The organism is Humitalea sp. 24SJ18S-53, from assembly GCF_050632385.1.
Lineage (GTDB): Bacteria > Pseudomonadota > Alphaproteobacteria > Acetobacterales > Acetobacteraceae > Humitalea.
The window spans coordinates 1,286,935-1,398,421 of sequence record NZ_CP192599.1 but is presented as its reverse complement, the minus strand read 5'-3'; the positions used below and the strand labels follow the sequence as shown (position 1 = coordinate 1,398,421).

Sequence of the window (111,487 nt, the reverse complement as noted above, 5' to 3'; positions counted from 1 at the left end):
AGCACCTTCGCATGCTCCAATGAACGCGCCCCCCCGATCCGTGTCGCGTCGCGACATCGCAGTCCTTGCCGGTGTTCTGGCCCTCATCGCCGCCATCCTTGCGGTCACCCATAAATCACCGACGGCCTGGGCCGCGGAGTGCACGCGACTGGCGGCGCACCCGGACGAACGCCTTGCAACGGGCGGCGTCCCGATCAGCAACATCAGCGTGGCGGAGGCCCGCACGGCGTGCCGAACCGCCGTCGAGAAGCTCGACCGTCCAGAGCTTCACTATCGCTATGGCAGAGCGCTGACGGCCGGGACACCAACAGATGCGGACAAGGCACTCGCGTTCCGGCACGCGCAGATCGCATATGATCGGCAATGGGCGATGGCAGCGGTCCTGCTCGCCAATATTCACGCAGACGGGCGCGGCGTGCCGTTGAATCCCGATCTGGCCCTACGGCTTCTGGAGCCCGCGATTGATCGAAGTGTGCCCTCGGCCTTGTGGCTCGCGGCGTCGATAGAGCTTCGGCAAGCAGGCAATGCAGCACGGCAAGAACGCGGCGTCGCCCTGATGGAGCGTGCTGGGGCGGGCGGTGCGGCCGGGGCCTACGCATACATCGGAGATTTCTTCCTGCGGTCAGGCAACCCCCGTCGCGCTATCGCCGCTTACGCGCAGGCAGATGCCGCTGGGGAGCGTGAAGGCGCCTACGGGCTGGGGATGGCCCACAACCAATTGCGCCAATATGTCGAGGCAGCGCAGCACTACCAGCGTGCCGCGAACCTGGGCCTACCCGGCGCGCAGTCCGCCCTTGCCTTCTACTTCTACCAAGGACGCGGGGGGTTGCGGCAAAGCCATCCAGATGCCCTCGCTTGGGCGTTGCGCGCATCCCAGGGCGGCGAGCGAGATGGCCAGTATCTTGCTGGATACATGTATTTCCATGCCGAAGGCGTGGCCAAGGACGCCCTGACCGCCGAACGCCATCTGCAACTCGCGGTCGCGCAGAACCATACGGAGGCGCGCCGGCTGTACGAGCAACAGGTTCGTCCTTTCGCCACCGCACTGCGCCAGATGCCGAGCGGAAGCGCGGTAGGGTGTGTCGAGACGCGGACCTCTGCCTACGACCGAAACTTCCATGAGTATTTCAACCGCTGCAGCCACCGATTGAATACACAGGTCTGCAGCCGCTTCCTTGCAGGCGAGATTTTCAGCCTCTTTGATGGACGCAATCGGGAAACGTGCACCGTCAGGCAAGTCCCCGCCCAGGCCTATATCGACAGCCGTTTCGGCGCGGACGAGAACAGCTCGATCCTTCGTATCGCGATCTCGCAATCCCACGTGTGGATCGCATCCTGTTACTTCCCCCTGACCCCAAGGCGAGAAGGCAATCAATTTTCATGCGTCCAATAAAACGCAGATCGCGGCCCTTGCCCTTGTATTTCATGACAAAACCACATCCTTATTGTGCAACAAAAGAAATGCAGCCGCTGGAGGCTCACCTATGAGGGGCGGTCGCCGCGAACTGTTGTCTATGCTCTTTCTTCTCCTTTTGACGGGTTGCTTCGAATCGGGAAGCCCCGCTTTCTCACAGGGCTCCGCGGTTCCGATCACAGGCCTGCCCGAGCGTTTTCAGCTTGTGGCCGTGCAGGAGGACGGCAGTTTATCCGTAGAGCGGGGCAAATTGACGACAATCATGACAGTGCAGCGCCGAAACGGTATCTATCAGGTGGATTGGGATGGCGGTGACCGGCCGACCATGTTGTTGGACTTGCTCATCGTCGCCCCGTTCCCGGGTCCGAACCTTTATCTCGCTCAGGCGCAGGTTAGGCCAGGAACGAGCCAGAACGTGTCGAGAAGCGTATATCATTACGCCGGCATCCAGGTTTCGAACGGTCACATCTCTTTCAGCACGTTCATGAACGCAAGCAATGCTCTCAATATGGTACCGCGGCCAGGCGGACCGATCGAACTGCGCGGCGATACATGGAACTTCAGGAACGCCGACGACCTTGTAGCGACTGCCAGATCCTATCTGGATCGTGCCGGCAACCAAGCTTGGGTGGTGAGATTACGCATCGTCGCCACACCGTCCGACGTGTCGCGCTTGCAGCGGGAGATGCGTGAACGCAACATCACCGCTCCGCCGCGATAGCAGCCAGTACCTGCCACTGGCCACGAATGAAAGGCGCTCGGGCTCGCTCCAGTTCATTGGAAAACGGCGATAGAAATCGCGCTGGGCGGGCGACCAACTGCGATTTCGATGTCACGCCAAGAACGCAGCGTGCTTTTTCGCAATTCCATGGGTCGCCGGCGTCACCAGCCGCCGGACCGAGGTTCGGATTGTTTATAAGTCCCTCGCCTCGCCTTTACGGAGGCCTGCAGAATACCGGATTTTTCCTCGCCGTTCAGCGCGTTCGGGGATGTCCCAGGCGTCGAACACAAAATGGCGCGCCTATCCGGCGACGAGTCGAACCGGATATTCGCCGAATTGGCCGAATGGGAGCAAGTGCTCCGCGATACGTCGTTAGCCAGGCCAAACCCTCCCTCGTTGTGACGGGGGGCGGCCATGTCTCTCCCTCAAACCTTCCACGCGGCGTCCAACGGTGGTCCAGTCACCGTCCCGAAGCCGCGCCTCCCGCCGTTCAGCCTGCGCCTGTCAGAGGCTGAACGCGCCCGCCTGACCGATGAGGCCAAGGGTGCGCCGCTTGGCTCTTACATCAAGGCGAAGGTTCTAGGTTCGGCCCTGCCTGTGCGGCTGCGCCGCAGTGGTCTTGCCGTCGAAGACCGGCAAGCGCTGGCCCAGGCCCTCGCGCTGCTTGGGGCCTCGCGCCTGTCCAGCAATGTCAATCAGCTCGCAAGGCTCGCGAATATCGGCGCGCTGCCCGTCACTCTGGAACTTGAGACCGAACTTTCGGCGGCCCTGGCCGATATCCGGTCCATTCGCTGCCTGCTGGTCGCCGCGCTCGGTCTCAAGGCCGAAGGGGGCAGCGAATGATCCTCAAAGGCTCCCAGCGCAGCGGCGGGGCGGACCTGGCCGCCCACCTCCTGCGCACCGATGATAATGAGCATGTCCGCGTCCATGAGCTGCGCGGCTTCGTCGCGGACAATCTGAGCGGAGCCTTCAAGGAGGCGGAAGCGATCAGTCGCGGCACGAAGTGCCGCCAGTATCTCTTCTCTCTATCTTTAAGCCCGCCGGAAGCGGCGCGCGTATCGGTCGCCGATTTTGAAGCGGCGATTGACCGGATCGAGACGCGGCTCGGCCTCGATAACCAGCCCCGCGCCATCATCTTCCATGAGAAGGAAGGCCGTCGCCATGCGCATTGCGTGTGGTCGCGCATCGACGCGCAGACCATGACAGCGCGGCCCGTCTCCTTCTTTAAGAACAAGCTGATGGAGGTCTCGCGCGGCCTCTACCTCGATCACGGTTGGCAGATGCCAAACGGGATCGCGGCCAAGGGGGACCGCAACCCGACGAATTTCACACTGGCCGAGTGGCAGCAGGCGAAGCGGCAGGGGATGGACCCGCGCTGGACCAAGGAAGCCGTCCAGGCGTGCTGGAAGCAATCTGACAACCGGCAATCCTTCGAGCGCAGCCTTCAGGCGCGCGGCTTCTTCCTGGCAAAGGGCGATAAGCGCGGCTTCGTCGTCCTCGATCATATGGGCGAGGTGCAGTCGCTCCCGCGCGTCCTGGACCTGAAGACCAAAGAGGTCCGCGCCCGCCTGGGCGATGGCGATGGTCTAAAATCGGTTGCCGAGACGAGCGAGGCCATCGCGAAGCGCATGCGCCCCGCGATCCGCCGCCATATCGATGAAAGCCGGGAGCGCTTCGCCAAACGGTCCGCGACACTCGGGGCGGTGAAGGAAGAGATGACGCGCGGCCACCGTAAGGCGCGCGCGGAGCTTGATGGTCAACTCGATAAGGATTGGCTGGCGGCGTCGCGGGAGCGGGCGGCGCGGCTGCCGAAGGGGCTGCTCGGCATCTGGCACCGCATCACGGGCAAGTATCAGGAAGTCCGCGCGCAATCCGAACGCGAGGCGGAACGCCTGCGCGAGCGGCAGGAAGCGCAGCGGCAAAAGCTGATCGATCAGCAGCGCGAAGAGCGCGCCGCTCTCCAAGCTGAGTTCAAAGACCTCCGCAAAGAGCAAGCCGCCCAGCTGCGCGATCTGCGGAGCGATGTGGGCCGCTTCCTGAAGTTCTCGAACGGTGAAGGCCGCGAGGCGTCGCAATCGCGCGGCGTCGATCTCGGCCTATCGCTCCGGAGATAGCAACCAAAAACCGAAGGAGTTAATGCTACATGAACCAACAAAACAATGAGAACAGCGCGGCGATCTTCGCTATCGCTGTCGTCATGGCTGTTATCATCACGGTCGCGGCGGTCCTCTTCATGGCGGCGGCGTTCATTTGTTTTGTGATGACGATTGTTTGCCTCTTCGCTTGGAACAAGCCCATCGTCATTCGGAATGAAGTTTGGGTTGAGCCTGTTGATGCCAGAAGCTTTGTTCGTCGCGGACTGGCGGGGGCGTTTCTCCTACCGGCCTTTGCGATCTTCTGCGAGATTGTGCTCGGGGTGTATGTTCGCGGCGATGCGCTGCCCTACCTGATTATGGGCGGCTATATCGCTGGATCGCTCGGCATCGAAATTCTGATTCAGCAGGTACTCGACGCGGAGAAGGCCCAGCAGGTGGAAGTCCTTCCGCCGCAGATCGAGACCCGCGCCCAATCTCAACAGCAAGCGCGCCTGGATCGCCCGCCGTTTGAATTTGCTGACTGGGACGATGAGGGGCCGGGACGATGAGCGTCCGGAAGATTGTCGAGCTTTATCAGTTCTTCTGGATGTTTGAATCCCACGCGCAGCAGCGTCTGGCGTGGGAGGATGCGGCGCAAGCCCGGATCGCGCGCATGCGCGCCGAAGCGCAAGCGGCAGCGCAGCTTCGCGCCATGCTGAACGCGAACCCGTCAGGAGCGCTCGGCAATGCGCGCCTGAACGATTGGGAGAATCTCGAACGCTCGGGGCTGCTATGAATGAGATCATCGCGCCGCGCTCCGCCGTGAGGCGCGGGATTGAGCTGGGCTTCGCGGAAGGCCGCGCGCTTGTCTATGACGGCACCGAACCCGTTGCGATTGACGCGCAGGCGGGCAAAGGGAAGCTGACGCGGTTCCTCGGCGTCAATCTGGTCTCGCCCCGCACGGCGCACCTGACCAAGATCATCACGGACCCCAAGGACGCAGAGCTTGCCTGGGTGTCATGGAAGACGTTAGAGCGGCAAGGCTACAGGGTGCGCTTCATCAATCCGGGCCGCCTCTATGGCTATCCGACCGAGACGTTCAACTTCAACACGCGGCTCCTGGAAGTCGCGGCGCAACCCGCGCTGCGATCCATCGTCGGCGAGGCCGCTTATGATGCCGCAAGCTATCTGGTGCCGATTGATCCGGATGCGCGGCACCGTTGGATCGGTCAGGGAGTGCGCACAGCCTTCGCCCTCTACAATAAGATCGCGGCGCTTTATCCGTCTGAGCGGTGGGCTTGCGCGCCAGGTGGTCTATGGGACTTCTTCGGGCGCGGGCGCGAAGAGATCGCGGATGATCTGCTCGTCTGGGCGTCGGACTCCCGGATGCAGGATGATTCCGGCATGTGCCGCCAGATTGCGAGCCTGACGGAATCGCGAGACCAGTGGAACGCGTATTCCTCGGTCATCATCGAGCGGTTGCAAGGCTTTCAGCCGGGGACGGCGGGGCGAGCGGCGACGGATTCCAATTCCTTCGACCCTGCCGATATGAAGCATGAGCGCACCGCGCTCTTCATCATCGGCAACGCGCGGAGCGATACCAGCCGAACCTTTGTCGGCGCGATGATGGCGGCGGTCGTTGAACGCTTTGCGGATGCGCATGGGCCATTGCGCGCGCTCGTCGTCGGGGAAGAGTGGGGGCAGCTCTACGTCTCCAACTTCTATGAAATCCTGACCCTCTACCGCCAGGGCGGGATCAACTTCCTTGGGGTCTTTCAGAACGCGGCGGCGCAGATCGAGACCAGGTATGGAAAGGAGACTGCGCGCATCTGGAGGAAGGCGGTCGCACACACGCTTTATCGGGGACTGCCCGACACCGATACGCTGCGCGAGATCGAGCATCGTTCGGGCAAGACTTCGGTGATGGTGCGCGGCTTCAACGTCTCGGCCAGTCAGGTGGCGGGATCAGGTGACAACCTGGTCGAACAGGCGCGGCCTGTGCTTCAGGTGGAGGATATCCGCGAGGCGACCGGCGGGGAGCTTGGGCTGCTGGACTCCCGCGACCATGGGTTCTTCACGGTGGAGATGCCGAACTTCTGGGAGCGGCCAGGGATGGCGGGGTATCTGCGTGATGTGCGGAACAAGCCGGACAAATTCGAATGGCTATTGAACGCGGAGAGGGTGCTCCGGTGATCGCGGCGGCAATCAAATCAGAGGTTCATCGGGCCGGCGAATTTTTGCACGATGGCCATGGGCGGCTTACGCCGCCCGCGCCTCGCGCATCGGTTCCGCTTGGTTCTGCACCTGAAGTCGGCTGAGGTAATCCGCCGCGCGCTGGGCATAGGCGGCGGCTGAGAAGATGGCGCGCTTGTCGGCCTTCAGCACTTTCAGCCAATGCGCGATATAGGCCGCGTGATCTGCCCGCGGTTCCGGGGTCAGGTCGAGATCTACGGACAGGAACGCCGCGCCCAGCTCGGCAACCAGCTCCTCCATCGCATAGCCTTCATCACCCCAGCGCTTGCGCCCGAAATCCCGATCCAGCCTGGAAGGGTGCCGCGTCCAGTGTGTCACCTCATGCGCGAGGGTCACGTAGTAGCTCTCCGCGTCCTTGAAGGTCTCGAACGGGGGCATCTGCACGCGATCTTCCGTGACGCTGTAGAATGCCATGTTTCCGCCGTGGCGGATGCTCGCTCCGCTGGCTGAGAAGAACGCTTCGGCCTTGGCGATCCGCTGCACGGGATCGAGGCGCGGCGCGGCCGGGGTGTAGAAGTGCGCGGGCAGGCCGTCGATCTGCTCCACGTTGAAGACGGTGTATCCCTTTATGAAGGGGATTTCCTCTTCGACCTCCTGCCCGCTGCTCTCATCCGTGCCGGTGCGGGTGATGGTGGAAGCGAAGACCACAAGGCTGCCGGTCTCGCCCTTCCTCACCTGCGCGCCCAATTCCTGCGCCTGGCGGTAGGTCATCCAGATGGGCGCGGTATAGCCTGCCGCCACGGCGGCGGACCAAAGCATGACCACGTTGATCCCCCGATAGGGCTGGCCATTGTGCCGCAAGGGCCGGGTGATCCGCCCCGCTGCGTGCTCGGCATTCCAGGGCTTGAACCAGGGCCGCTCGCCCTGCTCCAGGTCAGTGATGATTCGGGCCGTCACTCTCTCATAAATATCTGTTTTCATTTCATTTCTCCTAGTGGGTTGCGCATGCAACCCGACTAGGCCCGCGCCAATGAGCGGGGGGATGCGGTCAAGGCCGATCCCGGCGGAGGGGGATCACCCGTCCTGCACGAAGCCGAAGGCGAAGGAAGGTCGGGGATACCGCCGGGATCGCCCGAAGCGACTAGCGGAGGGCTTGGCCTTGACCGCTGGGGGGCCGCAGGACCCTAAACAAACGAAAGCAGCGTCCGCGCCGATACGGCGCTGTCAGTCCTGTCTTGCGCGAGGGATCGAGGCCGGATGGCGGAGGCGGCTCCGTTCAGGAGAGCCCGGCTACCAGGGACGTGCCCCCTGTTGAACGAATTGCAAAATCCCAATTATTCTCTAATATACTAGCAGCATTATTCTAATTATATTTCCAGTATTATTCGGATGATCTAGCTTGTAGTTTGTATTATTTAGAACTTCTGGCGAGAGGTTTGCCAGTTTTCGGTCGGCTGACTGCCACAGCCGGAAAAGGGTACGCGTCGTCTCGCCGATCGATAACCGGTTGGCTAGTATGCGAGGCGCGGAGTCGATCACCGTTCGCGCGGAGGTTGTTTGAGCAATGATAACGGGGGGCGTGTGCTAAACGAGCGACACAAAGAAATAGCCGGAAAAATCTGGGAGATTGCAAACCGGCTGCGCGGTCCCTACCGGCCGCCACAGTATCGCCTTGTGATGCTGCCAATGGTCGTGCTACGGCGCTTCGATTGCGTTCTTGAGCCTACAAAGGAAGCGGTGCTCATAGAACACAAGCGGCTAATCGCGAACAAGACTGCCGAAAATGCCCTGCCGCGTCTGTTGACTAAGGTTGTCGATCCAAAGCGGAAACAGCCACTCTACAACACAAGCTCTTATACGTTTCAGAAATTGCTTGGAGATAGCGAAAACATCGCGCCAAATTTGGTTGCTTACATTAACGGATACTCAGAGACGGCGCGGCGTATTTTCGAGAAATTCAAGTTTGGCGAGCAGATCGAGAAGCTCGATGCCAGCAATCGCCTCTTCAACATTGTTAAGGCGATGTCGGAGATCGACCTGCACCCGGATCGCATCACGAACCTGGAGATGGGCTACATCTTCGAGCACTTGGTGATGCGCTTCAACGAACAAGCCAATGAGGAGGCAGGCGATCACTTCACGCCGCGCGAGGTCATCCGATTGATGACGCATCTCGTCTACACTGGCGAGGAAGACGTATATAAGCCGGGCGTCTATCGTGAGATTTACGATCCCGCCTGCGGTACAGGCGGGATGCTCTCTGTTTCTGAAGAGACGATCCGCGCTGGCAACAGGGCCGCGAACCTTGGCCTCTACGGCCAGGAGTATAATGACGAATCCTGGGCGATTTGCTGCGCGGACATGCTGATCAAGGACGAGGAGACCGATCACATCGTGCTCGGCGACACGCTGGGCGACGGCAAGACGTTCGATGGTTTCCAGGGCAGGCAGTTCCACTACATGCTCGCTAACCCGCCCTTCGGCGTCGAATGGAAGGACCAGCAGAAGATTGTCACCAAGGAGCACCAGGAGCTAGGCTTTGGCGGCCGCTTCGGTGCGGGCCTTCCGGCCATCAATGATGGCTCTCTGCTCTTCCTCCAGCACATGATCTCGAAGATGCATCCGTCGCCCGACAGCGGCGGGGAGGGCTCAAAGATCGCGATCATCTTTAACGGCTCGCCCCTGTTCAGCGGCGATGCAGGTTCCGGCCCCTCGAACATCCGGCGCTGGATCATCGAGAATGACTGGCTGGATGCGATCGTCGCCATGCCTGACCAGCTCTTCTACAACACAGGTATCTTCACCTACATCTGGTTGGTCTCGAACCGGAAGCCAGCTGATCGGCGAGGCAAGGTCCAGTTGATCGACGGCACGCGCTTCTTCAAAAAAATGAAGAAGAGCCTGAACAACAAACGCAACGAGCTGTCGGAAACTCACATTTGTCGCCTCACAGAGATTTACAGTAACTATCAGAACGGTGAAAAAGAGAACGTCTGCATCGATGACAAGAAAAACGAGTGGGAGAAGCGCGTTGTCTCCCGCATTTTCGACAACCGTGAATTCGGCTTCCTGAAGGTGGTCGTCGAGCGCCCGCTCCGCTTGAACTTCGAAGCAACGCCAGAGCGCATTGCACGTCTAGATGAGCAATCCACGTTTTCGAACCTCGCCGTTTCCAAAAAACGCAAGAACGACAATGCTGCTGCCGCAGAGGAGAGGGCTGGTCGTGAGGAGCAGGATGCGATCCGCACTTTACTCGGAAGCCTGACTCGTAAAGGCCGCTACATGGATCGCGCGGTGTTTGAAGCCGATCTCGACAAAGCAGCTAAGAAGCACGCAAAGACAAGGCTGCCCGCACCCATCAAGAAAGCCATCTACGCTGCGCTCGGCGAGCGCGATCCCAAGGCTGAAATTTGCCGCGACTCCAAGGGAAATCCGGAAGCCGATGGCGACCTGCGCGACACAGAAAACATACCGCTGCCGAAGAAGACCAACCTGCCGCTACCTATGGCGTTCGGTCCTGATATGCCCAACGGTGAGCTGATCGACGCGATGACGCCTGTGATCGATGCCTACATCGAGGCGGAAGTCCTACCCCATGTACCAGATGCCTGGGTGGATTATACCAAAACCAAGGTCGGGTACGAAATCCCGCTCAATCGACACTTCTACGTCTACAAGCCACCGCGCCCGCTCGCAGATATTGAGAAGGACGTCAGCACACTAGAAGGCGAGATCGCCAGCCTATTGAAGGGTCTGGTGAAATGATTGCTGCGCCAGACGTCCGATTCAAGTTTACTTCGGAATTGCCCTTGAAATATGGAGCGAACGCAGCTGCAGAATTCGATGACCCTAATTGGCCGCGCTTCATTCGGATAACTGATATTACCTCTACTGGCGGGTTGAGGGACGAAACATTTCGATCGCTCCCGCCAGAAATAGCCTCAGGGTTTGAACTTGAAGTAGGCGATATTCTACTCGCGAGGAGTGGGGCGACGGTAGGCAAAGCGTTCATCTATGATGCATCTTGGGGAGCAGCTTGCTTCGCAGGATATCTTATCAGATCGAGAACATCTGAACGATACGAACCCAAGTTCCTCTACTGGTATCTACAGAGCGCTCCCTACTGGAGTGAAATCCAGTCAAACCTCATACAAGCGACGATCCAGAACTTCAGCGCCGATAAGTATGCGAATTTGCACGTGCCATCGCCGCCGCTTGAAACTCAAAAGCAGATCGCCTCGTTCCTCGACGGCAAGACAGCACAGATCGACGGCTTAATCGCAAAGAAGGAGGTCTTGCTGCAACAGCTTGCCGAGAGACGCCAAGCGATACTCTCGCAAGCCGTAACCAAAGGCCTCGACTCCACCGTCCCGATGAAGAACAGCGGTATTGAATGGATCGGGGAGATTCCCGCGCATTGGCAAGTTAAGCCCTTCAAGCGGGCCGTCTTCTACCAAGAAGGGCCAGGCATCATGGCTGCCGACTTCCGCGACGAGGGTGTACCCCTCCTCCGTGTGGCCTCGGTGGGCGAGCGCTGGGCAACACTTGAGGGTGTGAACTATCTAGATCCGGAACTAGTTAGTAAAAAGTGGGCGCATTTTGCGACCCGAGAGGGCGATCTACTAATAAGCGCAAGCGCTACTTCGGGCATTGTCTCAGAAATCGGTAGCGAAACGGTTGGATGCATTCCTTACACTGGGATCATACGGCTTAACCCAGTGCCTATGGTCAGCACCTCGCCATTCATTAGACATTTCGTTGTGTCTCGACAGTTCGTTGCTCAAATCGACCAGCTCAAGGCTGGCTCCACGATTCAGCACTTCGGACCGTATCATTTGGGTCTTATGGCGATGCCTGTTCCACCAATCGAAGAGCAGAAAGAGATCACGGCATGGTTGGATGGGGCTCTCGCTGCGGCATCAACCGCCGAACAGCGAGTAACGAAAAGCGTCGAGCTGCTTTCTGAGTATCGCACCGCTCTTATCACCGCCGCAGTGAATGGCCAGATCGAGGGGTTGCGATGACCCTCGCGGCCGCAAGCTATTTCGACCACCTTCGGGCCTACATTTCGCCGGCCTACATCATCGACGACGGCTCAACGGGCGCGATTGCGCTGAAAGAGAAATACTTCCCGGACGGATCAACAAAGAAGGCGACCAGAACGGTCGTGCTGCCATTCAAGGGCAAGGCGTTTGCGATTAAACTCGACGGGCACAAAGAGGCGCTTTTTCACTTCCTGGACGATAACGGAAAACAGTGGTCAAAACGCTGCGACTTCGTCGTGTTTCAATGCCAAAGCAAGACTGTCAACGCCTACCTTTTTGAATTCAAAACCAAGAGCCTTGAGGCGCAATCCATCATTGATCAACTCAAGGCGGGCTTGAGCTGGTGCGCGAGCCTACGGCGCGTAATTTTTCAATACACTGGTGATGACCGAACACTTCGTGTCCGAAAGTTTGTATTTACGGAGAATGAGAACCCCGGGCCATACCTTGACGCTGCCGGCAAATACCTAGCGCGTGACCCATCCATCCGGCATTATCACTATGATCATTTAAAAGACTTGACGCTGGATACGTTGGAGAACAGCTCCATCAACACAGTTTAAGGGGGGGCAATGGCTGGACATACGGAACGCGATTTTGAGAATGCCATCGAGGTCGGCCTCCTTGCCGGGGGCGGCTATCACAAGGGCGACCCCAAGGCCTTCGACGCTACCACGGCCCTCTTCCCCGCCGATGCGATCGCGTTCATCCGCGCCAGCCAACCAACGCGCTGGGCGGAACTCGAAGCGATGCTCAAGGATCGCACAGAGGCGACGATCCTAGACAGCCTCACCAAAGAATTGGCCACGAAGGGCGCGCTTGGCGTCCTGCGCCACGGCTTCAAGTGCTACGGCAAGCAGCTACGACTGGCCTACTTCCGCCCGAACTCTGGCATGAACCCGGAAGCTGCCGCGCGCTACGCTGCCAACCGCTTCACCATCACCCGCCAGGTTGAATTCGTTTCCGACGTTCTGAAGAAACCGGACGGTTCAAAACGCCGCTGCATTCTTGATGTCGTTCTTTCGGTCAACGGCTTACCGGTCGTCACGGCGGAACTGAAAAATCCGCTCACCGGCCAGCGCGCCGAGGATGCCTGCGCCCAATACAAAAAAGATCGCGACGGGCGTGATCCCCTTTTTCGCTTCAAGGAGTGCGCACTCGTTCACTTTGCGGTCGATCCCGACGAAGTCTGGATGACAACTCAGCTGAAGGGCGCTGAGACGACGTTCCTGCCCTTTAACCGCGGTCACAACAATGGAGCGGGCAACCCACCGGTCGAGGGCAACTGGAAGACCCACTACCTGTGGGACGAGGTTCTGCGCGCCGATAGCTTGCTCGACATCCTCCAGCGCTTCATGCACCTCGAAGTCACCGAGCGGACGGTGCCGACCTCAACGGGCATGCGCACGATCCGCAAGGAGGCGATGATCTTTCCGCGCTATCACCAGCTGGACGCTGTTCGGAAGCTCGTGTCGCATGCAGGGGCAAACGGATCGGGGCGCAATTATCTCGTCCAGCACTCGGCGGGGTCAGGGAAATCCAACACCATCGCTTGGCTCGCGCATCGCCTTGCGTCGCTGCATGACGAGAGGGACCAGAAGGTCTTTCATTCGGTGATCGTCATCACCGACCGGCGCGTCCTCGATCAGCAGCTTCAGAACACGATCTACCAGTTCGAACACAAGATGGGCGTCGTGGAGAAGATCGAGGAGGATACGCAGCAGCTCGCCAAGGCGCTCGCCAACGGCACGCCGATTATCATCTCGACGATCCAGAAATTTCCGTTCATCAGCCAGGCCATTCGGACCCTGGAGGCCAAGGGCACGGGTGTCGCGATCGCGACTCGCGATAAGCGTTTCGCGGTGATCGTGGACGAGGCGCATAGCTCTCAGTCCGGAGAGACGGTCTCGGCGCTTAAAGGGATTCTTAACAAGGACGGGATCGCCGACGCCATCGCCAGCCAGGTTGGCGAGGAGGAGGATGACGATCTTTCCGAGGAGGCGAAGGCGCGCATCCGCAAAGAGATGTTGCAGCGTGGGCGCCAGCCCAACTTAAGCTTCTTCGCCTTCACGGCGACACCGAAATACAAGACGAAAGTCGTCTTCGATGAGCCAGGCCCCACCGGCGCGTCGCCCTTCCACGAGTACACGATGCGTCAGGCCATCGAGGAGGGCTTCATCCTCGACGTGCTGGAAAACTACGTTACCTACAAACGCTTCTTTGGCCTGGTGAAGCAGATCGAGGCCGACCCCGAGGTGCCAAAGCAAAAGGCGGCGAAGGCGCTCGGACAATTCCTGGAACTGCACCCGGTCAACATCGAGCAGGTCGTGACCGTCATTATCGAGCACTTCCGGCTCAAGGTGATGCATGAGCTCGGCGGGCGCGCCAAGGCGATGGTGGTCACGGGCTCGCGCCTGTCTGCGGTGAAGTATAAGAAGGCCTTCGACCGCTACATTCGGGACAAGGGCTATCAAGGCATTCGCGCGCTGGTGGCCTTCTCCGGCACGGTTGAGGATGACGATCTGCCGGGCGCCAGCCACACCGAAGTCGCCATGAATGACGGTCTGCCTGAGCGTGAGCTTCCCGAGCGCTTCGCGGGCGACGACTACCGCGTTCTCATCGTGGCAGAGAAGTATCAGACCGGATTTGATCAGCCGCTGCTTCAGACGATGTATGTCGTGAAGAGGCTTGCCGGTGTCCAGGCAGTGCAGACGCTCTCACGCCTCAATCGGACCGCGCCGGGAAAATCGCGCGTGTTCGTGCTCGATTTCAAGAATGAAGAGGACGATATCTACAAAGCCTTCAAGCCCTACTACGAAGCGACGCCGATCGGTGAGCACGTCGATCCGCACAAGTTGAACGGGCTGAGCCACAAGCTGCTACAGGCGTCGGTGTTCACTCCGGACGACTTGCGGGCATTCTCAGAAGTCTGGTTCAAAGGCAAGCGCGACCATAGCGGGCAGGACCACAAGATGATGAACGCGGTTCTTGATCGCTGCGTTGAGCGGTTCAAAGGAATGGAAGAGCCGGCACAGGAGGAGTTTCGCGGCCAGATTGGCGCGTTTCGGAGCCTCTATGCCTTTCTCTCGCAGGTGATGCCGTACCACGATGAAGGGCTCGAACAGACCTATGCCTTCATCCGCAACCTTGCCGCGAAGCTGCCGCTGCCCGGCGATGGGACAAAGTTCACGCTTGATGACGATGTCGCCCTGAAATACTTCCGGCTACAGCAGGTCAATGAGGGCGCGATCGATCTGAGTGTAGGCGAGGCCGATCCCCTCAAAGGACCCTCCGACGTTGGCACGGCAGGGCGCAAAGACACGGACGTCGCATTGTCCACCCTAGTCGGAAATTTGAACGAGCGCTTTGGGACGTCGTTTACAGAGGCTGATCAGCTGTTCTTCGACCAGGTGCGCGCAACAGCAGAACATGACGAAAAGATTGTAGAAGCCGCTCAGGCCAATAATTTGACGAATTTCTCCGCCTATTTTGGGCGCATCCTGGACGATCTTTTTATCCAGCGCATGGAGGGTAACGACGAGATATTCAGTCGTGTGATGAGCGACCCAGCATTTCGAAAGGCCGCGCAGGATCATCTTGCGAAGGACGTCTACGAACGTCTTCGGCGCGATACGGCGAGCTAAGTAAACGAGCCGATGACCCTCATTAGATTAATTGAGATCGAAAACTTTCGCAGCGTAAAAGCCCTGAAGTGGCAGCCGTGCGAAGGAATCAACTGCCTAGTCGGCCCGGGTGATAGCGGCAAATCGACCGTGCTTGACGCCATAGACTATTGCATCGGTGCACGCCGTTCCCTGCAAGTGACCGATGCCGATTTCGCAGCTTTAGACATCGAGAAACCCGTTCGTATTTGTGTGACACTCGGTGCGCTGCCCGACGGGCTGAAAAGCATGGAGACGTACGGACTATATCTAGGCGGCTTCAACGCCGCGACGGGAGAGATTTCGCCGGAGCCGGGAGCGGGTCTCGAAACCGTTCTGACCGTTCAACTGCTTGTGGACAGCGATCTTGAGCCGCAATGGTCGCTGGTGTCGCAGCGCGCTGCCGCGCAAGGCCAATCGCGATCTCTGAATTGGGGGGACCGCGTGCAGTTATCACCGACGCGCCTTGGCGCGATCAACGACAACAACCTCACGTGGCGACGCGGCTCCCTTCTAAACAGGCTGTCTGAAGAGCGCGCCGATGCCTCGAAGGAACTGGCGAAGGCTGCCCGCGATGTCCGCGCTGCGTTCGGTGCGCAGGCCAACGCGCAGCTTGCCGAAGCGCTGGCCACCGTCACGAGAACAGCGAAGAGCCTTGGCATTCCAGTCGGTGCCGAAGTGAAAGCCCTGCTCGATGCAGCCTCGGTCTCCTTTAGCGGAAGCACGATCTCGCTTCATGATGAGGCCGGTGTCCCCTTGCGGGGGCTGGGACTCGGTTCGACGCGGCTTCTGATTGCGGGACTTCAGCGCCAGGCCGCGGCGAACGCTTCGATCGTCCTGATAGATGAGCTCGAACACGGGCTGGAGCCGCACCGGATAATCATGCTGCTCGGAGCCCTCGGCGCGAAGGACAAGCCGGCTCCGCTTCAGGTGTTCATGACCACGCACTCGCCCGTGGCCGTCCGCGAACTGGCGGCCGACCAGCTCTTCGTCTTGCGCCAGCAGAGGGATCTCCACCATGCGCTCGCGGTAGGAGCTGCCGGCGATGTGCAGGGCACGATCCGGAAGTATCCCGATGCCCTTCTGGCAACGACGGTGTTCGTGTGCGAAGGCGCGAGCGAAGTCGGCCTCATGCGAGGGATCGATCAGTTCCGAGCGGCGCAAGGTCATCCGCCGATCGCGGCTTGCGGCTGCGCCCTGGTTGATGGTGGAGGCAGTGAACTCTTCGCTCGGGCGCTCGCGTTCCAGGCGCTCGGCTATCGCGTCGCCACGATGCGCGACAGCGACGTGCATCCTACGCCGGAATTGGAGGCCAAATTCACCGCAGCCGGCGGAACAGCGTTCCGGTGGCGTGAGGGCCGCGCGCTCGAAGACGAGGTGTTCCTCTCCGTGGGGTCAGCCACGGTAACCAAGCTGCTGGAAGTGGCGGTCGCTGCGAAGGAAGAATCGCTCATCAACGAGCACATCAAAACCGCCTCGCTGAATGCCATTAACCTTGTGTCCATCAAGGCCGAGTGCGCGGAAGCACTCTCCCCGGCAAGCCGCGCCATCCTCGGTAAGGCCGCGCGGCTGAAAGGGTCGAAAGGGTGGTTCAAGTCGGTCGGGCTTATGGAGCAAGCGACCCGGGACATCATCGCACCCGAGTTACCGCAGGCCGACCCTGCTATCGGTCAGCTCATCGACAGCATATTCAAGTGGATTGCGGATGGTGGCCGCTGACATCGACCTTCTGACCATCGCGCGCGGGCGGATCGTCGCGCCGGCAGGATGTGGGAAGACGCAGCTCATCGCCGAGGCGCTGGCGCGCCACACTGGGCCGAAGCCGATCTTGATCCTGACCCACACCAATGCGGGTGTGGTCGCGCTTCGTGCCCGGCTCGATAAAGCCGGGGTGAAAGCCTCCTCCTACAGGCTCTCAACAATTGACGGCTGGGCGATCCGGCTGATCACGACGTTTCCCGAACGCGCCGCGCATAAGCCGGCGATCCTGACTGGTGCCCGCCCCAGCTACCCTGCCATTCGGGTCGCTGCGGCTAATCTCCTGAAGAACGGACATATCGACGATGTGATTGCCGCGAGCTATGAACGTCTGCTGGTTGACGAATACCAGGACTGCTCGATCAGGCAGCACGCCATCGTCTACTACGCGTCCGCGATGCTTCCCGTCTGCGTTATGGGCGACGATATGCAGGCGATCTTCGGCTTTGGAGATGACGAGCTCGCCAATTGGAATGATCACGTCTGCTCACATTTCCCCCTCTCGGGGTCTCTTGATCGTCCCTGGCGCTGGATCAATGCCGGTGCCGAGCCGCTCGGGGCATGGCTTCTGGATGCCCGCGCAAAGCTCCTGGCCCGTCAACCTTTGGACCTGAGAACGCTCCCGGACCACGTCACGTGGGTACCACTTGACGGTACGACCGCCGACCATCCGAAACGTTTGGACGCTTGCAGGGCCGCAGCCCCCGGTGGCGCAGGGTCTGTCCTCATCATTGGGGACAGCATGAACCCCGCCAGCCAGCGCCGGTTTGCCAGCCAAACGCCAGGTGCCGTTACCGTGGAAGCGGTTGATCTGCGCGACCTTGTTACCTTCGCCGCCGGGCTCGACCTCAACGCCAGCGACGCTCTTTCGAAGATCGCGTGCTTTGCGGAAGAGCTGATGACCAACGTAGGTGCGGCGGACCTGGTCCGGCGGGCAGCCACGATCAGCCGCGGCGCCGAACGACGGGAGGCGTCGGCCACGGAAACGGCGGCGCTCGCCTTTCTCGGGGATCGCACGCATAAGCGGGTCGCAGCGCTCCTTGTGGAAATCAACAAGGCGGCAGGGGTGAGGGTCTACCGCCCGGCGGTCCTTCAAGCCTGCCTGCGGGCGCTTGATCTGTGCGAGGGCTCGGGCGGAAAGACCTTTCATGAGGCTGCGGTGCACATGCGAGAGCAGAACCGCCTGCTGGGCCGTCCGCTGCCGCGCCGCGCGGTCGGGAGCACGTTGTTGCTCAAGGGTCTCGAAGCAGAGGTCGCCGTTCTCCTGAACGGCGACGACCTGAACGCGCGGAATCTGTATGTGGCAATGACCCGCGGCTCGAAGCGGATCGTCGTGTGCGCGCGCTCCCCTGTATTGAGCCCGCCGCTATGAAAGCCGCGGGACTGGGTGGCGGTCTCTGGCTGGGGTGCAGGGGGCAGGCACGCCTCCTGGTCGATGGGGTCCGGGGGAGAGCGAAGTCTCCCGCTGGTCGTGGATCCACCCGCGAAAGGGTGGCGGCATCCAAACCGCGAAGGTTTGGCCCCTCGGGAGAGGCAGGGTTCCAAGGGGCAGGCACGCCCACTGGCCATGGGGTGTCGGGGAGCACGGAGGCTCACTGACTGGCGATCCAACGGCCAGACGTTGGGCGTGGGGGATGCAACGGGGGCGCGCAGCGGCCCCCTTGCCAAGATGCGCGGTATTACCGCGCACATCTTGCAATCTACCGAAGGCTGACCCGAAACCGGACCGCGACAATCAGGCACCGCCCTTCCGGCTTTGACGCAACGCCACCCGCAGCCGACGCTCTGCATCACCGATGAGCCGTTCATACTGCTCAATGAGGCCACCGTGATCCAGTGGAACCCGCCCTGGCTTGATCGTAAGCATCCGCCGAGGGCCACGGCGGGCTGGCTGTCAGGCGGCAGCGGCGTCTTTGGCCTGGTCGCCCTTCCAGTTCCAGGGCAGCAATTCGTCCAGCCGGGAGGCCGGGTGGTCGGCGATCCTGACGAGCACGTCGGCCAGCCAGGCGCGCGGATCCACATCGTTGAGCTTGGCGGTGACGATGAGCGAGTACATCGCCGCGGCGCGCTCCCCGCCGCGATCGGAGCCGGCGAACAGCCACGACTTCCGCCCGAGCGCGATGCCACGCAGGGCGCGCTCGGCGGCGTTGTTGGTCAGGCAAATCCGGCCATCGCCGAGGATGCGCGTGAACGCGTCCCAGCGCTTCAGCATGTAGTCCATCGCCTTGGCCAGATCATTGTGCCGCGACAGCCTGGCGCGGGTCTCACGCATCCAGGCTTCGAGGTCTGCGACCAACGGCGCGATATGCTTCTGGCGCTCGGCCAGGCGCTGGTCGGCCGGCAGGCCATTGATGGCGCGCTCGGCGTCAAAGATCGCGTCGATCCGTCGCACCGCCTCGGCGGCCAGCGGCGCCCGGGCGACCTCGGCCAGATTGAACAGCTTGCGCCGGCCATGCGCCCAGCAGGCCGCCTCCGTCACCGGGCCCGGCCTGCGCCCCGGCACGTAGAGGTCGTTGAACCCGGCATAGGCATCCGCCTGCAGGATCCCGGCGTAGCCCGCCAGGTGCCGGTTCGGGTGCTCGGCCGTGCGGTCGCACGAATAGCGGAACATCGCCGCCGGCGGTGCCGGGCCGGCAAAGGGCCGGTCGTCACGCACATAAGTCCAGAGCCGCGCCGTGACGGTCCTGCCCTTGGCCAGCAGCGGCACCGTGGTGTCGTCGCCATGCAATCGCGGCCCGGCCAGAACGTGGGCGTCGATCAGCGTCACCAGGGGCGCCAGCATGGCGGTGCAGGTGCCGACCCAGTCGGCCAGCGTCGATACGCTGAGCTCGATCCCCTCGCGGCCATAGCTTTCGCTCTGGCGGTTCAGCGGCAGGTGCTGGCCGAATTTCGCCTCCAGGATCATCGCCAGCAGGTTCGGTCCGGCACGACCGCGAGCGATCGGGTGGAACGGCGCCGGCGGCTGGGTGATGCTCTCGCAGGATCGGCAGGAGAACCGCTCGCGCACGGTCTGGATCACCTTCCACTGGCGCGGCACCACCTCCAGCGTCTCCGTGACATCCTCGCCGAGCTTGGCCAGCCTGCCGCCGCAGCAGGGACAGGCCGACGGGGCCGCGATCACCACCCGCTCGCGCGGCAGATGCGCCGGCAGCGGGGCACGGACGGGCTTGCGGCCGGGTGGGCCGGACCGCTGGCCGGGGGCGGTCTCGGCCTTTGTGGCCTGCTCGCTGGCGGCCGTGACCACCTCGTCGAGTTCCAGTTCCAACTGGTCGAGCAGCTTGCGGCCGCGCTCGGAGGAGGCGCCAAACCTATCGTGCCTGAGCCTGGCGATCAGCAGCTTGAGATGGGCCACCATCGTCTCGGCCCCGCAGGCACGTGCCTCGGCCTCGCGCCGGGCCAGTTGCTCTGCCGCCAGCGCTGCGCGCAGGGCTTCGAGATCGTCGGGCAGGCTGTCCGGCGTCGGCGTCATGCCAAGGATGGAATCACAGACCGCCCGCGGCAGGTAGTCGGAATTCGTCGCGGCGCTGATCTATCCTGCGACTTCCGGCCGCCATGTCCGTTGCGGATTTCGCCAGTCGATTCCGTCGAGCATATAGGCCAGCTGCGCGCCCGAGATCGCGACCGATCCGTCCGCCGGCGAGGGCCAGATGAACCGGCCGCGTTCCAGCCTCTTGGCGTAGAGCGACATGCCGAGGCCGTCATGCCAGACGATTTTCAGCAGATCGCCGCGGCGTCCCCGGAATACGTAGAGATCGCCGGCATGGGGATCGCGCCCAAGGGCCTGCTGCACCTGTAGCGCCAGGCCGTTCATGCCGCGGCGCATGTCGGTGTGGCCAACCGCCAACCAGACCCGCACGCCGGAAGGGACCGGGATCATCCGCGCAGTGCTGCCAGGATGCGACGCAGGGCCATGGTGCTGATCCGGTCCGTCACGCGCACCATGGTGCCGTCGGCAAGCATGATCTCGATGCGCTCGTCCGGCTCTCTGTCAGGATCGGTGCAAGTCGTCGGTGATGCCGGTCCCGCCAACTCCGGCACCACGCGCAGCGGGACGAAGGTCGCGACATCTGCCGCAAGCCTGCCGCGCCGCCGCGCGTCGCGCCACTGCCACAGCAAGCCACGGCTGACATCGTTCCGACGCGCCACCTCGTTGAACATGGCACCGGGTTCGTCCAACTCGGCCAGGATCCGCAGTTTCTCCTCAGCCCGCCAGCGGCGCCGTCGCTCGACGCCCGTGATGATCTCCATCCCGAAACCCAGCCTCCGCCCTTAACGGCGCTCGAAAGAACGCCCGTAAGAGCAAAAGACAGGCTCAGCCAAATCGCGGTAGGCGGCCCTCGCCGGATGGGTACGCTTGATCCGCCTCAGCTTGTCGATGGCAGCCTGCATAGCGAGGATGTATCGCCGCTCGTTCCAAACAGCGACGTTCTGTGGAGGACGATTCAGCGGCCCCGTGATCTTGACCGCGAGCTTGATCGCCGAAACCAACGCCTCACTCGTCAGGTCGGGATTCTGCGCTGAGAAAATAGCTTCAGCCACCATGTGCCGGTGTGATTCAGGGGGAACCCCGCGTATCCCAGGGGCCAGTCTCGACGCGAGCCGCGTCATGGTCGGATCGAAGAAATACGATGGAAAATTCTTGTCCGCCTCTGCAAGAAATTCCATGAAATCTTCCGGCGCGGGGAAGTACCTAATCTCTGTGAGCCGCTTTCGAAGGAGCTGGAAAATCGTGGCCGCTGTATTTTTGCTGTAACCCACACGCTCCGCTGCGTCCTTCGCTGTCGTCTTTTTGCCAACGATGCTTTCCGCGTAGGCCTGTATGAGCTTTTCCATCTGGTAGTCGGATAGCTTCTGGCCGACCAGATACCGGGCCTGACGGTGGGCGCGACCGGTGGCGGAGCCTTTGGGGCCAGTCTGCGACTCGTCCTTTTCAGCCACGATACCTCGTCAAAAAATCATTTCAGTGCAACGCGTTAGGCCGCACACGGGAAGCGGATGCGCCTAGTTTGATAGGACGATGTTCGGGCCTCAAGTGTAGTCCAGTGTTGATAACCGCCTCCAATCACCGAAAACTATAGAGAAGGCAGTCATAGGAACGAAATCCTTGATTGTTCTTGAAATGTTCTATATGCTGTGGCGGAGTGTTTTGACGCGGAAAACGGCACGGAAGGAGGCGCGGCATGGACAATAGCGATCAAGCCCGCCTTCACGGGCCGAAGGAGGCAACACCTGGCGACGCAGCGCTTGCAGCGCGTGCCATGGCCTTCGATCCGGGGCGGTACCGCCACTATCTGGCTCACCTCGACATGAGCGAGGAGGCGCAAACCGAACTTCTCAACGTAGTCTGGCGCATCATGGAAGGGTTCGTTGATCGTGCATTTGGCCACGATGCCGCGCAGCTCGCCCGAAATGCTGGGGATAATCTCGCGCCGGTGCGTGCTCGCAATGCGGGAGCCGAGGTAAGCTCGGGTCACTCAACGCATACGGGCACTGGCACCTTGGCGGACGCGTTCCGCCTGAGCGGTGAAGGCGATTCAAAGGAGCGCACCGGATCACATGCAGACTAACCCACAGAAGGCCGTCATCTACTGCCGTGTCTCGTCCACCAAACAGGTGAGGCAGGGCGATGGCTTGCGCAGCCAGGAAACCCGCTGCCGCGAATTTGCGTCCTTCCGTGGCTATGAGGTCCTTGAAGTTTATCGGGATGATATCTCGGGTGGCTCGGTCTCCCGTACCGGCATGTCCGCGCTTCTGAAATTTCTTAAAGAGAACCGGAAGAAGGGGTACGTCACGATCATCGACGCGCTTGATCGCTTCGCGCGTGACATTCGCGGCCATTGGGACTTGCGCGATCTTCTCCGGGAGGCGGGCGGTAAGATCGAAAGCCCGTCCTTCGAGTTCGGCGATGATGCGGACAGCATCTTCCGCGAGAACCTAATGGCATCCGTTGCGCAGCACCAGCGCCAGAAGAACGCGGAGCAGACAACCAATCGTATGCGCGCCCGCGCCATGAACGGCTATTGGGTAACGCGCGCGCCCATCGGCTACCGCTATCAGCGGGTGGAAGGCCACGGCAAGCTTCTAACGCGCGACGAGCCGTTGGCGTCGATCATCGCGGAGGCCCTTGAAGGCTTCGCCTCGGGCCGGTTCGAGACAGTGACGGAGGTCAAACGCTTCCTGGAAGCGCAGGCCGCATACCCGCGCAACTCGAACAACGAAGTCCATATCGAGGTAAGCATCCGCCGAGGGCCACGGCGGGCTGGCTGTCAGGCGGCAGCGGCGTCTTTGGCCTGGTCGCCCTTCCAGTTCCAGGGCAGCAATTCGTCCAGCCGGGAGGCCGGGTGGTCGGCGATCCTGACGAGCACGTCGGCCAGCCAGGCGCGCGGATCCACATCGTTGAGCTTGGCGGTGACGATGAGCGAGTACATCGCCGCGGCGCGCTCCCCGCCGCGATCGGAGCCGGCGAACAGCCACGACTTCCGCCCGAGCGCGATGCCACGCAGGGCGCGCTCGGCGGCGTTGTTGGTCAGGCAAATCCGGCCATCGCCGAGGATGCGCGTGAACGCGTCCCAGCGCTTCAGCATGTAGTCCATCGCCTTGGCCAGATCATTGTGCCGCGACAGCCTGGCGCGGGTCTCACGCATCCAGGCTTCGAGGTCTGCGACCAACGGCGCGATATGCTTCTGGCGCTCGGCCAGGCGCTGGTCGGCCGGCAGGCCATTGATGGCGCGCTCGGCGTCAAAGATCGCGTCGATCCGTCGCACCGCCTCGGCGGCCAGCGGCGCCCGGGCGACCTCGGCCAGATTGAACAGCTTGCGCCGGCCATGCGCCCAGCAGGCCGCCTCCGTCACCGGGCCCGGCCTGCGCCCCGGCACGTAGAGGTCGTTGAACCCGGCATAGGCATCCGCCTGCAGGATCCCGGCGTAGCCCGCCAGGTGCCGGTTCGGGTGCTCGGCCGTGCGGTCGCACGAATAGCGGAACATCGCCGCCGGCGGTGCCGGGCCGGCAAAGGGCCGGTCGTCACGCACATAAGTCCAGAGCCGCGCCGTGACGGTCCTGCCCTTGGCCAGCAGCGGCACCGTGGTGTCGTCGCCATGCAATCGCGGCCCGGCCAGAACGTGGGCGTCGATCAGCGTCACCAGGGGCGCCAGCATGGCGGTGCAGGTGCCGACCCAGTCGGCCAGCGTCGATACGCTGAGCTCGATCCCCTCGCGGCCATAGCTTTCGCTCTGGCGGTTCAGCGGCAGGTGCTGGCCGAATTTCGCCTCCAGGATCATCGCCAGCAGGTTCGGTCCGGCACGACCGCGAGCGATCGGGTGGAACGGCGCCGGCGGCTGGGTGATGCTCTCGCAGGATCGGCAGGAGAACCGCTCGCGCACGGTCTGGATCACCTTCCACTGGCGCGGCACCACCTCCAGCGTCTCCGTGACATCCTCGCCGAGCTTGGCCAGCCTGCCGCCGCAGCAGGGACAGGCCGACGGGGCCGCGATCACCACCCGCTCGCGCGGCAGATGCGCCGGCAGCGGGGCACGGACGGGCTTGCGGCCGGGTGGGCCGGACCGCTGGCCGGGGGCGGTCTCGGCCTTTGTGGCCTGCTCGCTGGCGGCCGTGACCACCTCGTCGAGTTCCAGTTCCAACTGGTCGAGCAGCTTGCGGCCGCGCTCGGAGGAGGCGCCAAACCTATCGTGCCTGAGCCTGGCGATCAGCAGCTTGAGATGGGCCACCATCGTCTCGGCCCCGCAGGCACGTGCCTCGGCCTCGCGCCGGGCCAGTTGCTCTGCCGCCAGCGCTGCGCGCAGGGCTTCGAGATCGTCGGGCAGGCTGTCCGGCGTCGGCGTCATGCCAAGGATGGAATCACAGACCGCCCGCGGCAGGTAGTCGGAATTCGTCGCGGCGCTGATCTATCCTGCGACTTCCGGCCGCCATGTCCGTTGCGGATTTCGCCAGTCGATTCCGTCGAGCATATAGGCCAGCTGCGCGCCCGAGATCGCGACCGATCCGTCCGCCGGCGAGGGCCAGATGAACCGGCCGCGTTCCAGCCTCTTGGCGTAGAGCGACATGCCGAGGCCGTCATGCCAGACGATTTTCAGCAGATCGCCGCGGCGTCCCCGGAATACGTAGAGATCGCCGGCATGGGGATCGCGCCCAAGGGCCTGCTGCACCTGTAGCGCCAGGCCGTTCATGCCGCGGCGCATGTCGGTGTGGCCAACCGCCAACCAGACCCGCACGCCGGAAGGGACCGGGATCATCCGCGCAGTGCTGCCAGGATGCGACGCAGGGCCATGGTGCTGATCCGGTCCGTCACGCGCACCATGGTGCCGTCGGCAAGCATGATCTCGATGCGCTCGTCCGGCTCTCTGTCAGGATCGGTGCAAGTCGTCGGTGATGCCGGTCCCGCCAACTCCGGCACCACGCGCAGCGGGACGAAGGTCGCGACATCTGCCGCAAGCCTGCCGCGCCGCCGCGCGTCGCGCCACTGCCACAGCAAGCCACGGCTGACATCGTTCCGACGCGCCACCTCGTTGAACATGGCACCGGGTTCGTCCAACTCGGCCAGGATCCGCAGTTTCTCCTCAGCCCGCCAGCGGCGCCGTCGCTCGACGCCCGTGATGATCTCCATCCCGAAACCCAGCCTCCGCCCTTAACGGCGCTCGAAAGAACGCCCGTAAGAGCAAAAGACAGGCTCAGCCAAATCGCGGTAGGCGGCCCTCGCCGGATGGGTACATATCGAGCGGGTCAACGAGATGATCTCGCGCCCCGTCTATGCGGGCCATATCACCTATGACGACTGGGGCCTTAGCTTGGTTCCTGCCAAGCATGAGCCTCTTGTGAGCCTAGCCACTTGGCAGGCCGTTCAGGATCGGCGGTTCGGTCGGATGGCGAAGGCTCCGGCGCGGCGCGACCTGTCCGACGAATTCCCGCTGCGCGGGTTCGTCACCTGTGGCCACTGCAACGAGCCGCTGACCGCCTGTTGGTCTAAGGGCCGCAGTGCCCGCTATCCCTACTATCTGTGCGATACGCGCGGCTGTCCGGAGACTCGGAAGTCGATCCGCAAGGATGTGATCGAGGGGCAATTCGAGACGCTGCTCGGCGAGCTGCGGCCATCAGAGGGTCTGTTCAACCTCGCCTTCCAAATGTTCCGTGACCTGTGGGATGCGAAGCTCGCGAGCACGCGGACGCAAGGCGCGACGCTGCAAGCGCAGCTTCGCGCGGTCGAGAAAAAAGTTGAGCAACTGCTGGATCGCGTCGTCGAGGCGACCAGCGCGTCGGTGATCTCTGCCTATGAGCGGCGGATCAAGGAGCTTGAGACGGAGAAGGCGATCATGCGCGAGCGGATGGCCGGAGGCGGCAAGCCGCTGAAGAGTTTTGGTGAGACTTATCGAACCGCGTTCGATTTCCTCTCAAACCCTTGTAATCTTTGGAAGTCTGATAGGATCGAAGACCGCCGCGCGGTGCTGAAACTCGCCTTCGCGGACCGTCTGCCATACGTTCGCGGTGAGGGCTATCGAACCGCCAAAATCTCCATGCCATTCAAGCTGTTGGGAGACGTTCAGATGCTCGAAAGAGGGATGGTGCGCCCGGAGGGAGTCGAACCCCCGACCGACGGAGTAGAAATCCGATGCTCTATCCAGCTGAGCTACGGGCGCCTTCTATCCTGTGTAGGCGAAAGCGCCAGCGTTTTGAACCGCCTCGCGCCACGGCAAAACAGAAGGGGCCGCAAACAGGAAGGGCCGGCGCATCACCTGCGCCGGCCCCCCTCTTGTCAGACGCGACGTCTCAGTGGACGCGGCGACGCCGGGCCAGGCCCAGCCCCACCAACGCCGTGCCGAACAGCGCCAAGGTCGCCGGCTCCGGCACATTGGTCGTGATCCGGGCATAGAGGCCGGCGCTACGCGAGCCACCCTCTTCGCTGATGAAGTCGTTCACAATGGTGTTGCCGCCATTGGTCGAGAAGCCGACCAGGGCGATCGTGTAGTAGACGCCACCGACTTCAAAGGTCGACGTCGTGTCCAGGTTGGTGAAGGTGATCTGGTCGGCGCAATCCGGGCCCTGCGGGAACTGGCACGGCGGCGCGTTCGTCGTTTCGTTGATGTTGAACCGATACTGGAAGGTCTGGTTCACCGGGGTCGCGCCCGCGACGTTCGTCAGCAGGCTCAGCACCGTGCTGGACGCGGCCGAGCCACCGCCGATCGGGTTGTTGTAATGGGTCAGCGTGCCGAGCAGGAAGGTCGTCTCGGTCGGGATGACCGCAAGCGGCGGGTTCGCCGGATCGAAGCCGAGGCCGCTCTGCCCCTGGCCGGTGCTGGTGCCCCAACGGATCTGGTAGACGGTGGCGTTCCCGCCGCCCGACGTGGTGGTGTTGACGTTGGTGCCGCCGACGGTCCCGCCCCACGTCGGCGCGGTCGAATTGATGGTGATGTTGGCAGCGCTGGCGGTCGCCATGCCCAGGCCGAGGGCCAGGGCGCCGACGGCGACGGATTGAAGCAATTGCGTCCTCATAACGTTCTCCTTTGTGACTTCGAACCGGGCCGCCGGACACCTGCACCACGTGCCGGCATTGACGGTGAAGACATAAAAGCGAAATGCGTGCCACGCCAAAAACAACGCAATTACAATGGCTTATACAAAGAAACGGACGTTACCTTTTGGTATCGTAAAGAAATCCAACGCGACGCCCCAGGCGGCGGCGGCGTGCCGCGCGCACGTCATCGCGCCCCGGACCAGCCGGCGCGCCGAAGCGGTCAATGAGGGAAATCCGGGACCGAGACCCGTCAGGCCGTCCCGTCAAGCCGCCCCGTCAGGCAGCGGTGCGCGAAACCGGCGTCAATGCGTCCAGTTGGTCGCGCGGCCGAACTTGAAGTTGTCGGCATAGACCTTGGGCTTGATCGCCCGCGGCGCCGGGGGTTCCTCGACCTCGAAGGCCAGGCCCTGGGCCGTGGCATAGGCGACGGCGTCCGCCCGCGTCGGGAAGCACAGCACCACCTCGGTCCCCTCGGTATCGCCCGACCCCCACCAGCCGGTCAGCGGGTCCAGGCGCTTCTGGCCTGTCGCCGGGAAGCTCAGCACCCATTGATGCGTGCCGGCGCGGCCGGATTGCATGGCCGAACGCGGCGGCTGGTGGATGCGTGCGATGCGGGCCATGCGATGATCCCTGGAGGTGGTCGGGGCGACAGGATTCGAACCTGCGACTTCTACGTCCCAAACGTAGCGCTCTACCAGACTGAGCTACACCCCGCGCCGGCGCCTCTTACCGGGTTTCGCGGCGCAGCGATACCGCCCCCGCGCGCGTCGCGCCGCATTGGCCGCGCGCCGCTGGCTGTGACACTGTCGTATCGTTCGAACCCCGGGGCGCGAGAACCAGATGCATTGGCTTCCGACTGTCTTCTTCGGGCTGCTGACGGGCGTCTTCGCCGCGGTCTACGGCGGCATGATGGCCCAGTGGTCCGTCCCCTGGCGGCGCATCTCCAGTTTCGAAGGCGGCGCCGGCTACTACGTCATCGGCCTCGGCCTGCTCAGCTTCCTCATCGGGACGCTGGTCGGGCTTGTCGTCTGCCGCCTCGCCGGCGGGCCGGACGCCAAGGGCATCGCGCGTGGCTTTGGCGCGGCCCTCGGCGTCATGGCCGTCACGATCACCGGATTGGGCGGCCTGGCCTGGCTGCAGCGGGACGTGCCGCCCCTGGTGAACGGCCGGCGGCTGGACCTGGCGGTGGAAATCCGCCTGCCCCCCGGCCTCGTGCCGCCGCGGCCGATGCAGGACGCCCCGGCCTATCTCTCCTTGCACTCCGGCTCCCGGATGTCCGGGCGAAACGGCGATCTGAACCTGGCCGCCGCGCGCCAGGAGGACGGTCGCTGGATCCTGCCCGGCACCGTGTCGCTCCATGTCTCCACCGCACCCCGGCTGCTGGGGGCGGCGCTGCCCGATGCGGCGACGCAGTTCTTCAACACCGACGTTCCCGCGCGGCCCGCCGCCCTGGGCACGGCATGGAGCCCCTGGCTGGATTCCTATCTCGGTACCCTGGAACCGCCGCCGCCCGGCACCGCGCTGCAGGCGCGCTACCGCATCATCCACCGCCCCGATCCGCCGCCGTAGAGCATTTTCACGTCAGGCGGAATCGCCGGGCAACGCGGAAAAATGCGCCAAAACAACGATCTGGGCCGGTTGACGCGGGCCCTTGCGAACCGAAATTGGTCCAGGCGGTCGCGGGGCAAAAAAGCCGACGGGCGCTGCCCCTAGGGCCTGTGGACATTTGGCTTCCGGCGCGTTCGGCGGCGCTTTTCCGCACCTGCCGCGTTGGCTTTGCTCGCCGACCGCATCCCGAAGCCAATTGTCCACAGGCCCTGGGGTCCGCCGGATTACGGCGCGTTGCCGAAAATCCGCTGCTGCACCCGGTCGCCGACCCGCAGCCCCAGCCGTTCCGCCGTCCCCGCCGCCAGTTCCAGGGTCGCCCGCACCGGCCCGCGGCTTTCGATCGAGGCCAACGAATAGGGCACCGTGCGTTCGGCGATGCGGTGGATGCGCCCGTCCTGGGTGATGAAGACCATGTCCAGCGAGGTGATGGTGTTCATCATCCACATGGCGCTTTCGCGCGGGGTGCCCCAGTCGAACAGCATCCCCTCATCCGGCTTCACTTCCGGGCGGAACATCAGCCCGGTCATCTGCTGTTCGGGCCGGATCGCCATTTCCACCGTGAAGGCATGCCTCGTGCCGTCGCGCGTGGTGATGACCAGCGGTTCGACCGGCAAGGTCGGCTGCGGGCCGGTCTGGGCCGACGCAACCATGGGGGCGAGGAGGAGGAGGGCAAGCAGCGCGCGTCTGATCATGGCGCCAAGCCTGCCACGCGCCCGGGCGGCTGTCATCCGCACGGGAATATTTTCCACCCCCCCTTTGGCCCGGCCGATGCTATCCTGTCCGGGTCAAGGGCGGAGCCTTGTCCCCGCCCCCAGGCTATTTGTCCGAAAGCCGCAAAACCCACGGAAAACCTCAGTCCTGGCCGCGCGGGATATCCTCCAGCACGCGGGCGCAAGCGGTCCGCACGACCTCCCGCACCGCCCTCGGTTCGGGGGCGGGGTCGGCCAGCGTGGTGAACCAGTGGTCGGGCGGGTTGCGCCCGGCGGCGCGGTTGAGGGACTGCGCCCGCAACACCGCCTCAGCCGCCGGGGGCAATGTTTCGGGGATCGGCAAGCCATTCAGCGTGGCCCAAAGCCCGGCCCAGCAGCGCCCGACCGACCACGGGTTATACCCGCCGCCGCCCAGCAGGATCAGCCGCGGCGCCAAGGGCATCACCGCCGCCAGGGTGGCGCGATAGGCGGCGTTGGTCAGCGACAGTTTCGCCAGCGGGTCGTCGGCCAGACTATCGGCCCCGGCCTGGATCATCACCGCCTGCGGCCGCCAATACCGCAGGATCGGCAGGATGGCATTGTGCAGGACCCAGGTCGCCTCGGCGTCATGGTAGCCCTGGGGCACCGGGATATTGCGCGCGATGCCGCCGGCCCTGTCCTCCAGGGCACCGGTAAACGGCCAACGCCCGGCCTCATGGATCGACAGGGTCAGCACGCGCGGGTCGGTCGCAAAAGCGTCCTGCACGCCATCGCCGTGATGCGCGTCCAGGTCCAGGTAGAGGATTCGGGTCAGCCCCTGCCCCAGCCATTCCAGGCAGCCGAGCACGCAGTCGTTCAGGTAGCAGAACCCACTCGCCCGATCCGGCCGCCCATGATGGGTGCCGCCGCCGGGCACATGCACGACACCGCCCCCGGCCGTCAGCGCCGCGGCCAGCATCACGCCTCCGGCGCCCGTGGCGGGGCGGGAGAAGATTTCGCGGTAGACCGGGTTGCCGTCCGCGCCGATGCGATGCCGGGCGCGGTCGGCATCATTGACCGACTGCGTCGCCTCGGCCCGTTGCAGCGCGGCCAGGTAGTCGGGGGTATGGAAGGCCAGCAGCGCTTCGGGCGTCGCCCGCGGGCTTTGCAGGAACTGGTCGTCGGGCAACCAGCCCAGCGCGGTCACAAGGTCGGTGACGACGGGGACGCGGGGAATGGCAAGCGGGTGTTTCGGGCCGTAGGTGCTGTGGCGGTAGATCTCGTGCCCGATGTAGACGGGCCGCCGAGCCGGGTCGTACCCGGTCACCCGTGTTCGCGGCCCTTGTCGCGCATGACCCGGGCCTTGTCGCGCTGCCAGTCGCGGGCGGCGATGGTGGCGCGCTTGTCGTGGGCCTGCTTGCCCTCGGCCAGCCCGAGTTTCACCTTTGCCCGCCCCTGTTCGTTGAACAGGATTTCCAGCGGCACGATCGTCGCGCCCTGGCGGGTGACGGCGCCGGCCCAGGTGCTGATCTGCTTATGCGACATCAAGAGTTTACGCGGGCGACGCGGCTCGAACTTCGCCATGAAGGAATTGGTCTGCCATTCGGGGATATAGCAGTTGTAGAGCCACATCTCCCCGTCCCGCTCACCGGCCCAGGCTTCGCCGATGGCGGCCCGGCCGGCGCGCAGGGATTTGACTTCCGCGCCGAGCAAAACCATGCCGGCCTCAAGCGTCTCGTTGATCTTGAAGTCGTAATGGGCCTTGCGGTTCTGCGCCGCGGTGCCGTGGCTGATCAGGCCTTTCTTCTTCGGGGAGGCTGCCATCAGTTGAGCAACCCGGCCTCTTGCAGCGCCGCCTTGACCCGGGTCTTGTTGGCATCGGCCACGGGGGCCAGCGGCAGTCGGCAGGTGTCGCCCGCCAAGCCCAGCAATTGCGCCGCCACCTTCACAGGCCCCGGGCTGGCTTCGCAGAACATCGCGTCATGCACGGGGGTCAGGCGCTCCTGGATCGCCATGGCATCCGCGACGCGCCCGGCGGCCCAGGCGCGGTGCATCTCGGCGCAGAGCCGGGGGGCGACATTGGCGGTCACGGAAATGCAGCCATGGCCACCGGCGGCCAGGAAGGCGATGGCGGTATGGTCCTCGCCCGACAGCTGCGAGAATTCGGGGCCGCAGGCGAGACGGGTATGGATCGGCCGCGCCAGGTTGGCGGTCGCATCCTTCACGCCGACGATATTGGGGTGCTTGGCCAGGCGGGCCATGGTCTCGACCGACATGTCGACCACGCTGCGCGGCGGGATGTTGTAGATCACGATCGGCAGGTCCACGGCATCGGCGATCGCCATGTAATGGCGATACAGGCCTTCCTGCGTCGGCTTGTTGTAATAGGGCGTGACAACCAGCGCCGCCGTGGCACCCGCCTGCTTGGCATGGCGGGTCAGGTCGATCGCCTCGGACGTGCTGTTGCTGCCGGCACCGGCGATCACCGGCACGCGGCCGGCCGCGGTCGCGATGCAGAGTTCGACGACCCGCTTGTGCTCGGCATGGCTCAGGGTGGGGCTTTCGCCCGTGGTGCCGACGGGGATCAGCCCCTCGGTGCCCTCGGCGATCTGCCAGGACACGAAGTCCTGGAAAGCTTTCTCGTCCAGGCTGCCATCGGGACGCATGGGGGTGATCAGTGCGACCAGGCTACCTTGGAACATCCGCTTCTTCCTTATTCAGGCGCGGAACCTAGGTCCTGCGACGGGCTGGGACAAGTCGGCGAGATTCGGCTATGCGTGGCGACCATGCGTCGCGCCCTGATCCTCCTCCTCCTCGCCTCCCCTGCCCCGGTCCTGGCCCAGCCATGGGCAACCGAGGCCCAACGCGCCGCCGGGCGCCAGGCCATGGCCGCCTCCGTCGGTGGCCGCACGGCGGAGGCCGATGGCTTCGCCACCAACGCCGACCCGCTGGTGCGAAAAATCGTGACCTGGGACCGGCTGCAACGCCGTGGCCAGGCGGGCGCTTCGGAACTGGTGGCTTTCGCCGGGGAAAACCCCGACTGGCCGGCGCAGGACGCGCTGCTGCGACGGACCGAGGAAGCCCTGGCGACCGACTCCGATGACGCCCTGGCCATCGCCCATTTCGCCCGCTTCCCGGCCCGCACCCTGGATGGCGCCGCCCGCCAGGCCGACGCCCTGTCCCGCAGCGGTCGCGGCGCCGAGGCCGCCGCCCCGCTGCGCGCCGCCTGGATCAGCGCGACACCCGATGCGCTGGCCGAGGAATCGCTGCTGGCCCGCTACGCCGCCCTGCTGACCGCCGATGCCCATGCGGAACGCTTCGACCGCCTGGCCTGGTCGCGGGACTTCGCCGCCGCCGGTCGCCAGGCCCCGCGCCTGGACGGCAACCGCCGGGCGAACGCGAACCTGCGGCTGTCCATGGCCTCGGACGGGGCCGACCCGGACAGCGCGGCCTCGTCGCGCGACATCGGGGTCCTGGCCGAACGCGCCCGCCTGCTGCGCCGCCGCGACCGCGATGCCGAGGCCGCCGCCGTCTGGGCGACGGCCGCCCCCCTGCAGCGCAACCTGCCGGAGGCCGGGCAGCGAGCCATCTGGACCGAACGCCAGGTGCTGGCCCGCAAGCTGCTGCGCCTGGGCGACGCCCGCGCCGCCTATAACGTCGCCGCCAACCACGGCCAGGCCATCCCGGGCGAACCGCGGCAGGAGGCCGAGTTCCTGGCCGGCTGGTTCGCCCTGCGCAAGCTGGACGAACCGGCCATGGCCCAGCGCCATTTCGTCGCGGTCGGCGAAGGCGCGAACAGCGTGATCACCCGCGCCCGCAGCGGCTACTGGCAAGGCCGCGCCCTGATGGCGCAGCAGCAGACCGTCCGCGCCCGGGAAAAATTCGCCGAGGCCGCGGCGTACCCGACCGCCTTCTACGGGCAGTTGGCGGCCCTGGCCCTGGATCCCGACCCTGGCGCCCTTTCCGCCCGTATCAACGGCATCGTCACCGCGACCCTGACCCCGCCGCAGGTTGCGGGCTTTGGTGAGCGGGAGATGGTGCGCGCCGTGCTGGCGCTGAACGACCTCGGCTACAGCAGCCGCACCCGGCAGTTCCTGCTGCGGCTGGAGGATCTGGCACCCGACGCCGGCGACCGGCTGATGATCGCGCGTCTGGCCAATGTCACGGGCCGGCCGGACAACGCCGTCTGGGTCGCGCGCCGGGCCGGGGCCGATGGGGTGATGATCCACCCCGAAGGCTGGCCGACCCCGGTCGCCGCCCCCGATGGCGGCGCCGAGGCCGCGCTGGTCTTCGGGATCGCGCGGCAGGAGAGCAATTTCGACGCCTCGGCCGTCTCCTCGGCCAATGCGCGGGGGTTGATGCAGTTGATCCCCTCCACCGCCGCCGCCACGGCGCGGCGGGTGGGCGTGCCCTATGCGCTGCCGATGCTGACGCAGGACCCGTCGCTCAACCTGCGGCTGGGCTCGGCCTATCTGGCCGAGATGATGGATCGTTTTGGTGGGTCGGTGGTGCTGGCCGCGGCGGCCTACAACGCCGGGCCGCGTCGGGCGGATGAATGGATGGGCACCTACGGCGATCCGCGGGGCGGCACCGATCCGCTGGACTGGATCGAACAGATCCCGTTCAGCGAAACCCGCAACTACGTGCAGCGCATCATCGAGAACCTGGTGGTCTACCGCGCCCGCACCGCCGATGGCGGCGGGCGCGAGCATCCGCTGCGCCGGACCCTGCTGGTCGCCAACTGATGCGGCTGGTCCGGTACCACGCCGGCGACGGGCTGCCGTTGGCGGCGCGGGACTGGGCGGGGCCGGAAGACCGCACGCCGCTGCTCTGCCTGCCGGGCCTGTCGCGGACCAGCCTGGATTTCGCCCGGCTGGCCGCCCGCCACGGCGGCACGCGGCGGGTCGTGGCGCTGGATTACGCGGGGCACGGCGAAAGCGGCCGCTCCCAGGACCTCGGCCGCTATTCGGCCGAACATGCGCTGCGTGACGTGCTGGATTCCTGCGCGGCGCTGGGGCTGCACCGGGCGGTCGCGGTCGGGACATCCTTCGGCGGGCTGCTGTCGATGATCATCCCGGTGCTGCGCGCGACCTTGCTGCGCGGCGTGGTGCTGAACGACATCGGGCCGGCGCTGGAAGCACCGGGCCTGGATGACGTGCGGGATTTTGTCGGCACCGACCCCGCGCTGGCCGACCTGGATGCGGCGACGGCGCATGTGCGGCGCCACATGCCGCCACTCGGGCTGGACGATGCCGGCTGGCGGGACATGGCGGGGCTGACCTACGCCCAGGGCGAGGACGGGCGGCTGCACCCGCGCTGGGACATCCGCCTGGCCGAGGCCGCAAGCGGCGGCCCGCCGCCCGATCTGTGGCGGTTCTGGCAAGGCTCGGCGCAATTGCCGACCTTGCTGGTCTGGGGTGAGGAAAGCCGCTTGCTGAGCGCCGCCACGGTCGCCCGGATGCGGCGGGAAAAACCCGACCTGCGGGTGGTGTCGGTGCCGGGGGTCGGGCATGCGCCGCCACTGAGTGGCGCGGCGGTGGACCCGGTGCTGGATGATTTCCTCGATGGCATCGCTTAGCGACCGCGTCGCCTCGCTGGGCGGCGTCGGGCATCTGCGCCCTGCCCCCGGCACCTGGGGGTCGGCGGTGGTGCTGCCCTTTGCCTGGGCCGGGCCATGGGCCTGCCTGGCCGTGTCGGTGCTGTGCCTGGTGCTGGGGTTCTGGGCCCTGCGCGACCGGACCGACGATCCGGGCTGGGTCGTGGTGGATGAGGGTGCCGGCCAAGCGCTGGCCCTGGCCGCGGTGCCGGCCGTCGCGGGGCTTGGCTTCCTGGCCTGGGTGCTGGGCGCCTTCGCCCTGTTCCGCCTGTTCGACATCGCCAAGCCCGGTCCGATCGGCTGGATCGACCGGCAGCCCGGCGCGCTGGGGGTGATGGGGGATGACATGCTGGCCGGCGCTTTCGCCGCGATCGTGCTGATCTGCGCAAGGATATTTTTGTGATGCTGCCGCAATCGACCCTGGACCAATCCGCCGCCCTGCTGGCCGATTTGCAGGCCCGGGGCCTGTGGATCGCCACGGCCGAATCCTGCACCGGGGGGCTGGTGGCGGCGGCGCTAACCGCGATCGCGGGCAGTTCGGCCTGCGTGCACGGTGGCTTCGTGACCTATTCCAACGGTCAGAAGATGCAGATGCTGGGCGTGCCGGCGACGGTGCTGGAAAGCCATGGCGCGGTCAGCGAAGTCTGCGCGCGGGCGATGGCCGAGGGCGCGCTGCGGGCGACAGGCGCGGATGTCGCGGTCTCGACCACCGGCATCGCGGGGCCGGGCGGGGCGACGCCGGACAAGCCGGTGGGGCTGGTCTTCGTCGCCGCGGCACGGCGGGGCGGCGAGACGCGGGTGCTGCGCTTCGTGTTTCCGGGCGACCGGGCGGCGGTGCGGGCCGAGACGGTGGTGGCGGCGCTGAATCTGGCCCGCGCCAGCATCGCCTAAGGAGGCCGCCGTGTTCGACACCCCTGCCCTGCTGCTCTACATCGCCGCCGCCTTGCTGATCGCGGCCACACCCGGCCCCGGCATCTTCTACGTCGCCGCGCGCAGCCTGGCCGGCGGGCGCGGGGCGGGTATCGCTTCAAGCTTTGGGACCGGGCTGGGTGGCACGGTGCACATCGCGGCCGGCGCCTTTGGCGTCTCGGCGCTGGTGCTGGCCAGTGCCGAGGCTTTTGCCATGGTGAAGCTGGCGGGTGCGCTCTACCTCCTCTGGCTCGGGGTCAGGACCATCCGTGCGGCCAGGCAGGATCCGGCGGGGGTGACTGATGGGCTCCAGGGCCCCGGCGGCTTCCGGCAGGCGTTTCGCGAAGGCGCCGTGGTCGAGGCGCTGAACCCCAAGACGGCGGCCTTCTTCCTGGCCTTCGTACCGCAATTCATCGACCCGGCGCGGGGCGATGTCGCGGCGCAGTTCCTGGTGCTCGGGGCGATTTCGGTGGTGTTGAACACGGCCGTCGATGTCGGCGTCGCCTTCGGGGCCGGCTCGCTGCGCGATGGGCTGGCGACCCGGCCCATCATCATGCGGCGGATGCGGGAGGCCTCGGGCGCGGTGATGTGCGCGCTGGGCGCCACGCTGCTCTTCGCGCGGCGCCCGGCGGGCTGAGCGTCACACCGCGGCGCAGACCGCCCGTGCCGCGGTCAGCGCAACCTCGATCTGCGCCGCCGACACGTCCAGATGCGTGCAAGCCCGCACCCGCCCCGCCAGGGTGCTGACCATCACGCCCTTGGCACGCATCGCCCCGGCAAAGGCCTCGGCCGTCAGCCCGGCGCCGCGGGGATCGAAGAACACCAAATTGGTGTCGGGGGCTTCGACCACCATGCCCGGGATCTGCGACAGGCCGCGCGCCAGGGCGCGGGCGTTGTCGTGGTCTTCGGCCAGGCGGTCGACGTTGTGCTCGATCGCATAGAGGCAGGCGGCGGCGGAAATTCCGCCCTGGCGCATCGACCCGCCCAGCCGCTGCTTCCAGCGCCAGGCTTCGGAGATGAAGGCCTGGCTCCCCGCCAGCACGGCACCGAGCGGCGCGCCGAGCCCCTTGGTGAAATCCAACCAGACGCTGTCGCAGCCCGCGACCATTTCGGCCGCGGGGATGGCGGTCGCGACCACGGCATTCATCAGCCGGGCACCGTCCATGTGGGTGGCCAGGCCCGCCGCATGGCCGCGCGCCAGCACCGCATCCAACTGCGCCTGCGGCCAGACAACGCCGCCGCCGAGGTTGGCGGTCTGCTCAACCTCCAGCAGCGCCTGGGGCGGCGAATAGCGGCTGCGGGAGCGCAGGGCGGCCTCTAGCGTCGGCACGTCGAACAGGCCCCGCGCGCCGTCGAGCGGGTTCATCATGATGCCGCCGAGGGCCGCGTGGTTGCCGTGTTCACTGGTGATGATGTGCGCGGTGCGATGGGCCAGGACCTCATCGCCCGGGCGGCAATGCACCAGCAGGGCAACGACGTTGCACATGGTGCCGGAGGGCAGGAACATCGCCGCTTCCTTGCCCAGCAGGGCCGCCATGCGGTCGCACAGCGCCCAGACCGTGGGGTCGTCGCCATGCTGTTCGTCGCCGCAATCGGCGGCGTGCATGGCATCGCGCATCGCCGGCGTCGGGCGGGTCTGGGTGTCGGAGTAGAGATTGGCCAGGACCGGCGGGAGGGCGGGGTCCGGACGGGCGGGGATATAGGAAAAAGCGTTCATGCCCCGACCATGCCAGGGCCGATGCCCTACGTCACGTGGGCCGGGGCGGCACTCGGCGGGGCGATATTGCGGCCATAGAGCACGCGCGCCCGGCGTTCGAAGGCGCCGACCATCACCCGCACGGCCTCGTTGAACACCACGCCGATCACGGCCTGGAGCAAGGCACTGCGGAATTCGAAGTCGACGAAGAAATCGACCTCGCAGCCCTGCGCATGCGGCTTGAAGTTCCAGGTATTGTTCAAATAACGGAACGGTCCGTTTTCGTAGGTGACGCCCACCTGACTAGGCCGGTCCAAGGTCACGCGCGAACGGAAGGATTCGCGGAACATCTTGAAGCCGATGGTCAGGTCCGCGACGAGTTCCGTTTCGGTCCGGGTCAGCACCCGCGCGCCGACGCACCACGGTAAAAATTCCGGGTAGCGTCGGACATCGGCCACGAGTTCGAACATCTGTTCCGGCGAATGCCGGAAGATGCGCTTTTCCGCATGCGTCGGCATGTCAGGCCGCGAGCATCTTCGCCCGCGCGGCGCGCAGGGCCAGGAAGTCGCTGTCCGCGTGGTAGGACGACCGGGTCAGCGGCGTCGCCGAGACGACCAGGAACCCCTTCGCACGCGCCATCCGGGCGTAGTCCTCGAACTCGGCGGGGGGGACGAAGCGGTCCACGGCGGCGTGCTTCTTCGTCGGCTGCAAATATTGGCCGATGGTGAGGAAGTCGACGTCGGCGCTGCGCAGGTCATCCATCACCTGCAGCACTTCACCGCGGGTTTCGCCCAGGCCGACCATGATGCCTGACTTGGTGAAGATGGAGGGATCCTGCGCCTTCACCTGATCCAGCAGCCGCAGGGAATGGAAGTAGCGGGCGCCCGGGCGGATCGTCGGGTAGAGACGCGGCACGGTTTCCAGGTTGTGGTTGAACACATCGGGCCGGGCCGTAACGACCACCGGCAGGGCGCCGTCCTTGCGTAAAAAATCCGGCGTCAGGATTTCGATCGTGGTGTCCGGTGCCGAAGCGCGGATCGCGGCGATGGTCTCGGCGAAATGCAGCGCCCCGCCGTCCTTCAGGTCGTCCCGGTCCACGCTGGTGATGACGACGTGGCGCAGGCCCAGCTTGGCCACCGCATCGCCGACCCTGCGTGGCTCGTCGATATCCAGCGGGTTGGGCATACCGGTCGCGACATTGCAGAAGGCGCAGGCGCGGGTGCAGGTCTCGCCCATGATCATCATGGTCGCGTGGCGCTGCGACCAGCATTCGCCGATGTTCGGGCAGGCCGCTTCCTCGCAGACCGTGACCAGGCGGTTGGCCCGCATCAGTTCACGGGTCTCGTGGTAGATCGGGTGATTGGGCGCCTTGACCCTGATCCAATCCGGCTTGCGCTGGATGGGGTTGTCGGGGCGATTGGCCTTTTCCGGGTGCCGATCGGCCCCGGTCCGGGCATGATTGATCTCGACGCGCATAGGCTAGATGTGGATCACCCGGCCGTAAGCATCAAGCACCGACTCATGCATCGTTTCCGAGACGGTGGGATGCGGAAAGACCGTGTGCATCAATTCGGCTTCGGTGCTCTCCAGAGTCCGGGCAATGACGTAGCCCTGAATCAGCTCCGTCACCTCGGGCCCGACCATATGGGCCCCCAGCAATTCCCCGGTCTTGGCGTCGAAGACCGTCTTCACGAAACCTTCCGGCTCGCCCATGGCGATGGCCTTGCCATTGCCGATGAAGGGGAAGCGCCCGACCTTGAGGTCATGCCCCTTGGCCTTGGCCGCAGCCTCGGTCAGCCCGACCGAGGCGACCTGCGGGCGGCAATAGGTGCAGCCGGGGATGTTCATCACATCCATCGCATGCGGATGCAGCCCGGCGATATTCTCGACGCAGATCACCCCCTCATGGCTCGCCTTATGCGCGAGCCAGGGCGGGCCGGTCAGGTCGCCGATGGCATAGACCCCGGGTTCGCCGGTCCGGCCCATCGGGTCGGTGACGACATGGGTCCGATCGACGACGACCTTGGTGCCTTCCAGGCCGATGCCCTCGACATTGCCGACGATGCCGACGGCGGAGATCAGGCGGTCGGCCTTGATCTCGCTGACCTTGCCATCGACCTCGACCACCGCGGTCACGTCATCGGCGCCCTTGCGGACGCCCTGGACCTGCGCCTTGATCAGCACGGTCATGCCCTGCTTGGTAAAGGCCTTGTGGACGAAGGCGCCGACCTCGGCGTCCTCCACCGGCAGGATGCGGTCCATGACTTCGATCAGGGTCACCTGCGACCCCATGTTCTGGTAGAAGCTGGCGAATTCGCTGCCGATGGCACCGGACCCGATGACGATCAGCTTCTTGGGCAGCGCGGGCGGCGTCATCGCCTCGCGGTAGGTCCAGATCAGCTTGCCGTCGGCCTCGATGCCCGGGATGGTGCGGGCGCGCGCGCCCGTCGCCAGGATGATGTGCTTGGCCGCGAGATCCGCGACCGACTTCCCATCCTTGGTCACCGACAGCTTGCCCGGGCCGGCGAGCGCGCCCTGCCCGTCATAGACGGTGATCTTGTTCTTCTTCATCAGGTGCTTCACGCCGCCCGACAATTGGCCGGCGACGCCGCGCGACCGCTTGATCACCTTGGCGAAGTCGAAGCGGATGTTGTCGGCCGCGAAGCCATAGGCATCCAGCGTGTGCAGCAGGTGGTTGATCTCCGACGCGCGCAGCAGCGCCTTGGTCGGGATGCAGCCCCAGTTGAGGCAGATGCCGCCCAGGTTCTCGCGTTCGACCAACGCGACCTTCATCTTCAACTGCGCCGCGCGGATCGCCGCGACATAGCCGCCGGGACCACCGCCGACGACGATCAGGTCATAGGTTTCAGCCATCACGCCGCCTCCGCTGCCAGGTTTTTGAGCGCGTCGCCGCCAAGGCGCCGCGTGGTCCATTCATTCAGGCTTTGCGCGCCCATCGCGTCATAGGTCGCGATGGCCGGCGTATTCCAGTCCAGCACCGACCAGGCCAGGCGCCCGCCACCCTCGGCCAGGGTTTCGGCCGAAAGCCGGGCGAACAGCGCGCGCGCGATGCCGCGGCGGCGATAGGCCGGGTCGACCCAGAGGTCCTCCAGCCACCGGCCGGGCTTGGCCAGGAAGGTGGAGAAGGTCCAATGGTAGAGCGCCATGCCGGCGGGGATGCCGTCGACCTCGGCGATGAGGCAGCCGGCGCGACGAGGGGTGCCGAACAAAGCGTCGAAAAACTCGGGTTCGGTGCCCACCGCCTCATGGGCCAGGTGTTCGAACTCCGCCAGGGCGCGCACAAAGCCCGCGATGACCGGCACATCGCCAGGCACCGCGTCGCGCACCGACAAGGTCACAGCATGAGGCTCAGGGGGTCTTCGACGATCCGCTTGAACGCCGCCAGCCATTCGGCCGCCAGCGCGCCGTCGATCACCCGATGATCCACCGACAGGGTGACGGTCATCATGGTCGCGATGGCCAGCGCGCCGTTCTTCACCACGGCCCGCTGTTCGCCCGCGCCGACGGCCAGGATGCCGGCCTGCGGCGGGTTCACGATCGCCGCGAAATGGCTGACGCCGAACATGCCCATGTTGGAGATCGAGAAGCCGCCGCCCTGGAATTCCTCGGGCTTCAGCTTGCCGGTCTTGGCGCGTGCGGCCAGGTCCTTCATCTCGGCGCTGATCGTCGCCAGGCCCTTGCGGTCGGCCTGTTTCACGATGGGCGTGATCAGCCCGTCGGGGATCGACACAGCGACCGAGATATCGACGTCGTGGAACTGCAGGATCGCATCATCGGTCCACATCGCGTTCACGCCGGGGAACTTACGCAGCGTGGCGGCGGCGGCCTTGATAATGAGGTCGTTGACCGAAAGCTTGAACGCGCCCGGCCCTTCCTTGGGGCTTTTCGCGTTCAGGTCGGCGCGCAGCTTCAACGCCGCATCCAGCTCGATCTCCATCGAGGCGTAGAAGTGCGGGATGGTCTGCTTGGATTCCGACAGGCGCCGCGCGATGACCTTGCGCATGGTGCTGTTCGGCACGGCGGTATGGGCGGCCGAGACCGCGACGGGTGCTGCTTTCGGTGCCGGCGCGGCGACAGGTGCCGGGGCGGCAGCGGCGGCCGGAGCGGCGGTGGCGGGGCGCGACAGGGCGGCTTCCACATCCGCCTTCACGATCCGCCCCTGCGGGCCGGAGCCGGCGATGCTGGCCAGCGACAACCCGGCCTGGGCGGCCATGCGGCGGGCCAGGGGGGATGCGATGGTGCGGTCGCCCGGCTTCGGCGGGTCGGGTTGCGGGTTGAAGCCCTGGGCCGCGCCCGGCGAAACGGGTGCCGGGGCGGTGGTCACGGGCGCGGGCGCCGGTGCGGGGGCAGCGGCAGCCGGGACTGCGGCGGCGCTCGGCACCGCCTCGCCCTTCTCCACCAACACCGCGATGGGGTCGTTGACCTTCACCCCGGCCGTGCCATCGGCGACCAGGATCTTGCCGAGGATGCCCTCATCCACGGCTTCGACTTCCATCGTCGCCTTGTCGGTCTCGATCTCGGCGATGATGTCGCCGGCCTTGACGGTGTCGCCTTCCTTCTTGAGCCAGCGGGCCAAGGTGCCCTCGGTCATCGTGGGGCTCAGCGCCGGCATCAGGATGTTGGTCGCCATGGTCCGCCCCCCTACTTGTAGGTTACGCTTTTGACGGCATCGATCACCTGTTCGACCCGCGGCAAGGCGAGCTTTTCCAGGTTCGCGGCATAGGGCATCGGGACATCAAGCCCATGCACCCGCACCGGCGGCGCATCGAGGTCGTCGAAGCAGCTTTCGATCATCTGCATCGCGATTTCGGCGCCCATCCCGGCGAAGGGCCAGCCCTCCTCCAAGGTCACCAGGCGGTTGGTCTTGCGGACCGATGCGGCGATGGTTTCCGTATCCAGCGGGCGCAGCGAACGCAGGTTGATGACCTCCGCGCTGATGCCCATCTCGGCCAGCTTGTCGGCCGCCTGCATCGCCATCCCGACCATGATCGAGAAGGCGACGATGGTGACATCGGTGCCCGCGCGTTCGATCTTGGCCTTGCCGATCGGCAGCACGAAATCCTCGTCGGTCGGGCAGTCGAAGGACTGGCCGTAGAGGATTTCGTTTTCCAGGAAAATGACCGGGTTCGGGTCGCGGATCGCGGCCCGCAGCAAGCCCTTGGCATCCGCCGCCGACCAGGGAGCGACGACCTTCAGCCCCGGGCAATGCGCGTACCAGGACGCGTAGCATTGGGAATGCTGAGCGGCGACGCGGCTGGCCGCGCCATTGGCGCCGCGGAACACGATCGGGCACCCCAACTGGCCACCCGACATGTACAGCGTCTTCGCCGCCGAATTGATGATCTGGTCGATCGCCTGCATCGAGAAGTTGAACGTCATGTATTCGACGATCGGCCGCAGCCCGTTCATCGCGGCACCCACCGCCATGCCGGTAAAGCCATGTTCGGTGATCGGCATGTCGATGACGCGCTTGGGCCCGAACTCGTCCAGCAGGCCCTGGCTGATCTTGTAGGCGCCCTGGTACTGGCCGACTTCCTCACCCATCAGGAAGACGTCGGAATTGGCGCGCATCTCGGCGGCCATGGCGTCGCGCAGCGCTTCACGGACGGTGATGTGGGCGGTCGGGCCCCAGTCCTTTTCGGCGGCGGCGACGGGTGCTGCGGGAACCGATGGCGCGGGCTTGGGCGTCGGCAGCCCCATGGGGGCGACCGCGGCGGCAGCGACCGTCGCCTTGGTGTCGCCGCCATCCAGTTCGGCGATGGCGGCATTGACCTGCACACCCTCGGTGCCGGCCAGGACCAGGATGCGCGTCAGCACGCCCTCATCCACGGCTTCCACTTCCATGGTCGCCTTGTCGGTCTCGATCTCGGCGATCACGTCGCCGGACTTCACGTTGTCGCCCTCGTTCTTCAGCCAGCGGGCGAGCTTGCCCTCCGTCATGGTGGGGGACAGCGCGGGCATCAGGATAACGGCGCCCATGGCTCAGGCCTCCACCAGGATATCAGTCCAGAGTTCGCTCTCGTCGGGTTCCGGGCTGCTCTGGGCGAACTCCGCGGAATCGGCGACGATCGCCTTCACCTCGTCGTCGATGGTCTTCAGGTCGGCCTCGGTCACGCCATTGGCCAGCAGATGCGTGCGCAGGGTGTCGATGCAGTCGTGCTGCTCGCGCATTTTTTGGACTTCCTCCCGCGTCCGGTACTTGGCGGGGTCGGACATGGAATGGCCGCGGTAGCGGTAGGTCTTCATCTCCAGCAGGTACGGCCCAAGCCCGGCGCGGCAATGCGCGACGGCGCGGGCGCCGGCTTCGGCCACGGCTTCCACGCTCATGCCGTCCACCTGCTCACCAGGGATGCCCCAGGGCGAGCCGTTCTGCGACAGGTCGCGCGACGCGCTGGCGCGCTCGACGCTGGTGCCCATGCCGTAGCGGTTGTTCTCGATGACAAAGATGCAGGGCAGCTTCAGCAGCGCCGCCAGGTTCAGGCTTTCGAAGACCTGGCCCTGGTTGGACGCGCCCTCGCCGAAATACGTCACCGAGACATTGTCGTTGCCCCGATACATGTTGCTGAAGGCAAGGCCCGCGCCGAGCGAGACCTGCGCGCCGACGATCCCATGCCCGCCGAAAAAGCCCTTCTCGCGGCTGAACATGTGCATCGAGCCGCCCTTCCCCTTGGAATAGCCGCCGATGCGCCCGGTCAGTTCCGCCATGACGCCGCGCGCCTCCATGCCGGTCGCCAGCATGTGGCCGTGGTCGCGATAGGAGGTGATGACCTCATCGCCCTGCTTCAGGCAGATCTGCATGCCGACCACCACGGCTTCCTGGCCGATGTACAGGTGGCAGAAGCCGCCGATCAGGCCCATGCCGTACAACTGGCCGGCCTTCTCCTCGAAACGGCGTATCAGCAGCATGTCGCGGTAGGCCCGGCGCAGGCTGGCCTGGTCGAGGCCGGCTTTTGGGGCGGCCTTGCCGCGGCGCTTGGTGGTGGCGTCGGCGCTTTGGGCCATGCGTCTCTCCCCAGGGCGTGGTCCCGGCGAAGGGCGCCGGGGGGTGTATTCGCACACCTACCCCCCGTATCTGCGCCATGCAAGGCGCGTAGCAAATCCCGAAACCCTTGTGCTGCAACGCAAAACGGCAGTTGCCCGATTTTTGGTTAAGTTTCACGCGCCCGACAAAACATCGTTCCGCATGGCAGGACGATCACCCACCGGGGCGGCGCGGCAGCCCCAGGGGGACGATGATCTCGTCCCTGCCAACAAAGTTGAGCAGGCTGCGCGCCCGTTCGTCCAATTGATCCGCATCGATGCGGTCGCCCCGCAGCCCCTGGACGCGGCGTTCCAGCGCGTCGCGCTCGGCTTCGGACCGCGTCAGTTCCGCGCGCGCGGTGATGATTTCGGCGGCGCGGCGTTCCTGCGCCTCAAGCCCGCGGTCGCCGTTGATCGTGTGCCAGGCGAAAAACGCGACCACCAGGCCGCAGGCCGCCGGCAGGGTGATCGCCTTGATCCAGCGTAGAAGAACACGGCCCATGCGACGCTCCGCCGGGGAAGCGACAGCGCCCCGATTCGCATCACAGAAAAGCACGATTTCAGCGGGATGCAAGCCTCGGTTGTGAGGCTTGTACCGAAATCCGCCGGTTAGCGGCGCAGCGCGCCCCCGCCGGCATAACGCGCCGCGGTGCCAAGGTCCTGCTCGATGCGGATCAGCTGGTTGTACTTGGCCAGCCGGTCCGACCGCGACAGGCTGCCGGTCTTGATCTGGCCGCAGTTCGTGGCGACCGCGAGATCCGCGATGGTCGCGTCCTCCGTCTCACCGGACCGATGCGACATGACGCAGCGGTAGCCCGCGCGATGTGCCATCTCGACCGCTTCCAGGGTTTCGGTCAGCGTGCCGATCTGGTTGACCTTGACCAGGATGGCATTGGCCGTGCCGGTCTCGATCCCGCGCGCCAGGCGCTCCGGGTTGGTCACGAACAGATCGTCGCCGACCAATTGCACGGTGCCGCCCAGGCGTTCCGTCAGCGCCTTCCAGCCGGCCCAGTCATCCTCCGACATGCCGTCCTCGATCGAGACGATGGGCCACTTGGCGCAAAGCGCCGCCAGGTAGTCGACCATGCCGCCGGAATCGAGCGTCTTGCCCTCGCCCTCGATCTTGTACAGGCCGTCGCGGTAGAATTCGGTCGCGGCGCAATCGAGCGCGAAGACCACGTCCTGGCCGACGCGATGGCCGGCGGCCTCACAGGCCTCGGCGATGAAGGCCAGGGCCTCGTCGGCCGAACCGATGTTCGGGGCGAAGCCGCCCTCGTCGCCGACGTTGGTGTTGTGGCCCGCGGCCTTCAGCTTCTTCTTCAGCGACTGGAAGATTTCCGCGCCGATCCGCACCGCGTCGGCCATGCTGCCGGCGGCGACCGGCATCACCATGAATTCCTGGATGTCGATCGGATTATCGGCATGCTGGCCGCCGTTGATGATGTTCATCATCGGCACCGGCAGGGTGCGGGCGAACACGCCGCCGACATGGCGATACAGCGGGATGCCGAGCGACTGCGCCGCCGCCTTGGCCGTCGCCAGCGACACCGCCAGGATCGCATTGGCGCCGAGCCGCGCCTTGTTCGGCGTGCCGTCCAATTCGATCATCGCCTCGTCGATCGCGACCTGTTCGAAGGCATCCAGCCCGGACAGGGCGTCGAAGATCTCGCCCTCGACCGCCGCACAGGCTTGGCGAACACCCTTGCCGCCGAAGCGGGCGGCATCGCCGTCGCGCAGTTCCACCGCCTCATGCGCGCCGGTGCTGGCGCCGGAGGGGACGATGGCGGTGCCGCGGGCACCGTCTTCGAGCAGCACCTCCGCCTCGACCGTCGGATTGCCGCGGCTGTCGAGGACTTCGCGGGCGATGATGTCGGCGATGGCGGGCATGGCAATTCCCCTGGGCGGATATGGGGCGCCGATAGGGGTTTGCGGGCCGGGCTGCAAGCGGGGGGGGGGAACCGGATGGTGGGCGCTACAGGGATTGAACCTGTGACCTTCCCCGTGTCAGGGGGACGCTCTCCCGCTGAGCTAAGCGCCCATCCGTCGGGAGGGGCGCATTAGCGCGGGTGGCGCGCGGCGGCAAGCGCCCGCTTCGTCATGGCAGTCGTTTTCATGACCACGGCGTGTCATTCCGCGCGTGACAGACCCCCGCCGCTGTGGTGCAACACAAGGGCCGATGGACCTTCCGCACCACCCCGATCACCCCGCCCCCCCTTGCGTGCTGACGCGGCCGAAGCGCCAGGTCGCGCCGATCGTCTTCGCCTCGGCCCATTCGGGGCGCGACTATCCGCCGCTGTTCCTGGCCGAAAGCCGCCTGGACGCGATCAGCCTGCGGCGTAGCGAGGATAGTTTCGTCGAACAGCTTTTCGCCCAGGCCCCGGCGCTGGGCATGCCGCTGCTGGCCGCGACGTTTCCCCGGGTCTATTGCGACGCCAACCGGGAACCGTGGGAATTGGACCCCGGCATGTTCGACGGGCCGCTGCCGGCCTGGGTGAACAGCCAAAGCCCCCGGGTCGGGGCCGGACTCGGCACCCTGGCCCGGGTCGCGGCCTCTGGCGAGGCGGTCTACAGCCGCCGCATCCCCTTCGCCGAGGCCGAGGCCCGGGTGCGGAACTGTTGGGAGCCATATCACGCCGCCCTGTCGGGGCTGATCGCCGAAACCGTCGCGGCATTCGGCTGCTGTCTGCTGATCGACTGCCATTCGATGCCCGCCCATCCCGCGCATGGGCAGGACCCGCCGGACATGGTGCTGGGCGACGCCCATGGCACCGCCTGCGCCCCCCGCGCGACGCGCCTGGTCGAGGAAGGGTTGCAGGGCCTGGGCTACCGCGTGCGGCGCAACGACCCCTATGCCGGCGGCTACGTCACCCGCCACTACGGCCGCCCGCGGGACAATGTGCACGCGGTGCAGATCGAGATCGCCCGGTCGCTCTACATGGACGAGGCCGCGATTCGCCCGCATGCGGGGCTTGAGGTCCTGGCGGCGCGTTTGACGGGGCTGATGACGGAATTGGCCGGACGCGACTGGTCCTGGCTGCGGCGCTAAAGCGCCACGCAACGAGACGACCCCACAAAAAAAGGCGGCGGTGCCCGAGGGCACCGCCGAGTTTAGGGAGGAAACGTCCAAGAAAGACAGCGAACCGGCGAACCGTCTCGCTGCCCGACCCCTAGATAGGTGAGAGATCGCTGGTGCGCAAGTGTGTTTTTGCGATGCAGCAAACTTCCCTTCCGTGACGCTGCCGCTGGCACAGTGCTTGCGCTGTATCGGCCATGCGCCGCATCCCCCTGATTCCGCTGCTGATGCTCCTGCTGGTCCTGGGGGCGCGTGGGGGCCATTCCACGCCCACGGGCGTTCCCCTGCCCGCCGGTGGGCTTTGTCGCGCTGCGATTGCTGTCGTGGAGCGGGAAGCCAGCCTGCCCGGGGGGCTGTTGCAGGCCATCGGGCGGGTCGAATCCAACCGCCGCGACCCCACCACCGGCGCCTGGTCGCCCTGGCCATGGACCATCAACGTGGAAGGGACCGGCTATTTCTTCCAGACGAGGGAGGAAGCGATTGCCGCCGTGCGGCAGCATCGGGCGCGGGGCGCGACGTCGATCGACATCGGCTGCATGCAGATCAACCTGCGCCACCACCCGACCGCCTTCGCCAGCCTGGAGGAAGGCTTCGACCCCCTGGCCAATGCCCGCTACGCCGCGCGCTTCCTGCGCAGCCTGTGGGACACGCGGCGGGACTGGATGCAGGCGGCGGCCAACTACCACTCCAACACCCCGGAATTCGCCAATGCCTATCGCGCCCGGGTCGCGGCCGCCTGGCCCGAGGAAGCGCGGCTGGCGGGGTCGCACCCGGCCTATGTCGGCCCGGGGCGTGGGGCGAGCGCCCTGCCCTTCGGCAGCCGCGGCGGCAATGTGATGGCGGGCAATGTGCCGCCGGCGGCACCTTCGGCCGAACGCGGGCGGGGGCTCGATGCCTATCGCACCATGGCCATCCCGCCGGCGACGCGGGCCGTGCCGATGGTCGTGGCGCGCCGCTAGGCCGGGGTCAGAATTTCTCCACCCAGGGGCGCAACTCGACCTCCAGCGACCAGGCGCTGCGCGGCTGGCGCAGCAGGTCGAGGTAGGTTTGCGCGATCGCCTCTGGCGCCAGTAGGCTATCGGGCCTGTCCGCCGGTTCCGGCCGCCGCGCGCTGCGCACGCCGCCGTCGATGACGATATGCGCGACATGAATGCCCTTCGGCCCCAACTCGCGTGCCGCACTCTGCGCGAGGCCCCGTAGGGCGAATTTCCCCATGGCGAAGGCGGTGGATTGCGGGAAGCCTTTGACGCTCGCGCTGGCCCCGGTCAGCAGGATGGCGCCGGCCCCACGCGGCAGCATGCGGCGCGCGGCCTGCTGCGTGACCAGGAAGCCGCCGTAGCCGGTGATGCTGATGGCTTGCAGCACGGCGGCCGGATCGACCTCCGCGATCGGGCCCGGTGCGCGCGCGCTGGCGTTGTAGATGACGACATCCGGTTCGCCGAGGTCCGCATCCACGGCCGCGAAAAGCCGGGCCACGCTGTCGGCATCGGCCGCATCGACGGTGAAGGTCAGCGCGCCCGTCTCGGCCGCCAGCGGCGCCAGCTTCTCCACATTGCGCGCGGCCAGGCCGATTTTCAGCCCCTCCGCCGCCAGGCCCCGTGCGAGGGAGGCGCTGATGCCGGCCCCGGCCCCGACGATGAGTGCGGTCCGATAGGGAATGCCCGGCATGGTGACTCCTCTGATCAGGTGGCGAATTCGGCCCGGATGGCAGCGCTCTGTGCCCCGATGGCCGGCACGGGGCCGAGCGCACGCGGGCCGTCCGAGAAGATGGCCGGCGGTGCCGCCAGGGCAACGGGACCATTTGCGGTTTCGACCGCGACCCGGCGCAGGGCGGGATGCGCCGCGAGCCCGGCCATGTCGTTGACCAGGCCGAAGGCGATGTCCGCCTGTCGCAGCTTCGCCGCACAGGCGTCGCGGGTCAGGGCGGCGAAGCCCTCCCCCACCCTGGCATCGACCACGGCGCGGTTCGCGACGCGTTCGACATTGGTGCGGAAGCCCTCCCGCTGCGGCAGCCCGGCGTCACCGAGGAAATCCGCGCAGAGCCTGCCAAACTCGCGCTCGTTCTGGATGCTGATCAGCACCAGCGCGCCATCGGCCGTGGGATAGGCGCCATAGGGGCAGATCGAGGGATGCGCGAGGCCCATGCGCGCCGGCGCGCGGCCGGTGCCTTCGTAATAGAGCAGCGGCACATTCATCCAATCGGCCATGCCATCGAACAGCGATACCGCGATGCCCGTGCCGCGCCCGGTGATGCTGCGCTGGATCAGCGCCTCCAGCACCGCCGCATGGGCGTTCATCCCGCAGGCAATGTCGCAGGCCGAGACCCCGACGCGCCCGGGGCCGGCGGGATGCCCGGTGATGGAGGTCAGCCCGACCTCCGCCTGCACCAGCAGGTCATAGGCCTTCATGCTGGCGTAGTCGCCGGTCTCGCCATAGCCGGAGATATCGACCGTGATCAGCGTCGGATATGCTTGCCGCAGGGCCGCCGAGCCAAATCCGGCGCGGGCCATGGCGCCAGGGGCCAGATTCTGGATGAAGACATCGGCGCGCGACAGAAGACGATGCAGCAGCGCCTTGTCCTCGGGCGCCTTGATATCCAGGCAGAGGCTTTCCTTGCCGCGGTTCAGCCAGACGAAATAGGTGGACTGGCCCTGCGCCGCGGTGTCGTAGCCGCGGGCGAAATCACCCTCCGCGCGTTCGATCTTGATGACCCGCGCGCCGGCATCGGCCAGGCGCACGGAACAGGTGGGGGCGGCGACGGCCTGCTCCATCGAGACGACGAGCAGGCCTGCGAGCGGGCGCATCAGTAGCTACGCGGCAGGCCGAGCACATGCTCGCCGATGTAGGACAGGATCAGGTTCGTGCTGATCGGGGCGACCTGGTACAGCCGCGTCTCGCGGAACTTCCGCTCGATGTCGTATTCTTCCGCGAAGCCGAAGCCGCCATGGGTCTGGATGCAGGCCTCGCCGGCGGCCCAGGAGGCTTCGGCGGCGAGCATCTTGCCCATGTTGGCTTCCTCGCCGCAGGGCTGCCCGGCTTCGAATTTCTGCAGGCCGAGTTTCACGATGGCCTCCGCCGCGCGCATCTGCGCGTAGGCGCGGGCGATCGGGAATTGCACGCCCTGGTTCTGCCCGATCGGGCGGCCGAAGAGCACGCGTTCCTTCGCATAGGCCGTCGCCTTGGCGATGAACCACTTGGCGTCGCCGATGCATTCCGCGGCGATCAGCAGGCGTTCGGCGTTCATCCCGTCCAGGACGTAGCGGAAGCCCTTGCCCTCGATGCCCACCAGCGCGTCGGCCGGGATCACCATGTCGTCGAAGAACACTTCGCAGGAGTTGTGGTTCATCATCGTGCGAATGGGGCGGATGGTCAGGCCCTTGTTCAGCACGGCGCGCATGTCGACCAGGAAGGTGGACAGGCCTTCGGTCTTCTTCTTCACCTTGTCGCGCGGCGTGGTGCGGGCCAGCAGCAGCATCAGGTCGGAATGCTCGGCGCGGCTGGTCCAGATCTTCTGGCCCTTGACGACCCAGGTGTCGCCGACGCGGGTCGCGGTGGTGCGGAGCGCGGTGGTGTCGGTGCCCGAGGTCGGCTCCGTCACGCCAAAGGCCTGCAGGCGGAGTTCGCCGGTCGCGATCTTCGGCAGATATTCGGCCTTCTGGGCCGGGCTGCCGTGCCGCAGCAGGCTGCCCATGATGTACATCTGGGCATGGCACGCGGCCCCGTTGCAGCCCTGCGCCTGGATTTCTTCCAGCACCGCCGCGGCGGCAGAGAGAGGCAGGCCCGAGCCGCCGAATTCCTCAGGGATGAGGGCGGCGAGCCAGCCAGCCTCGGTCAGGGCATTGACGAAATCGGTGGGGTAAGCCCGTTCGGCATCCAGCTTGCGCCAGTATTCGCCGGGGAAACGGGCGCAGAGCTTGCCGATTTCGGTGCGGATCTCGGCGTGGGGATCGGCTGCGAGGGGGCTGGCGTGGTCCATCGGATCCTCTTCCGGGTCGTCTTCGCGGAATGGATGCGCGCGTGGCGCCCGGGCCGCAACCCCCTCTAGTTGTCCCCCAGCCAGGCCGTCGCATCGATCTCCACCAAACAATCCGGCGATCCCAACCCCGTCACGATGCACGACACGCGATGCGGCGGATCTTCAGCGAAGTTGGCGAAGTAAACCTCGTTCATCGGCGCCCAGTTCGCGCGGTCGGTCACATAGACCGTGCACTTCACGACATCCTTCATCGTGCCGCCGGCTTCCTCGATCAGCGCCCGGATATTGTCGAGTGTCTGCTGCGTCTGCGCCTTCACGTCGCCGATCGCGAACTGCCCCTCGCGATTCCGTCCCGTCGAGCAGACGAACATGAATCCGCCGGCGATCGTCGCCTGGGCGAAGGGCAGCGAGGGCTTGAAAACCTTGTCGGAAGCGACGGCGCGTTTGGCCATGTGGCTGGTGTCTCCTGTCGTGTCTGATAGCATCGTAGCAGTCGTTTTTCGCTTCGCCACCCGCCCTCGACCCTGAATACGGAGACTGGATGTTGATCACGCGCCGCCCGCTGTTGTTCGCCGCCGCCACGCTGCCATTGGCAGCCCCCGCCATCGCGCAGATCCTGCCGGGCAACCGGCCCATGCGCTGGGTCGTGCCCTTCCCGCCAGGCGGTGCCGCGGATGCGATCGGGCGGCTCTGGGCCGATGCGGTGACGACCACGACCGGCCAAGCCATCGTCATCGACAATCGCGGTGGCGGGAATGGTGTGCTGGGCGTGCAGCAGGTGGTGCAGGCGCCGCCGGATGGCACGGTGCTCGGCGTCTTCAGCATCGCCTTCTTCACCGCCTTGCCGATCATGATGGCGCGCCAGCCCTATGATTGGGAACGCGACCTGACGCCGATCATCCAACTCGTCACCTCCACCGTGCTCTGCTGCGTCACGGCCGAACGCGCGCGGGAACGAGGATGGACGGATTTCGCCAGCCTGATCAATTGGGCCAAGCAACCCGGCAACCGGCTGACCAAAGGCTCCGCCGGCAATGGCAGTGCGGCGCATCTGCTGATCGCGACCATCGCCAAGCGCACGGGTGCCGAGATCGAGCACGTGCCCTATCGCGGCGGGGCGCCGGCGCTGAACGACCTGATCTCCGGCAACATCGACATGGTCTTCGACTTCATGCCCGCGCTGATGCCGCATGTGGCGAGCGGCCGGCTGGTGGCGCTCGCGGTCGGCAGCAATGCGCGCAGCCCGTTGCTGCCGCAGGTGCCGGGTCTTGGCGAATTCGCGGCGCTGAACATCGGCGACCTGGATATGCAATCCTGGAACGCGCTGACCGGGCCGCGCGGCATGTCCGCCGACCTGACCGCCAGCATCGCCGATGCCGTGAAGCGCAGCGCCAATGCGCCCGATCTGGAACGTCGCCTGAACGCCAGCGGCCTGATCCCCGCCACCACCGACGGTCCGGCGGCGACGCGCGCGAAGATCATGGCCGATGCGGCGGGCTGGCGGGAGATGGTGGAAACCTCCGGCGCCCGCATGGAATAAGGCGAAGCTCGCCGCGTTGCGGCGAACTTCGGCTTTGGGACACTAGCTGTAGCGGTTCGGCGGCACCTTCAGCCCCAGGTTCTCGCGCAGGGTGGTCCCCTCATATTCGGTGCGGAAAATGCCGCGCCGCTGCAATTCGGGGATCACCAGGTCGCAGAAATCGGTGAAGGGCTTTGGGTAGTAATTGCAGATCACGCAGAACCCATCGGCGCCATCCTTCGCGACCCATTCCTCCATCTCATCCGCGATCGAAGTCGGCGTGCCCACGACGACCCGATGGCCCTGGGCGGCCGCGGTATGGCGGGCGATCTGGCGCAGAGTCATGTTCTCCCGCCGCGCCAAATCCACCACCATCTTCTGGCGGCTCTTGGCGCTATTGGTCTCGGGCAATTCGGGCAGTGGCCCGTCCAGCGGGAACTTGCGGATATCGAGGCCGGCGGTGAAGCGCGACAGCGATGCCAGCGCGATCTCATCCGGCAGCAGGGACTGCAGCTCGTCGTATTTGTCCTGCGCCTCCGACATGGTGCGGCCGATGATGGGGGTCAGGCCGGGCATGATCTTGATGTCGTCCGGCGTGCGGCCGAATTTCAGGGTCCGTGCCTTCACCTCCGCATAAAACGCCTGGGCGGCGGAGAGTTCCGTCTGCGCGGTAAACACCACATCGGCGGTCTTGCCGGCCAGTTCGATGCCGGGTTCCGACGACCCCGCCTGCGCCACCACCGGACGTCCCTGCGGCGTGCGCGACACGTTCAGCGGCCCGCGCACCTGGAAATGCTCGCCCTTGTGGTTGAGGAAATGCATCTTGTCGAAATCGAACCAGACGCCGCTTTCCTTGTCCTTCAGGAAGGCGTCTTCCTCCCAGGAATCCCACAGACCCGCGACCACGTCATAGAATTCCGCCGCGCGTTCGTAGCGGGCGCCGTGGTTGACGTGTTCCTCCAGGCCGAAATTACCGGCCTCATCCTCGATCTGGGAGGTCACCAGATTCCAGCCGCAGCGGCCGCCACTGATGTGGTCGATGGTCGCGAAGCGGCGGGCGATGTTGTAGGGCTCGTTGAAGGTCGTGGTCGCGGTCGCGATCAGCCCGATATGCGTGGTGCCGACGGCCAGCGCCGCCAGCAGCGCGGTCGGTTCCAGTTTCACGATGCGCGACAATTGCGCCTTGCTGCGGTCGCCCTTGGCCATGGCGTTGCTGCCGCCAACGGCCACCGTATCCTGGAAGAAGATGGTGTCGAAGCGCGCGGCCTCGGCCCGCTTGGCCAGGGCCATCGTCGCCCAGAAATCCATGTCGGTGGTGGTATCGGCGCCTGGATGCCGCCATCCCGACAGATGGTTGCCCGGCACGCTGAAGAATGCGCCGAGCTTCATTTGCTTCTTTTGCATGGAGTCAAGAATCCTTCAGGGCGCCGGGCGGATCGCCATCGCATAGGTATAGCCGTCGCCCGAGGGTGTCAGCGTCAGGCCCCGCCGGAAACCCCAGGCCATGCGCCAGGCGAAGACGGGAATGATCGCCTGGTCTTCCATGATCATACGCGCCGCGGCCCAGGTTTCGCGCTCACGCTGCGCGTCGTCGAAGGTCGCGTCGATCACGTCCAACTGGCGGTCCAGCGCCGCGCTGGAATAGCGGCCTCGGTTGGAGGCACCATGGCTCAGCGCCGGGTTCATCGTGCGCAGGATGGTGTTCATCCCCTCGCTCGCGACGCCCGACGACGCGCCGTAGATCGCCATGTGTGCGGAATATTCCGGCTCGCCACCCGGCCCGCCACTGGCGGCGCGGCGGAAGAAGACGGCGGTGGGCAACACCTCGGGCTGCGCGCGAATGCCGATCGCCGTCAGCATCTGCGCCACCACCTGGCAGGTCCGCGCATCGCCGGCGAACCGGTCGGCGGTGCAATGCAGGGTCAGGCCGAACCCCTGGGGGTAACCAGCCTCGGCCATCAGGCGCCGGGCGCGCAAAACGTCATAGGGCGGCGGTGCCAGCCCCGGGTCGTGGCCGATGAAGCCGGGGGGCGCGATCTGGCCGATGGGTTCGGCGGCCCCTTCCATCGCGCGTTCGGCGATGGCGGTGCGGTTCAGCGCGATGCTCATCGCCTGCCGCACCCGCACATCCTTCAGCGGATTGCGCGTCAGCGGCTGGCCATCCGGACCCGTGACGTGCAGCGCCTGGTCGCGATGCTGGTCGAGGTGCATGTACAGCACGAACAGCGAATTGGCGGTGATCAGCCGGGTGCGTTCCGATTCCCGCACGCGCGCGTTCAAGGCGCTGGGCACGGTGTCGATTACATCGACATCGCCGGCCAGCAGCGCGGCGACCCGGGCACTGTCATTCGGGATGAAGCGGAAGGTGACGCGGGACCAAGGTTCCGGCGTGCGCCAATAATTCGCGTTGCGCTCCACCACCGTGTCCTGCCCCGGCCGCCAGCGGACCCAGCGATACGGCCCGGTGCCGATCGCGGCCGCACCGTTGAAATCCGGGTCCGGCGTCGCCGAGACCGCGCGCGCATTGACGATGGCGATCACCGCCATCGCGGATGGCAGCACCGGATACGGCGTGCGCGTGCGGATCACGATGGTGCGCGGATCCTTCACCTCCACGGCCGTCACCGCGCGGACGGAGGCCGCATAGGTCCGCAACCCCGTCGTCGCCTGCGCCCGGCGGATCGAGAAGACCACATCCTCCGGCGTCAGCGGCGATCCGTCGTGAAAGCGCACCCCCTCGCGCAGCGTGAACTCCCAGGTCAGCGGATCGACCACCCGCCAGGATTCCGCCACCCCCGGGATGGGCCGCAGGAAGGCGTCTTGGAACACCAATGGCTCATAGACGTGCAGTTGGATGTTACGGTTGGCCGTGAAGGACTGGTGCGGATCAGTGCCGTCCATCGCGGCCTTCATGCCGATCTGGAGGTCCTGCGCCAGGGCGGGGCCTGCCAGCAGGGCAAGGGTCAGGAAGGCTGCGATACGTGGGGTCATTCCGGGGCGTTCTCCGTCGCTGTCACTTTAGCGGTCGGCCAATTGTCAGCAACATTCATGCCTCTTGGGCCGGATGGACTTGCCGAAGGCCGCACCCGGGGCTACCTCGCGCCCATGCCGAACCGCGCCGACATCCTTGTGCTGGGCCTGACGGCCGGAACCGTGGGCAGCCTCGTGGGCGGGCTGATGCTGGGCATTGGCCTGGGGTTGGTGACGCAGGGGGCGCATATCGGCTGGCTGCTGGTGCTGCCGGCCGCGCCGGTGTCGGGGGCCTTGGGCTATATCCTGGCGCGGCGCCTGGTGAACCAGCAGGACTAGAACGGCAGCCGCAGCGAACGGCCCGTGACCAGGCCGAACACCGACAGCCCGCCCACGATCAGCGCCAGCCCGCCCAGAATCCAGGGCAAGGCCCCCGGCCCCGCCTCCAGCGCCTCCGCCAGCCGCAGCACGCTCGGGTCGGCCGGGTCGTAGCGCAGCGGCATGGTGCGGCCCGCGCGGATATCGGCCAAATCCATCGCGTCGGAGACCGTGGCGGTGATGATGCTGCCATCGGCCGTGCGATAGCTGAACCAAGGGTGGAGGCTGACGGCATGGCCGCGGCCGGTGGAGGTCACCTCCCGATACCGGCCGGTCATGCGCCCCTCGGTCGTCACGCCGTGGGTGAGCATGTGGACATAATCGCGCACCAGCGACGCCGCGCCGGCCCCGATGCCCAAGGCGATCAGGATGCCGATGATATAGAGCCGGCGTTTTGGCAGTGCGGTGCGCATGCGACGGACGCTGCACGCGCCCCCGGAACAAAGCAAATTGTCCCGGTCAGACGACCCTGATCCCGGCCGCCCGGATCAGCGCGCCCTTGTAGTCGAAATCCGCCGCGATCATCGCGGCGAAATCCTCCGGCGTGCTGGCGCGGATGGTGTAGCCGTTCGGCGTCAGGTGCCGGTCGGCGACGGCGGGCACCGCCATCGCGGCGGCGATGTCGTCGCGGATGCGACGGACCAGCGGCGCCGGGGTCCCGGCAGGTGCCAGCACGCCGAACCAGGTGCGCGGGTCGATGTCGGGATAGCCGGCCTCGGCCAGGGTCGGGACCTCGGGCAGTTGCGGCAGCCGTTCGGGCTTGCCCACCGCCAGGGCGCGCAGGGTGCCGACGGCCAGGTATTCGCGCGCGCTGGCGACGCCCGCCAGGGTCATCTGCACCTCACCCGACAGGGTCGCCAGGACGGCCGGCGTCAGTCCGCGATAGGGCACGTGCGTCAGCGAGATGTTTTCCTTCGCCGCCAGCGCGCCGAACAGCAGATGCGGCTGGGACGCATCGCCGTAGCTGCCAAAATTCAATGTCCCCGGCTGGGCCCGGGCCGCCGCCACCAGCCCCGCCATGTCGCGCGCCGGCACGGCCGGATTCACCAGCACCATCTGGTGCACATCCACCAGCCAGGTGACCGGCGCCAAGTCGCGCCGCGGATCATGCGGCAGGCCCGGGATCAGATGCGGGTTGCCGGTGATGGAATTGTCGGCGGTGACCAGCAGGGTATGGCCATCGGGCGGTGCCTTGGCGACCAGGTCGGTGCCGGGGACGGTGCTGCCACCGGGGCGATTGTCCACCACCACCGGCTGGCCCCAGGTCCGGGTCAGTTGGTCGGCCAGGGCACGGGCCAGCGCATCCAACCCGCCGCCGGGCGGGAACGGCACGACAAGTCGCACCTGGCGGCTGGGGAAATTCCCCTGCGCCAGGGCGGGCGTTGCGAGGGCGGCGGCGAAGAGCGAGCGGCGGAAGAGTTTCATGCCCGGCATAATCCGCGCGTGGCTGGCGGCGGCAAGCCCGCTTGCGCTGATCCACGACTGCGGCCAGATCGCAGGTGACGCCGACAGGAACCCGCCGCATGGACATCGCCCCCCGCCTGACCCCGACCGAGGCCCTCGGCCTGCGCTATGGCGCCGCCGTCCCGCCGGCCGGGCCGTGGAACCAGCACATCGACCTGCTGCTGTCGCATCGCTCCGTCCGCGGCTTCCGCGCCGATGCGCTGCCGGATGGCACGCTGGAAACCCTGGTCGCCGCCGCCCAGTCGGCCGCCACCAGCAGCAACCTGCAAACCTGGTCGGTCGTCGCCGTGACCGACCCCGAACGCCGCGCGGCCCTGGCGAAACTGGCCAACAACCAGAAACACATCACGCAATGCCCGCTGTTCCTGGTCTGGCTGGCCGATCCCAGCCGCAACCAGCGCCTGGGCGAAGCCGAGGGCGTGGACCTGCCCACCCTGCCCTACATGGAAACGTTTCTGGTCGCGGCCATCGATGCGGCCCTGGCGGCCCAAAATGCCGTCGTGGCGGCGGAATCGCTGGGGCTGTCCACGGTCTATATCGGCGCGTTGCGGAACGATCCGGCGCAGGTGGCGACCCTGCTCGGCCTGCCGCCCGGCGTGGTCGGGGTGTTCGGCCTGTGCATCGGCTACGCCGCGTCCGATGTGGCGAATGAGGTGAAGCCCCGCCTGCCGCAGGCCGCGGTGCTGTTCCACGACACCTATGGCCATGCCGAGGAACCGGCGCTGCGGGCCGCGTATGATGCTGAGATGGTGGCGTTTTCCGCCCGTCAGGGCATGGGGCCGGAAAATTGGAGCCGGCGCGTGATCGGCCGGATGGGCAAGATCTCGGCACTCAGCGGGCGTGATCGGCTGGTGGAGATCCTGCGAAGCCTCGGCTTCGGACTGCGGTAACAAAACGGCCGAGGGGTTTTTCGCCCCTCGGCCGGCCTAGTCAGCCAGCGTGCTGTTCGGGCGCCGAGCCGCTGTTGAGCTGGATGTAGTTCTCGATCCCCATGTTCTTGATCATGTCGAACTGGGTGGACAGGAAGTCGGCGTGCTCTTCTTCCGCGACCAGGATCTTGGTCAGGATCTCGCGGGAGGCGAAGTCGCGGACTTCATGGCAATAGGCGATGCCTTCGCGCAGGTCCGACAGCGCCTTTTCTTCCAGCTTCAGATCGCATTCGAGGATCTCGCGGACCGACTGGCCAACCAGCACCTGGTTCATCCGCTGCACATTGGGCAGCCCGTCCAGCATCAGGATGCGCTCGATCAGGATGTCAGCATGCTGCATCTCTTCGATCGATTCCTTGTACTCATGCGCGCCCAGCTTGGTCACGCCCCAGTGGCGGAGAATGCGGGCATGCAGGAAATACTGGTTGATCGCCGTCAGCTCGTTGGTGAGCTGGGTATTCAGATATTCGATGACCTTGGGATCGCGCAGCACCGGAACCTCCTCCTGAAGAGTGGCCCGGGTCCCAGAGATCAGGCGCCGCGAACCACTCCCTGCCCGTATCCCGACAGCGCGGTCGCAGGCAAGTCCCGCAACATGGTGAGCATCGCCTTCACGCAGCTCCCACACTGGGCCCTGCAGCCGCAGGCGGCGTGGACTTCGGCGGGTCGCTTGGCGCCTTCACTGGCGGCATCACGAACGTGGTGGTCGGTCAGGGCATTGCAGAGACAAACGTACATTCGACGCGGATCCGCTGGTGTTGCGAGTGTTTCGCATGTCCGGGATCTAGATGCAAGTCACTCGCAACTACGAAGCACATCCAAAATCGCGGGGCCGTAGCGTTCCAGTTTTGACGACCCGACGCCCGACACCTCGGCCAGCCCATCCAGGGTGGCGGGGTTGCGCGCGGCGATCTCCTCCAGCGTCTTGTCCTGGAAGACGATGAAGGGCGCGATCTTCTGGGCCTTGGCGGTGGCGGTGCGCCAGGCGCGCAGCGCCTCGAACCGCCCGCCGCCGCCTGGGGTGGGCGGGGTGGCGGCGGGTGCCGCCCGGCCGGGGGCGCGTCGGCCGGAGGAGGTGATCTTTCCGGCGATATCGGCGCGCAGGATGACCTCGACCTCGCCCTTCAGCATGGGCCGCGCGGCCGCTTCCAGCACGACATAGACGGGGGGTGCGGCCGTGCCGTCCGGACGGCGGTCGACGAACAGGTCCAGCACGCCGCGGGCGACCAATTGCCGGGCGACGGCGCGCCAGCCCTCGGCGTCCAACTCGCGGCCGACGCCAAAGGTCGGCAGCTTGTCGTGGCCGAAGCGCTCGACCTTCTCGCTCCGCACCCCCAGCAGCACATCGGTCAGGTGCCCCAGGCCAAAGCGCTGGCCCGTGCGCAGGCAGGCCGAGATCAGTTTTTGCGCGGCGACGGTGCCGTTCCACAGGCGCGGCGGGGTCTGGCAATTGTCGCAATTGCCGCACGGCGCCTCGGGCGGTTCCTCGCCAAAGCAGCGCAGCAGCGGCCGCCTGCGGCATTCCGCGGCCTCGGCGATGGCGATGATGCTGTCCAGGCGCATGCGCTCGATGGCCTGCTGCGCCTCGGGCGCTGCGGATTCGGCGATGCGGCTGCGGGCCAGGGCGATGTCGCCGGCGCCGTAGAGCAGCAGCGCCTTGGCGGGCAATCCATCGCGCCCGGCGCGGCCGATCTCCTGATACCAGCCCTCGGGCGATTTCGGCAGTTCGGTATGGGCGACGAAGCGCACATCCGGCCGGTCGATCCCCATGCCGAACGCGATGGTCGCGCACATGATCACTGTCTCGCCGGCGGCGAAGCGCTTGTGGGCGGCGCGCTTTTCCGAAGCCTCCATGCCCGCGTGGAAGGCCAGCGCGTCCCAGCCATCGGCGCAGAGCCACTGCGCCGTCGCCTCGGCCTTCTTACGTGACCCGCAGTAGACGATGCCCGCCCCGCGCCCATCGGATGCGCTGCGCAGGAATTCCCGCAACTGCTGGCGTTCCGCCACGCGATCGGTGGCGCCGACAAAAATGTTGGGCCTGTCGAAACCGCCCTTGAACACCGGGTCGTCCATCAGCCCGAGCAGGCGGCGGATATCCTCGGCGGTCCGCGGATCGGCGGTCGCGGTCAGGGCCAGGCGGGGCACGCCCGGAAAGCGATCTGCCAGAATGGTCAGCGCGCGGTATTCGGGGCGGAAGTGATGGCCCCACTGGCTGATGCAATGCGCCTCATCCACCGCGAACAAGGCCACGCGGCGGCTGTCGAGTTCATCCAGCATGCCGTCCATCGCCAGCCGTTCGGGGCTGACATAGAGCAGGTCCAGCCGGCCCTCGCGGAAGGCGCGCCGGGCTTCGGTGCGGGCATCGGGGTCGAGGTCGGAATGCAGCGCCGCCGCCGACACGCCCTGCTGGCGCATCGCCGCGACCTGGTCTTCCATCAGCGCGATCAAGGGCGAGACGACGACGCCCACGCCAGGGCGGCACAGGGCCGGCACCTGGTAGCACAGCGACTTGCCGCCACCGGTCGGCATCAGCACGAGGCCGGAGCCGCCGCCGGTCACATGATCGACGATCTCGCGCTGGCGGCCACGAAACCCTGGGTGGCCAAACACCTCATGCAAGACGAGGCCGGGGTCGGAGGGGCCCGACCAGGCCTCGGCCGGCATCAGAGGCCGACGCGGATCTCGACGCGGCGGCTTTCCAGGGCAATCGCCTCGAAGGGCACGGGGCCGCGGGCGCCGACGATGATGCGGCCGGCGGGGACGCCATCCTCGCGCAGCGCCTCGGCGACGTTTTCGGCGCGGGCGCGCGACAGGGCGCGGTTGTAGGCGACGCTACCCTCGGGGTCGGCGAAGCCGAGCACGCGGACGGGTGCGAGCGGGTTGGCCTTGGCCAGGTTGGCGGCGTCGGCGATCACCGCCTTGGCGGCGTCATCCAGGCTGGTGCCTTCCTCGCCGAAGAAGATCACGCGCGGCGGTTGGCCGGCCAGGTTCGTGCTGGAGGCGCAGGCCGCGAGCAGCGGCATCAGGGCAAGGCTGGTCAAGAGGAAACGGCGCATGAGGGCTCCGGCGAGTCGCTGTGTGTTACCTAGGTCGCTTGGCGACGCGGCGGGGTCAAGCGGCGATGCGCGGCGTCACCCCAACCCCGCCAGCGCCCGCCCCCCGGCCAGGCGAAACACCCGGCTCGGCCGGAACGGCCCGACCAGCCGGTGTTGCAGCAGCAGCACCGTCCGCCCCGCCGCCGCCGTGTCCAAGGTCGCCAGGAACGCCATCTCCGCCGCCGCATCCAGCCCCGCCGCCGGTTCGTCCAACAGCAGCACCGGCGCCGGCGAGACCAGCGCGCGCGCCAGCGCGATGCGCCGCACCTGGCCACCGGAAAACCGCGCCCCCGCCTCACCACAGCGCGTCGCCAGCCCCTCCGGCAGGGCGCGCACCAGGTCGCCGATGCCGGCGCGGTCCAGCGCCTGGAACAGCGCCGCGTCATCGGCATCGGGGGCGGCCAGGCGCAGGTTGGCGGCGATCGTGTCGTCGAACAGCCGCGCATCCTGGCTCAGCACTGCGAATTTCTGCCGCGCCGCATCGGCGGTCAGGGTCGCGAGGTCCACACCACCGACCAGGATGCGCCCGCCCTGAGGTGCCGCGAGTTTGGTCAGCAGCGCAATCAGGCTGGATTTGCCGACCCCGGACGGGCCGAGCAGGGCGACGCGGGCGCCCTCCGGCACCTCCATGTCCAGCCCCTCGAACACCGGGGCGCGGTCGGGCGCCCAGGCGAACCGCAGGCCCTCGATCTTCAGCGCATGGCCGGCGGGGGCGGCGGCCGGCGTCGCCGGGTCGGGCACCGGCACCGGCACATCGGCGGCCGCGAACAGACGTCGGGCGGAGGCCCCGGCCGCCGCCAGCGCCACCCCCGCGCGGGGCAGCGCGGCAAAGGGCTCGGCCGACGCCAGCGCCAGGAAGGCGCCGATCACGGCGCCGGCCAGGGCGCCCTGCCCGCCCGCCAGGCCAAAGCCCAGGGCGCCCAGCAGCGCGCCCTGCGCCAGCAGCGAACCCAGGGCACCGGCGGCGGCATTGCGCCCGGTCAATGCGCGTTGGGAGGCCGCGAGCGCATCGCCGGCTGCGGCGACCCGGGCCAGCGCGCGCGCCTCGGCCCCCGTGCCCAAGGTGTCCTCAAGGCCGGAGAGCGGGTCCACCACCGCATCGCGCAGCCGGCCCTCGGCATCGGCGGCGGTCGCGGCGGCCCGGGCGGCGGCCGGCGCCAGCAGCGGCGGCAGCACGAGGGCCGCGGCCAGCGGCAAGGCCACCAGCGCCGCCAGAAGCGGCGACATCGCGCCCAGCACGACCGCGGTCGCCAACACCACGGCCCCGCCCGCCGCGATCGGCACGATGGCGCGCAGATACAACCCGTCCAGCGCCTCCACATCGGCCACCAGCCGGCCGAGAAGGTCGCCCGCCCGGCCATGGCCGATGCCGCCCGGCAGGCGCTGGGATAGGCGCCGGAAAAACCACACCCGGGTATCGGCCAGCGCGCGGAAGGCGGCGCCATGGGTCGCCATGCGTTCCGCCCAGCGTGCGGCGGGGCGACCGATCAGCACCGGCCGCAGCCAGGGCAGCAACAGGATGCCGCTGCCCAGGGCGACGCCGCCGGCCAGCGCGACCTCGGCCGCCACGGCGCGGCCGGCCATGCCCAGCAGCGCCAGGCCCAGCAGGGCCGAACAGACCGACACCAGCAGGGCGGCGGCCAGCGCCGGGCCGCGCCCGCGCCACAGGCGCAGCACACGCAAAAGATCGCCCATCATGCGCGCAGGCTGCGGTCCACCACCCGGCCGTCCTCCAACCGCAGCACGCGGCCAAACCGGGCGGCGACGGCGGGCGAATGCGTGGCGAGGATGGTTGTCCGCCCGGCGGCGAGGCGACGCAGGCTGTCCAGCACCTCGTTCTCCGTCCCCGGGTCCAGATGCGCGGTCGGTTCGTCCAGCAGCAGCAGCGGCACGTCGCGCAGGAAGGCGCGGGCGATGGCGACGCGCTGCGCCTGGCCACCGGACAGGCCGTGGCCGGATTCGCCCACCATCGTGTCCAGCCCCTGCGGCAACCCGGCGGCGAAATCGGCGACCCGGGCGTCACGCGCGGCCTGTTCGACCTCGGCCCGGGTCGCGTCGGGGCGGGCCAGCAGGATGTTCTCGGCGATGGTGCCGCGAAAGATATGGGCGCGCTGGCCGACCCAGGCCGAGAGGCGGCGCAACTCGGCGGGGCGCAGGGCCGCGGCCTCCCGCCCGTTCAGCGCGATACGGCCGCTGGTCGGCGGCAGGAAGCCCATGAGGAGCCGCAGGATCGAGGACTTGCCCGCACCCGACGGCCCCATCAGCACCAGCACCTCGCCCGGCATCACCCGGAAGGACACATCATCCAGCGCATCCGGCAGGCCCGGGTCGTGGCGCAGCCCGACGTGGTCGAATGTGACGACGACCGAGGGCGGCATTTCCTCAAGGATCAACCGGGTATCGGGGGGGGTCGCGAGCAGCGGGGCCAGCGCGGTGGCCGCCCCCTCGGCCGCCGCACGCTCGTGGTAGGCGGCGGAGAAGGCACGCAGCGGCGCGAAGGCGGCCGGCACCAGCAGCAGGGCCAGGATCGCCGCCACCGGATCGGGATGCGTGCCGGCGGCCAGCGCCGCGTGGCGCCAGGCGAGGCAGGCCAGGGCCGCGGCGAACAAGCCCTCCAGCGCCGCCGAGGAGAGGAAGGCGACGCGCAGCACCTTCATCGTGCGCATACGCAGGTCATCGGCGGCGGCGGCAAGCGCCGCGGCCTCGGCCGATTCGCGGCGGAACAGCACGATGGTGGCCAGGCCCCGCATGCGGTCCAGGAAGCGGCCCGACAGGGCCTCCAACGCGGTGAACTGGCGGCGGGAGGCAACGGCGGCGCCGATGCCCGTGACCGCCATGGCGACCGGCACCAACAACACGCACAGGCCGAGGATCAGCCCCGACGTCGGATCGACGAAGCCCGCCAGGGCGATGGCCAGGGCGGGGCCGACCAGCGCCATCGCCGCGGCCGGCATCCAGCGCGCGACATGGCCGTCCAGGGCCTCGACCCGGTCCACGACCAGGGATGCCTTTTCGCCGATGGCGCGCGAATCGGTGGGGCCGGCGGCCAGCAGGGCGGCAAAGGCGCGGCTGCGCATGTCGGCCCGCGCGGCGGCGCCCGCGGCGACCTGGGCGCGGTCCTGCGCGATGAACAGCCCGGCTTGCAGCAGCGCCAGGGCGGCGATGCCGGCGACGGCATCCCAGCCCGCGCCACCGTGCCCGAGCAGGGCTGCGATCAGCAGCGCCGTCAGCACCGCCTGGGCCAGCACCGTGACCATGCCGGCGGCACCAAGTCCGACCGCCAGCAGCAGCCCGGGGCGCTGGGCGCGCGTGATCGCGGCCAAAAGCGCGCGCGCCGGGGCCTGGGGCTTGATCGGTTTGGATGTCGGCGGCAGCGCGCCGGCGGCGGCCGGGGGGCGGTCCATCAACGCGGTGTCCATCGCTGGTCTGCTAGCCCATCCCGTGGCGGGCCGCCATGCACCCGTGGTTGCCGACCCGGCGGCGCGGGATCAAATCAATCGCCACCTCAAAACCGGACCCGCCGATGCTGCCGACCCATGACCGTCACGACCACCACCCCTGGCCGGGGCGCACAGCCTTTGCCTGGCCGAACGGCGCGCGGCTGGCGGTCTACCTGGGCGTGAACCTGGAACACTTCGCCTTTGGCGAGGGGCTGGGCGCGGAACTCGCCCCCGGCGGGCCGCAGCCGGATGTGCTGAACTACGCTTGGCGCGACTATGGCAACCGCGTCGGCGCCTGGCGCCTGCTGGAAACCCTGGACGAGCTGGCGCTGCCCGCGACCGTGCTACTGAACAGCGCGATCTATACCCATGCGCCGGCGCTATGTGCCGCCCATCGCGCGCGCGGCGATGAAATGGCAGGCCACGGGCGGACCAATAGCGAACGCCAGTCCATCCTGCCGCCGGCCGAGGAACGCGCCCTGATCGCCGAGGCCACGGCCGCGATGACCGCCGCGGAGGGCACCGCGCCACGCGGCTGGCTGTCGCCCTGGATCGCCGAAAGCCACGCCACGCCCGACCTGCTGGCCGAGGCCGGGTATCGCTACACCCTGAACTGGTGCAGCGACGATGCGCCGGTCTGGCACCGCACCGCGCATGGGCCGCTGCTGGCCATCCCCTATCCGCAAGAGGTCAACGACATCCCCGCCATCGTCGCCCGGCGCGATGGCGCCGAGCAATTCGCCCAGATGATCGTGGATGATTTCGACGAACGACTGCGCCAGGTGCGGGATGGGCTGCCGCAGGTGATGGGGATCGCGCTGCACCCCTACATCATCGGCCAACCCTATCGGATGCGGGCGCTGCGCCGGGCGCTGGCGCATGTCGCGGCGCGGAGGGAGCAGGTGTGGGTCTGCACCGCGGGGGCGGTGTTCGACCATGTGGCCGGGTTGGCACCGGGCGTCGTTCCGGGGGGCTAGGCCCCAAAAGATGGGCCGCGTCGGATTCTTTTACGCTCGAGGCCGATCGACGCGCGCGGGGTTGTCGCGGGGTGAACACGAAAACTGATACAATTTTCTAATAAAGAGATGTATCAAACGAGGGCTGGTTGTAGCCGCCGATACCATGATTCGCAAAAAAACCGCCCGTCGCAATTCTGCGACGGGCGGTGAATGACACGCACAGCAACTGGTCCCAGGATCGCCCCGTCTGGGCGAATCTTGGGATCAGGCGGCGATGGCGCTGACACCTGCGAGCACGACCGCACGCCCGGCGATCTGGGCGCGGATCGCGGCCGGAACCTGGCGGGCGCTCATCGCGCGGGGCTGGGCCAGCTCTTCCATCGGGCGGCCTTCGGCACCGTAGAGCGCGACAAATTCGGCGAAATTGTCGAAGCGGGCGCGCGTGACGTTGTCGATGAAGGTCTCGGTGGCGGCGCCTTCGGCGACGATGATCTCGTGGTTCTCGGTCTCGATGTGGAAGACCGTGAAGCGATCGCCGAGGTCGGCCTGCGCCATGCGGGTGATGCTGCTGCCGTTGATCAGGGCGCCGGCCTGCACCAGCACGCCGTCGATGACCATGGCGTGGTCGGAGGTCACGCGCAGGTCGCGGACCGGCAGGTTTTCACCCAGCGCACCGGCGCGGATCAGCACGGGACGGCGGGCTTCCGACAGGGAGAAGGTGGTCGAGACGGTCTGGCGGCCCAGCCACATCACCGGCACGGCACGGCCATCGGCGGTCAACACCAGGTCACCGATCGCCAGGGTCTCAACGGCCACGCCGCCCGCCGGGGTGGCGATCTGCGTGCCGGCCAGGAAGCAGACGGTGGTCTCGCCGCTGACCACGGCGCCGGTGGTGCGGAGACCGCCGGACGGGCCGCTCGGGTTCGACGCCTGACCGACAACGCGGAAGAACCCCTCGCTGTCATGGCCGTCGGGCAGCACCACACTTGTGAAGCTGACGGGAACGTTCGTGCCGCTTGCCGAGATCTGCGTTACCGCAGTGCGATCGACCTCGATCCAGGGGCCGCCAGCCGTGTTCGAATACTGCAGGATCCACTCGGCGCCGCGCGGCTGGCCACTGCCGGCCTGCGTATAGCTCACGGAGCCGGTTGCCGTGGAATCGGTCGTGTTGAAGGCGCTGAACGCGGACGAGACGAAATTCCATGACATGCGAGGGATCTCCGTGGGTGGGATTTCTAACTTTTACCGATTTAAAAACTGCTTAAGTCTCAAAATCTGTCTAAACGACCATATTGCACCGCACAGAAGCCCGCAAGATTCTTTGACGATTCTTCAGACTTTTTTTACACGCGCCGAAGGGGTGTGGCCTGACCGCCACAGCCAGGCAGAGAATGTCTTTTTTATGATCTCGAATCGGGAATGAGCGCGGGTGCGGCTGAATCCCTCGATTCAGGCAGCCGGCTGGGGCGCAGGGATCGTGACCGACCTGCGATGCTGGGAGACTTGCCGCTCTGGAGCGGCGCGCTTCACGGTGATTCGGGTGGGCGAGATCGGCCGCGGGCCTGTGTCGCCGAGACAGCCATCCGATGCGGCGGCGGCACCGCGCGCGGCGTCACGGATGCGCCAAGGGGATCAGCCTGAAGGAAAGCCCGATGCCGTGCCGATCGGATCAAGGCGCCGAATGGGTTCGGCGGGCGGATCGATGGCCGCCGCTACGGTGCCGACTCCATCCGCCTCAGCCGTCGATAACGGGCCATCGCGCGCAGCCGCGCCAAACCACCTGACCCCAGGCAGGCATGGGGTCAGGCAATGTCATGGAATTCGGTGGGATGCCGGCGCGCGTGTCGCCGGCGATACTCAGCCCTTGGCTTCGGCGATCGCCCGCCACACCCGCTCCGGCGTCGCGGGCATGTCGATATGCGCGATGCCGAGCGGCCGCAGCGCGTCCACCAACGCGTTCATCACGGCCGGCAGCGCCCCGGCGCACCCCGCCTCGCCGCAGCCCTTGGCGCCGATGGGATTGGTCGTGGCGGGCACGGGGTGGCTGGCGAAGCTCATCGACGGCACGTCGGCGGCGCGCGGCAGGGCGTAGTCCATCAGGGACCCGGCCAGCGGCTGGCCGTCTTCCGAATAGACCACGTGCTCCAGCAGGGCCTGGCCGATGCCCTGGGCGATGCCGCCATGCGCCTGGCCCGCGACCAGCAGCGGGTTCACGATCACGCCGAAGTCGTTGACGGTCACGTAGGTCACCACCTCGACCAGGCCGGTGTCGGGATCGACCTCGACCTCCGCGATGTGGCAGCCGTTGGGATAGGCGGATGGCGCGCCGGGGTAGATGTGGCTGACATCCAGGGTCGGCGGCACATCCATCGGCAGCGCATCGGCGTCGCGCAGCTTTGCGGCCAGGGCCATGATGTCGATGCCGCGATCGGTGCCGGTGATCGAGAATCGCCCGGATTCGAAAACGATATCCTCGGGCGAGGCTTCCAGCGCCCAGCCCGCCGCCTGGCGGCCCTTGTCCACGACGATGGCCGCGGCCTCCACGATCGCGGCCCCGGAGACGATCAGCGACTTCGACCCGCCGGTGCCGCCGCCGGCGATCAACTGGTCGCTGTCGCCCTGCAACAGGCGGATATTCTCGAAGGGCACGCCCAGATGCTGGTGCAGCACCTGGGCGAAGGGCGACAGATGCCCCTGCCCATAGTCCAGGGTGCCGGTGACGATGGTGACCAACCCGTCCTTCTCAAACCGGATGCCGCCCATTTCCGGGGCGGGCGGGGCGGTGACCTCCAGGAAATTGCCGATGCCGCGCCCGCGCAGTTTCCCGCGGGCCGCACTGGCCTCGGCACGGCCGGCGAAACCGTCCCAGTCGGCCGCCACCAGCGCGTCATCCAGGATCGCCGAGAACTCGCCGCCGTCGTAGTGGCTGCCCGAGGCAGCGGCATAGGGCATGGCAGCGGTCGGGATGTGGTTCAGCCGGCGTAGATCGCGCGCGTCGCGGTCGGTTTCCACGGCGGCCTGCTCGATCAGCCGCTCCATGAAGTAATTGCCCTCGGGCCGCCCCGCGCCGCGATAGGCGGAAATCGGCGTGGTATTGGTCACCGCCGAGACGGTATGCACCTCGATCAACGGCGTCGCGTAGTTGCTCTGCACGTTCTTGGCGAAATTCGCCGTGCCCATCAGCGGCGACACCGGGGACAGATAGGCCCCCATGTCCGCAAAAGCGGTCAGGCGGACGGCCAGGAATTTTCCCGCCGCATCCAGCGCCAATTCGGCATCGACCTCATGGCTGCGGCCGTGCTGGTCGGACAGGAACGACCCGGTGCGCTCATCGGTCCATTTCACCGGGCGGCCCAGCATCTTGGCCGCGTGCAGCAGCGGCACGTATTCGGGGTAGACATTGGCCTTCATGCCAAAGGATCCGCCGACATTGCCGGTCAGGATGCGCAAGTCCTTCACCGGCACGCCCAGGATGCCGGCCAGTTGCGCCCGCATCCCAAAAACGCCCTGGCAGCCGAGGTGCAAGGTATGGCGCCCCTCCGCCCATACCCCGATCGCGGCGCGCGGTTCCATGGCGCAGACCACGATGCGGTTGTTGGCGATGGACAGCCGCGTGACATGGGCCGCGCCGTCGAAGGCCGCGCGCACCTTGTCGGCATCGCCAAAACGCCAGTCCAGGACAGTGTTGTTGGCGATATCGTCATACAGCAGCGGGGCATCTGGCGCGGTCGCGGCACGGGCGTCGGTCACGGCGGGAAGTGAGTCGATGTCCAGTTCCACCGCCTCGGCCGCGTCCTTGGCCTGCATCTTCGTCTCGGCCACCACCAGCGCGATCGGGTCGCCGACGAAGCGCACGCGGTCGGAGGCAAGCGGCGCCCGGGCCGGGCTTTTCAGCGCCGATCCGTCGATGCTTTTCAGCGGCATGGCGCAGCCCATGGTGCCGTAGCCCGCCAGGTCGGCGGCGGTGATCACCGCCAGCACGCCGGGCATGGCCAGGGCGGCGGTGGCATCCACGCCGCGCAGCACGCCATGGGCATAGGGGCTGCGCAGCACATGGGCATAGGCCTGGCCCGGCAGCGACAGATCGTCGGTGTAGCGCCCCTGGCCCTTCAGCAGCACGGGGTCCTCACCCCGCGGCACCGGCTGGCCGATGCCAAAGCGAAGGTTGGGGGCGTTCAGGCCATCGGGCATGGGATCATCCGTATGATGCGTCGCAGAAGATTTGCCCCATGGGGGCGGATGGCAAGGGGGGCGGTCAGCCCTCCAGCCCCTCGGCCAGCAGGTCGAGCAACCCGGCGGCGAAGACGCGCATATTGGCGGGCCGGTCGGGGCTGCCGGTTTCCAGGGTCACGCCGCGCTCCTGCGGGCCGCTGATCGCCAGGCACGAATGCCCCGCCGCATCGCCGTAGCGGTTGCCGGTCGGCCCCGCCGCCCCGGTTTCGGCGATACCCCAGGTGGTGCCGAGGCGGGTGCGGATGGTGCGGGCGCAGAGCATCGCATAGGGCGGGGACGACGACCGCAGCCCCTCCATATCGGCGGCGGTCAGCCCCAACAGCCCCTGCCGCGCGGCCAGGGTATAGACCACGGCGCCACCGACGAACCAGGCGCTGCTGCCCGGCACCGACAGGATCGCCGCCGAGACCAGCCCGCCGGTCGAGGATTCCGACACCGCAACGGTTTGCCCACGGGCCTTGAGCAGCGCGCCCAGCCGTTCGGCCTTTTCCATCAGGTCGTTCATGCCAATTGCCTCATCGCGCGGGAAAAGCCTTCGGTGATTTCAAGCGCGCCGGTGTGCCGCCCGGCCTCCACCACCCGTTTGCCGCCGACCACGACGGTGCGCACCGGATTGCCCTGGCCCGAGAAGATCCAGGCGTCCAGCAAGGCATCGCCCGCATGGCCGATCAAGGCGGGGTGGTCGGGGTCGAGTTCCACCAGGTCGCAGCGCGCACCCGGCGCGATGCGCCCCAGCGGCCGGCCGCTGGCCTGCGCCCCAGCGGCCCAGGCGGCGTCCAGCATCACGCGGCCCGGGTGGGGGTGGTCGTCGTCGGTCGCGACGGCCCGCTGATGCAGGGCCAGGCGCTGCGATGTCTCCAGCCCCCGCAATTCGTCGCGCGGGCTGGTGCCGACATGGCTGTCGGTGCCGATGCCGAAGCGACCGCCGGCCGCGCGATAGCCAGGCAGCGGGAAGATTCCGTCGCCAAGGCTGGCCTCGGTCGAGGGGCATAGCCCGACCACCGCGCCACTCGCCGCCAATTCGCGGGTTTCTTCCGGCGTCATGTGGGTGCAGTGGATCAGGCACCAGCGCCGATCCAGCGGCGCGTGGCGCAGCAGCCATTCGACCGGGCGGGCGCCGGTCGCGGCGATGCATTCGGCGACCTCGCGTTCCTGTTCCGCTGCATGGATATGGATGGGCGTGCCCATGGCGTGGAAGGCGCTCAGCATCTCGGGCGATACGGCGCGCAGCGAATGGGGCGCGACGCCGATCGCGCAGCGCGGGTCGTCGGTGGTTTCAGCGATCAGCCGGTCCAGGATGGTGAAGAAACCGTCCAGGTCGTTCAGGAAGCGCCGCTGCCCGGCATGCGGCGCCTTCCCGAAAATGCCGCCAAAGGCATAGAGGCTGGGCAGCATCGTCATCCCGATGCCGGTCCGCCGCGCCGCCGCAAGCATCCGCAGCCCCATCTCGGCCGGTTCGGCATAGGGCGTGCCGTCGGGCTGGTGATGCAGGTAGTGGAACTCGGCGATGGAGGTGAAACCCCATTCCAGGCATTCGGCATAGAGCTGGGCGGCCACCGCCTCGGCCTGGTCGGGGCTGATCGCCAGGGCGTGGCGATACATGGCCTCGCGCCAGGTCCAGAAGGAATCCTGGCCTTGGGGGGAACGTTTTTCGCCGGCCCCGGCCATGGCGCGCTGGAAGGCGTGCGAATGCAGGTTGGGCACGCCGGGGATGACCACGCCGCGCAGGCGGCTGCCGCCCTCCGCCAGGACGGCATTGGGGTCGGCACCGGGGGTAACGGCAGTGATGGCGCCGGTCGCATCGGCGTCGATCCGCACGGCATCGGCCCAGCCGTCGGTTGTCAGGGCGGTCTCGGCGAAGAAGACGGTCATGGCGTTGTGCTTCCCCTGCTCGGCCGCGGCGGTATGCTCATGGCATGACCGATCGCTCCCGCTTCCGCAACGCCCCCGCCATCCGCAGCCCGCGCGGGTTGAAGAAATCCGCCCTGCATTGGACCACCGAGGCCCCCTTGCGGATGCTGATGAACAATCTGGACGACGAGGTCGCCGAGGACCCCGGCAGCCTGACCGTCTATGGCGGCATCGGCCGCGCGGCGCGGGACTGGGAGTCCTACGAGACCATCGTCAAAACCCTGCGCCGGCTGACCGACACGCAGACGCTGCTGGTGCAATCCGGCAAGCCCGTCGGCGTGTTCGAAACGCATGCCGACGCCCCGCGCGTGCTGATCGCCAATTCCAACCTGGTCCCCGCCTGGGCGAATTGGGACCACTTCAACCATTTGGACCGGCTGGGGCTGATGATGTACGGCCAGATGACCGCGGGGTCCTGGATCTACATCGGCAGCCAGGGGATCGTGCAGGGCACCTACGAGACCTTTGTCGAGGCCGGGCGCCAGCATTTTGACGGCAATCTGGCCGGGCGCTGGATTTTGACCGCCGGGCTGGGCGGCATGGGCGGGGCGCAGCCGCTGGCCGGGGTGTTTGCCGGGGCCTCCGTGCTGGCCGTGGAATGCCAGCCGTCGCGGATCGAGAAGCGGCTGGAGACGCGCTACCTCGATTATCGCGCCGATGATCTCGACACGGCGCTGGCGATGATCCGGGGGGCGACCAAGCCGATCTCGGTGGGGCTGCTGGGCAATGCGGCGGAGGTGTTTCCCGAACTCGTGCGGCGGGGCGTGGTGCCGGACATCGTGACCGACCAGACCTCGGCGCATGATCCGGCCAATGGCTACCTGCCCGCTGGCTGGACGCTGTCGGATTGGCTGGCCAAGCGCGAAACCGACCCCAAGGCGGTTGCCGCCGCCGCGAAGCACAGCATGGTCGCGCATGTCCAGGCGATGCTGGATTTCAAGCGCCTGGGCAGCGTCGTGATGGATTACGGCAACAACATCCGCCAGATGGCCAAGGATGAGGGGCTGGAACACGCCTTCGATTTCCCGGGGTTCGTGCCCGCCTACATCCGCCCGCTGTTCTGCCGCGGCATCGGGCCGTTCCGCTGGGCGGCGCTGTCCGGCGACCCCGAGGATATTTACCGGACGGACGCCAAGGTGCGGGAACTGATCCCCGACGATCCACACCTGCACCAATGGCTCGACATGGCGCGGGAACGCGTTGCCTTCCAGGGCCTGCCGGCGCGCATCTGCTGGGTCGGGCTTGGCCAGCGGCATCGCCTGGGCCTGGCCTTCAACGAGATGGTGGCGCGTGGCGAAATCGGCCCCGTGGTGATCGGCCGCGACCATCTGGACAGCGGCAGCGTCGCCAGCCCCAACCGCGAGACGGAGGCGATGCGGGACGGATCGGATGCCGTGTCGGACTGGCCTTTGTTGAACGCGCTGCTGAACACGGCGAGCGGTGCCACCTGGGTCTCGCTGCATCATGGCGGCGGCGTCGGCATGGGGTATTCGCAACACGCCGGCATGGTCATCGTCGCCGATGGCACGCCGGATGCGGCGCGGCGGTTAAAACGCGTGCTGTGGAACGACCCCGCGACGGGCGTCATGCGCCATGCGGATGCGGGCTACGACATCGCCATCGAATGTGCGCGGGAGCAGGGGCTGGACCTGCCGATGCTGCCATGAACGACCTGCGCGCGATCATGGCCGGTGGGCCGCTGACCCTGGCCGAGGGGTGGCGCGAAGCTTGCGCCGCCTCGGCCGAAGGGCTGTCGAAAAAACTGGCCGAGGGCCTGCCGCTCTATGGCGTCAACACAGGCTTCGGCAAGCTCGCCTCCACCCGCATCCCGCCCGAGGACCTCGCACGCCTACAGGTCAATCTGGTCCGCAGCCACGCGGCCGGCACCGGGCCGCTGCTGCGGGCACCCGTCGTGCGGCTGGTGCTGGCGCTGAAGGCGATCTCGCTGAGCAAGGGCGCCAGCGGCGTGCGGCCGGAGGTGGTGGAGGCGTTGCTTGCCCTGCTGCGGCACGACGTGCTGCCGGCGATCCCGGCGCGCGGGTCGGTCGGCGCCTCGGGGGACCTGGCGCCCCTCGCCCACATGTCCCTGGTCCTGATTGGCGAAGGCGAGGCCACCACCCCCGAAGGCACGCGCTTGGCCGGGCATGAAGCCATGGCCCGCGCCGGGGTCGCACCCCTGGTGCTGGGCCCGAAGGAAGGCCTGGCGCTACTGAACGGCACCCAGGTCAGCACGGCATTGGCGATCGCGGGGCTGCTGGCGGCGGAGGATCTTCTGCGCACGGCCCTCGTGTCGGGGGCGATGTCGGTCGAAGCCGCACGCGGTTCCGACACGCCTTTCGATGCGCGCATCCATGCGTTGCGCTACCAGCCCGGCCAGACCCGCACGGCCGCGACCCTGCGCGCCCTGCTGGCCGGCAGCGCCATCCGCGACAGCCATCGCATCAACGACCCGCGCGTGCAGGACCCCTATTCCCTGCGCTGCCAGCCGCAGGTCGCGGGCGCCTGCCTCGACCTGCTGGACAATGCGGCGGCGATGCTGGCGCGAGAGGCCGAGGCAGTGACCGACAACCCGCTGGTCGTCAGCGACGGCAAGGGCGGCTTCGACCTGCTGTCCGGCGGCAATTTCCACGCCGAACCCGTAGCCTTCGCCGCCGACACCATCGCGCTGGCGCTGTCGGAAACCGCCGCCATCGCCGAAAGGCGCATCGCATTGCTGACAGACCCCGCCTTGTCGGGCCTGCCGGCCTTCCTGGTGCGCGACGGCGGGTTGAACAGCGGCTTCATGATCGCCCATGTCACCGCCGCCGCCTTGGCGAGTGAGACAAAAATCCTCGCCGCGCCGCGCAGCGTGGACAGCCTGCCGACCAGCGCCAATCAGGAAGATCATGTCAGCATGGCGACCGGCGCCGCGCTGCGCCTGTCGGACATGGCGGAGAACGTCGCCGCGATCCTGGCCATCGAATTGCTGGCCGCGGCCCAGGGCATCGGGTTTCATCGGCCGCTGCGGTCCTCGGCCCCCATCGAAGCCGCCTTCGACCTGGTGCGGTCCGTGGCCGATCCCTGGATCGAGGATCGGGTGATGGCGACCGACATCGCCGCGGTGAAGACACTTGTCGAACAGGGTGCCTTCTGCGCGATCTGCCCCGATGTTTGATGCCGTCTGGACCAATGCGAACCTGGCCACCATGGCCGGTGACGGGTTGGGCATCATCGAGGATGGCGCCGTCGCCTCCATCGGCCAGGACATCGCCTGGGTCGGTCCGCGCAAAAACCTGCCGGGGCCGGCGACCGCGACCTATGACTGCGCCGGCGACTGGATTTTGCCGGGGCTGATCGACTGCCACACGCATCTGGTCTTTGCCGGCGACCGCGCCGAGGAATTCGAACGCCGCCTGACCGGCGTCACCTATGAACAGATCGCGCGTGAAGGCGGGGGCATCCTGTCCACCGTCCGCGCCACCCGCGCCGCGACCGAGGAAACGCTGGCCGCGGCCGCCCTGCCCCGCCTCAACGCCCTGCTGGCCGAGGGCGTGACCACCATCGAGATCAAATCCGGCTATGGCCTGGATCTGGCGACCGAGACGGCGATGCTGCGCGCCGCCCGGCGCCTGGGTGAGGCGCGGACGGTCACCGTCCGCACATCGCTGCTGGCCGCCCATGCCGTGCCACCTGGGTTCACCCAGGCCGACTACATCGCCCATGTGATCGACACCATCCTGCCGGGGGCGGCGCCCTATGCCGACGCGGTGGATGCCTTCTGCGACCGGATCGGCTTCACGCCCGCCGAAACCGACGCGGTCTTCGATGCCGCGCGCGCACTGGGGCTGCCGGTCAAACTGCATGCCGACCAGTTGTGCGACCTGGGCGGTGCCGCGCTGGCAGCCCGGCATGGCGCGCTGTCGGCCGATCACCTGGAACACGCCAACCCCGCGGGGCTGGCCGCGATGGCGGCGGCCGGGACCGTGGCCGTGCTGTTGCCGGGGGCTGGGTATTTCATCCGCGAAACCCACCACCCCGACATCGCGGCGATGCGCGAATCCGGCGTGCGGATGGCGCTGGCATCCGACATCAACCCCGGATCCTGCCCCGCGCGGTCGCTGCTGCTGATGCTGAACCTGGGCTGCACGCTGTATCGCCTGACGGTGGCCGAGGCGTTGCGCGGCGTGACATGCCATGCCGCCGCCGCCCTGGGACTGCCCGATCGCGGCATGCTGGCCCCCGGCCTGCGCTGCGACCTTGCGCTGTTCCGCGTCAACCGGCCGGCCGAGCTTTGCTATTGGATCGGCGGCAATCCCTGCGCCGGGCGGGTGGTCGGCGGCATGTCGGCGTGACGCCGGCCGACATCCAGGCGCGTGCCCATGCGGGCGTGCCGCTGGCGGCGGCGATGGGGATCGAGGTCTTGGAGGCCGCGTCCGGCCGCGCGCTGCTGCGCCTGCCGCCATCCCCGCTGGTGATGCGGCCGGGCGGCACGCTCTCCGGCCCCGCGATCATGGGGCTGTGCGATGTGGCGATCTGGGCGGCGTTCTTGTCGCTGACAGGGGGTGCGGATGATGCGCGCACCCAGAATCTGGCGGTGACCTTCCTGCGACCCACCGGAACGGCCGCGCTGCTGGCCGAGGCGCGGGTGGTGCGCCAGGGGCGCCGCGTCGTCTACGCCGAGGTCTGGCTGACGCCGGAGGGGGCCGAGGCTCCCTCCGGACATTGCACCAGCACCTGGATGGTTGTGGCTTAGAAAGCGGCCCATCCGATTCAGACCTCCGGGGCTTTCGCCCCTTCGGTCATCGGATGCGATCCTTCCATCCGATTCAGACCTCCGGGGCCTTCGCCCCTTCGGTCATCGGATGGTTAGCGCGCCGGCTCCACCGACACCGCCAGCGCTTCCTCAAACGCGATGTCAACCTGGTCGCCGACGCGCAGCGAACGCAGCAATTCCTGCATCGGCGCGCGGCGCACATAGACCAGGCGCGGCTGGCCGTTCGGGCCGACGAAGCCGACCGTATTGGTGGTGGTATCGACCGAAGTGATGGTCACCCGCACGCGCACCAGGTCGCCCACGGCGCCGGCTGGGCGTTCACCCGGGGCGGCGCGCATGGCGGCGATTTCGGCCGACGGGGCGCCGCCGGGCGAACCGGCGCGCACGATCTGCGCCGCGACCGCCTGGAAATACTGCACCGTCACCCGGTCGCCTGAACGGATCTGGTCGAAGTTGCGCACGCCGGCGCCGGCCCGCACCGTCACCAATGCGCCGGTCTGCGCGCCGGCCTGGCCACGCAGCAGCACCTCACGCGCGGTGCGGTCCACCGTTTCGACAATCGCCACCATGGTGACGGTTTCGCTGAAGGAGGCGCTGGTCTGGCAGGCCGCGAGCAGCGGCAGGGTCAGCGGCAGCAGCAGGGCGGTGCGGCGGTGCATGGGGGTTCTCCGTTCGTTCATTTTCAAAGGTTTGGCGCCAGGCGCGGACCCCACCATGGCGCAGTCATGCCGGAATGAAAATGCGCCCGATCAAGGCCGCTACAACGCCGCTCGAGATCCCCACAGGTCGCGCCACGGAACATCAGCCCATCATGGACCTGCACCATGCGGTCGTTGCCCTCGTGGAAGGAATGGACGACCCAGTCCCAGTTTCACGGCAGCAACCAGGCGCCATAAATGTAGGCGTTGATGTCGACGTTCAGGAACCCGGCCAGGTAGAGGCCGTGCGGCAAGGCCCCGTATCAACAAACCGGGCCTGCCCCACCACCTTTGACGCGATGGGGCAGACGACCCGGGTCAGCCCTGGACGTAAGCCGTCTTCACCATCGTGTAGAACTCACGCGCATAAGCGCCCTGTTCGCGCGGGCCGTAGGAGGAGCCTTTCCGCCCGCCGAAGGGCACGTGGTAATCGACGCCCGCCGTCGGCAGGTTGACCATGACCATCCCGGCCTGCGCCGCGCGCTGGAAGTGGCGCGCATGCTTCAGGCTGGTCGTGCAGATGCCGGACGACAGGCCGAATTCCGTGTCGTTGGCCGCTGCGAGCGCCGCGTCGTAATCCTTGACCTTCTGCACGCTGGCGACGGGCCCAAAGATTTCCTCGCGCGCGATGCGCATGGTCGGCGCCGTGCCGGTGAACAAAGCCGGTTGCAGATAAAAGCCCTTCTTCGGACGGTTCAGCACTTCGCCGCCAAAGGCCAGGGTGGCGCCTTCCTTGCGGCCGACTTCGATGTAGTCGAGGTCCACCTTGAACTGCGCCGCATCGACGACCGGCCCGATATCGGTGCCAGCGGCCAGCGCGTCATCGACCTTCAGGCTCTGCATCTTCTCGATCATGGCCGCGACGAAGCGATCATGGATGCCTTCGGTCACGATGAAGCGGGACGACGCCGTGCAACGCTGCCCGGTCGAGAAGAAGGCACCATTCACCGCGCAATTCACCGCGACCGCCAAATCGGCGTCGTCGAGCACGACGAGCGGGTTCTTGCCGCCCATCTCCAACTGCACCTTGGCGCCACGCGCGACGCATTTGGCGGCGATGGCGCGGCCGGTGCCGACCGATCCCGTGAAGGTCACGGCATCGATGTCGGGGCTATTGACGATGACCTCGCCCACAACGCTGCCCTTGCCGCAGACCAGGTTCAGCACGCCCTTGGGCAGGCCGGCACGCTGCAGGATATCGACGAGCGCCGAGGCCGAACCCGGCACCAGTTCCGCCGGCTTGATGACGATGCAATTCCCGTAGGCGAGCGCCGGGGCGATCTTCCAGGCCGGGATCGCGATCGGGAAGTTCCAGGGGGTGATCATGCCGATCACGCCCATGGGTTCGCGGGTGATCTCGATATGCACGCCGGGGCGCGTGCTGGTCACCACCTCGCCATTCAGGCGCAAGGCTTCGCCCGCGAAGAACTTCAGGATCTGGCCGGCGCGGGTGGCCTCGCCGATGCCCTCGGGCAGCGTCTTGCCCTCTTCGCGCGACAGCAGGCGGCCCAATTCCTCGCGGCGGGCCAGGACCTCGGTGCCCGCGGCGTCCAGGATGTCGAAGCGGGTCTGCGGGCTGGCCGCGGCCCAGGCCGGGAAGGCAGCGCGCGCCGCGGCGATGGCGGCCTGCGCGTCGGCGGCGCTGCCGCTGGGGTAGGACCCGATGACGTCAGAGGTGTCGGAGGGGTTGATGTTGTCGATCATGCGATCGGCCTTGACCCACTCGCCGGCGATCAGGTTGCCGTGGCTGCCTTCGGGCATTGGTATTCTCCCTTGTTGTGGTGGTGTGTCTGGTCAATCGTCCTGGGCCGCCGCGCGCAGGCTCGGCAAGCCGATCCCGCAGGCATCGAAACCACCATCCACCGCCAGGGTCTGGCCGGTGATGTAGGCGGCACGGTCGCTGCACAGGTAGAAAATCGCGTCCGCCAGTTCCGCTTCCAAACCATAGCGGTTCAGCGGCACGGCATCATGATAGGCCGCGCGGATATCCGCCGTATGCACGGCCGCGGCCATCGCCGTGTCGACCGGCCCCGGCGCCACCGCATTCACGCGAACCCCGAGCCCCGCGAGTTCGACCGCCTGCTGCTTGGTCAGATGCGCCAGCGCGGCCTTGCTGGTCCCATAGGCGACCCGCAGGGTCGAGGCGCGAAGGCCCGAGATCGAGGTCACATTGACCACGCTGCCGCCGCCATCCTGGACCATCAGCGGCACCGCCGCCTGGGTCACCAGGAAGGGCCCGGTCAGGTTCACCGCCATCACCCGCGCCCATTCCTCGGGCGTGGTCTGCAGCAGCGGCTTGAACACCGCGATGCCGGCGTTGTTCACCACCGCGTCCAGCCGGCCGAAGCGCGCGGCGATCGACGCCACGGCATCGGCCACCGCCGCCGCATCCGACACGTCGCAGACCAGTGCCTGGCTCCGCGCCGGATCGCCAAATTCGGCCATCGCCATCGCCAAATTCGACGCGTCGACATCCAGCAGCGCGACGCGCCACCCTTCCCCCCAAAAACGCCGTGCGGTGGCGAGCCCGATGCCGCGGGCCGCCCCCGTCACCAGCGCGACGCGCGTGGCGTCAGATGTCCGCATAGACATGGGTCTCGGCCGCGCCACCCGGATGCGTCACCGCGCCCTGATGGGCCGGCCCGACCAGTTGCGCGTATTTCCACAGGGCACCGGCGTTGTAGTCGGTGCCGCGCGGCTTCCAGGCGGCGCGGCGGGCGGCGATCTCCTCCTCCGGCACCAGCATGTCGATGGTGCCCAGGGCGGCATCGATCACGATGCGGTCGCCGTTCTTCAGCAGGGCGATCGGGCCGCCGACAGCGGCCTCGGGCCCCACATGGCCGATGCAGAAGCCGCGGGTCGCGCCCGAAAAGCGCCCGTCGGTGATCAGCGCGACCTCGCCACCCATCCCCTGGCCGTAGATCGCGGCCGTGGTGGACAGCATCTCACGCATGCCGGGTCCGCCCTTGGGCCCTTCGTAGCGGATGACGATCACGTCGCCGGCCTTGTAGGCCCGCGCATCGACGGCGGCGAAGGCGTCTTCCTCGCAATCGAAGCACAGCGCCGTGCCCTCGAAGCGCAATTCAGTCATCCCGGCGATCTTCACGATGGCGCCATCCGGGGCGAGGTTGCCCTTGAGGCCCACCACCCCGCCGGTCTTGCTTATCGCGTTCGACACCGGGTGGATGACGTCCTGGTCCTTCGGGAAGATCACGTCGCGATGGTTTTCCGCCAGGGACTTGCCGGTCACGGTCAGGCAATCGCCATGCAGCAGGCCCGCGTCGAGCAGCGCGCGCACGATCACCGGAATGCCGCCCACCTTGAACACGTCGAACGCCACATACTTCCCGCCCGGCTTCAGGTCGGCGATGTAGGGCGTGCGGCGCATGATGTCGGCGACATCCTGCAGGGTGAACTTGATCCCCGCCTCATGCGCCATCGCCGGCAGGTGCAGCGCGGCATTGGTGGAACCGCCGGTGGCGCCGACGATGATCGCGGCATTTTCCAGCGACTTCAGCGTGACGATGTCGCGCGGGCGGATGTTCTTCTTCAGCAGTTCCATCACCGCCTTGCCGGATTCCACGGCCCAGCGGTCGCGATCCTCATAGGGCGCGGGCGCGCCGGCCGAATTCGGCAGGGCCAGGCCGATGGCTTCTGACACGGTCGCCATGGTGTTGGCGGTGAACTGCCCGCCGCAGGCGCCGGCCGAGGGGCAGGCGACGCATTCCAGCTCGTGCAGGTCTTCGTCCGACATATTGCCGGCGGCGTGCTGGCCCACGGCCTCGAACACATCGACGACCGTCACGTCCTTGCCCTTGAAGGTGCCGGGCAGGATCGAGCCGCCGTACATGAACACGCTCGGCACGTTCAGCCGCAGCATGGCCATCATCATCCCCGGCAGCGACTTGTCGCAGCCCGCCAGGCCCACCAGCGCGTCGTAGCAATGCCCGCGCATGGTCAGTTCGACGGTGTCGGCGATCGCGTCACGGCTGGCCAGCGAGGACTTCATCCCCTGGTGGCCCATGGCGATGCCGTCGGTGACGGTGATGGTGGTGAATTCGCGGGGGGAGCCGAAGGCGGCCGCCACGCCCTTCTTCACGCTCTGCGCCTGGCGCGACAGGGCGATGTTGCAGGGGGCAGCCTCGTTCCAGCAGGTCGCGACGCCGACCAGCGGCTGGGCAATCTCCTCCTCCGTCATGCCCATGGCGTAGTAGTAGGAGCGGTGCGGGGCGCGCGACGGACCGATGGTCACGTGGCGCGACGGCATGCGGGATTTGTCCCAGACAGTCATTCGGGCGTTCCTCAATACGGCGGCAGGTGTTTTGCCCCTGCCCCGGGGGTTGGGCAAGACGGCCGCCGCTATCGGCAGCTACGCCAGGGGCCCATATCCAGGTGGAAGTGGTCACGATGGGCCGCGTTGTAATCCGGCCCCAGCACCGTGCGGAACCAGCGGCAGCCGCCGGCATGGACGGCGCGCAGGAAAGCCGCCTCCCGCCCCGCCCCCGCCCAGTCGCGCGCCAGGCGGATTTCGCGCCCATCCCGCAGGGTGAAACCGGCGATGTCGATGGCATTGGCGCGGGCATGCTGGCTGCGCCGGCCGGCCGAGGCGTTGTTCACGTTGCGGCAATTGTAGGTGCCGAGCTGTCGGACCGAGGCGACCTCCGCCCCCAGATGCTCAAGCGCCGCGGGCTGGATCGTGTTCCTGGCAAAAATCACCCAGGCCGCCGCAACGGAGCAGGTCACGATCGGGTCGGGCGGCACCACCCGCAGATTGCGCGGCAGGCGCCCCGCATCCGCGATGTCGCAGCCCGTGTCCGAGACCCGGTCGGGGATGCGTGAAAAGGCGATGCCCGCGGCCTCGAAAGCCGCGAAACAGGCGGCCGGCGACTGCGCGACCCAGCGCAGCCGGTAGGGCGTCAGCGCATTCGGCGCGGCGTTCAGGTCCAGCGGCGCCCGCGGGTCCCATTCCGGCGGGAGGAAGCGGAGGCCCCACCAACCGAGCCCTGCAACCGCCGCCAGGATGAGAAAAAACCTAGCCAGTGATACGCGCCACGGCGGCCGCCAGGCGCGCTGCCTCGGCCTCATATCCAGCCAGGCGCTCGCGGTTTTCCTCGACCACTTCCGGCTTGGCGCGGGCGACGAAGTCGGCGTTGTCCAGCTTCTGGCGCACTTTCTGGGCCTCGGCCTCGGCCTTCTGCTGTTCGCGGCCCAGGCGGGCGCGTTCGGCGCCGAGGTCGATGACATCGGCCAGCGGCAGCATCACCGTCGCCTCGGCCACCGTGACCTGGGCGACGCCCTTGGGGGCCTCGCCATCCAGCGCGCGGAATTCGGTGGCGCGGGCCATGCGGCCGATGGCTTCGATCCAGCGCGCGCCACGGTCCAGCGTTTCGGGGGCCGCATCCTGCAACAGCAGCGGCACCTTGATGCTGGGGGGCACGTTCATCTCGGCGCGCAGGGCGCGGACCTCGCTGATCAGCAGCACCACCCAGTCCAGTTCAGCGCGCGCGGCCTCCGCCTGCGGCACCGGCACGGCGGTGGGCCAGGCGGTGCGGATCAGCGAGCCTTCGGGACCATAGCCGAAACGCGCCCAAAGCTCCTCCGTCATGAAGGGCATCATGGGGTGCAGCAGCTTCAGGATGGTGGCGAAGCCGTGCTGCGCGGCGCCGCGGATTTCATCCTTTTGCGCCCCGTCCGGCCCCATGAAGACGGGCTTGGCGAATTCCAGGAACCAGTCGCAATAGGTGCCGCGGACAAACCGTTCCGCGACGCGGGCGTATTCGTCGAAGCGGAAGATCTCCAGTGCGGCCGTGGCGTCGGCCACCGCGCGATTGCCGGCATCAAGCAGCCAGCGCGCCAGCGGCGTGGTCACGCCACCGGGTTCGAAATCCGGGTCGGGCACCACGCCGTTCATCTCGCAGAACCGCGCTGCGTTCCAGATCTTCGTGCAGAAGGCGCGATGATCCTCGACCCGCTTGCGGCCGAGCTTCATGTCGCGCCCCGGCCCCGCCATGGCGGCGATGGTCACGCGCAGGGCGTCCGCGCCATAGGCATCGACCAGCTCCAGCGGGTCCATCACGTTGCCCTTGGACTTGGACATTTTTTGGCCCTTCTCATCCCGGACCAGGCCGTGGATGTAGACGGTGCGGAACGGCACATCGCCCATGAAGTGGCAGCCCATCATCATCATCCGGGCGACCCAGAAGAATATGATGTCGAAGCCCGTGACCAGCACATCGGTCGGATAGTAGCGCGACACATCCGCCGTCTTTTCCGGCCAGCCCAGGGTGCTGAAGGGCCAGAGCGCGCTGCTGAACCAGGTGTCCAGCACATCCTCGTCCCGCGTCAGCACCACATCGGCCTTGTAATGCGCACGTGCGGCGGCTTCGGCGGCGGCCTGGGTGTGTTCGACGAAGACGCGCCCATCCGGCCCGTACCAGGCCGGGATCTGGTGCCCCCACCACAATTGGCGCGACACGCACCAGGGCTGGATGTCGCGCATCCAGGCGAAGAAGGTGTTTTCCCATTGCTGCGGCACGAACTTCGTCCGCCCGCTTTCCACCGCCTCGATCGCCGGCTTGGCCAGGGTCGCGGCGTCGCAATACCACTGGATCGTCAGGCGCGGTTCGATCGGCACGCCGCTGCGGTCGCCATGCGGCACCTGGTTCACATGCGGCTCGATCTTGTCGAGCAGGTCGAGGCGCTCCAACTCGGCGATGATTTTCTGGCGTGCGGCGAAGCGGTCGATGCCGGCGAGGCCACGGACGAAACTGTCCTCGGGCAGGTCGGCCTCGATCTCACCCAGCCAGATGCGGCCTTCGGCATCCAGCACCGTCGGCATCGGCAGGCTGTGGCGGCGGCCGACCTCGAAATCGTTGAAGTCATGCGCCGGGGTGATTTTTACGGCACCCGTGCCCTTCTCCGGGTCGGAATAGGCATCCATCACGATGGGAATGCGGCGCCCGGTCAGCGGCAGGATGGCGCGCCGGCCGGCGAGATCCGCGAAGCGCGCGTCATCCGGATGCACCGCGACGGCGGTATCGCCCAGCATGGTTTCCGGCCGCGTGGTCGCGACGGTGATGAAGCGGCCCTCCATGCCCTCGACCGGGTAGCGCAGGTACCAGAGGCTGCCCTTGGTCTCGCGGCTTTCCACCTCCAGGTCGCTGACGGCGGTCTGGAACTTGGGGTCCCAATTCACCAGGCGGCGATCGCGATAGATCAGCCCCTGGCGATACAGGGTGACGAAAACCTCGCGCACGGCCTCCGACAGGCCGGCATCCATGGTGAAGCGTTCGCGCGGCCAGTCCAGCGAGGCACCAAGGCGGCGCAATTGCTGGGTGATGGTGCCGCCCGACTGGCCCTTCCATTCCCAGACCTTGTCGAGGAAAGCCTCACGCCCGATCGCCCGGCGGTCCAGCCCCTCGGCCGCCAGCGCGCGTTCCACCACCATCTGGGTCGCGATGCCGGCGTGGTCGGTGCCGGGCTGCCACAACGCGTCGCGGCCCTGCATCCGGCGCCAGCGCACCAGGATGTCCTGCAGCGTATTGTCCAGCGCATGACCGATATGCAGGCTGCCCGTCACATTGGGCGGTGGGATCATGATGGTGAAGGGCTTGGCCGGGCTCGTCGGATCGGCCGAGAAAGCGCCGCTGGATTCCCAGCCCTCATACAGCCGGGTTTCGAAGGAAGCTGGCGAAAACGCCTTGTCGATACTCGGTTCGGGGCCGGCGTCGAGGGTGGCTTCAGGCGAGGTTTCTGAGGGTGCTTCGGACATGGCCGCATCCCTGTGGCGCGGCGCGCCCCGCGTCAAGGGCGCCGCCCGGTTAGGGCAAGGACCGCCCGACGACGCGTTCGATTTCCAGGCGCACCAGGCGTTCGACCAGCGGCGGCAGATGCGTGTCGAGCCAGGTCTTCAACAGCGGGCGCAGCTCCTCACGCACCACATCCTCGATGCTGGGGCCGCCGCGATGGACGGTCGCGTGGCGTTCGGCCGCAACGGCGCGAACCAGGCTGCCGAGTGAGGCCGCGGCGGCGGCGGCGACAGCCGGGGCGACCAGCGCCGACAGGTCCGGTGCCGGGGCTGGCTCGGGCACAGGCGCCGCGGCGACGACAGGGTCCGGTGCCGCGGGCATCACCGGCGCGGGCACCGCGGCTTCGGCCATGGGCGTGACGTCGTCCATCGGGGCCGCGGCCAGGGGGGGCACTTCCTCGGCCGGGGCATCGTCTTCCAGCATGTCCGCGGTCAGCGAATAGGGTGCCGTGCTCGCCACGGTCGCATCCGAGACCGTCGCCGTCTCGTCCTCGTTCAGGATCTTGCGGATGGAGGCAAGGATATCCTCCATCGTGGGATCGGAGCCCGCGGCCGGCGGCTCGCCGTTCCCCGAATGGCTCACGGTGTCGTGCCGTTGCGGGGTGTCGCGACCGGGGTCGCGGTGCGGGGCGGCAGGCCGCGCACCGGGTTGGCCGCGGCTTCGGCCCGGGCCTGCGCGATCTGGTCCGGCGGCGCGTAGAAGCCCGCCCAGCGGTTCCGCACCGCGTTGTAATAGGCCGTCATGTCGTACATCTCGACCGGCAGGGCCAGGTCATAGGCGGTCAGCCGCCCGACCGAGGCCGCCAGGGCATGGCTGGCATTCACCACCGAGGTCAGCGCCCGCACCAGCGACACGCGGGCGTTCAGCAGTTCCTGGTCGGCGTTCAGCACGTCCAGCGTGGTGCGGCTGCCGACGATGGCTTCGCGCTGCACGCCGTCCAGCGCGATTTCCTGGGCGCGAATCTGCGCCCGCGTCGCCTCGACTGCGGCCCGCGTGCTGGCCAGGGTCGCCCAGGCGGAATTGGCCGACTGCACCGCGGCACGGCGCTGTTCATCGACCACCGACCGCGCCCGCACCGCATCCTGGCGCGCGGCCCGGACCGACGAATACTCGGCGCCGCCCTGGTACAGCGGCACGGTGATGCTGGCGGTGACCTGGTTGCCGGTCGAGCGGGAGCCCGGGGCATTGGTGTTGTCGTTGCGGAAGGTCGTCGCGTTCAACGACGCCTGCGGCAGCAGGGCGGCGGCCTGCACATCGACGAAGTCGCGGGCCGCGGCTTCGTCGAACAGCGCCGACAGGACCTGGGGGTTGTTGTTGGAGGCTGCCGTCGCGGCCTCGGTCGCCGAACGGGCGGCGGAGGTCAGCGGCTGCGGCGCCGTCAGGCGCGCCGGGACGATGCCGACGACGCGCACGAAGATGGCGCGGGCCGATTGCAACTGCCCTTCGCTGTCGGCCAGGGTCGCGCGGGCGCCGGCCAGGCGGGATTCGGCCTGCGCCACGTCAGTGCGGGTGATTTCACCGACCCGGAAGCGTTCGTTGGTCGCCTCCAACTGCCGGATCAGCACCTGCACGTTGTTCACGTTCAGGCGGACTTCTTCCTGGAAGCGGATCACGTTGACATAGGATGTGATGGTGTCGCCCAGCACCTGCTGTTCGATCGCGATCACCCGGGCGCGCTGCGCCAGCACCTGGTTTTCCGCGCGCCGTGTCTGTGACGTGGTCCGCCCGCCGCGATACAGCGGCTGGGAAATGGTGCCCTGGAGCGAGAAGGGATCGCGGTTCGGCTCCGAGTAGAGCCCCACCTGCTCGTTGTTGATGGTGGTCCGCGTCCGCGAATTGGCGTTGAAGACGGTGCCCGCCGAGCCTGCGATCGACACCGTCGGCCGCCAGCCGGCCAGCGCCTGCGGCACGTTTTCATCGACCACGCGCAACTGGGCGCGGGCGCTCTGCAGGTTCGGGTTGCTGGAGTAGGAGGTGGCCATCGCCTCTTGCAGGGTCTGGCCGCGCGCCGCGGGCGCCAGCAGCAGGGCCGCCGCCAGCAGGGCGAAGGTCGCGCCAGTGACCAGCGGTACGGTCCCCGATGGCACCTGAACCGCTTTTGCGGTGAGCCGGGTCCTGGCAGTCGGTCGAGTTGAAACCGGCATGAAGGCCTCTCTGGATCGAAATAGACGAATCACGCGCGATTCAAAACACAAAAGCTGATGTTGGGGCGAAGCCGGGCAATGCCAGAGTGGCGCAGTCGAATTGATCGACCGTGCCGAAGCTGGTGCCGACCCGGCGCCCCAGCACCGCCCGCGAGCCACGGCCATCCCCGGCCAGGACGGCCGCCAGGCGCCCGCCCTCGGCCAATTGGCTGGTCAGTGCCTCGGGCAGCGCGGGCACCGCGCCCTCGACCAGGATGGCGTCGTAGGGGCCGGCCTCGGCATAGCCATCCGCCGGTGCGCCCTGCACGATCTGCACCGCATCGGGCGCCGTCAGCGTGGCCAGGGCCGGGCGGGCGATGGCCAGCAACTGGGGTTCGGGCTCCACCGCCACGACCCGCGCGCCCAGACCGGCCAGGACAGCGGCGCCGTAGCCGGTGCCGGCGCCGACCACGAGCACCCGGTCGCCCGGGCGCACCGCCAGGGACTGGATCAGGCGGGCGATGATCCGGGGCTCCATCAGCCCACGGCCGCCGCCGAAGCGCACATCCCCATCCAGATAGGCACGGGCCGATAGCGCGGGCGGCAGGAACGCCTCCCGCGGCACGCTGCCCATGGTGGCCAGAAGGCGGGCGTCGGTCACCCGGTTCGGCCGTAATTGGCCATCGACCATGAATTTACGCGCGGCGGCGAAAGCATCCGTCGTCACGGCGCCCCCCGTCGGCAAAGCGATAACCGGCACGTCCATCACGCGATCCATGCGGCCCCATCCATGCTGCGCCGCACCGTTATAGGCCGCGCACCGGCCCCGGCAAAGCACGTCGCGCCACCAATCTGTGTAACCTCGATCGCCGAGGCGGCTTGACCCCACCCTTGGGGCACACGATACAGCCCCCGCACAGGCCGTTCCGTTGGGACGCCAACGTGCGGTCCGGTGGCCGAGTGGTCAGGCAAGGGTCTGCAAAACCCTCCACGGCGGTTCGATTCCGCCCCGGACCTTACCGCTGGACATTGGTTTTTTTGGAGGCTTTTTCCCCGGCCAGTTCCGACGCAAACAATATTCGCACCCAGGGGCTTTTCCCCGGGCAATGCGGATGCTAGATGCGGCGCCCGCGGATGATCCCTGATAGCTCAGTTGGTAGAGCGCGCGACTGTTAATCGCTAGGTCGTTGGTTCGAGTCCAACTCGGGGAGCCATTTTTGCCGTGGGCCAGGGGCGCGTCGCAAGACGCGCCCCTTTCGCTTTTGTGGCCTTGGGGGCGCGTGGCAAGACGCACCCCTTCGCTTTTGGGGCCTCAGCCCACCCGGCCCGCCGCCAAGGGCGCGACATAGCCCATCCGCCCCTTGGCGAAGACCGCGACCACGTTCCGCGTCTCCGGGTCCATCACCACCACATCGCCCCGCAGCCCCGTCGCCAGCCGCCCGCGATCCGTCAGGCCCAGGGCCGCGGCAGGATTGGCCGCCACCAGCGCCCAGGCATCGGCCAGGGCCATTTTGCCGCGATCGGCCAGCAGGAAGGGCGCCAGGCCCAGCGCCGGCCAGACATAATCGCTCGCCAGAACCGTCACGAGCCCGCGTTCGGCCAGCGGCGCCGCACTGGCCCAGCCGAGGTGGCTGCCGCCGCGCACCACATTCGGCGCGCCCATCACCACCGGCTCGCCATGCGCCCGGGCATCGGCGGCGACGACCTCCTGCATCGGGAATTCGCACAGGCGCGCGCCCAGGGCGCGGAAGAACGCCCGCTCGGCCAGGGTCGCGTCGTCATGGCTCAGCATAGGCACCCCGGCGGCGCGGCACGCCTCCGCCATGCGCGCCCGCGCCGCGGGCATCTCCGGGCGCATCGCGGCGGCCCGTTCGGCCAGTTCGGCGAAGACCTTGGCGGTCACGCCGGCCCGGCCGGCGTATTTCGACAACTGCACCGGGTCGTCGAGCCGCTTAAGAATCGACGGTGTATGGTCGTTGAAGCCCAGGATCGCGATGCGGCCCGCGGCGATCGCCGCCAGGGCTTCGGGCATCGCATCCAGGTTATCGGCCTCGAATCGCAGATGGATCAGCAGGTCGCCAAGGGTCGCCGCCCGTGCCGCGTCCAGCGACGCATCGATCGCCCGGAACGCCGCCAGCGACCGCAGCCCCGGTTCCCAGGACAGGGTGACGCCCAGGCAGGCGGTGGTGATGCCGGCTGCCAGCAACTGGCGCGCCGCATCGGCCAGGGCGAAGGCGGCGGGCAGATCGACCCCCGGCCGGGGCTGGAACGCCCGTTCATGCGCATCGCCGTGAATATCCACGATGCCCGGCAGCACCAGCAGCCCTGTCGCATCGAAACGCCGCGCCCCCGGGACGAAGCCCGCCGCCACCTTGCCATCGGCCAGGAACAAATCGCCGGAGGTCAGTCCGTCATCTCGCAACACCTGGCCCTCGGCCAGACGCCACCCACCCAGATCACCACTCATGCCGCTCAACTCTCCCCACTCAACTCTCAACGATCAGCTGCACCCTATGCGCGGCATAGCGCGAATACGTGACATCCACAGGCACACCCGCCGGATCGACATTGATCGCCTCGGCCAGGATCACCGGCTGGGCGCGGGCCATACGCAGGGCCAGCGCTTCCTCCGGCGTCGGCAGGCGGGCGCTGATGCGGGTCGATAGGCGGCGGTAATCCGGCACGCCGCAGCCGGCCATGGCGGCGGTGATCGAAGCATTTTCGGCCAGCAAGGCGGCAGCGGCGGCAAAGCGCGGCAGCGGGAAATGGTGCGTGCCGATCACAACGGGGCGGCTGTCGGCCAGGGCCAGGCGCTCCACCCGCAGCACCGGGCGCCCGGCGCGGATGCGCAGCGCCTCGGCCACATTGGCTTCGGCCGGGACCTCGACCACCTGCATCAGGATGCCGGCCGGCTCCCGATTCTGCCGGCGAATGGTTTCGGAAAACCGGGTGCGGGCGCCGAGCGGGTAGTCGAGCACGTCCTCGGTCACGAAGGATCCGCGGCCCTGCTCGATCCGGATCAACCCGCCGCTTTCCAGCGCCTCCATCGCGCGCCGCACGGTGTGGCGGTTCACGCCAAAGGCCTGCGACAGCACCGCCTCCGTCGGCAGGCGGTCGCCGGGGGGGCGGCTGCCGGCACGGATTTCCGTCTCCATCCGGTTGGCGATCTGGCGCCACAGGGCGACGCCGGCGCCGCGCGAAAGCGCGCCTGCCCCCTCCGCCGCCAGGCGCTCTGTCATCGAGGTTTCATGCATGGATTGACCGTTTAGGAGCATTGCGTGGCTTGACGCTACCCGACTAAATATCTGAATGTCTAGACCAATCGAGCCATGCAAAATCCTCCCCCCCTCCCCGACCCCACCCTCCGTCGCCACTGGATGGCGATCTTGGCCCGCGCCGATGCCGCGGCCATCACCGACCTGATTCCGGGCCCTCTGCCGCATCATGCGCGGCTGCGGGGGCCGGAGACGGGGCTGGTCATGCTGCGCGGCCGTGCCGGTGGCGATGGCGCGCCCTTCAACCTGGGCGAAGCGACGGCGACGCGCTGTTCGGTGCGCCTGGCCGATGGCGCGGTCGGCCATGCCTGGCGCCTGGGCCGCGATACCGCGGCCGCCGAGGCCTCGGCCGTGCTCGATGCGCTGCTGCAGGACCCGAAGGAACAGGCGGCCCTCCTGGATGCGGTGATCGCCCCCCTGGCCGCGGCGCAGGCCGAGGCCAATGCCCGCCTGGCCCGCCGGGCCGAAGCGACACGGGTCAACTTCTTCACCATGGCGGCGATGCGCTCATGATCTCCGACGGTCTTCTCCCCGCCTTCGACAACCCCGTCTTCGGCGCCCAGGCGGCGTTCCGGGCGGTGCTCGCCGCCCTGGCCGAGCCGGGCACGATCCACGTCGCCGGGCTCGACCTGGCGCCGCCCGCGCCGCTGATGCCGGCGGCTGCCGCCGTGCTGCTGGCCCTGGCCGATGCCGATACCGGGATGCGCCACGATGGCGGCCCCGTGGCCGACGCCTTCCTGCGGTTCCATTGCGGCGCCCCGGATGCGGCGCTGTCCGATGCCGCCTTCGTGCTGGCGACCGGCGCGATGCCGCCGCTGGCCACCTTGGCAAGCGGCACGGATGAAATCCCCTCGGCCGGTGCGACCCTGGTCGTGCAGGTCGCGTCGCTGTCGAACGAAGCGGGCTGGCACCTGACCGGCCCCGGCATCCTGGGCGCGCGGCACCTGAACGTCGCGGGCCTGCCGGCCGATTTCCCGGCGCAATGGGCCGCCAATCGGGGTGCATTCCCGCGCGGCGTCGATGTCGTGCTTTGCGCCGGCACGGCCCTGGCCGCCCTGCCGCGTTCTGTCACCTTGGAGGCCTGAGCCATGTATGTCTCGGTCAAGGGCGGCGAACAGGCGATCGCCAATGCCCATGCCTGGCTGGCCGACACGCGGCGCGGCGACCCCGCCGTGCCGGAACTGACCGTGGAGCAAGTCGGCGAGCAACTGGGCCTCGCCGTCGATCGCGTGATGGCCGAAGGCGCTTGCGCCGACCGGGGCCTCGCCGCGATCGCGATCAAGCAATCCCGCGGCGACCTGATCGAAGCCGCCTTCCTGCTGCGCGCCTATCGCACCACGCTGCCACGTCTCGGCGCGTCGCTGCCGATCGACACGGGGGCGATGCGCCTGGCACGGCGTATTTCGGCGACCTACAAGGATCTGCCGGGCGGCCAGTTGCTGGGGCCGACCTTCGACTACACGCATCGGCTGCTGGAATTCTCGATGGCGGCCGCGGGCCAAGCCCCGTCGGCCCCGGTCGAGATCGAGCCACCCGACGCCAGCGCGCCGCCCCGTGTCACCGGACTCCTGGCGCAAGAAGGGCTGATGGCGGCCGAACCGCCGGGCGACGACATTCCCGCCGACCTGACCCGCGAACCCCTGGCCTGCCCGGCTTCGCGCGCCCTGCGCCTGCAGGTGCTGGCGCGCGGCGATGAGGGGTTCCTGCTCGGCCTCGGCTATTCCACCCAGCGCGGCTACGGCAACAACCATCCGTTCGTCGGCGAAATCCGCATGGGCGAGACCGCGGTCGAGGTCGTGCCGCCGGAACTGGGCTTCGCCATCGATATCGGCGACATCACCGTCACCGAATGCCAGATGGTCAACCAGTTCAAGGGCTCGCTGACCGAACCGCCGCAGTTCACCCGCGGCTATGGGCTGGTTTTTGGTCACAACGAACGCAAGGCGATGTCGATGGCGCTGGTCGATCGCGCGCTGCGCGGCGCCGAGCTTGGCGAGGATGGCGGATCGCCGGCGCAGGACGAAGAGTTCGTGCTCTATCACTGCGACAATGTGGAGGCGACCGGCTTCGTCGAGCATCTGAAATTGCCGCACCACGTCGATTTCCAGAGCGAGTTGGAAAACGTGCGCGCCATGCGGGCAGCCCAGACTCAGGTCAACGGACAATGACCTACTCCTTCGCCTTCCTCGACGAAGCGACCAAGCGGATGATCCGCCGCGCGATCCTCAAGGCTGTCGCCATTCCCGGTCACCAGGTGCCCTTTGGTGCGCGGGAAATGCCGCTGCCCTACGGCTGGGGCACTGGCGGCATCCAGGTCACCGCCAGCATCATCGGCCCCGATGACGTGCTGAAGGTGATTGACCAGGGCGCCGACGACACCACCAACGCCGTATCGATCCGGCGCTTCTTCAACCGCACCGCCGGCGTCGCGACGACCACGCATACGGCGGACGCGACCATCATCCAGACGCGCCACCGCATTCCGGAAGCGCCGCTGCAACCCGGCCAGATCATCGTCTACCAGGTGCCGATCCCGGAACCTCTGTCGAAGCTGGAACCGCGCATCGCGGAATCGACGAAACTCCATGCGCTGGCCGACTACGGGCTGATGCAGGTGCGGCTGTATGAGGATATCGCCCGGCACGGCCGCAGCAGCAGCGCCTATAACCACCCGGTCATGGTGGATGGGCGCTACCTGATGTCGCCCTCACCCATCCCCGCCTTCGACAACCCGAAGATGGACGGCATGGCGGGGCTGCAACTTTTTGGGGCGGGGCGGGAGAAGCGAATTTACGCGGTGCCGCCCTATACCAGCGTCAAAAGCCTCGATTTCGACGATCATCCGTTCGAGCCGATCCGCGCGCCGCATGCCTGCGAACTCTGCGGCTCGAAGAACTCCTATCTGGATGAGATCGTGACCGACGACGCCGGGGGCCGGATGTTCGTCTGCTCCGACACCGATTATTGCGAAGGGCGCCTGCCGTGACGCCGCCCCTGATGCAGTCCTCCGGACTGTCCCTCGCCTTCGGCCGCATCCAGGCGCTGGATGCGGTGGATATCGCGATCTGGCCGGGTGAGGTCGTGGCCATCGTCGGCGAAAGCGGTAGCGGCAAATCGACCTTGCTACGCGTGCTCTCCGGCCAGGCCGCGCCCGACGCGGGCACCGTCCTCTACGACGGGCGCGAAGTGGCGGCGATGACCGCGGCGGAGCGCCGCCGCCTGCTGCGCGCCGAATGGGGTTTTGTGCATCAGAACCCGCGCGACGGGCTGCGCATGGCAGTCTCCGCCGGCGGCAATATCGGCGAAAGGCTGATGGCCCAGGGGTCGCGCCACTACGGCAACATCCGCGCCGCCGCCTTGGCCTGGCTGCAGAAAGTGGAAATCGAGGGCGATCGTATCGACGACCTGCCCCGCACTTTTTCCGGTGGCATGCAGCAACGCCTGCAGATTGCCCGCACTCTGGTGACGGAACCGCGGCTGGTCTTCATGGATGAGCCGACGGGCGGGCTCGACGTCTCGGTCCAGGCACGGCTGTTGGACTTGATCCGCGCGCTGGTCGCGGAACTGGGCCTGGCGGTGCTGATCGTGACGCATGACATCGCCGCGGCCCGATTGCTCGCGCATCGCATCGTGGTGATGCGGCATGGACGGGTCGTGGAACACGGCCTGACCGACCGCGTGCTGGATGATCCGCAGCACCCCTATACGCAATTGCTGGTGGCATCGGTGTTGGCGGCATGACCTGGGCCCTGCGTGCCGAGAACCTCGGCAAATCCTTCACCCTGCATCTGCAGGGCGGCTTGCGCCTGCCGGTGCTGGAAGATGTCTCCCTGACCGTCGCCCCGGGCGAATGCGTGGCGCTTGCGGGGCCGTCGGGGGCGGGGAAATCCACGCTGATGCGCTGCCTCTACGGCAACTACGGTGCCGAGACCGGCCGGCTCCTGATCCGCCACGCCGGCGAGGAACTGGACCTGGCCGCCGCCGATGCGCGCATCGTCCGCGACGTGCGGCGCGACACGCTGGGCTATGTCAGCCAGTTCCTGCGCGTGATCCCGCGCGTGTCATCGCGCGATGTGGTGGCGCAGCCGCTGATGGAACGTGGTGCCACCCGCCACGAGGCGCTGGCCCGGGCCGATTCGCTGCTGACCCGGCTGAACCTGCCCAAGCCGCTGCACGCCCTGCCGCCCGCCACCTTCTCCGGCGGCGAACAGCAGCGAGTCAATCTGGCGCGCGGCTTCGCCCCGGGCTATCCGGTGCTGCTGCTGGACGAACCCACGGCCAGCCTGGATGCCATGAACCGCGAGGTCGTCATCAGCCTGATCGCCGAGGCCAAGGCCGCCGGCACCGCCATCATCGGAATTTTCCACGACACCGAAGTGCGCGACCGGGTGGCCGACAGGCTCTTCGCGGTGGCACCCATCGCAGAGGCCGCCTGATCCTCCCCATGAGCCAAGAAACAATCCTGACCGACGCCCTCCTCGTCCTGCCGGGGGAGGTCGTCCGGGGCACCATTGTGCTGCGCGACTGGATGATCGCCGAAATCCAGCCGGGGGTCAGTGCGCTGTCCTCGGCCGAACGTCTCGATGGCGATCACATCATCCCCGGCATCGTCGATATTCACACCGACAATCTGGAACGCCAGGTGCAGCCGCGCGCGGGCGCGCGCTGGCCGTCGCGCAGCGCCTTCCTGTCGCATGACGCGCAGGTCGCCGCCGCCGGTGTCACGACGGTGCTGGATGCGCTTTGCCTGGGCGATTTGGGCTTCGACACCGAACGCATCCAGACGTTCCGCGATGGCGTGGCCGACCTCGACGCGCTGACACCGACGGGGATGCTGAAGTCCGACCACTTCCTGCACCTGCGCTGCGAATTGCCGGCGCCGGACATGCCCCTGCTGTTCGAAAGCGTCGCCGATCATCCGGCGATCCGCATGGTCAGCCTGATGGACCACTCGCCCGGCGTCGGCCAATACCTGGACCTGGAACGCTACCGCGCGATGCGCGCCCGCAGCGGCATGGACAAGGCGCAGATCGAGGCGCGGATCGCCTTCCTGCTCGACCAGCGGGCCCTGGTCGCCGATCCGAACCGCGCGACGCTGCTGGAAAGGATGGAAGGCCGCGGCATCCCGATCGCCAGCCACGACGACTGGTCGGCGCCCGAGGTCGCGCGCAACGTGCGCGACGGCATCACCATCAGCGAATTCCCGGTCAATCTGGAAGCTGCCCAAGCCGCCCGTGACCTGGGGCAGGAGATCATCGCCGGCGCACCGAACATCGTCCGCGGCGGCAGCCATTCGGGCAATGTCTCGGTCGGCGCGCTGATCCGCGAGGGCCTGGTGGACGCGCTGGCCAGCGACTACGTGCCGCCCTCCATGCTGGAAGCCGCCTGGATGGCGGCGGCCGGCATCGGCCTGCCGGCGGCCGTCGCCATGGTCACCGACCGGCCGGCGCGGATGCTGCGCATGGCCGATCGCGGGCGCATCGCGCCGGGGCTGCGGGCGGATCTGGTGCAGGTCGGCCAGGCGCTTGGCCAGGCGGTCGTTCGTCGCGTGTTCCGGGCGGGCGCACGGGTCGCATGACGGCTGCCCGCGCGGCACTGTATTGGGCGCCCGACCTCGACGATCCGCTGCACGCAGCCGGCAGCACCTGGCTGGGGCGTGACGCCGAGGGCGCGGTGCTGCTGCCACAGCCCGACCTGCCCGGCATCGCGGCCCTGACCGCCGATCCCCGCGGCTATGGGCTGCATGCGACCTTGAAGCCGCCGTTCCGCCTGCGCAGCGGCTACAGTGATTTGGCGGCCACCGCCGCGGCATTCGCCGCCGGCCAAGCCCCCTTCGACCTGCCGTCGCTGGCGGTCGAGGATCTGGACGGCTTCCTGGCGCTGCGCGAGCAAGCGCCCTGCCCCGCCCTGCATGCCCTGGCCGATGCCGCCGTCACGGCGCTCGACCCCCACCGCGCCGCGACGACGCCGGACGAACTCGCCCGTCGCCGCCCGGAACGGCTCAGCCCGCGCCAGCGCGAACTGCTCGACGCCTGGGGCTACCCCTACGTTTTTGCGGAATGGCGATTCCACGTCACCCTCACACGGCGCCTGTCGGCGCAGGAGATGGCGGTCATCCGCCCGGCTGCCGAGGCCTTCGTCGGCCCCGCCGCCGCCCGGCCGCGCCGGATCGCTTCGGTCTGCCTCTTCGTGCAGGCCGCGCCCGGTGCGCCCTTCGTGATCGCCGAGCGCCTAGCCCTCGGCGGTTAATGCCGCGACGAGGCGCGCGGCGCCCTCCGCCGCGCTGCCGTCGTTAACGATCTCGATGATGTTCAGCCCCGGCGGCAGCGGCGCCACGCGCGATAGGCGTGCGGCGATATCCGCGACATCCTCACGCCCGCGCGCTGCCAGCCGCGCGGCGCGCAGCGAATCCGGCAGGGTGATGTTGACCACGCGCAGCGGGAATCGCGTGGCGGCCTCCGCCAGGATCGCACGGGACAGGTTCGCGACCACGCGATGGCCGACCAGGGCCGCGGCGCCATCGGCCTCGGTGATGCCGTAGCGCAAGCCGTGCGCGGACCAGGACAGGGCGAAACGGCGCAGCAGGAATTCCGCTTCGGTCACGGCGTCATGGTCCTCGCCCCCCGCCTCGGCCGGGCGGGTGATGACGCGTCGCGCCCAGCGAAACCGCTGGTCGTCCTGCAACGCCACGCGGGACCGATCCAGCAGCGTATCCTTGCCAACCCCCGACGCACCCACCACCGCGATCAACATCAGCGCCCCCCGGCTTGACGCGAACGCCGCGTCGCGTGCTGTTTGCAGCCCGGACGGAAGAAAGACGACCCCCAAAGATGTTCCTGACCCGCCCAGAAATCGCCGGCACCTTCGGTGTCGCCGCATCCACCCACTGGACCGCGACCGCGGTCGCGATGGCGGTGCTGGAACGCGGCGGCAATGCCGCCGACGCCGCCGTCGCCGCGGGCTTCGTGCTGCAGGTGGTCGAACCGCATCTGAACGGCCCGGGCGGCGATTGCCCGATCATCGTGCATGACGCGAAAACCAATGCGCAGTCGGTCATCTGCGGCCAGGGCGTGGCGCCCGCCGGGCTGTCGGTCGCGCATGTCAAAGGCCACCTTGGCCTCGACCTAGTGCCCGGCACGGGCCTGCTGCCGGCGATGGTGCCGGGCAATTTCGATGCTTTCGCCACCTTGCTGCGCGACCACGGCACGATGCGACTGCCCGATCTGCTCGCCTACGCCATCGGCTATGCGCAGAACGGCGCCCACATGGTGCCGCGCGTGGTCGCCACCTTGGAAACCGTGCGGCCGTTGTTCGAGGCGGAGTGGCCGACCTCCGCGGCACTCTGGCTGCGCGATGGCGGGCCGCGTCCGGGGGCACTCTGGGCCAACCCGACCCTGGCCGCGACCTGGACGCGCGTGCTGAAGGAAGCCGCCCGCCCCGACCGCCTCGATGAAATCGAGGCCGCCCGCAACGTCTGGTACAAGGGCTTCGTCGCCGAGGCGATCGGGCGTTTCTTCGCCTCGACGGAAGCGCTCGACGCTTCCGGCCGCCGCCATCGCGGCGTGCTGACCGCCGATGACATGGCCGCCTGGCGTGCCCCGGTGGAAGCGCCGGCCGCCTATACCTATCGCGGCCATACCGTGCTGAAGGCCGGCGCTTGGAGCCAGGGCCCCGCCCATCTGCAAACCCTGGCGCTGCTGCAGGGGTTCGACATCGCGGGCATGGACCCGCTGGGCGAGCAGTACATCCACACCATCATCGAATGCATGAAGCTCGCCTGGGCCGACCGCGAGGCCTTCTACGGCGACCCCAATTTCTGCGATGTGCCGCTCAATCAATTGTTGTCCGAGGAATACAACATCGCCCGCCGCGCGCTGGTGACGGACGAGGCCTCGCTGGTCCTGCGTCCCGGGCGCCTGCCGGATCGCGACACCCCTTGGGTCGATCATGGCGCGGAGGCGCGGGCCGCCATCCTGACCTCCGCCCCCGGCGTCGGTGAGCCGACGGTGGCGCGGCTTGGCGCTTCGGGCGGCGATACATGCCACCTCGACGTGATCGACCGCTGGGGCAACATGGTCAGCGTGACGCCCTCGGGCGGCTGGCTGCAATCCTCGCCGGCCGTGCCCGAACTGGGTTTCTGTCTCGGCACGCGTGGGCAGATGTTCTGGCTGGACGAAAACCTGCCCAATGGCCTGAAGCCCGGCAAGCGCCCGCGCACGACCCTGTCGCCCGGCATGGTGCTGCGCGATGGCAAGGCCTGGATGAGCTTCGGCACCCCGGGCGGCGAGCAGCAGGACCAATGGCAGACCGTGATGCTGACGCGCATGGTCGACCACGCTATGGGCATCCAGGAGGCGATCGACGCCCCATCCTTCCACAGCGAACATTGGCCGTCGTCCTTCTGGCCCCGCGTTGCACGCCCGGGCAAGGCCGTGGTCGAAGGCCGCTTCCCGCCGGAGGTCGCCGCCGCCCTGGAAGCGCGCGGGCATCGCATGACAGTGGGCGGCGACTGGTCGGAAGGCCGCCTGAGCGGCGCGCGGCTGGAACCGGACGGGCAGATGTTCGCCGGCGCCAATCCGCGCGGCATGCAGGGCTACGCCGCCGGGCGATAGGGCGAACAGACCTCCCTGACGCAGGCGCGCAGCCAGCGATGCGCCTTGTCGGCATCCAACCGCGGGTGCCAGAGCAAGGACACCGTGATCTCCGGCATCGCGACCGGTAGCGGAAAATCATGCATGCCGGCGCGCAGGTTGGCGGTGTGCCGTTCGGGCACGCTGGCGATCAGGTCGGAGCCGCGCGCCAAGGCCAAGGCCGCCGAAAAGCCGCTGACGATGGTCGCGACGTCCCGTTCCAGCCCCACTGCCTCCAGGCCTTCGTCGATCGGCCCCTTGGCCAAGCCCTGCCGCGAGACGCAGATGTGGCGGCCGGCGGCATAGCGGGCGGGCGTGACCTCGCCCTGGCTCAACGCGTGCCCGGCGCGCACGACGCCGATGAAGCGGTCGCGGAACAGGGCCTGTGCGCGCACTTCCGGCCCCGTCACCTTCCCCACCACACCGGTTTCCAGATCGACAGTCCCGTCGCGGAGGGAGGCGCTGTCCCTGTTCGGCTTCTGCACGAAGCAGAGCCGCACGCCCGGGGCCTCGGCGCCGACGCGGGCGATCAGGTCGGGCCCGAAATTCTCCAAAAATCCATCGCTGGTGCGCAGCGTGAAGGTGCGGACGAGGTGTTGCAGGTTGAGCGTCTCGGCCGGGCGTAGGACCGCCTCCGCGTCCTGCACCAGCCGATGCACCTGCTCGCGGAGTTCGAGCGCCCGGGGCGTGGGAACCAGGCCGCGCCCGGCCCTGACCAGCAGCGGGTCGCCCACCGTCTCACGCAATCGCGCCAGCGCCCGGCTCATCGCCGAGGGGCTGAGCCGCAGGCGCTGCGCCGCGCGCGCGACGCTGCCTTCGCCGAGCAGGACGTCGAGGGTGACGAGCAGGTTGAGATCGGGTGTCGCCATGCGCAGACCATAGCGCGGCGCGACCGGGATGTGGCGTCAAACGCACGAATACAGTGCAAATGCTGCGCGTTACGCCAGCCTGGGCAAAGGACTACGCCCCTGCCAGCCCCGTGTCGGGGGCGGCGCGGGAACGGAGTTCACCTTGAAGCCAATCGTTGGGATAGCGGACCGGATACCTTCGGCCCGCTGGGCGCTCGCCAGCCTGTCGCTTTCCATGTTGCTCTCCTCGCTCGGGACCAGCATCGCCAATGTCGGCCTGCCGAGCCTGGCACTGGCCTTCGACGCCTCCTTCCAGGTGGTCCAGTGGGTCGTGCTCGCCTATCTCCTCGCCATCACCACCCTGGTCGTCAGCGTCGGGCGGTTGGGTGACCTCATTGGCCGCCGGCGGTTGCTGCTGGCGGGGATCGTGGTGTTCACGCTGGCCTCGGCCACCTGTGGCGCCGCGCCTTCGCTATGGCTGCTGATCGCCGCGCGGGCGGTGCAAGGGCTTGGGGCGGCCATCATGATGGCGCTGACCATGGCGTTTGTCGGCGACATCGTCCCGAAGGCGAGGAGCGGCAGCGCCATGGGGCTGCTCGGCACCATGTCCGCGATGGGCACCGCACTTGGGCCGTCGTTGGGCGGGCTGCTGATCGCGGGGGTCGGGTGGCGGGCCATGTTTCTTGTCAGCGTGCCGCTGGGATTCGCAGCCTTGTTTCTCGCGTATCGCCACCTGCCGGTCGATCACCTGGTGCCGCGGACGGAGCGGCCTGGCTTCGATATCAAGGGCACGGTTTCGCTGGCGTTCACGCTGGCCGCCTATGCGCTCGCCATGACAATGGGGCGGGGCAGTTTCGGTCTGCTCAACCTGGCGCTGCTGTTGGCGGTGGCCGTCGGGGTCGGCGTCTTCCTGCGCGTCGAAGCGCAAGCCGCATCGCCCCTGATCCGATTGGCGAAGCTCCGCGAACGGACGCTACGCGCGAGCCTGGCCATGAGCGCGCTCGTCTCGACGGTGATGATGGCGACGCTGGTGGTCGGGCCGTTCTACCTTTCGCGTGCGCTCGGGCTCGACGCGGCGGTTGTCGGGTTTGTGCTGTCGGTCGGCCCGCTGGTCGCGGCATTGACCGGCGTTCCGGCCGGCCGGATCGCTGATCGCTTTGGCGCGCAGGGCATGACGGTAGCAGGGCTTGTCGGAATCGCGGCCGGTTGCGGCTTCCTGTCCTTGACGCCGACCGCCTTCGGTATCGCCGGCTACATCGGCCCCATCGTCGTCATCACGATGGGCTATGCGCTGTTCCAAACGGCCAACAACACCGCCGTCATGTCGGATATCCGCGCCGAGCAGCGGGGCGTGATATCGGGCCTGCTCAACCTGTCGCGCAATCTGGGGCTGATCACCGGCGCCTCGGTGATGGGGGCCGTCTTCACTTTCGCATCGGCGACGACCGACGTCGCGACGGCGCATCCCTCGGCCGTGGCCACGGGGATGCGGATCACCTTCGCGGTGGCGGCGGTGCTGATGGCCGTGGCCCTCGCCATGGGACGCCGTAGGGCGGGTATGACGGTCAGGCCACCGTCTCCAGCCCCGCGGTGACGAACCGCGCCTGTCCGGTCGCGTCGCGCAGCATGGCCAGCAGGGCCGCCGCACCCGCCGGGTCGGTGGCCTGCGTCGCGACCGCACCGACATAGGTGGTGACCAGGCCCACCGCCTCCGGCAATGGCGCGACCAGGGTCACGCCAGGCACCGCCTTGATTTCCGACGACTGGGTCAGCGCCATGTCGGCGATGCCGTCGCGCACCGCCTCCACTGCCTTGATGCCACGGCCGTAGACCTGAATCCGGCCGGCCATCGCCGCGGTCACGCCCAGGTCGCGCAGCATGGCCACCATGTGCAGCCCCGTCGAAGCCCCGGCCGCGGGGTCGGAGTGGGAGATGGCGCCGGCCGCCAGGATCGCCGCCCGAAGCGCCTCGGGCGTCGACAGGTCGGGCACCGGATCGCCGTCGCGCAGCCCGATGCCGACACGGACCCGCGCCACCTCCGCGCGGGTCGCGCCATCCAGGTGCCCATCGGCGATCAGCCCATCCAAGGTCACCATGGCATTGACCACCAGGTCGACCGGCGCGCCGCCGCGCACCTTCGCCGCGGCGCTGCCGCCGTTCAGGATGGTGATCTCGGTGCCGCGGCCCGTCTCCCGCGCCCAGGCCTCGGCGGTCTGCATCAGGGGCGTTTCGACCGCGCCGGTGCCGATGATGCGCAGGGGGGGAATGGTCATGCGGTCGCGTCCTGTCGTGTTTGGCTTGGCGGCAAACTTCCCCGGGTCGCGTCCGCGCGCAACCTTGCCCCATCGCGCACAGGCTGCTTTTGTTTGCCCGCCACCCGCTGGACGACCTGACATGCCCAATGCCCCCGCCCTGACCAACCTCGGCGGCCTCGACAGCCCGGCGGTGCGGGAGGCGCGTATCGAACTCGCGGCCTGTTTCCGCATGGCGCACCGGCTTGGGCTGCACGAAGGCATCTGCAACCATTTTTCCGCCGTCGTGCCCGGGCGGGACGATCTGTTCCTGGTGAACCCCTATGGCTGGTCCTTTGCCGAGATCACCGCATCCCGCCTGCTGATCTGCGATTACGCGGGCAATGTCGTGGCCGGCGATGGCGTGCCGGAGATCACCGCCTTCTTCATCCATGGCCGGCTGCACAAGAATGTGCCGCGCGCCAAGGTCGCGCTGCATACGCACATGCCCTACGCGACCTCCCTGGCCATGCTGGAAGGCCCGCCGCTGGTCTGGGCCGGGCAGACCGCGCTGAAGTTCTGGGGCCGGACCCTGGTCGACGAGGAGTACAACGGCCTGGCCTTCGACGAGGCCGAGGGCGACCGCATCGCCGCCAGCCTGGGCGACGCCGATGTGGTCTTCCTGAAGAACCACGGCGTCATGGTGGTCGGCCCGACCATCGCGGAAGCCTTCGACGACCTGTATTACCTGGAACGCGCCGCGGAGGCGCAGGTCCTGGCCCAGTCCACGGGCCGGGTGCTGAAGCCGGTGCCCGAGGCCCTGGCGCGCAAGACCTACGAACAGATGCGATCCGACAGCGGCGAAAGCGCGCGGCTGCACATGGCCAGCATCCGGCGCATCCTGGCGGCGGAGAGCCCGGATTACGCGGATTAAGGCAACCGCATCAGCCAGCGCACCGCCGCCTTCACCAAGGGCTTGAGCAGCTTCGGCGTATAATACTGTCCCGCCGCGCGCTTGGCCGCCTCCGGCAGGGTCGGATAGGGCACCACCAGCCCCGCGAGCGCCGAGAGCGGCAGGCGGCGGTCGATCATCAACCCGAACATGCCGGCCCAATCGCCGGCACCGGGTGCCAGCACCGTGGCGCCGAGCAGCCGGGCCTTGCGATCCAGGACCAGCTTCACGATCCCCGCCTCGACCCCCTCGGCCACCGCGCGGTCGTTTTCGGCCAAGGGCCAGCGGACGGTTTCGGCGCAGGTGCCGGCTGCGCGGGCCTCGACCTCGGTCAGGCCGATCTGGGCCAGTTCCGGGTCACAATAGGTGACGCGCGGCAGGGCGGCGTAGGACAGCCCGGTCGGCAGGCGGAACAGCATCGATTTCACGATGACGCTGGCATGCTGGCTCGCGACATGGGTGAAGGCGCGCGGGCCGATGCCGGCGGGGTCGGCGATATCGCCGGCGGCCCAGATTCGGCGGTTGCTGGGGCTGCGCAGGTCGGCGCCGGTCGCGATGCCCTGGGCGGTGGCCTCGATCCCCCCCGCCACCAGGTCCAACGAGGCCAGGCGCGGCGCCCGGCCGAGGGCCAGCAGCAAATGGCTGCCGGCGATACGCGTGCCATCGGCCAGGCGCAGGGCGATGCCCTCGGGGGCGGCTTCGGCGGCGATGGCGGCCGCACCCTCGATGATGGTGACGCCATCCCGCCGCAGGACCCGGCGCAGGGCGTCCACCGCCTCCCGGTCCTCGCGGGAGGCGATGCTGGGGGCGGCCTCGATCAGCGTCACGGCGCAGCCCAGGCGGGCATGGGCCTGGGCCATTTCGATCCCGATCGGCCCGCCGCCCAGGATCAGCAGGTGGGCCGGGGCATCCTTCAGGTCGAACAGCGACTCGTTGGTCAGGAACGGCAGGCCGGACAATCCCGGCAGCTTGGGCACGATCGCCGAGGATCCCGCGGCGATGACGCAGCGGCGAAACCGGATTCGCCGGGTGCCGGCCTCGATCTCATCCGGTGCCACGAAATGGGCCGAGGCGCGGATGACATCCACGCCCATCGCGCGGAAGCGTTCGGCCGAATCATTCGGCGCGATGGCCGCGATGACGCCGCGCACATGTGCCTGGACCGCCGCCCAATCGACGCTGACATCGCCGGTGCGGATGCCAAAGCGCCCGGCCCCCCGCGCCGATTGCGCCGCATGCGCGGCCGCCAGCAACGCCTTGGACGGGACACAGCCGAAATTCAGGCAATCGCCCCCCATCGGGCCGCGTTCCACCAGCACGACCCGCAGGCCCAGTGCGGCCGAGATCGCCGCCACCGACAGCCCGGCAGCACCCGCCCCGATGATCGCGATATCCGTGCTATCCATGGGGTGGGCTCCGGGTTTTTCGTGCGACGCGGACCCTAGGCCAAGCATAAGGTTGCGGAAACCGGCGCGCCGGCGGCACCTGCGCGGTTGACGCGACGGGCCGCCGCTACCTATACGGACGCCTTCCCGCCGGGGCGCCCTGCCGCCGGCATTTTTCCGCGCCGGTCATTCCCGGCGCCCGATCATCAGGAGTTGCCGTCGTGAAGCGGACCTACCAGCCCTCCAAGCTCGTGCGGAAGCGCCGCCATGGGTTTCGCAGCCGCATGGAGACCGTGGGTGGGCGCAACATCATCGCCAACCGCCGCTCCAAGGGCCGCAAGAAGCTTTCGGCCTGATTTCGGCCGCCTGCTTTTTCAGCGCCTCCCCAGAACGCTGACCGGAACGCCATTGCTGAAGTCGGTTCGTCCGGCATCCATCCAGCCATGGCGTTGTCCCGATCCGCCCTCCCTGGGGGGGAGCCAATCCATGTCCTCCACCACCCTGCCGCGGCTGAAGCGCCGGCGCGAATTCCTGCGGGTCGCCAGCCGCGGTCGTCGCACGTCGCGCGACGGGCTGGTGTTGCAGGCCCTGGCGCAGCCGGGCGCCGCATTGCGCCTGGGCTTCACCGTGACGAAAAAGGTCGGCAACGCCGTGGTGCGGAACCGCGCCAAGCGACGCCTGCGGGAAGCCGCCCGCGCCCTGCTCGGGCAGGATCCGCCGCAGGGCTGGGACCTGGTGCTGATCGGGCGGGATGCGACGCCAGAGCGCCCGTTCACCGCCTTGCTCGGCGATCTGCGCAGTGCCCTCGGCACCCTGGGCGTGGTGGCACGCCCGTGAGCCCCGCGGCCCATGCCCTGCGCGCCGCGGTCGTGACCTACCGTTGGACGCTGCGGCCCTTTATCGGCCCACACTGCCGCTTTCACCCGCATTGCAGCGACTACGCCATGGAGGCCCTGGCCACCCATGGCGCCCTGCGGGGAAGTTTCATGACGGCGCGCCGGATCGGCCGCTGCAATCCCTGGCATCCCGGCGGCTACGATCCCGTACCGCCGCCCCGCTTCACCTGCGACGCCCCCCGCGCCACCTGACGCGCGACCGCCGCACCGCCAGCCGAGAGCCCGATGGACAATAAGCGCCTGCTTGCCGCGATCGCGATCTCGATCGGGATCCTGTTGCTTTTCGATGTGTACAGCCGGCCGCAGCGGGATGCGGCGAACCGCGCGGCACAGCAGCAGACGGCCCAGATCGCCACCCCGGCACCGGTCGATGCCTCCGGCGTGCCGCTGCCGGCAGCCAGCACCCCGACCGTCGCCGCCGGCCCCGCCAGCGGCGCGGAGGTCGTGGCCAGCACCCGCGCCCCCGCCGCACGCATGGTGATCGAAAGCCCCCGCGTGTCGGGCAGCCTGAACCTGCGTGGCGCGCGCCTGGATGACCTGGTGCTGCGGGACTATCGGGAGACGGTGGAGCCCAACAGCCCGCTGGTGCGCCTCTTCGCCGGGCGCGACGACCTGCAGCCCTATTTCGCGCAATGGGGCTGGACCGCCGCCGATGGCCGCACCGCCGTGCCGGGGCCGGACACGGATTGGACCGCGACGCCGGGCCCGCTGTCGAACAGCAACCCGATCCTGCTGACCTGGGACAATGGCGCCGGTGTGACCTTCCACATCGCCATGAGCCTCGACGCGAACTTCATGTTCTCGGTCGACCAGCGGGCGGTGAACAACACTGCCGAGCCGATTTCGGTGCTGCCCTGGTCGCGCATCCGGCGCGAACGCACGCCGCATGTGGCCGGGTTCTACCTGCTGCATGAAGGCTTCATCGGCGTGCTCGATGGCCGCCTGACCGAAACCACCTACGCCGATGCCAAGACCGAGGCGAACAAGCGCCGCGGCCCGGCGCTGGAATTGGAAAGCCCGGGCGGCTGGGCCGGCTTCACCGACAAGTATTGGCTGGCGGCGATCCTGCCGGCCGCGCAGCAGCCCAACGCGCCGCGCCAGCGCTTCGCCTTCCGCCACATCGCCGATGGCGGGACGGCCGCGACGAACGACCGCTGGCAGGTCGACCTGGCCCCCCCGGCGGCCGAGACGATCGCCCCCGGCGCCACCGCCAACATGGCCACCCGCCTCTTCGCCGGGGCCAAGGAAGTCCGCCTGCTGGACTCCTATCGCGAGACCCTGGCGATCATCGATTTCGACAAGGCGATCGACTTCGGCTGGTTCTATTTCATGACCAAGCCGTTCTTCTATGCGCTGGATTGGCTGTTCCACCAGACCGGCAACTTCGGCGTCGCCATCCTGATCTTCACGCTCTTCGTCAAGATTTTGTTCTTCCCGCTCGCGAACAAATCCTACAAGTCGATGAGCAAGATGAAGATCCTCGGCCCCAAGATGGCCGAGTTGAAGGAACGCTTCAAAGACGATTCCGCTGGCATGCAAAAAGCCATGATGGAGATGTACAAGGCGGAGAAGATCAACCCGGCGGCCGGCTGCCTGCCGATCCTGATCCAGATCCCGGTGTTCTTCGCGCTCTACAAGGTCTTGTTCGTCACCATCGAAATGCGGCACCAGCCGTTCTTCGGCTGGATTCACGACTTGTCGGCGCCGGACCCGACCAATCTGTTCACCCTGTTCGGGCTGATCCCCTGGAACGCGCCCGACTTCCTGCACATGCCGGCCTGGGCGATCCTGATGGGGATCACCATGTTCCTGCAGTTCAAGTTGAACCCGGCACCGCCCGACCCGATCCAGGCCAAGATCTTCGCCTTCATGCCGCTGATCTTCACCTTCATGCTGGCCGGCTTCCCGGCAGGCCTGGTGATCTACTGGACCTGGAACAACCTGCTTTCGATTTGCCAGCAATATTACATCATGCGCGGCGAACGGGCGAAGCGGCGTGAGGAACGGTCCTTGTCCAAGGCCCGGACGTGACAGCAGGCGGCGGCAAGCGCCCCCCCGTCGGTGGCCATCGGGCCACCGGCGGCCGCGCTTCGACGCGCCCCTCCTCGGGGGCCAAGACCACGGTGATCGCCACCCCCAAGGTGGCCAAGCCCAAAATCACCCTGCGCGTGCGCGCCACCAAACTGGCCGTGCCGCAGGAACCGCCGGAGCCCAAGGGGCCGAAGCGCCAGAAGGGCGCCTTTGGCACCCGCCCGGCCTGGATGAACCCGCGCGAGGAGCCCAAGCCCGAAAAGCCGAAGCCGCCGCCGAAGTCGACGCCATCAGACCCGATCGCCGCCGGCCCCGCCGAACCGGAAGCGCGCGCCGCTTGGCTCGACGCCGGGCGGTTGTTGTTTGCCCGGCCCTGCACCTTCTTCTACGCGGCACAGCGCATCGACCAGTTGCCGGAACCGAAGGGGGCCGAAGTCGCCTTCTGCGGCCGGTCGAATGTCGGCAAGTCGTCGCTGATCAATGCGCTGACCGGGCACAACGCCCTGGCCCGCGTGTCGCGCACCCCGGGCCGCACCCGGCAGTTGAACTTCTTCGACCTGGCCGAAGGCCGCCTGACCCTGGTGGACATGCCCGGCTACGGCTATGCCGAGGCCGCCAAGTCGATCAAGGAAGACTGGCAAGGCCTGATGTTCGATTTCTTGCGCGGGCGGCCGACGCTCAAGCGCCTGATCCTGCTGATCGACGCGCGGATCGAGATCAAGCCGGTCGATTACCAGGTGATGGACCTGCTGGCCCAGGCCGCAGTCGCCTTCCACCTGGTGCTGACCAAGGCCGATTCCGTGCCGGCGGCGAAGCTGCGGGAGAAGGAACGCGAGGTATCGGGCCTGGTCAAAATCCGCGCCGCCGCCCTGCCCTCCATCATCACCACCAGCAGCCAGACCGGCCTCGGCATTCCGGAACTGCGGGCGGAGATCGCGACGCTCGCGGATTAGCCGCCGCTGCCTGTCCGGGCGGCGCTTTTTGCCGCGCGGCCAGGAGTCTTCCCCCCAGACCTGGGTTGACCCTGGTTCCGTCGAGGCGGATTTTGCGCGCAGCCTGACGGAGACATGTCCATGCGCCGCTTCCTCCTCGCCGCCACCTTTCTCGCGTTCGTATCGCCTGTTGTCGCGCAAGAAGCCGACCACCCCTCCAACCGCCCGATGGTCGTCGGTTCCGACTTCGGCGTCGCCCCCTGGATGGTGCGCGGCGCCAGCGGCCCCGAAGGCTTTGGTGTCGACCTGATGACCGAGATCGCCCGCCGCCTCGGCCGCCCGGGGATCGAGATCGTGGACGTGAACTTTTCGGGCCTTTTCGCCGCGCTCTTCGCCAAGCGCTTCGAATTCACCGCCAACCCGCTGAACATCACCGAGGAACGCGCCCAGCGCATGCTCTTCACCGAGCCGTTCTTCGCCACGGGCAACGGCTTCATCACCCGCCGCCAGGACAGCCTGGCGGGGCTGGATGGGCTGCGCGGCCGCGCGATCGCGGTGAACCGCGGCACCATCAGCGACACCTGGGCCACGGCCAACGCCGAACGCCTGGGCTTTGAGGTGCAGCGCTACGACACCTTCCCCGACAGCGTGCAGGCGGTGCTGACCCGCCGCGCCTTCGCCGCGATCAACGAAATCCCGACCGCGGTCTTCGCCGCCAGCCGCAACCCGCAGATCCAGGTCGCCTTCAAGGACTACACCGGCCGCAATTTTGGCATCGCCTTCCGGCAGGAGAGCAGCGAGTACCGCAACCGCGTGGAGGAGGTGATCGAATGCATGAAGCAGGATGGCACCCTCGCCCGGCTGCATGAGCGTTGGTACGGCGCGCCGCCGGATGCCGGGTCGTCGATGACCGTGATCTACCCGGGCTATGGCGTGCCGGGGCTGCCGGGCTTCCAGGACACGGCGCACACACCGCGCTGCGGCTGAGGATTTGGATCGCTTCGCCGACCATTACCTGAACCTCGCGATCCTGGCCCAGTACGGGCCGGAGATCGCGGCGGGGCTGTGGGTCACGATCGCGGTGGCGGCGGTGCTGGTCGCCATCGGGCTCGGGCTTGGGCTGGTGATGGCGACCGTGCTGATCGCGCGCGTGCCGGTGCTGCGCTGGTTCGTGACGGGTTGGATCGAGGTGTTTCGCACCCTGCCGCAGCTCGCGGTGATCATCGTGCTGTATTTCGGCCTGCCCTATGCCGAAATCCGGCTGTCACCCTTCTGGGCCACGGCCGGGGGACTGGGGGCGGTGCTTTCGGCCTTTGCCGCCGAGATCTTCCGATCCAGCATCCAGGCGCTGCCGCCGGGGCAATGGGATGCGGCGCGGGCGCTCGGGCTGCGCTTCATGCCGACCTTCTTCCTGGTGATCCTGCCGCAGGGGATTCGCCTGGCGATCCCGCTGCTGACCAACCGCACCATCGCGATCATCAAGGGCACCGCCCTCGGCACCGCCGTGTCGCTGCCCGAAATTCTTGGCCGCGCGCAATCCGCGACCGCCATTTCCGCCAACCCCTCCCCGCTCACCCTCGCGGCGGCGCTGTACCTGGTGCTGTTCCTGCCGCTGGTCATCGCCTCCCGTCGGTTGGAGGCATCGCGGAGCCGATGACCTGGGACGATTTCGTCGACAGCTTCTTCAACCTCGACAGCCTGATGCAGGTCTGGCCGCTGCTGGCGCAGGGCCTGCTGGTGACGATCGAACTGGCGGCGGTGGCGCTGCCGCTGGGCATGCTGGCGGGGTTGGTCGTGGCGTTGGCCTATGCGTTGGGTGGGCGTTGGCTGCGGATCGCGCTGCTGGTCTGGATCGACCTGTTCCGCGCCTTCCCGATCCTTGTGCTGCTGATCCTGATCTTCTACGGGCTGCCGTTCCTCGGCATTCGACTGCCGGCTTTTGGCGCCGCGGTGCTGGCGCTGACCCTGAACAACTCGGGCTACTTCGGGGAAATCTTCCGGGCGGGCCTGGCCAATATCCCGCATGGCCAGCGGGAGGCCGCGACGGCGCTGGGGCTGACGCGCTTGCAG

General features: G+C 67.5%; 106 protein-coding genes, 5 tRNA genes and 2 pseudogenes (1 of these 113 cut by a window edge). 53 read left to right on the top strand and 60 right to left on the bottom strand.

Annotated features, from left to right (window positions below; genetic code table 11):
- Positions 1-19 precede the first annotated feature (19 nt).
- The 7 genes from ACQW02_RS06825 (at position 20) to ACQW02_RS06795 (ending at position 6,403) form a co-directional block, all read left to right on the top strand.
- Entirely contained in the window at positions 20-1,393 is a 1,374-nt protein-coding gene (locus tag ACQW02_RS06825) for a tetratricopeptide repeat protein (RefSeq protein WP_431284511.1), read from the top strand.
- 121 nt (positions 1,394-1,514) lie between these two features.
- Complete coding sequence (locus ACQW02_RS06820; RefSeq protein WP_431284510.1) at positions 1,515-2,135, top strand: hypothetical protein; 621 nt, start codon at positions 1,515-1,517, stop codon at positions 2,133-2,135.
- 414 nt (positions 2,136-2,549) lie between these two features.
- A complete protein-coding gene (locus ACQW02_RS06815) occupies positions 2,550-2,978 on the top strand; it encodes a hypothetical protein (RefSeq protein ID WP_431284509.1) in 429 nt (142 codons plus the stop codon).
- Positions 2,975-4,249 (top strand): relaxase/mobilization nuclease domain-containing protein, encoded by a 1,275-nt coding sequence (locus ACQW02_RS06810; protein ID WP_431284508.1) that lies wholly within the window; start codon positions 2,975-2,977, stop codon positions 4,247-4,249. The genes ACQW02_RS06815 and ACQW02_RS06810 overlap by 4 nt, the downstream gene beginning before the upstream one ends.
- A gap of 29 nt (positions 4,250-4,278) precedes the next feature.
- Positions 4,279-4,779, top strand: a complete 501-nt coding sequence (locus tag ACQW02_RS06805) for a hypothetical protein (RefSeq protein ID WP_431284507.1) — start codon at positions 4,279-4,281, stop codon at positions 4,777-4,779.
- Positions 4,776-5,006, top strand: coding sequence for a hypothetical protein (locus ACQW02_RS06800; protein WP_431284506.1), 231 nt, complete (start codon positions 4,776-4,778; stop codon positions 5,004-5,006). Before ACQW02_RS06805 ends, ACQW02_RS06800 begins: the two co-directional genes overlap by 4 nt.
- Entirely contained in the window at positions 5,003-6,403 is a 1,401-nt protein-coding gene (locus tag ACQW02_RS06795) for a type IV secretory system conjugative DNA transfer family protein (protein ID WP_431284505.1), read from the top strand. Before ACQW02_RS06800 ends, ACQW02_RS06795 begins: the two co-directional genes overlap by 4 nt.
- Before the next feature lie 66 nt (positions 6,404-6,469).
- Here ACQW02_RS06795 and ACQW02_RS06790 read toward each other — a convergent pair whose 3' ends face one another.
- Complete coding sequence (locus tag ACQW02_RS06790; RefSeq protein ID WP_431284504.1) at positions 6,470-7,384, bottom strand: ArdC family protein; 915 nt, start codon at positions 7,382-7,384, stop codon at positions 6,470-6,472.
- Between the two features lie 576 nt (positions 7,385-7,960).
- On the opposite strand from ACQW02_RS06790, the gene ACQW02_RS06785 reads away from it, so the two are divergent.
- The 6 genes from ACQW02_RS06785 to ACQW02_RS06760 are packed head-to-tail and all read left to right on the top strand — an operon-like array spanning position 7,961 to position 18,240.
- Positions 7,961-10,168: a type I restriction-modification system subunit M gene (locus tag ACQW02_RS06785; protein WP_431284503.1), complete on the top strand. Its 2,208-nt coding sequence runs from the start codon at positions 7,961-7,963 to the stop codon at positions 10,166-10,168.
- Complete coding sequence (locus ACQW02_RS06780; protein ID WP_431284502.1) at positions 10,165-11,427, top strand: restriction endonuclease subunit S; 1,263 nt, start codon at positions 10,165-10,167, stop codon at positions 11,425-11,427. Before ACQW02_RS06785 ends, ACQW02_RS06780 begins: the two co-directional genes overlap by 4 nt.
- The gene (locus ACQW02_RS06775; RefSeq protein ID WP_431284501.1) at positions 11,424-12,011 is read left to right on the top strand and encodes a hypothetical protein; all 588 of its coding nucleotides are present in this window, start codon (positions 11,424-11,426) and stop codon (positions 12,009-12,011) included. The genes ACQW02_RS06780 and ACQW02_RS06775 overlap by 4 nt, the downstream gene beginning before the upstream one ends.
- A 9-nt stretch (positions 12,012-12,020) precedes the next feature.
- On the top strand, positions 12,021-15,092 hold the full coding sequence (locus tag ACQW02_RS06770; RefSeq protein ID WP_431284500.1) for a type I restriction endonuclease subunit R: 3,072 nt from the start codon (positions 12,021-12,023) through the stop codon (positions 15,090-15,092).
- A gap of 12 nt (positions 15,093-15,104) precedes the next feature.
- A complete protein-coding gene (locus ACQW02_RS06765) occupies positions 15,105-16,829 on the top strand; it encodes an ATP-dependent nuclease (protein ID WP_431284499.1) in 1,725 nt (574 codons plus the stop codon).
- Positions 16,819-18,240 carry a UvrD-helicase domain-containing protein gene (locus ACQW02_RS06760; RefSeq protein WP_431284498.1) on the top strand — a complete coding sequence of 474 codons (1,422 nt, stop codon included), beginning with the start codon at positions 16,819-16,821 and terminating at the stop codon, positions 18,238-18,240. Before ACQW02_RS06765 ends, ACQW02_RS06760 begins: the two co-directional genes overlap by 11 nt.
- A gap of 522 nt (positions 18,241-18,762) precedes the next feature.
- Here the strand turns inward: ACQW02_RS06760 and tnpC (ACQW02_RS06755) are convergent.
- The 4 genes from tnpC (ACQW02_RS06755) to ACQW02_RS06740 are packed head-to-tail and all read right to left on the bottom strand — an operon-like array spanning position 18,763 to position 21,806.
- A complete protein-coding gene (gene tnpC, locus ACQW02_RS06755; protein WP_431282955.1) occupies positions 18,763-20,337 on the bottom strand; it encodes an IS66 family transposase in 1,575 nt (524 codons plus the stop codon).
- Between the two features lie 60 nt (positions 20,338-20,397).
- A complete protein-coding gene (gene tnpB / locus ACQW02_RS06750) occupies positions 20,398-20,745 on the bottom strand; it encodes an IS66 family insertion sequence element accessory protein TnpB (protein WP_431282954.1) in 348 nt (115 codons plus the stop codon).
- Positions 20,742-21,116: an IS66-like element accessory protein TnpA gene (gene tnpA / locus ACQW02_RS06745; RefSeq protein ID WP_431282953.1), complete on the bottom strand. Its 375-nt coding sequence runs from the start codon at positions 21,114-21,116 to the stop codon at positions 20,742-20,744. Before tnpA (ACQW02_RS06745) ends, tnpB (ACQW02_RS06750) begins: the two co-directional genes overlap by 4 nt.
- A 21-nt stretch (positions 21,117-21,137) precedes the next feature.
- On the bottom strand, positions 21,138-21,806 hold the full coding sequence (locus tag ACQW02_RS06740; RefSeq protein WP_431284497.1) for a hypothetical protein: 669 nt from the start codon (positions 21,804-21,806) through the stop codon (positions 21,138-21,140).
- Positions 21,807-22,048: 242 nt separating this feature from the next.
- Between ACQW02_RS06740 and ACQW02_RS06735 the strand changes: the two genes are divergently transcribed.
- Together ACQW02_RS06735 and ACQW02_RS06730 are read left to right on the top strand one after the other, a co-directional pair.
- Positions 22,049-22,435, top strand: a complete 387-nt coding sequence (locus ACQW02_RS06735; protein ID WP_431284496.1) for a hypothetical protein — start codon at positions 22,049-22,051, stop codon at positions 22,433-22,435.
- Positions 22,425-22,829 (top strand): annotated as a pseudogene (locus ACQW02_RS06730) (recombinase family protein); the annotation flags it as partial. The gene ACQW02_RS06735 and the pseudogene ACQW02_RS06730, both read left to right, overlap by 11 nt.
- Before the next feature lie 305 nt (positions 22,830-23,134).
- Here ACQW02_RS06730 and tnpC (ACQW02_RS06725) read toward each other — a convergent pair.
- The 3 genes from tnpC (ACQW02_RS06725) to tnpA (ACQW02_RS06715) are packed head-to-tail and all read right to left on the bottom strand — an operon-like array spanning position 23,135 to position 25,488.
- The gene (gene tnpC / locus ACQW02_RS06725; protein WP_431282955.1) at positions 23,135-24,709 is read right to left on the bottom strand and encodes an IS66 family transposase; all 1,575 of its coding nucleotides are present in this window, start codon (positions 24,707-24,709) and stop codon (positions 23,135-23,137) included.
- Positions 24,710-24,769: 60 nt separating this feature from the next.
- Positions 24,770-25,117, bottom strand: coding sequence for an IS66 family insertion sequence element accessory protein TnpB (tnpB, locus tag ACQW02_RS06720; RefSeq protein WP_431282954.1), 348 nt, complete (start codon positions 25,115-25,117; stop codon positions 24,770-24,772).
- Positions 25,114-25,488 (bottom strand): IS66-like element accessory protein TnpA, encoded by a 375-nt coding sequence (gene tnpA, locus ACQW02_RS06715; protein WP_431282953.1) that lies wholly within the window; start codon positions 25,486-25,488, stop codon positions 25,114-25,116. Before tnpA (ACQW02_RS06715) ends, tnpB (ACQW02_RS06720) begins: the two co-directional genes overlap by 4 nt.
- A 124-nt stretch (positions 25,489-25,612) precedes the next feature.
- Between tnpA (ACQW02_RS06715) and ACQW02_RS06710 the strand changes: the two are divergent.
- Positions 25,613-25,888 (top strand): annotated as a pseudogene (locus tag ACQW02_RS06710) (recombinase zinc beta ribbon domain-containing protein); the annotation flags it as partial.
- 550 nt (positions 25,889-26,438) lie between these two features.
- Here the strand turns inward: ACQW02_RS06710 and ACQW02_RS06705 are convergent.
- The 4 genes from ACQW02_RS06705 to ACQW02_RS06690 all read right to left on the bottom strand — a co-directional run bounded on the left by ACQW02_RS06705 (position 26,439) and on the right by ACQW02_RS06690 (position 28,104).
- Positions 26,439-26,515, bottom strand: a tRNA-Arg gene (locus ACQW02_RS06705).
- Between the two features lie 130 nt (positions 26,516-26,645).
- Positions 26,646-27,368 carry a THxN family PEP-CTERM protein gene (locus ACQW02_RS06700; RefSeq protein WP_431284495.1) on the bottom strand — a complete coding sequence of 241 codons (723 nt, stop codon included), beginning with the start codon at positions 27,366-27,368 and terminating at the stop codon, positions 26,646-26,648.
- A 324-nt stretch (positions 27,369-27,692) separates the two neighbouring features.
- The gene (locus ACQW02_RS06695; RefSeq protein WP_431284494.1) at positions 27,693-28,010 is read right to left on the bottom strand and encodes an ETC complex I subunit; all 318 of its coding nucleotides are present in this window, start codon (positions 28,008-28,010) and stop codon (positions 27,693-27,695) included.
- A 17-nt stretch (positions 28,011-28,027) separates the two neighbouring features.
- A tRNA-Pro gene (locus tag ACQW02_RS06690) sits at positions 28,028-28,104 on the bottom strand.
- Positions 28,105-28,230: 126 nt separating this feature from the next.
- On the opposite strand from ACQW02_RS06690, the gene ACQW02_RS06685 reads away from it, so the two are divergent.
- Positions 28,231-28,959, top strand: coding sequence for a hypothetical protein (locus ACQW02_RS06685; protein WP_431284493.1), 729 nt, complete (start codon positions 28,231-28,233; stop codon positions 28,957-28,959).
- Between the two features lie 263 nt (positions 28,960-29,222).
- Here the strand turns inward: ACQW02_RS06685 and ACQW02_RS06680 are convergent, their stop codons facing one another.
- From ACQW02_RS06680 to dapA, 4 genes are all read right to left on the bottom strand, one after another.
- A complete protein-coding gene (locus ACQW02_RS06680; protein WP_431284492.1) occupies positions 29,223-29,690 on the bottom strand; it encodes a DUF192 domain-containing protein in 468 nt (155 codons plus the stop codon).
- A 160-nt stretch (positions 29,691-29,850) separates the two neighbouring features.
- Positions 29,851-30,993 carry an acetoin utilization protein AcuC gene (locus ACQW02_RS06675; RefSeq protein WP_431284491.1) on the bottom strand — a complete coding sequence of 381 codons (1,143 nt, stop codon included), beginning with the start codon at positions 30,991-30,993 and terminating at the stop codon, positions 29,851-29,853.
- On the bottom strand, positions 30,990-31,490 hold the full coding sequence (smpB, locus tag ACQW02_RS06670) for an SsrA-binding protein SmpB (protein WP_431284490.1): 501 nt from the start codon (positions 31,488-31,490) through the stop codon (positions 30,990-30,992). Before smpB ends, ACQW02_RS06675 begins: the two co-directional genes overlap by 4 nt.
- Positions 31,490-32,368: a 4-hydroxy-tetrahydrodipicolinate synthase gene (gene dapA, locus ACQW02_RS06665; RefSeq protein WP_431284489.1), complete on the bottom strand. Its 879-nt coding sequence runs from the start codon at positions 32,366-32,368 to the stop codon at positions 31,490-31,492. Before dapA ends, smpB begins: the two co-directional genes overlap by 1 nt.
- A gap of 84 nt (positions 32,369-32,452) precedes the next feature.
- Here dapA and ACQW02_RS06660 point away from each other — a divergent pair, with 84 nt between their 5' ends.
- From ACQW02_RS06660 to ACQW02_RS06640, 5 genes are read left to right on the top strand one after another with little or no spacing between them, the layout of a single operon-like run.
- Entirely contained in the window at positions 32,453-34,411 is a 1,959-nt protein-coding gene (locus ACQW02_RS06660; protein ID WP_431284488.1) for a lytic transglycosylase domain-containing protein, read from the top strand.
- A complete protein-coding gene (locus ACQW02_RS06655; protein WP_431284487.1) occupies positions 34,411-35,244 on the top strand; it encodes an alpha/beta fold hydrolase in 834 nt (277 codons plus the stop codon). Before ACQW02_RS06660 ends, ACQW02_RS06655 begins: the two co-directional genes overlap by 1 nt.
- Complete coding sequence (locus tag ACQW02_RS06650; protein WP_431284486.1) at positions 35,231-35,665, top strand: phosphatidylglycerophosphatase A family protein; 435 nt, start codon at positions 35,231-35,233, stop codon at positions 35,663-35,665. Before ACQW02_RS06655 ends, ACQW02_RS06650 begins: the two co-directional genes overlap by 14 nt.
- Positions 35,665-36,153, top strand: a complete 489-nt coding sequence (locus ACQW02_RS06645) for a CinA family protein (RefSeq protein WP_431284485.1) — start codon at positions 35,665-35,667, stop codon at positions 36,151-36,153. Before ACQW02_RS06650 ends, ACQW02_RS06645 begins: the two co-directional genes overlap by 1 nt.
- Before the next feature lie 10 nt (positions 36,154-36,163).
- Positions 36,164-36,808 (top strand): LysE family translocator, encoded by a 645-nt coding sequence (locus ACQW02_RS06640; RefSeq protein WP_431284484.1) that lies wholly within the window; start codon positions 36,164-36,166, stop codon positions 36,806-36,808.
- 3 nt (positions 36,809-36,811) lie between these two features.
- Here ACQW02_RS06640 and ACQW02_RS06635 read toward each other — a convergent pair whose 3' ends face one another.
- From ACQW02_RS06635 to ACQW02_RS06585, 11 genes are all read right to left on the bottom strand, one after another.
- Complete coding sequence (locus tag ACQW02_RS06635) at positions 36,812-37,888, bottom strand: threonine aldolase family protein (protein ID WP_431284483.1); 1,077 nt, start codon at positions 37,886-37,888, stop codon at positions 36,812-36,814.
- A 26-nt stretch (positions 37,889-37,914) separates the two neighbouring features.
- Entirely contained in the window at positions 37,915-38,385 is a 471-nt protein-coding gene (locus ACQW02_RS06630) for a type II toxin-antitoxin system RatA family toxin (protein ID WP_431284482.1), read from the bottom strand.
- A 1-nt stretch (position 38,386) separates the two neighbouring features.
- The gene (gene lipA / locus ACQW02_RS06625) at positions 38,387-39,343 is read right to left on the bottom strand and encodes a lipoyl synthase (RefSeq protein WP_431284481.1); all 957 of its coding nucleotides are present in this window, start codon (positions 39,341-39,343) and stop codon (positions 38,387-38,389) included.
- A 3-nt stretch (positions 39,344-39,346) separates the two neighbouring features.
- The gene (lpdA, locus tag ACQW02_RS06620; protein ID WP_431284480.1) at positions 39,347-40,741 is read right to left on the bottom strand and encodes a dihydrolipoyl dehydrogenase; all 1,395 of its coding nucleotides are present in this window, start codon (positions 40,739-40,741) and stop codon (positions 39,347-39,349) included.
- A complete protein-coding gene (locus tag ACQW02_RS06615) occupies positions 40,741-41,226 on the bottom strand; it encodes a GNAT family N-acetyltransferase (protein WP_431284479.1) in 486 nt (161 codons plus the stop codon). Before ACQW02_RS06615 ends, lpdA begins: the two co-directional genes overlap by 1 nt.
- Positions 41,223-42,518, bottom strand: coding sequence for a pyruvate dehydrogenase complex dihydrolipoamide acetyltransferase (locus ACQW02_RS06610; protein WP_431284478.1), 1,296 nt, complete (start codon positions 42,516-42,518; stop codon positions 41,223-41,225). Before ACQW02_RS06610 ends, ACQW02_RS06615 begins: the two co-directional genes overlap by 4 nt.
- Positions 42,519-42,529: 11 nt before the next feature.
- Complete coding sequence (locus ACQW02_RS06605) at positions 42,530-43,867, bottom strand: pyruvate dehydrogenase complex E1 component subunit beta (protein WP_431284477.1); 1,338 nt, start codon at positions 43,865-43,867, stop codon at positions 42,530-42,532.
- Between the two features lie 3 nt (positions 43,868-43,870).
- Positions 43,871-44,890, bottom strand: coding sequence for a pyruvate dehydrogenase (acetyl-transferring) E1 component subunit alpha (gene pdhA / locus ACQW02_RS06600; protein WP_431284476.1), 1,020 nt, complete (start codon positions 44,888-44,890; stop codon positions 43,871-43,873).
- Positions 44,891-45,083: 193 nt separating this feature from the next.
- Entirely contained in the window at positions 45,084-45,410 is a 327-nt protein-coding gene (locus ACQW02_RS06595; protein WP_431284475.1) for an FtsB family cell division protein, read from the bottom strand.
- 107 nt (positions 45,411-45,517) lie between these two features.
- Positions 45,518-46,795 carry a phosphopyruvate hydratase gene (eno, locus tag ACQW02_RS06590; RefSeq protein ID WP_431284474.1) on the bottom strand — a complete coding sequence of 426 codons (1,278 nt, stop codon included), beginning with the start codon at positions 46,793-46,795 and terminating at the stop codon, positions 45,518-45,520.
- Positions 46,796-46,871: 76 nt separating this feature from the next.
- Positions 46,872-46,946: transfer RNA gene (locus ACQW02_RS06585), tRNA-Val, on the bottom strand.
- Between the two features lie 138 nt (positions 46,947-47,084).
- On the opposite strand from ACQW02_RS06585, the gene ACQW02_RS06580 reads away from it, so the two are divergent.
- Together ACQW02_RS06580 and ACQW02_RS06575 are read left to right on the top strand one after the other, a co-directional pair.
- Positions 47,085-47,954: an N-formylglutamate amidohydrolase gene (locus ACQW02_RS06580; protein WP_431284473.1), complete on the top strand. Its 870-nt coding sequence runs from the start codon at positions 47,085-47,087 to the stop codon at positions 47,952-47,954.
- A 224-nt stretch (positions 47,955-48,178) separates the two neighbouring features.
- Entirely contained in the window at positions 48,179-48,940 is a 762-nt protein-coding gene (locus ACQW02_RS06575) for a lytic transglycosylase domain-containing protein (RefSeq protein ID WP_431284472.1), read from the top strand.
- Positions 48,941-48,947: 7 nt separating this feature from the next.
- Here ACQW02_RS06575 and ACQW02_RS06570 read toward each other — a convergent pair whose 3' ends face one another.
- The 4 genes from ACQW02_RS06570 to ACQW02_RS06555 form a co-directional block, all read right to left on the bottom strand.
- Positions 48,948-49,649, bottom strand: coding sequence for an SDR family NAD(P)-dependent oxidoreductase (locus ACQW02_RS06570; RefSeq protein ID WP_431284471.1), 702 nt, complete (start codon positions 49,647-49,649; stop codon positions 48,948-48,950).
- Positions 49,650-49,663: 14 nt separating this feature from the next.
- Entirely contained in the window at positions 49,664-50,785 is a 1,122-nt protein-coding gene (locus ACQW02_RS06565) for a CaiB/BaiF CoA transferase family protein (RefSeq protein ID WP_431284470.1), read from the bottom strand.
- Positions 50,785-51,957, bottom strand: a complete 1,173-nt coding sequence (locus ACQW02_RS06560) for an acyl-CoA dehydrogenase family protein (protein ID WP_431284469.1) — start codon at positions 51,955-51,957, stop codon at positions 50,785-50,787. Before ACQW02_RS06560 ends, ACQW02_RS06565 begins: the two co-directional genes overlap by 1 nt.
- A 65-nt stretch (positions 51,958-52,022) precedes the next feature.
- Complete coding sequence (locus tag ACQW02_RS06555) at positions 52,023-52,409, bottom strand: RidA family protein (protein WP_431284468.1); 387 nt, start codon at positions 52,407-52,409, stop codon at positions 52,023-52,025.
- An 89-nt stretch (positions 52,410-52,498) separates the two neighbouring features.
- Here ACQW02_RS06555 and ACQW02_RS06550 point away from each other — a divergent pair, with 89 nt between their 5' ends.
- Positions 52,499-53,497, top strand: a complete 999-nt coding sequence (locus tag ACQW02_RS06550; protein WP_431284467.1) for a Bug family tripartite tricarboxylate transporter substrate binding protein — start codon at positions 52,499-52,501, stop codon at positions 53,495-53,497.
- Between the two features lie 42 nt (positions 53,498-53,539).
- Here the strand turns inward: ACQW02_RS06550 and ACQW02_RS06545 are convergent, their stop codons facing one another.
- Positions 53,540-54,880, bottom strand: a complete 1,341-nt coding sequence (locus ACQW02_RS06545; protein ID WP_431284466.1) for an LLM class flavin-dependent oxidoreductase — start codon at positions 54,878-54,880, stop codon at positions 53,540-53,542.
- A gap of 15 nt (positions 54,881-54,895) precedes the next feature.
- Positions 54,896-56,467, bottom strand: a complete 1,572-nt coding sequence (locus ACQW02_RS06540; protein WP_431284465.1) for an ABC transporter substrate-binding protein — start codon at positions 56,465-56,467, stop codon at positions 54,896-54,898.
- Between the two features lie 57 nt (positions 56,468-56,524).
- Here ACQW02_RS06540 and ACQW02_RS06535 point away from each other — a divergent pair, with 57 nt between their 5' ends.
- A complete protein-coding gene (locus ACQW02_RS06535) occupies positions 56,525-56,785 on the top strand; it encodes a hypothetical protein (protein ID WP_431284464.1) in 261 nt (86 codons plus the stop codon).
- Here ACQW02_RS06535 and ACQW02_RS06530 read toward each other — a convergent pair.
- Together ACQW02_RS06530 and ACQW02_RS06525 are read right to left on the bottom strand one after the other, a co-directional pair.
- A complete protein-coding gene (locus ACQW02_RS06530; protein ID WP_431284463.1) occupies positions 56,782-57,237 on the bottom strand; it encodes a DUF3592 domain-containing protein in 456 nt (151 codons plus the stop codon). The genes ACQW02_RS06535 and ACQW02_RS06530 overlap by 4 nt on opposite strands.
- Before the next feature lie 46 nt (positions 57,238-57,283).
- A complete protein-coding gene (locus ACQW02_RS06525; protein WP_431284462.1) occupies positions 57,284-58,249 on the bottom strand; it encodes a Bug family tripartite tricarboxylate transporter substrate binding protein in 966 nt (321 codons plus the stop codon).
- Between the two features lie 98 nt (positions 58,250-58,347).
- Here ACQW02_RS06525 and ACQW02_RS06520 point away from each other — a divergent pair, with 98 nt between their 5' ends.
- Positions 58,348-59,178: an NADPH-dependent oxidoreductase gene (locus ACQW02_RS06520; protein WP_431284461.1), complete on the top strand. Its 831-nt coding sequence runs from the start codon at positions 58,348-58,350 to the stop codon at positions 59,176-59,178.
- A 40-nt stretch (positions 59,179-59,218) separates the two neighbouring features.
- Here the strand turns inward: ACQW02_RS06520 and bfr are convergent, their stop codons facing one another.
- The 6 genes from bfr to cydD form a co-directional block, all read right to left on the bottom strand.
- The gene (gene bfr / locus ACQW02_RS06515) at positions 59,219-59,710 is read right to left on the bottom strand and encodes a bacterioferritin (protein WP_431284460.1); all 492 of its coding nucleotides are present in this window, start codon (positions 59,708-59,710) and stop codon (positions 59,219-59,221) included.
- Positions 59,711-59,748: 38 nt separating this feature from the next.
- On the bottom strand, positions 59,749-59,955 hold the full coding sequence (locus ACQW02_RS06510; RefSeq protein WP_431284459.1) for a (2Fe-2S)-binding protein: 207 nt from the start codon (positions 59,953-59,955) through the stop codon (positions 59,749-59,751).
- A gap of 57 nt (positions 59,956-60,012) precedes the next feature.
- Positions 60,013-61,881, bottom strand: coding sequence for a DNA helicase RecQ (gene recQ / locus ACQW02_RS06505; RefSeq protein WP_431284458.1), 1,869 nt, complete (start codon positions 61,879-61,881; stop codon positions 60,013-60,015).
- Positions 61,881-62,273 (bottom strand): OmpA family protein, encoded by a 393-nt coding sequence (locus tag ACQW02_RS06500; protein WP_431284457.1) that lies wholly within the window; start codon positions 62,271-62,273, stop codon positions 61,881-61,883. Before ACQW02_RS06500 ends, recQ begins: the two co-directional genes overlap by 1 nt.
- A gap of 75 nt (positions 62,274-62,348) precedes the next feature.
- A complete protein-coding gene (gene cydC, locus ACQW02_RS06495) occupies positions 62,349-64,010 on the bottom strand; it encodes a thiol reductant ABC exporter subunit CydC (protein WP_431284456.1) in 1,662 nt (553 codons plus the stop codon).
- Complete coding sequence (gene cydD / locus ACQW02_RS06490; RefSeq protein WP_431284455.1) at positions 64,007-65,716, bottom strand: thiol reductant ABC exporter subunit CydD; 1,710 nt, start codon at positions 65,714-65,716, stop codon at positions 64,007-64,009. The genes cydC and cydD overlap by 4 nt, the downstream gene beginning before the upstream one ends.
- Positions 65,717-65,835: 119 nt before the next feature.
- Here cydD and ACQW02_RS06485 point away from each other — a divergent pair, with 119 nt between their 5' ends.
- The gene (locus ACQW02_RS06485) at positions 65,836-66,729 is read left to right on the top strand and encodes a polysaccharide deacetylase family protein (protein WP_431284454.1); all 894 of its coding nucleotides are present in this window, start codon (positions 65,836-65,838) and stop codon (positions 66,727-66,729) included.
- A 246-nt stretch (positions 66,730-66,975) separates the two neighbouring features.
- On the opposite strand, the gene ACQW02_RS06480 is transcribed toward ACQW02_RS06485, so the two are convergent.
- The 4 genes from ACQW02_RS06480 to ACQW02_RS06465 form a co-directional block, all read right to left on the bottom strand.
- A complete protein-coding gene (locus ACQW02_RS06480) occupies positions 66,976-67,920 on the bottom strand; it encodes a Hint domain-containing protein (protein ID WP_431284453.1) in 945 nt (314 codons plus the stop codon).
- A 648-nt stretch (positions 67,921-68,568) separates the two neighbouring features.
- Complete coding sequence (locus ACQW02_RS06475) at positions 68,569-70,902, bottom strand: xanthine dehydrogenase family protein molybdopterin-binding subunit (protein ID WP_431284452.1); 2,334 nt, start codon at positions 70,900-70,902, stop codon at positions 68,569-68,571.
- A gap of 64 nt (positions 70,903-70,966) precedes the next feature.
- On the bottom strand, positions 70,967-71,449 hold the full coding sequence (locus ACQW02_RS06470; RefSeq protein ID WP_431284451.1) for a CinA family protein: 483 nt from the start codon (positions 71,447-71,449) through the stop codon (positions 70,967-70,969).
- Positions 71,446-72,816 carry a formimidoylglutamate deiminase gene (locus tag ACQW02_RS06465; protein WP_431284450.1) on the bottom strand — a complete coding sequence of 457 codons (1,371 nt, stop codon included), beginning with the start codon at positions 72,814-72,816 and terminating at the stop codon, positions 71,446-71,448. The genes ACQW02_RS06470 and ACQW02_RS06465 overlap by 4 nt, the downstream gene beginning before the upstream one ends.
- Positions 72,817-72,860: 44 nt before the next feature.
- Here ACQW02_RS06465 and hutU point away from each other — a divergent pair, with 44 nt between their 5' ends.
- From hutU to ACQW02_RS06445, 4 genes are read left to right on the top strand one after another with little or no spacing between them, the layout of a single operon-like run.
- Positions 72,861-74,522 (top strand): urocanate hydratase, encoded by a 1,662-nt coding sequence (gene hutU, locus ACQW02_RS06460; RefSeq protein WP_431284449.1) that lies wholly within the window; start codon positions 72,861-72,863, stop codon positions 74,520-74,522.
- Entirely contained in the window at positions 74,480-76,009 is a 1,530-nt protein-coding gene (hutH, locus tag ACQW02_RS06455) for a histidine ammonia-lyase (protein WP_431284448.1), read from the top strand. The genes hutU and hutH overlap by 43 nt, the downstream gene beginning before the upstream one ends.
- A complete protein-coding gene (gene hutI, locus ACQW02_RS06450) occupies positions 76,002-77,186 on the top strand; it encodes an imidazolonepropionase (RefSeq protein WP_431284447.1) in 1,185 nt (394 codons plus the stop codon). The genes hutH and hutI overlap by 8 nt, the downstream gene beginning before the upstream one ends.
- Positions 77,183-77,587 (top strand): PaaI family thioesterase, encoded by a 405-nt coding sequence (locus tag ACQW02_RS06445; RefSeq protein WP_431284446.1) that lies wholly within the window; start codon positions 77,183-77,185, stop codon positions 77,585-77,587. The genes hutI and ACQW02_RS06445 overlap by 4 nt, the downstream gene beginning before the upstream one ends.
- A 113-nt stretch (positions 77,588-77,700) precedes the next feature.
- Here the strand turns inward: ACQW02_RS06445 and ACQW02_RS06440 are convergent, their stop codons facing one another.
- From ACQW02_RS06440 to ACQW02_RS06400, 9 genes are all read right to left on the bottom strand, one after another.
- Positions 77,701-78,267: a hypothetical protein gene (locus tag ACQW02_RS06440; protein ID WP_431284445.1), complete on the bottom strand. Its 567-nt coding sequence runs from the start codon at positions 78,265-78,267 to the stop codon at positions 77,701-77,703.
- 357 nt (positions 78,268-78,624) lie between these two features.
- Positions 78,625-80,067 carry an aldehyde dehydrogenase family protein gene (locus tag ACQW02_RS06435; RefSeq protein WP_431284444.1) on the bottom strand — a complete coding sequence of 481 codons (1,443 nt, stop codon included), beginning with the start codon at positions 80,065-80,067 and terminating at the stop codon, positions 78,625-78,627.
- Positions 80,068-80,100: 33 nt separating this feature from the next.
- A complete protein-coding gene (locus ACQW02_RS06430) occupies positions 80,101-80,892 on the bottom strand; it encodes an SDR family NAD(P)-dependent oxidoreductase (RefSeq protein WP_431284443.1) in 792 nt (263 codons plus the stop codon).
- Positions 80,879-82,597, bottom strand: coding sequence for a dihydroxy-acid dehydratase (gene ilvD / locus ACQW02_RS06425; protein WP_431284442.1), 1,719 nt, complete (start codon positions 82,595-82,597; stop codon positions 80,879-80,881). The genes ACQW02_RS06430 and ilvD overlap by 14 nt, the downstream gene beginning before the upstream one ends.
- A 68-nt stretch (positions 82,598-82,665) precedes the next feature.
- Positions 82,666-83,391, bottom strand: a complete 726-nt coding sequence (locus ACQW02_RS06420; protein WP_431284441.1) for an extensin family protein — start codon at positions 83,389-83,391, stop codon at positions 82,666-82,668.
- Positions 83,339-86,077, bottom strand: coding sequence for a valine--tRNA ligase (locus ACQW02_RS06415; RefSeq protein WP_431284440.1), 2,739 nt, complete (start codon positions 86,075-86,077; stop codon positions 83,339-83,341). Before ACQW02_RS06415 ends, ACQW02_RS06420 begins: the two co-directional genes overlap by 53 nt.
- A gap of 49 nt (positions 86,078-86,126) precedes the next feature.
- A complete protein-coding gene (locus ACQW02_RS06410; RefSeq protein ID WP_431284439.1) occupies positions 86,127-86,645 on the bottom strand; it encodes a DUF2497 domain-containing protein in 519 nt (172 codons plus the stop codon).
- A 47-nt stretch (positions 86,646-86,692) separates the two neighbouring features.
- On the bottom strand, positions 86,693-88,201 hold the full coding sequence (locus tag ACQW02_RS06405; protein WP_431284438.1) for a TolC family outer membrane protein: 1,509 nt from the start codon (positions 88,199-88,201) through the stop codon (positions 86,693-86,695).
- A 97-nt stretch (positions 88,202-88,298) separates the two neighbouring features.
- Positions 88,299-89,015 carry a protein-L-isoaspartate O-methyltransferase family protein gene (locus ACQW02_RS06400; RefSeq protein WP_431284437.1) on the bottom strand — a complete coding sequence of 239 codons (717 nt, stop codon included), beginning with the start codon at positions 89,013-89,015 and terminating at the stop codon, positions 88,299-88,301.
- Between the two features lie 168 nt (positions 89,016-89,183).
- Here ACQW02_RS06400 and ACQW02_RS06395 point away from each other — a divergent pair.
- Together ACQW02_RS06395 and ACQW02_RS06390 are read left to right on the top strand one after the other, a co-directional pair.
- Positions 89,184-89,254 (top strand) — tRNA-Cys (locus ACQW02_RS06395).
- Between the two features lie 121 nt (positions 89,255-89,375).
- Positions 89,376-89,451, top strand: a tRNA-Asn gene (locus ACQW02_RS06390).
- Positions 89,452-89,549: 98 nt separating this feature from the next.
- Here ACQW02_RS06390 and ACQW02_RS06385 read toward each other — a convergent pair.
- Both ACQW02_RS06385 and phnF read right to left on the bottom strand, forming a co-directional pair.
- Entirely contained in the window at positions 89,550-90,704 is a 1,155-nt protein-coding gene (locus ACQW02_RS06385; protein WP_431284436.1) for an alpha-D-ribose 1-methylphosphonate 5-triphosphate diphosphatase, read from the bottom strand.
- A 19-nt stretch (positions 90,705-90,723) separates the two neighbouring features.
- Positions 90,724-91,476 (bottom strand): phosphonate metabolism transcriptional regulator PhnF, encoded by a 753-nt coding sequence (gene phnF / locus ACQW02_RS06380; protein ID WP_431284435.1) that lies wholly within the window; start codon positions 91,474-91,476, stop codon positions 90,724-90,726.
- Positions 91,477-91,614: 138 nt separating this feature from the next.
- Here phnF and phnG point away from each other — a divergent pair, with 138 nt between their 5' ends.
- The 8 genes from phnG to ACQW02_RS06340 are packed head-to-tail and all read left to right on the top strand — an operon-like array spanning position 91,615 to position 97,761.
- A complete protein-coding gene (phnG, locus tag ACQW02_RS06375; RefSeq protein ID WP_431284434.1) occupies positions 91,615-92,025 on the top strand; it encodes a phosphonate C-P lyase system protein PhnG in 411 nt (136 codons plus the stop codon).
- Positions 92,022-92,597 carry a phosphonate C-P lyase system protein PhnH gene (phnH, locus tag ACQW02_RS06370; RefSeq protein ID WP_431284433.1) on the top strand — a complete coding sequence of 192 codons (576 nt, stop codon included), beginning with the start codon at positions 92,022-92,024 and terminating at the stop codon, positions 92,595-92,597. The genes phnG and phnH overlap by 4 nt, the downstream gene beginning before the upstream one ends.
- A 3-nt stretch (positions 92,598-92,600) precedes the next feature.
- Entirely contained in the window at positions 92,601-93,680 is a 1,080-nt protein-coding gene (locus ACQW02_RS06365) for a carbon-phosphorus lyase complex subunit PhnI (protein WP_431284432.1), read from the top strand.
- A complete protein-coding gene (locus ACQW02_RS06360) occupies positions 93,677-94,498 on the top strand; it encodes an alpha-D-ribose 1-methylphosphonate 5-phosphate C-P-lyase PhnJ (RefSeq protein WP_431284431.1) in 822 nt (273 codons plus the stop codon). Before ACQW02_RS06365 ends, ACQW02_RS06360 begins: the two co-directional genes overlap by 4 nt.
- Positions 94,495-95,253, top strand: a complete 759-nt coding sequence (gene phnK, locus ACQW02_RS06355) for a phosphonate C-P lyase system protein PhnK (protein WP_431284430.1) — start codon at positions 94,495-94,497, stop codon at positions 95,251-95,253. Before ACQW02_RS06360 ends, phnK begins: the two co-directional genes overlap by 4 nt.
- Positions 95,250-95,948, top strand: a complete 699-nt coding sequence (phnL, locus tag ACQW02_RS06350) for a phosphonate C-P lyase system protein PhnL (protein ID WP_431284429.1) — start codon at positions 95,250-95,252, stop codon at positions 95,946-95,948. The genes phnK and phnL overlap by 4 nt, the downstream gene beginning before the upstream one ends.
- A gap of 8 nt (positions 95,949-95,956) precedes the next feature.
- Positions 95,957-97,090 carry an alpha-D-ribose 1-methylphosphonate 5-triphosphate diphosphatase gene (locus tag ACQW02_RS06345; protein ID WP_431284428.1) on the top strand — a complete coding sequence of 378 codons (1,134 nt, stop codon included), beginning with the start codon at positions 95,957-95,959 and terminating at the stop codon, positions 97,088-97,090.
- The gene (locus ACQW02_RS06340) at positions 97,087-97,761 is read left to right on the top strand and encodes a DUF1045 domain-containing protein (RefSeq protein ID WP_431284427.1); all 675 of its coding nucleotides are present in this window, start codon (positions 97,087-97,089) and stop codon (positions 97,759-97,761) included. The genes ACQW02_RS06345 and ACQW02_RS06340 overlap by 4 nt, the downstream gene beginning before the upstream one ends.
- Here ACQW02_RS06340 and phnN read toward each other — a convergent pair.
- The gene (gene phnN, locus ACQW02_RS06335) at positions 97,744-98,265 is read right to left on the bottom strand and encodes a phosphonate metabolism protein/1,5-bisphosphokinase (PRPP-forming) PhnN (RefSeq protein WP_431284426.1); all 522 of its coding nucleotides are present in this window, start codon (positions 98,263-98,265) and stop codon (positions 97,744-97,746) included. The two genes, ACQW02_RS06340 and phnN, sit on opposite strands and share 18 nt — an antisense overlap.
- A gap of 77 nt (positions 98,266-98,342) precedes the next feature.
- Between phnN and ACQW02_RS06330 the strand changes: the two genes are divergently transcribed.
- On the top strand, positions 98,343-100,124 hold the full coding sequence (locus ACQW02_RS06330; protein ID WP_431284425.1) for a gamma-glutamyltransferase family protein: 1,782 nt from the start codon (positions 98,343-98,345) through the stop codon (positions 100,122-100,124).
- On the opposite strand, the gene ACQW02_RS06325 is transcribed toward ACQW02_RS06330, so the two are convergent.
- The gene (locus ACQW02_RS06325; protein WP_431284424.1) at positions 100,106-101,011 is read right to left on the bottom strand and encodes a LysR family transcriptional regulator; all 906 of its coding nucleotides are present in this window, start codon (positions 101,009-101,011) and stop codon (positions 100,106-100,108) included. The genes ACQW02_RS06330 and ACQW02_RS06325 overlap by 19 nt on opposite strands.
- Positions 101,012-101,153: 142 nt before the next feature.
- On the opposite strand from ACQW02_RS06325, the gene ACQW02_RS06320 reads away from it, so the two are divergent.
- Positions 101,154-102,584, top strand: coding sequence for an MFS transporter (locus tag ACQW02_RS06320; protein ID WP_431284423.1), 1,431 nt, complete (start codon positions 101,154-101,156; stop codon positions 102,582-102,584).
- Here ACQW02_RS06320 and ACQW02_RS06315 read toward each other — a convergent pair.
- Positions 102,556-103,263 carry a molybdate ABC transporter substrate-binding protein gene (locus ACQW02_RS06315; RefSeq protein ID WP_431284422.1) on the bottom strand — a complete coding sequence of 236 codons (708 nt, stop codon included), beginning with the start codon at positions 103,261-103,263 and terminating at the stop codon, positions 102,556-102,558. The genes ACQW02_RS06320 and ACQW02_RS06315 overlap by 29 nt on opposite strands.
- A 121-nt stretch (positions 103,264-103,384) precedes the next feature.
- Between ACQW02_RS06315 and ACQW02_RS06310 the strand changes: the two genes are divergently transcribed.
- On the top strand, positions 103,385-104,155 hold the full coding sequence (locus tag ACQW02_RS06310) for an aldolase (RefSeq protein ID WP_431284421.1): 771 nt from the start codon (positions 103,385-103,387) through the stop codon (positions 104,153-104,155).
- Here the strand turns inward: ACQW02_RS06310 and ACQW02_RS06305 are convergent.
- A complete protein-coding gene (locus tag ACQW02_RS06305) occupies positions 104,152-105,579 on the bottom strand; it encodes a dihydrolipoyl dehydrogenase family protein (protein ID WP_431284420.1) in 1,428 nt (475 codons plus the stop codon). The genes ACQW02_RS06310 and ACQW02_RS06305 overlap by 4 nt on opposite strands.
- 200 nt (positions 105,580-105,779) lie before the next feature.
- Here ACQW02_RS06305 and rpmH point away from each other — a divergent pair, with 200 nt between their 5' ends.
- The 8 genes from rpmH to ACQW02_RS06265 form a co-directional block, all read left to right on the top strand.
- Positions 105,780-105,914, top strand: coding sequence for a 50S ribosomal protein L34 (gene rpmH, locus ACQW02_RS06300; protein ID WP_431284419.1), 135 nt, complete (start codon positions 105,780-105,782; stop codon positions 105,912-105,914).
- Between the two features lie 130 nt (positions 105,915-106,044).
- The gene (rnpA, locus tag ACQW02_RS06295) at positions 106,045-106,395 is read left to right on the top strand and encodes a ribonuclease P protein component (RefSeq protein WP_431284418.1); all 351 of its coding nucleotides are present in this window, start codon (positions 106,045-106,047) and stop codon (positions 106,393-106,395) included.
- Positions 106,392-106,646 (top strand): membrane protein insertion efficiency factor YidD, encoded by a 255-nt coding sequence (gene yidD / locus ACQW02_RS06290; protein WP_431284417.1) that lies wholly within the window; start codon positions 106,392-106,394, stop codon positions 106,644-106,646. Before rnpA ends, yidD begins: the two co-directional genes overlap by 4 nt.
- Positions 106,647-106,679: 33 nt before the next feature.
- Positions 106,680-108,485 carry a membrane protein insertase YidC gene (yidC, locus tag ACQW02_RS06285; RefSeq protein ID WP_431284416.1) on the top strand — a complete coding sequence of 602 codons (1,806 nt, stop codon included), beginning with the start codon at positions 106,680-106,682 and terminating at the stop codon, positions 108,483-108,485.
- 230 nt (positions 108,486-108,715) lie between these two features.
- Entirely contained in the window at positions 108,716-109,438 is a 723-nt protein-coding gene (yihA, locus tag ACQW02_RS06280) for a ribosome biogenesis GTP-binding protein YihA/YsxC (RefSeq protein ID WP_431285869.1), read from the top strand.
- A gap of 120 nt (positions 109,439-109,558) precedes the next feature.
- A complete protein-coding gene (locus ACQW02_RS06275) occupies positions 109,559-110,404 on the top strand; it encodes a substrate-binding periplasmic protein (RefSeq protein WP_431284415.1) in 846 nt (281 codons plus the stop codon).
- A 4-nt stretch (positions 110,405-110,408) separates the two neighbouring features.
- A complete protein-coding gene (locus tag ACQW02_RS06270) occupies positions 110,409-111,074 on the top strand; it encodes an amino acid ABC transporter permease (RefSeq protein WP_431284414.1) in 666 nt (221 codons plus the stop codon).
- Positions 111,071-111,487: the 5' portion of an amino acid ABC transporter permease gene (locus ACQW02_RS06265; protein ID WP_431284413.1), read on the top strand. 267 nt of this gene lie beyond the right edge of the window; only the first 417 of its 684 coding nucleotides appear in the window; the start codon lies at positions 111,071-111,073; its stop codon lies off the right edge, out of view. Before ACQW02_RS06270 ends, ACQW02_RS06265 begins: the two co-directional genes overlap by 4 nt.

Coding starts and splice junctions, on each gene's coding strand:
- ACQW02_RS06825 (WP_431284511.1), top strand. CDS start 20: ATGAACGCGCCCCCCCGATCCGTGTCGCGTCGCGACATCGCAGTCCTT.
- ACQW02_RS06820 (WP_431284510.1), top strand. CDS start 1,515: ATGCTCTTTCTTCTCCTTTTGACGGGTTGCTTCGAATCGGGAAGCCCC.
- ACQW02_RS06815 (WP_431284509.1), top strand. CDS start 2,550: ATGTCTCTCCCTCAAACCTTCCACGCGGCGTCCAACGGTGGTCCAGTC.
- ACQW02_RS06810 (WP_431284508.1), top strand. CDS start 2,975: ATGATCCTCAAAGGCTCCCAGCGCAGCGGCGGGGCGGACCTGGCCGCC.
- ACQW02_RS06805 (WP_431284507.1), top strand. CDS start 4,279: ATGAACCAACAAAACAATGAGAACAGCGCGGCGATCTTCGCTATCGCT.
- ACQW02_RS06800 (WP_431284506.1), top strand. CDS start 4,776: ATGAGCGTCCGGAAGATTGTCGAGCTTTATCAGTTCTTCTGGATGTTT.
- ACQW02_RS06795 (WP_431284505.1), top strand. CDS start 5,003: ATGAATGAGATCATCGCGCCGCGCTCCGCCGTGAGGCGCGGGATTGAG.
- ACQW02_RS06790 (WP_431284504.1), bottom strand. CDS start 7,384: ATGAAAACAGATATTTATGAGAGAGTGACGGCCCGAATCATCACTGAC.
- ACQW02_RS06780 (WP_431284502.1), top strand. CDS start 10,165: ATGATTGCTGCGCCAGACGTCCGATTCAAGTTTACTTCGGAATTGCCC.
- ACQW02_RS06775 (WP_431284501.1), top strand. CDS start 11,424: ATGACCCTCGCGGCCGCAAGCTATTTCGACCACCTTCGGGCCTACATT.
- ACQW02_RS06770 (WP_431284500.1), top strand. CDS start 12,021: ATGGCTGGACATACGGAACGCGATTTTGAGAATGCCATCGAGGTCGGC.
- ACQW02_RS06765 (WP_431284499.1), top strand. CDS start 15,105: ATGACCCTCATTAGATTAATTGAGATCGAAAACTTTCGCAGCGTAAAA.
- tnpC (WP_431282955.1), bottom strand. CDS start 20,337: ATGACGCCGACGCCGGACAGCCTGCCCGACGATCTCGAAGCCCTGCGC.
- tnpB (WP_431282954.1), bottom strand. CDS start 20,745: ATGATCCCGGTCCCTTCCGGCGTGCGGGTCTGGTTGGCGGTTGGCCAC.
- tnpA (WP_431282953.1), bottom strand. CDS start 21,116: ATGGAGATCATCACGGGCGTCGAGCGACGGCGCCGCTGGCGGGCTGAG.
- ACQW02_RS06735 (WP_431284496.1), top strand. CDS start 22,049: ATGGACAATAGCGATCAAGCCCGCCTTCACGGGCCGAAGGAGGCAACA.
- tnpC (WP_431282955.1), bottom strand. CDS start 24,709: ATGACGCCGACGCCGGACAGCCTGCCCGACGATCTCGAAGCCCTGCGC.
- tnpB (WP_431282954.1), bottom strand. CDS start 25,117: ATGATCCCGGTCCCTTCCGGCGTGCGGGTCTGGTTGGCGGTTGGCCAC.
- tnpA (WP_431282953.1), bottom strand. CDS start 25,488: ATGGAGATCATCACGGGCGTCGAGCGACGGCGCCGCTGGCGGGCTGAG.
- ACQW02_RS06700 (WP_431284495.1), bottom strand. CDS start 27,368: ATGAGGACGCAATTGCTTCAATCCGTCGCCGTCGGCGCCCTGGCCCTC.
- ACQW02_RS06695 (WP_431284494.1), bottom strand. CDS start 28,010: ATGGCCCGCATCGCACGCATCCACCAGCCGCCGCGTTCGGCCATGCAA.
- ACQW02_RS06685 (WP_431284493.1), top strand. CDS start 28,231: ATGCATTGGCTTCCGACTGTCTTCTTCGGGCTGCTGACGGGCGTCTTC.
- ACQW02_RS06680 (WP_431284492.1), bottom strand. CDS start 29,690: ATGATCAGACGCGCGCTGCTTGCCCTCCTCCTCCTCGCCCCCATGGTT.
- smpB (WP_431284490.1), bottom strand. CDS start 31,490: ATGGCAGCCTCCCCGAAGAAGAAAGGCCTGATCAGCCACGGCACCGCG.
- dapA (WP_431284489.1), bottom strand. CDS start 32,368: ATGTTCCAAGGTAGCCTGGTCGCACTGATCACCCCCATGCGTCCCGAT.
- ACQW02_RS06660 (WP_431284488.1), top strand. CDS start 32,453: ATGCGTCGCGCCCTGATCCTCCTCCTCCTCGCCTCCCCTGCCCCGGTC.
- ACQW02_RS06655 (WP_431284487.1), top strand. CDS start 34,411: ATGCGGCTGGTCCGGTACCACGCCGGCGACGGGCTGCCGTTGGCGGCG.
- ACQW02_RS06650 (WP_431284486.1), top strand. CDS start 35,231: ATGGCATCGCTTAGCGACCGCGTCGCCTCGCTGGGCGGCGTCGGGCAT.
- ACQW02_RS06645 (WP_431284485.1), top strand. CDS start 35,665: ATGCTGCCGCAATCGACCCTGGACCAATCCGCCGCCCTGCTGGCCGAT.
- ACQW02_RS06635 (WP_431284483.1), bottom strand. CDS start 37,888: ATGAACGCTTTTTCCTATATCCCCGCCCGTCCGGACCCCGCCCTCCCG.
- ACQW02_RS06630 (WP_431284482.1), bottom strand. CDS start 38,385: ATGCCGACGCATGCGGAAAAGCGCATCTTCCGGCATTCGCCGGAACAG.
- lipA (WP_431284481.1), bottom strand. CDS start 39,343: ATGCGCGTCGAGATCAATCATGCCCGGACCGGGGCCGATCGGCACCCG.
- lpdA (WP_431284480.1), bottom strand. CDS start 40,741: ATGGCTGAAACCTATGACCTGATCGTCGTCGGCGGTGGTCCCGGCGGC.
- ACQW02_RS06610 (WP_431284478.1), bottom strand. CDS start 42,518: ATGGCGACCAACATCCTGATGCCGGCGCTGAGCCCCACGATGACCGAG.
- ACQW02_RS06605 (WP_431284477.1), bottom strand. CDS start 43,867: ATGGGCGCCGTTATCCTGATGCCCGCGCTGTCCCCCACCATGACGGAG.
- pdhA (WP_431284476.1), bottom strand. CDS start 44,890: ATGGCCCAAAGCGCCGACGCCACCACCAAGCGCCGCGGCAAGGCCGCC.
- ACQW02_RS06595 (WP_431284475.1), bottom strand. CDS start 45,410: ATGGGCCGTGTTCTTCTACGCTGGATCAAGGCGATCACCCTGCCGGCG.
- eno (WP_431284474.1), bottom strand. CDS start 46,795: ATGCCCGCCATCGCCGACATCATCGCCCGCGAAGTCCTCGACAGCCGC.
- ACQW02_RS06580 (WP_431284473.1), top strand. CDS start 47,085: ATGGACCTTCCGCACCACCCCGATCACCCCGCCCCCCCTTGCGTGCTG.
- ACQW02_RS06575 (WP_431284472.1), top strand. CDS start 48,179: ATGCGCCGCATCCCCCTGATTCCGCTGCTGATGCTCCTGCTGGTCCTG.
- ACQW02_RS06570 (WP_431284471.1), bottom strand. CDS start 49,649: ATGCCGGGCATTCCCTATCGGACCGCACTCATCGTCGGGGCCGGGGCC.
- ACQW02_RS06565 (WP_431284470.1), bottom strand. CDS start 50,785: ATGCGCCCGCTCGCAGGCCTGCTCGTCGTCTCGATGGAGCAGGCCGTC.
- ACQW02_RS06560 (WP_431284469.1), bottom strand. CDS start 51,957: ATGGACCACGCCAGCCCCCTCGCAGCCGATCCCCACGCCGAGATCCGC.
- ACQW02_RS06555 (WP_431284468.1), bottom strand. CDS start 52,409: ATGGCCAAACGCGCCGTCGCTTCCGACAAGGTTTTCAAGCCCTCGCTG.
- ACQW02_RS06550 (WP_431284467.1), top strand. CDS start 52,499: ATGTTGATCACGCGCCGCCCGCTGTTGTTCGCCGCCGCCACGCTGCCA.
- ACQW02_RS06545 (WP_431284466.1), bottom strand. CDS start 54,880: ATGCAAAAGAAGCAAATGAAGCTCGGCGCATTCTTCAGCGTGCCGGGC.
- ACQW02_RS06540 (WP_431284465.1), bottom strand. CDS start 56,467: ATGACCCCACGTATCGCAGCCTTCCTGACCCTTGCCCTGCTGGCAGGC.
- ACQW02_RS06535 (WP_431284464.1), top strand. CDS start 56,525: ATGCCTCTTGGGCCGGATGGACTTGCCGAAGGCCGCACCCGGGGCTAC.
- ACQW02_RS06530 (WP_431284463.1), bottom strand. CDS start 57,237: ATGCGCACCGCACTGCCAAAACGCCGGCTCTATATCATCGGCATCCTG.
- ACQW02_RS06525 (WP_431284462.1), bottom strand. CDS start 58,249: ATGAAACTCTTCCGCCGCTCGCTCTTCGCCGCCGCCCTCGCAACGCCC.
- ACQW02_RS06520 (WP_431284461.1), top strand. CDS start 58,348: ATGGACATCGCCCCCCGCCTGACCCCGACCGAGGCCCTCGGCCTGCGC.
- ACQW02_RS06510 (WP_431284459.1), bottom strand. CDS start 59,955: ATGTACGTTTGTCTCTGCAATGCCCTGACCGACCACCACGTTCGTGAT.
- recQ (WP_431284458.1), bottom strand. CDS start 61,881: ATGCCGGCCGAGGCCTGGTCGGGCCCCTCCGACCCCGGCCTCGTCTTG.
- ACQW02_RS06500 (WP_431284457.1), bottom strand. CDS start 62,273: ATGCGCCGTTTCCTCTTGACCAGCCTTGCCCTGATGCCGCTGCTCGCG.
- cydC (WP_431284456.1), bottom strand. CDS start 64,010: ATGATGGGCGATCTTTTGCGTGTGCTGCGCCTGTGGCGCGGGCGCGGC.
- cydD (WP_431284455.1), bottom strand. CDS start 65,716: ATGGACCGCCCCCCGGCCGCCGCCGGCGCGCTGCCGCCGACATCCAAA.
- ACQW02_RS06485 (WP_431284454.1), top strand. CDS start 65,836: ATGCTGCCGACCCATGACCGTCACGACCACCACCCCTGGCCGGGGCGC.
- ACQW02_RS06480 (WP_431284453.1), bottom strand. CDS start 67,920: ATGTCATGGAATTTCGTCTCGTCCGCGTTCAGCGCCTTCAACACGACC.
- ACQW02_RS06475 (WP_431284452.1), bottom strand. CDS start 70,902: ATGCCCGATGGCCTGAACGCCCCCAACCTTCGCTTTGGCATCGGCCAG.
- ACQW02_RS06470 (WP_431284451.1), bottom strand. CDS start 71,449: ATGAACGACCTGATGGAAAAGGCCGAACGGCTGGGCGCGCTGCTCAAG.
- ACQW02_RS06465 (WP_431284450.1), bottom strand. CDS start 72,816: ATGACCGTCTTCTTCGCCGAGACCGCCCTGACAACCGACGGCTGGGCC.
- hutU (WP_431284449.1), top strand. CDS start 72,861: ATGACCGATCGCTCCCGCTTCCGCAACGCCCCCGCCATCCGCAGCCCG.
- hutH (WP_431284448.1), top strand. CDS start 74,480: ATGTGCGCGGGAGCAGGGGCTGGACCTGCCGATGCTGCCATGAACGAC.
- hutI (WP_431284447.1), top strand. CDS start 76,002: ATGTTTGATGCCGTCTGGACCAATGCGAACCTGGCCACCATGGCCGGT.
- ACQW02_RS06440 (WP_431284445.1), bottom strand. CDS start 78,267: ATGCACCGCCGCACCGCCCTGCTGCTGCCGCTGACCCTGCCGCTGCTC.
- ACQW02_RS06435 (WP_431284444.1), bottom strand. CDS start 80,067: ATGCCCGAAGGCAGCCACGGCAACCTGATCGCCGGCGAGTGGGTCAAG.
- ACQW02_RS06430 (WP_431284443.1), bottom strand. CDS start 80,892: ATGCGGACATCTGACGCCACGCGCGTCGCGCTGGTGACGGGGGCGGCC.
- ilvD (WP_431284442.1), bottom strand. CDS start 82,597: ATGACTGTCTGGGACAAATCCCGCATGCCGTCGCGCCACGTGACCATC.
- ACQW02_RS06420 (WP_431284441.1), bottom strand. CDS start 83,391: ATGAGGCCGAGGCAGCGCGCCTGGCGGCCGCCGTGGCGCGTATCACTG.
- ACQW02_RS06415 (WP_431284440.1), bottom strand. CDS start 86,077: ATGTCCGAAGCACCCTCAGAAACCTCGCCTGAAGCCACCCTCGACGCC.
- ACQW02_RS06410 (WP_431284439.1), bottom strand. CDS start 86,645: ATGGAGGATATCCTTGCCTCCATCCGCAAGATCCTGAACGAGGACGAG.
- ACQW02_RS06400 (WP_431284437.1), bottom strand. CDS start 89,015: ATGGATCGCGTGATGGACGTGCCGGTTATCGCTTTGCCGACGGGGGGC.
- ACQW02_RS06385 (WP_431284436.1), bottom strand. CDS start 90,704: ATGAGTGGTGATCTGGGTGGGTGGCGTCTGGCCGAGGGCCAGGTGTTG.
- phnF (WP_431284435.1), bottom strand. CDS start 91,476: ATGACAGAGCGCCTGGCGGCGGAGGGGGCAGGCGCGCTTTCGCGCGGC.
- phnG (WP_431284434.1), top strand. CDS start 91,615: ATGGCGATCTTGGCCCGCGCCGATGCCGCGGCCATCACCGACCTGATT.
- phnH (WP_431284433.1), top strand. CDS start 92,022: ATGATCTCCGACGGTCTTCTCCCCGCCTTCGACAACCCCGTCTTCGGC.
- ACQW02_RS06365 (WP_431284432.1), top strand. CDS start 92,601: ATGTATGTCTCGGTCAAGGGCGGCGAACAGGCGATCGCCAATGCCCAT.
- ACQW02_RS06360 (WP_431284431.1), top strand. CDS start 93,677: ATGACCTACTCCTTCGCCTTCCTCGACGAAGCGACCAAGCGGATGATC.
- phnL (WP_431284429.1), top strand. CDS start 95,250: ATGACCTGGGCCCTGCGTGCCGAGAACCTCGGCAAATCCTTCACCCTG.
- ACQW02_RS06345 (WP_431284428.1), top strand. CDS start 95,957: ATGAGCCAAGAAACAATCCTGACCGACGCCCTCCTCGTCCTGCCGGGG.
- ACQW02_RS06340 (WP_431284427.1), top strand. CDS start 97,087: ATGACGGCTGCCCGCGCGGCACTGTATTGGGCGCCCGACCTCGACGAT.
- phnN (WP_431284426.1), bottom strand. CDS start 98,265: ATGTTGATCGCGGTGGTGGGTGCGTCGGGGGTTGGCAAGGATACGCTG.
- ACQW02_RS06330 (WP_431284425.1), top strand. CDS start 98,343: ATGTTCCTGACCCGCCCAGAAATCGCCGGCACCTTCGGTGTCGCCGCA.
- ACQW02_RS06325 (WP_431284424.1), bottom strand. CDS start 101,011: ATGGCGACACCCGATCTCAACCTGCTCGTCACCCTCGACGTCCTGCTC.
- ACQW02_RS06315 (WP_431284422.1), bottom strand. CDS start 103,263: ATGACCATTCCCCCCCTGCGCATCATCGGCACCGGCGCGGTCGAAACG.
- ACQW02_RS06310 (WP_431284421.1), top strand. CDS start 103,385: ATGCCCAATGCCCCCGCCCTGACCAACCTCGGCGGCCTCGACAGCCCG.
- ACQW02_RS06305 (WP_431284420.1), bottom strand. CDS start 105,579: ATGGATAGCACGGATATCGCGATCATCGGGGCGGGTGCTGCCGGGCTG.
- rnpA (WP_431284418.1), top strand. CDS start 106,045: ATGTCCTCCACCACCCTGCCGCGGCTGAAGCGCCGGCGCGAATTCCTG.
- yidC (WP_431284416.1), top strand. CDS start 106,680: ATGGACAATAAGCGCCTGCTTGCCGCGATCGCGATCTCGATCGGGATC.
- yihA (WP_431285869.1), top strand. CDS start 108,716: ATGAACCCGCGCGAGGAGCCCAAGCCCGAAAAGCCGAAGCCGCCGCCG.
- ACQW02_RS06275 (WP_431284415.1), top strand. CDS start 109,559: ATGCGCCGCTTCCTCCTCGCCGCCACCTTTCTCGCGTTCGTATCGCCT.